This window comes from Mycobacterium asiaticum, assembly GCF_001673635.1.
In the GTDB taxonomy this organism is placed as follows: Bacteria; Actinomycetota; Actinomycetes; order Mycobacteriales; family Mycobacteriaceae; genus Mycobacterium; species Mycobacterium asiaticum_C.
In genome coordinates this window covers 1-115,343 of the sequence record NZ_LZMH01000008.1, presented here as the reverse complement: position 1 = coordinate 115,343, position 115,343 = coordinate 1, and the positions used below count along the sequence as shown (strand labels likewise).

Genomic DNA, 115,343 nt, shown 5'->3' with positions numbered 1-115,343 from the left:
TGGCTACAGTCGGCTCGGGGGACCTGGACCACGGAATCGCGGCCGCGGAGGAGGGCCGCGCCCTGGCCGACGAGATCGGCGACCAAGGCTACTCACGAGCATGCCGCTGGTGTCTGGCCGGGGCGCAATCGGCGCGCGGCGACCTTGTGGGCGCCGAGAAGCAGTTGCGTGGACTGATGATCGAAGCGGACCTGGCACACGCGCTGATCTGGGAAGTGAACGCCCGAACGGCTCTTGGCCAGCTACTGGCCTACACCGGACGAGCCGCTGAGGGCCGATCCATCGTGCTCGAATCATTGGGCCGTGCGGCCGAACTCGGCGGCTACCAGGAGGGCATTGCTTACGCTGCGCTGGCTTTCACCGCTCTTGCCGACGGCGACGTGGCGCAGGCTGCCGAGGCCAGCGACGCCACCGTCGAGCGCCTCGGTGGGTGGCCGTGGCTTGCCACTACCGTCGCCAAACCTGCCGCCCAGGCCGCGTTGGCCCAAGGTGACCTCGCAACAGCCCGCCGTCACGCAGATACAGATGTGGACATGGCGCTGGGCTGGTTCTCAGTACAGGCACTGACCACCCGGGCGCGGGTCGCATTAGCGCAGAACGAGTTCGGACAGGCAGAGCGCGACGCACACGAGGCGCTGGCGCGCGCCGCCGAGATGAGCACTCTCCTGTTCGTCCCGGATCTGCTGGAGGTACTGGCCACGCTGACCAACGCAGCGGGCAGCCACCTGGAGGCGACGCGACTGCACGCGGCAGCACAAGCGATTCGGGAACGTACCGGAATCGTGCGCTTCCGAGTGTACGACGCCGCTTACCACCGATCGCTGGACGAAGCGCGAACTGCACTGGGCATCAACGCCTTTGACGAGGCATGGGCCGCCGGCCTGGCGCTGTCCACCGATGAAGCGATCGCCTACGCGCAGCGCGGCCGCGGCGAACGGAAACGACCGCCCAGCGGTTGGGACTCGCTCACTCCGACCGAGCTCAACATCGTGCACCTGGCCCAAGAGGGACTTGGCAACAAGGACATCGGCGCCCGCCTATTCGTCTCGCCGCGGACCGTGCAGACTCACCTGACGCACGTCTACAACAAGCTCGGCCTGACCTCGCGCTACCAGTTGATCCAAGAGGCGGCCCGACGGACCTGAGTTCAACCGATCAGATCCAGCGTGCCCAAGTCGCGAATTGCCTCACACCCCCGTCGCAGCATGGTCAGCACCATGTCGTCGCCACGCTCGGTGGCGGTCGCAAAGGCGAAGCCCAGCGCCGATATCAGCACGGTGTGCGGCATACCGAGGCGGTAATCACGCCAACAGGTTTCGCGGTCATAATCGGTGACGCCGTGTCCGACCAGGGCTCGGTGGTAATCATCGACGAGCTCTGCCTCGATGGCCTTGCGTAGCTCGGAATCGAGGCTGGTCGCCGCGAAATATGCCAGATCCCTCCCCGGCAGCCCGATGCCGAGGGTCTGCCAGTCCACCACGCTCACCCGGGTGTGATCGGGATCGAACAACAGGTTGTCCAGCCGGTAGTCGCCGTGCAGAAGCGCGAAGCGGTCCCGCTCGGCAAGCAACCACGGTGTCACCAAGGCCATTGTGGTGGTGAAAGTCTCACGGTCCTGTGCGGTCATCCGGTCACCCAGCTTGTCCAGGGTGATGCCGGCGCTCATCTGCGCCACGTCACCGAGGCCCTTGGCGGAATCCTCGTCGGGACGCCCGAAGGCGATGCCCGGCAGATCCAGCCACACCGGATCGCACCAGCTGGGCCCGTGCAGGCCGGCCAGCGCCGTCACCGCCAGCCGCGCCTCCTGCTCACCACAGCCGGCGAGCTGATCGCCCTGTACCGCGGGCGCCTGATCAGCCAGTAACAGCGCGTATTCCATTGCATCATCGGTGATTTCGCAATAAAAACAGTCGGGTACCGGCACCCTTACCCGGTCGGCCACCGAAGTGTAGAACGCGCATTCACTGCGGTAGCCGAAGACGACGCGGTCCCGGACCGCATCGTCCTGGGCCGGCAACTTGATCACGAAAGTCTGCGGGAGATCGCCCTGATCGGTGCGGTAGGTGGCCGTCACCCGGTAGGTGGCCCCGGTTTGTCCGGTACCGATAGCCACGACGTCGGCCTGTGACACCTCGACCGGGGTACCCCGGTGGCTCAGCGCCGCCGACAGCCACTCGGGCGTGACGTCGGCGGGGTACCGCGGAATGGACAACAAGGCACTCATGTCACAACTGTAAGACATACGGCATGAGCTACCGGCATGCCCCTGCGGCGGACCTATTCGGCCAGGATCCGCCAGTCCGCGGCCTCGTGCTGCTGTTGCCAGAACTCGCTGAAACGGCCACCGGCACCGAGTAACTCGTCGACGCCGCCATCCTCGACCACCCGACCGTTCTCCAGGAACAGCACCCGGTCGGCGTGCCGGATGCTGGCCAGCCGGTGCGCCACGATCACCCGGGTGTGCGAGTGCGGGTCGGCCGTCAGGGCCTCGACCACCGCCACCTCGTTCTCGTTGTCCAGGGCGCTGGTCGCTTCGTCGACGAGCAGGGTCGGTGCGCCCTTCAGCAGGGCGCGCGCGATACTGACCCGTTGGCGTTCCCCCCCGGACAGGGCCGAGCCCGCTTCGCCCACAACGGTATCCACCCCGTCGGGCAATCTGCCGGTGAGCTCGTCGACGCGGGCCAGGCGGACTGCCCGCGCGAACCGCTCGTCGTCGGCTTCCGGGTCACCGGCCAGGACATTTTCCCGGATCGTGCCGTGGAAGAGGTACGGGTGCTGGAAGACGACGCTGCTGGCGCGCTGACGGGCACCCGCGTCCAGCGTGGTGGCGTCCACTCCGTCGATGAGCACCCGGCCACTGGTCGGCTGGTGCAGTCCGGCGATCAGCGCAAGGATGGTGCTCTTGCCGGATCCGGACGGCCCGACGATCGCGGTCGCGGTGCCCGGCTGCAACGAGAAGCTGACCTGGTCCAGCACCGGTGCGCCACCGTCGTAAGCGAAAGAGACGTCGTCGAATTCGATGCGCGGCGCCGCGGAGGGGTCGCGCAGGGCGGCCGCTCCGGCGCCCAGGGCCGGCGCGGTCAGCACCGACCGGATGCGGTCGAGTGTGGCGCGTACGGTTTCCAGTGCCGGCGCCAGCTCGCTCACGGTGACGAACGGCTCGAGGTAGCGGGCCATCACCACGATCAACGCAACAGCCTCGGACACCGAGAGCGTACCGCCGACCGTCAGCGCCGTGGTGACGCCGGCCAACAGGATCAGCGCCAGTTGGCTGGCGATGCTGAACAATAACTGACCCGGGATCTGCATGCCCAGCAGTCGCATCGTCGCGCTGTGCTGCGCGCTGAGCGCGTCGCCGACCAGGCTGCGGGCCGGCTCGACGCGCCGTGCGGCGCGCAACGCCTGCTGGGTGCGGGCGAACTCGATGATGCGTTCGGTCAGTGCGCTGTTGGCCTCCCCCGCCGCGGCATCGGCCCGGCGCGACAGGCGCACCGATGCCCAAAGCGCCCCGAGCAGCAACGGCACACCGGCCAGCGCGGCCGCGCCCAGCTGCCAGGAGATCGGCAACAGGACCAGTGCGATCACCGCGGGTAGCAGCACCGCGCTGAGCAGCGGCGTCAGCAGGTTGACCACCAACCCGACCAACTCGGGCCCGGTCGAGGCGATCGCCTGCCGCGCGGTCGCGGTGTTCTCGGCGGTGAACCACTCCAGCCGCACTTCGGGCAGCCGGTCGGCGATGTCGTGCTGGGTGTGGTCCAACACGGCGAATCCCAGATCGAAACCGATTCTGGCCGTGGCGGTGTCGATGACCCAGCCGAGCACGGTCGCGGCGGTGAGCCAGCCCAGCCACACCAGCGCCCGGTGCGGCGAGTCGCTGAACAGGGCGCCCACCAGCGGGACGAGCAGCACGGTGCCCACCGCGCGCACCACCACCGAGAGGAAGGTGAGCACGGCATAGCGCAGCACTTTGGCGCGGCGGTCCGCCGGCACCAGGCCGATCCAGGTGCGGATCATCGAGCGGCCCCCTGTCCTGCGATCGATGCGGACACGGGTTGTCCGGTCTCCCAGAGTCGGCGGTAGCGGCCGTCGGCGGCCAGCAGTTCGTCGTGGGTGCCGCGCTCGGCAATGCGCCCGTGGTCGAGCACGACGATCTGGTCGGCGCCGGTGATGGTGTGCAACCGGTGCGCGATCACCAGGACGGTCCGGTCTCTGGTGAGTCGGTTGAGCGCTTGCTGCACAAGGTATTCCGATTCCGGGTCGGCGTATGCGGTGGCCTCGTCGAGGATCAGCACCGGCGTGTCGGCCAGGATCGCACGGGCGATGGTCAGTCGTTGCTTCTCCCCGCCCGAGAGTGCGGCGCTGGCACCCAGGATTGTGTCGTAGCCGTTGGGCAGACGCAGGATTCGGTCGTGGATCTGCGCCTCGCGGGCGGCATCCTGGATTTGCGCCAGGGTGGCATCGGGCACGGCGAGCGCGATGTTCTCCGCGACGGTGCCGTGCACGAGTTGGGTCTCCTGCAACACGAAACCGACGCGGGTGTACAGCTCGTCGGCCGTCAGGGTCCGAATGTCCTGTCCGCCCACCCGGATCGAGCCTTGCTGGATGTCGTGGAACCGGGCCAGCAGGGCGGCCAGCGTGGACTTACCGGAACCCGACGGACCCACGAGCGCGGTGACGGTGCCCGGTCGCAGCTGCAGCGAGACATCGCGGATCACCGGGACACCGGGGCGGTAGGCGAAGCTCACGTGGTCGAAGACGACCGTAGCGGCATCGGAGGGTTCGCGAGGACGGTCCTCGACCTCGAGTTCGGGCTCGGCGAGCGCGATTTGGAGGCGCCGGGCGGCCAGCGTGCCACCGCGAATGCCGGCGATCCCGTAGCCGATACCAAGCAAGCGGGTCCCGAAGGTGGTGCCCAGCAACAGGAACGGAAGCAGATCCACCGGGTCCATCCGGTGCGTCACCACCAGCAGGGTGCCGGCCGTGACGATGAGCCACAGGAAGGTGGACGGACGCGTGGCCAGGTCCATCATGGTCTTCTTGCCAGCCAGCGGACGCTGCCAGGCAACAAGGAATCCGATGTATTCGTCCAGACGGCGACGGAATGTCGACGCGGCGGCCCCGCCGAATACGCGGATCACCGGTTGACCTTCCAGGTAGGCACCGGCTTCGGTACCCATTTTCTCGGCCCAGCGCTGGGACTGGGCGATACGCGGGCCGGACTGCACCATCAGAGCCGACGACGTCATCAGGTAAACGAGGACCGGCCCGAACAGCACGAGCGCTACCCGCCAGTCGACGACGAACAGGTACAACAACACCGCCACCGGCGCGACGGCGGCGTTGACCGCGTCCGGAATGGCGTGGGTGACCAGGTAGTGCAGCGCGAGGGTGTCGTCCTGGACCAGTTGCTTGATGGAGCCAGATCCGCGTGCGGTGAACCAGCCCAGCGGCAGACGAGATAGCTTGCCCAACAACCGCGACCGCAACTCGCTGGCGAATCGCGCGTCGACGATATGAAGCCAGAGAGTCAGTGCGGCACCGAGCAGGGTGCCCAATCCCAGCAGCGAGACGGCCGCGATGCCCAGGTTCCACAGCCGGGACTCGTCGGCGCCTGAGATCAGCAACCGCGCCAATTCGACCAGCAGCACGAACGGCGCCAGCTGCACCAGCGTGATGACGGCTTGCAGCACCCCGGAGATGATCAGCGCCGAGCGCAGGGGCGCCAGCAACTGGCCCGCCGCCTGCGCACGCCAGCTGCCGCGGGCGGCCGGAACCGAGGAGGCTGACTCGGTCTGTGCGGCAACGATTTCCGGCTGTTCGTCACCGGGCTGGTCGGCGGCGTCGGGCTCTTCGCCGCGGCGGGTGCCCATTTCCTTGCCTGCGCTCCAGTACGCCTGCGCATGAACCTCGGACTTGGGGAACCCGAATGCGTCCCGGAGCCGTTTACGAACGTGCTTGAGCGTGTTGGCTTCCGGGGTGGCCCAGGCATACCAGTTGGACCAGTCACGGGTTTCGATTGCGTCGGCCAACGACTTGTCGTCGCGCCGGGTGACCCAATGCACCCGTAGGCGGGGGTGCTCGGCGATGGGGATCAGGGTGTCGTTGTCGTCATGCTGCTCGAGATACATCTCAATCGGCACGTCCTTCGGGACGGTTCCGATGATGCCGTTCATGCCGGGGATCGAGGCGGAGTCGCCGATCAGCAGATAGCCTGCGGGCTGCTCGTCGGGCGGGTCGAAGCGGGTGGAGCCCATCAGCGACGTGACGGCGATGGTGGCGCCCGGCTGAACGGTCCTCGCCCACGTCGAGGCTGGGCCGGCGGGTTCGTGCAGCACCACGTCGACCGCGAAGCGTCCACTCGCCGGGTCAGCCTCGGAAAGCGTGTATCCGCGCTGGAATTCGGTCTTGGAGCCCTTCGGATCCGGGAACCAGAACCGCAGCCAAGCGGCCGGTTCCGCCTCGGTGTCCTCGAACAGCGTCGGGGACTCCATCCTGATCCGGACGAAATGCGGTGCGAGCATTACGGTTTCGGTCACCGTCGCCGTGTGGTCGCGTGCACCGAAGCCTTTGAGCATCGCACCCGAGAACCCGCGTGCCATCAACGATCCTCTCCCGCGCCGGCGTGGGCCGCCACGACTTCCATGATCGGGCGGCCCGGCGGGATTTCCCCGACCAGGCCCCGAATCGACGCGGCCAGCAACAGCCGCACGTATTGCGATCTCGACAGTTCGGGCAGGCCGAGGTGGGCCGCCCCTAGTCGTTCGTCATCGGCCAGCCGCCGATTGGCGGCATCCCGCTCCTGCGCGAACCGGTCGGCCTGTTCACCGCCGGTAGTGCTGACCTTGTTTTCCTCACGGGCGGCCAGGCTGATCGCCAGCGTGGCCACGGCACTGGCCAGCACAATGGCCGCGTCCTTGCCGTACCCGCGGCGGTTCAGCGCCTCGACCTCCGCGATCAGCAACCCCATGCCGGTGTCGCCGCGCGGGAACAACACCTGCATATAGGACGCCAGGCCGGGGTGCTCGACGGTGAAGCTCCACAGCTGCAGCCCGAACGAAAGCAGGTGCTGCTCGAGGTTCTCGTCCGGGTCGTCCGTCAGCTCGAGCTCGGCCAGCAGACTTTCACCGATCAATCGCTCAAGCGCCCAACGACTTTCGACGTGACGGTACAGGGCGGTGGCCGAAACGCCGAGCCGGCCGGCGACGGCGTTGATGCTGAGGCGCGCCATACCCAGCTCGCGGCCCACCCGCAGCACGTCTTCGAGCGCGATGAGCGCCGGACGGCCGCCGGTGCGCTGAGCAATGGTTTTCACCCGGCTGACCCCTCGACGCAGTTAGTTACCCCCGTAAACTAAGGGTTACCTTACACGCCGTCAAACGGGCTGGTCGGGCGCTGTCCCGCTAGAGACTCTTGGGTGCGTTCTGCACGTCGGTGATCGCCTGCTCGTCACCGTCGAAGTCAACCCGGGCCGTCCTGCCGACCGCAAACAACAGCAACTCCTCGGGCGGACCGGTCACCGTGACGGCGGGGCCCTGACCGGCGATCAGCACCGTCTTGCCGTCGGTGGTGCGCAGCGCGACGCGACCCGGCACCTTCGTCAGCGTCAGCCGCCCCATCAGTCCCAGCGTCCGCTGTAGCCCGGCGACCAGTTTGGGTTCGAGTTCCCTTGGCTCCCAGTCGGTTCCGGCGCGGCGCACGTCCTCGTGATGGATGAACATTTCGGCGACATTGGCGACCGGGTCGAGGAGTTTGAATGGCGAGTAGACGGGCGGACCGGCCGCGATCTTGCCCACCAACTCCTCCCAGTCAGTGTTCTCGGCGACCTTGTTCTGCAACTTCTCGGTGTGGCCGGCGAAGAAGGGAATGAGGATGCCCGGTCCCGCGTCGATGCGGTGCTCCCTGATCACCAGATGGGCCGCCAGGTCGCGGGTGCGCCACCCCTCGCACAGGGTGGGCGCATCGGGGCCCGCGGCAAGCATCGTCTCCACCAGTGCGGCGCGCTCACGTCGTGCAACGGACACTTCGTCTCCAATCGTTCGGGCTTCGACCACCATCGTGCCGCACACCAGATGTTTCGAATGTATGTGCGATGGCTATCCGCGCTGTTATGAGTAGCAACGCGCAACCAGCCCCGCAGGAAAACCCCGAGAAGGACCCGTCCAATTGGGTGACCGGCGACGAGCCGATGACGGGCCCGCAGCGCAGCTATGTGAGCACTTTGGCGCAGGAAGCCGGTCGGGACGTTCCGGACGATCTGACGAAGGCGCAGGCGTCGGAGTTGATCGACGAGCTGCAGCAGCAGACGGGCAGGGGTGCCCATTAGGCCCGGCTAGCCCCGGCTATCGGTGCGGGCGGAGGGACTCGAACCCACACGCTCTTTCGAGCACCGGCACCTAAAGCCGGCATGTCTGCCAATTTCATCACGCCCGCGCGACTAGCGATCCTACGCGCGCACGACAACCGCTTGACCACCGCGCGGTACCGTCATGGTGTGTCCACCCCCGCCCCGCTACGACGCCACCGTCGCGTCGCGGCGATCATTCTGGTGGTCGTTGCGGCGTGCGGTTGCCTGGCATTGGGCTGGTGGCAGTGGACCCGATTCCAGTCGGTATCAGGCACCTACCAGAACCTGGGTTACGCGCTGCAGTGGCCGCTGTTCGCCGGGTTCTGCGTGTACGCCTACCGGAATTTCGTTCGCTACGAGCAGGCGCCGCCCGAGCCGCAGAACCGCGAGGCGGCCACCGAGATCCCGCCCGGGCTGCTGCCCGAGCGGCCGCGGCCCGCCCAACAGCAAGCCGATGATCCCGCCCTGCGCGAGTACAACGCATACCTGGCCGAGCTCGCCAAGAACGACGCCGAAAAGCAGAACAGGACCACCGCATGAGTGCACCCGAGACACCCGACACCGAACGCAGCGCGTCGGTGTTCCCGATCGAAAAGATCCGGACCGCGCTGCTCGCCTACCGCGTGATGGCGTGGGCGACGGGCATCTGGCTGATCGCACTGTGCGGGGAGATCGTGTCGCACTTGGTCTATCACCGCGAGATCCGGTGGATCGAAGTCGTTCACGGCTGGGTGTACTTCGTCTATGTGATCGCGGCGTTCAATCTGGCGATCAAAGTTCGCTGGCCGATCGGCAAGACAATCGGCGTGCTGCTGGCCGGTACGGTCCCGCTGTTGGGCATCATCGTCGAGCACCGTCAGACCAAGGACATCAAGGCGCGCTTCGACTTGTGAATCAGTGCGCCAGCGCGCGCAGGGCGGGCAGCAACAGCGCCAGGGCGCGTCCGCGGTGTGACACCGCGTCCTTTTCCGCTGGGGTCAGTTCGGCCGCGGTCCGCTGCTCGCCGTTGGGCACAAAAATAGGGTCGTAGCCGAAGCCGCCGTCGCCGCGCGGCGCACGCCCGATCGTGCCGCGCCACTCACCACGAACCACCACCTGTTCGGCATCGGAGACCAGTGCGCAGGCCGATACGAACGCCGCGCCGCGCCGCCCGTCGGGCACGTCGGACAACTGAGCCAACAGCAGCTCGGTGTTGGCGGCGTCGTCGCCGTGCCGTCCCGACCACCGCGCCGACAACACCCCGGGCATCCCGTTGAGCGCGGCGACCGTCAGTCCCGAGTCGTCGGCGACGCTCGGCAGGCCGGTGGCGGCGAACGCGTCCCGCGCCTTGGCCAGCGCGTTCTCCTCGAAGGTCGCGCCCGTCTCGGGTGCCTCGGCGAATGCCGGCACGTCGTCCAAGGACACCAGCGTCACCCCCAACAGACCGGCGCCGTCCAAGACGCGCTGCAGTTCGGCCAGCTTCTTGCGGTTGCGGCTGGCGACCAGTACCCGATTCAGCTTCCGAACGCCTTCGGCTGCGGCGGCCCCTCCGGCAGCTCACCCGGGTAGGGCAGCGCCAACGCTTCACGCTGGGCGGCGAACAGCTCGTCGCAGGCTTTGAGTGCCACGTCGAGCAGCTTGTCCAGGGTCGAGCGCGGGAACGTCGCCCCCTCGCCGGTGCCCTGCACCTCCACCAGGGTCCCGGTGTCGGTGGCGACCACGTTCATGTCGACTTCGGCGCGCGAGTCCTCCTCGTAGGGCAGGTCGGCGCGGATCCTGCCGTCGACCACGCCCACGCTGATCGCGGCGATGGCACAGGACAGCGGCCGGGGGTCGGACAACTTGCCGGCGGCGGCCAGGTAGGTGACCGCGTCGGCCAGCGCCACGTAAGCGCCGGTGATCGCCGCGGTACGGGTGCCGCCGTCGGCCTGCAGCACGTCGCAGTCGACGGCGATGGTGTTTTCCCCGAGCGCGGCCAGGTCGATGCATGCCCGCAGCGATCGGCCCACCAGCCGACTGATCTCCTGGGTGCGGCCGCTGGGCCGGCCTTTCACCGATTCGCGGTCGGAACGAGTGTGGGTCGCCGACGGCAGCATCGCGTATTCCGCGGTCAGCCAGCCCAGACCCGAACCCTTCCGCCAGCGCGGCACGCCCTCGGTGACGCTCGCGGTGCACAACACCTTGGTGCGACCGAATTCGATCAGCACCGAACCCGCTGGATTTTCGGTGAACCCCCGGGTGATGACCACCTGGCGAAGCTCGTCGTCACGGCGGCCGTCTTCTCGTTTCGACACGCCGACAACCCTAACTTGCGACCGAAGCCGCCCGATCTAGACCGCTAACTGGCGCGGCGGACCTCGAACGTCTCGTCGGGCACTACCGCATGCACCGGGCCGTCGAACTCGGCCTTGGCCTCGCTGATCACATCCTCGCGCGACGTCCAGGGCGGGATGTGCGTGAGCAGCAACTCGCGGACACCGGCCCGCGCCGCGGCCCGGCCGGCCTCGGTACCGGACAAGTGCAGAGCGGGCGGGTGCTTCGGTGAGTGCGGCCAGGACGCCTCGCAGAGAAAGACGTCGGCGCCGCGAGCAAGTTCGATGAGCTGATCGCACTCGCCGGTGTCGCCGCTGTAGACCAGCGTCGCTCCGGTCGGATCGGTGAACCGCATGCCGAAAGACTCGGTCGGGTGCGCGACGACCCGGGGCAGCACCGTGATCTCGCCGAATGTCACCGGCTCACCGTCAACCCAGTGCCGCACGTCGAAGATGTCCGAGCAATCGTCGATCTCGCCGCCATACGGTGACGACGCCGCACCCAACCGCGACCAGGTGTCGCTCGGGCCGTACAGCAGCGCCTTGCCCGTTGGTCGCGCGGTCGGGTGGTATCGGCGCCAGACGAACAACCCCGGAACATCCAGGCAGTGGTCGGCGTGCAGATGCGACAACAACACGTTGACCGAGCCCGGATCGGCGTGCCGCTGCAACGCCCCCAGTACACCCCCGCCGAAATCGATCACGAGGGGCGGCGTCCCCGGAGCCCGAAGCAGATATCCCGACGCGGGCGAATCCGGACCCACGACGCTCCCGGAGCATCCGAGCACGGTTATGCGCACGGAGACCACTGTGCCATGCCAAATACCGCGATGGGGAAAACATCGCCGCATTCCGTCATAAACATGGGCATATCTAATGAACGTGCGTGGCGCCCGCGGGTTCAACGCCGACGACGGCGGGCCCGAGGAATCGGGTCGCGAGTTTGGTGAACGCTTCGGGGTCGCCGGTGGCTTCGAACACTCGGGCCGCCGGGGGGCCACCGTGAGGGCGCAGCAGATCCAACTCGGTGAGCACCCGCAGCACTTGCTTGGCTGTTTCCTCTGCGCTGGAGACCAGCGTGACGTCCTCCCCCATCACCAGTTGGATGAGCCCGGACAACAGCGGGTAGTGCGTGCAGCCCAGGACCAAAGTGTCGACCTCGGCGCGCTGCAAGGGCTCCAGGTAGCCCTCGGCCAGACCCAGCACCTGCCGACCGCTGGTGACGCCGCGTTCGACGAAGTCGACGAACCGCGGGCAGGCCACCGCGGTGATCTCCGTGTCGCGGGCGGCGGCAAAGGCGTCCTGGTAAGCGTGCGAGGTGATGGTGGCGCGGGTGCCGATCACGCCGATGCGGCCGTTGCGGGTGGCGGCCACCGCGCGGCGCACCGCGGGCAGGATCACTTCGACGACGGGCACGTCGTAGCGTTCGCGTGCGTCCCGCAGGCATGCGGCCGACGCCGAGTTGCAGGCGATGACGAGTGCCTTGACTCCCCTGTCGACCAGATCGTCACCGATGGCCAACGCGTGGGCGCGGATCTCCGGGATGGGCAGTGGGCCGTAAGGGCCGTTGCCGGTGTCGCCGACGTAGATGATGTCCTCGTCGGGCAGCTGGTCGATGATGGCCCGCGCGACGGTCAACCCGCCGACGCCGGAGTCGAAGATCCCGACGGGCGAAAGCGGCGAGCTCATGTTCTGCGCGGCAACGGCTTGCCCGCCCTCTTCAGCTCGCGCGCCTTGCGCTCGGGGGCGGACAGCAGATAGGCGGCCACCACGCCGGCCAGCGCACCACACAGGTGGCCCTGCCAGGACACGCCGCCGCACATGCCCAGCCGCGGCAAGGCACCCAGCAGTACGCCCCCGTAGACGAACAGCACCGCCAACCCGATGATGATGTCCCACACGCGGCGCACGAAAATCCCGAACACCAGCAGGAATGACAGCCAGCCGAAGATCAGCCCGGACGCCCCGATGTGGTCGGTCGGGCCGCAGCTACTACCGACGTTGCCGATCAGCCAAGTGCCGAAGCCGCCCAGGATCCAGACGATCGCCGTCGCCCAGACGAACCGGGACAGCCCGGCCAGCGTCATCAGAAAACCGAGCACCAGCATGGGGATGGTGTTGGCGATCAGGTGCTGCCAGTTCGCGTGCAGCAGCGGGGCAAACACGATTCCCCACAGGCCGTCGGTAGTCAGCGGTCGGATGCCGTTGCGGTCGAGCCGATCACCGCTGAGCTGATCGATCAGTTCGACGACATAGAGCAGCGCGACGAAGGTGATGATGGTGGTCGCCCCCACCGCCCAGCGCGGCTTCTTCGTCTCCGCCACCGGGGTGCGATCTTTCCTGCCCATGGCTGCCCTTCCAGAGCGTTTTCGGCATTATCCAGGCTACCGGCCTGGTTAACGATCACCCGTATCGGCGAACGCGCCGGGCAGCACGTCCCGATAGGTGGGCACCCCGGCCACCGACTCCGCGGCCACTACCCCGCCGAGCACGGCGCGGGCCAGGCAGTCGGCGGCGGCCGCACCCACCGCGGTGAGCAGTCCGGTCTCCGGAGACATCGCCGCGGGCGTGTCCGCCGCCGGCGGCACTTCGACCGCCCCGGTGGCCAGCGCGAACACGGTGTCACCGTCCAGCGGCGTGTGCGCCGGGCGCAGCGTGCGGGCCAGCCCGTCGTGCGCGGCGATGGCGACCCGTCGGCACGCCGCCGGGCTCAGGGCGGCGTCGGTGGCCACCACCGCGATGGTGGTGTTCAGCGAGCTCAGCGGGGACGGCAGTTGCGCCAGCGCCGCGACCTGTTCGGGCGGCGGCGGCCTCAGCTCGAACTCGGTGGCCAATTCGGCCATCCAGGGCAGCCCGGTGTTCGGGTCCACCGCGTCACCGGCGGCGTTCACGATGACCAGCGCCCCGACCGTGACGCCGGACGCGAGGGTGACCGACGCCGTCCCGACGCCGCCCTTGAGCACCCCGGCCCGTGCCCCGACCCCGGCGCCGACCGTGCCGACCGCCACGTCTGTGCCGGCCGCCTCGCATGCCGCATAGCCGAACTCGGCGGTGGGCCGGCAATCCCAGCCGCCTACCGGCAGATCGAAGATCACCGCTCCCGGCACGATCGGCACGACTCCGCCGCTCATCGCGACCCCGCGCTGCCGCTCTTCCAGCCAGCGCATGATGCCGTCGGCGGCGGCCAGGCCGAAGGCACTGCCCCCGGCCAGCAGCACGGCATCCACGTAGCGCACGCTGTTGACCGGGTCGAGCAGATCGGTTTCCCGGGTTCCCGGCGCACCGCCGCGGCAGTCGACCGCGGCAACGGTTCCCGGCGGTGGCAGCACCACCGTGACGCCAGACGCCCAGCCGCTGCCGAGCGACGCATCCGCGTCCAGCTTGTGGTGGTGTCCGACGCGGATCCCGCCGACGTCGGTGATGCAGTTCATCCCGCCGGCTTTCCCATCAGCACCAGCACCAGGTATTCCTGCAACACGGTCAACCACTGGTACACATCGAAGTGCGCCGCCAGCGGGTGGTCGGCCGGCAACCGTTCCGGCCCCTGCGGACCGATGTCGAGCATCACGCCCAACGTCAGGCGCAGGTCGTTGACGGCCGAGATCCAGGCGTTGGCACTCTCTTCCGTCAGCTCGAACCTGCCGCCGTTGGCCGGGACGGTGTCGAGCAAGCGCTGCGCGGCAACGCGTTTGGCGTCGATGATCTCGGGCTCGTGCAGGCTTCGCAGCGCCGCGTTCAGCGCTTCGGATTCCTGCAGCGACATCGGGTCGGACGAGTTGGTCGGGTTTGAGTCATCACGTCGGTAGAAGTCCGGCAGCAGCCGCCCGAGCGTCGGATCACCTGGGCGCTCCGAATGACCGGTCTTTATGCCGGTGATCTCCTCGAGTTCGTCCGACGGCGAGGTCGCCTGCCGCTCGTCGAGTAACCCGACCATCGCGCCGACGAGATTCTTCAGCAGGGCTGACTCGTGCGGGGCCAGCGAGGACCGAAATCTGGGGCCGCTACGGGTTTCGACGCGCTTCCATTTCCGCACGATGGCTTCCGGCTGCCTGGGTATCTCAGCTGTCCTGCTGCATCGTCGCCCACAAACCGGCGGCATGCAGCTTGGACACGTCAGCTTCCATCGACTCTCTGCTGCCCGAGGACACCACGGCCTTTCCTTCGTTGTGCACCTGCAGCATCAGCTTCGTCGCGTGCGGTTCGCTGTAACCGAACAACTTCTGGAACACATAGGTCACGTACGTCATGAGGTTGACCGGGTCGTCCCACACGATGGTGACCCATGGGCTCGTCGTAGCCTCGACCGGCGCGGATTCGCGTTGTCCGGTACTGCCTGGCTTGGCCGGCGCTATCGCTACAACCATGGAGCAAGGATACCGAGCCAGGACTCCGTTGCGGCCAGCCGATACCGTGGCAATGTGAACGCCCCGGTCTTGGCAGGCCTGCTGACCGACAAATACGAGTTGACGATGCTGGCGGCGGCGCTGCGGGACGGCACCGCGCATCGGCAGACCAGCTGGGAGATGTTCGCCCGCAGACTGCCGCCGGGCCGGCGCTACGGGGTGGTGGCCGGCACCGGCCGTTTGCTGGAGACGTTGCCGCAGTTCAGATTTGATGACGTCGCGTGCGATCTGCTGGCGGAGTTTCTCGACTCCGAGACGGTCGATTACCTGCGCGACTTTCGCTTCCGCGGCGACATCGACGGCTACGCCGAGGGCGAGCTGTTCTTCCCCTATTCGCCCGTGCTCTCGGTGCACGGCACCTTCGCCGAATGCGTGCTGCTGGAAACGCTGGTGCTGTCGATCTTCAACCACGACGCGGCGATCGCGTCGGCCGCGGCCCGCATGGTCCATGCGGCCGAGGGCCGCGAGCTGATCGACATGGGGTCGCGCCGCACGCACGAGCAGGCCGCGGTCGCCGCGGCGCGGGCCGCCTATGTGGCCGGCTTCGCGGGCACGTCCAACCTCGAAGCGCAGCGGCGATATGGCATTCCCGCGGTGGGCACGGCCGCGCACGCCTTCACCATGGTGCACACCACCAAAGCGGGGCCCGATGAACTCGCCGCTTTCCGGGGCCAGGTCGCGGCGCTGGGCACCGGCACCACGCTGCTCGTCGACACCTACGACATCACCGAGGGGGTGGCCAACGCCGTGGCCGCCGGAGGGCCGGAGCTCGGAGCGGTGCGGATCGACTCCGGTGACCTAGTGGAGATGACGCGCCAGGTCCGCACCCAGCTCGACGAGCTCGGTGCGACCGGCACCCGCATCGTGGTGTCGAGCGATCTCGACGAGATGTCGATCGCAGGGCTGCAGGCGGCGCCGGTGGACAGCTACGGGGTGGGCACCGCACTGGTCACCGGATCGGGCGCGCCGACGGCGAGCATGGTCTACAAATTGGTTGAGGTGGACGGCATTCCGGTGCAGAAGCGCAGCAGTCAGAAGGAGTCGCGCGGCGGCCGCAAAGCGGCGCTGCGCTTGGCACGGCAGACCGGAATCGTCACCGAGGAGGTGGTGCATCCGGCGGGGCGCCCGCCGGCGGACATCGACACGCACCGGGTGTTGACCACGCCGTTGGTCCGCGCCGGGCAGGCGGTCGCCGAACCGGACCTGACCGCGGCGCGCGAACTGGTCGCGTCTGGGTTGCGCAGCCTGCCGTGGGAGGGGCTGCGTCTGTCGCCCGGTGAACCCGCAATCCCGACCCAAGTCGTCCCGACCTGACTGCCTGTGAGCGATTCAGTACCCGATCTGCTGGCTGTCGCGGTCACCGCGCTGGGCGGCAGTGAGCGTCAGGGCCAGGTGGAGATGGCGTCCGCGGTCGCCCAGGCCTTCGAGACGGGTGAGCACCTGGTCGTGCAGGCCGGCACCGGCACCGGTAAGTCCCTGGCTTACCTGATCCCTTCCATCGTCCGGGCGGTCAGCGAGGACACGCCCGTGGTCGTCTCGACGGCCACGATCGCGCTGCAACGCCAACTCGTTGACCGGGATCTGCCCCGCCTGGCCGACTCGCTGGCCGGCGTCCTGCCCCGCCGGCCGACCTTCGCCCTACTCAAGGGACGACGAAACTACCTGTGCTTGAACAAGACTCACAACGGTGGCGGAGCCGAGGACGCCGACGACCGGCCCCAGGAGGAACTGTTCAACCCGATGGCGGTGAGCGCGTTGGGTCGCGACGTGCAGCGCCTCACCGAATGGGCGTCGAGCACCGAGTCCGGTGACCGCGACGACCTCAAGCCCGGTGTGCCGGACCGATCCTGGTCGCAGGTCAGCGTCTCGGCGCGGGAGTGCATCGGTGTTGCCCGCTGTTCCTTTGGCGCCGAATGCTTTTCGGAGCGCGCACGCGCGCGTGCCGGTGGCGCCGATGTGGTCGTCACCAATCATGCGCTGCTGGCCATCGATGCCGTATCCGACTCCGCGGTGTTGCCCGAACACGAGTATCTGGTCGTCGACGAGGCCCATGAACTGACCGACCGGGTGACTTCGGTGGCAACCGCGGAACTCACGTCGGCGAATTTGGGCGTTGCGGCGCGCCGGATAACGCGGCTGGTGAGCCCGGAGTTGGTCGAGCGACTGGAAGCCGCCGCGGCGACGTTCTCGTCGGCGATCCACGATGCGCAGCCTGGCCGCATCGACTACCTCGACGACGAGCTGGCGACCTATCTGACCGCGCTGCGCGACGCGGCCAACGCCGCCCGCTCGGCGATCGAGAGCACCAGTGATGCCCGGGCCGCCGCGGCGCGCGCCGAAGCGGCCGCGGCACTGATCGAGATCTCCGATACGGCCGCGCGGATCCTCGATTCGTTCGGACCGGCCATCCCGGACCGCACCGACATCGTCTGGCTCGACCACGAGGACAACCGCGGCTCACCGCGCGCGGTGCTGCGGGTCGCCCCGTTGTCGGTGGCCGCCCTGCTGGCCAGTCACGTCTTCGCCCGGTCGACGACGGTGTTGACCTCGGCGACGCTGACGGTCGGTGGGACGTTCGACGCGATGGCCGAGGCGTGGGGGCTGAGCGGCGACGCCCAGCAGTGGCGGGGCCTGGATGTCGGTTCGCCGTTCCAGCACGCCAAGTCCGGAATCCTGTACGTGGCCGCGCATCTGCCGCCGCCCGGCCGCGACGGCGTGGGCTCGGCCGAACAACTGACCGAGATCGCCGAACTCGTCACCGCGGCCGGCGGCCGGACGCTGGGACTCTTCTCGTCGATGCGGGCGGCTCGCGCGACCGCCGAGGCCATGCGGGAGCGATTGTCCACGCCGGTGCTGTGTCAGGGCGACGACAGCACGTCAGCCTTGGTCGAGCAGTTCGCCGAGGACCCGGCGACGTCGTTGTTCGGCACGCTGTCGTTGTGGCAGGGCGTCGACGTCCCGGGCCCGTCGTTGTCGTTGGTGCTGATCGACCGGATCCCGTTCCCCCGGCCCGACGATCCGCTGCTCAGCGCTCGCCAGCGGGCGGTGGCGGCCCGCGGGGGCAACGGCTTCATGGCGGTGGCGGCCAGCCATGCGGCGCTGCTGCTGGCGCAGGGGTCGGGCCGGCTGTTGCGTCGCGTCTCCGACCGGGGCGTGGTCGCGGTGCTTGATTCGCGGATGGCCACCGCCCGGTACGGCGAATACCTGCGAGCATCCCTGCCGCCGTTCTGGCCCACGACCAACCCAGAGCAGGTCCGCGCGGCACTCACCCGGTTGGCGCGGGGGCCCGCCGGCACCACCGGGGCTGGCTAAGCCAGCGTGACCAGCCCGAGTTCGTTGCTGCCGGCCAGCATCGGATGCCGGGGCAGCACCCGCACGGTGTACCCGAGCGCTCCGGCCAGCGGCAGCGGCGTCGTCGCCGAAAAGACTTGGTTGCCCCCTTCGGCGCTCCCCGCATAAGACATCTCCACGGTGATCGGATCGAGCAACTCGTCGCCGGCGTCGACGCGACCCAGCACCGCCTGCACGGTCACTTCGTCGGGCGCCAGACCGGCCAGTTGCACGGTCGCGGTGAGTGTCAGCTTCGATCCCAGCAGCGGGGTGTCGGGCAGTCCCGTGCTGTCCACGTCGGTGATGTCGATCTTGGGCCACGCCTCGTGCACGCGGCGGCGGTAGGCCGCCAGTTCGCGGGCCGCATCGAACTCGTGCCCACCCGTCAGCGCCCCGATTGTCTTGCGCAGCGACTCAGCCGCCGGCAGGTAGTAGCGCTCGACGTAGTCGGTGACCATCCGGGAGGCCAGCACCTTCGGACCCAGCGTTTGCAGGGTGTGCCGCACCATCTCGATCCAGCGCGGCGGCACGCCCTGCTCGTCACGCTCGTAGAACTTCGGGGCCACCGCCTGCTCCAGCAGGTTGTACAACCCGTTGGCCTCCAGGTCGTCGCGCCGGTTGTCGTCGGCGACACCGTCGGCCGACGGGATCTCCCAACCGTTCTCGCCGTCGTACCACTCGTCCCACCAACCGTCGCGGATGGACAAGTTCAGGCCGCCATTGAGCGCGCTCTTCATTCCCGACGTGCCGCAGGCTTCCAGCGGCCGCAGCGGGTTGTTCAGCCAGACGTCGCAGCCCCAATAGAGCAGCCGGGCCATGGACATGTCGTAGTCGGGCAGGAAAGCGATGCGGTGGCGCACCTCGGGGCGGTCGGCGAAACGGACGACCTGCTGGATCAACGCTTTTCCGCCGTCGTCGGCCGGGTGTGACTTTCCGGCGACGATCAGCTGAATCGGCCGTTCCGGGTCGAGCAGCAACCGCTCGAGCCGCTCCGGGTCGCGCAGCATCAGGGTCAGGCGCTTGTACGTCGGCACCCGTCGGGCGAACCCGATGGTCAACGCGTTGGGGTCAAAAGCCGTTTTAATCCAACCTAATTCGGCCTCTGACGCGCCGCGCGCCAGCCACGACCGGTGCAGCCGGGCCCGCACGTCCTCGACCAGGAGGGCCCGCAGCTGCGAGCGAATCCACCACAAATGGCCCGGATCGACCTGCTGCAACCGCAGCCACACGGCCGGCTCGCTGAACGAGTCGGACCCGGCCAACTCACGGCCCAGCTGCAGCCACTGCGGCGCCGCCCAGGTGCGCGCGTGCACACCGTTGGTGATCGACCCGATCGGCACCTCCTCCGGGTCGAAGCCCGGCCACAACTCGTTGAACATCACCCGGCTCACCCGGCCATGCAGCAGCGAGACACCATTGGCCCGCTGCGCCAACCGCAACCCCATGTGCGCCATGTTGAACTTGGTCGGGTCGTCCTCGGCGCCCAGGGCGAGGATCCGTGCGGTGGGAACACCGGGCAGCAGGGTGGCGACGCTGGCGCCCTCGTCGTCGAAGTAGCGCTGCACCATCTCCACCGGGAAGCGGTCGATGCCCGCGGGCACCGGGGTGTGGGTGGTGAACACGGTGCTCGATCGCACCACCGTCAACGCGGTGTCGTAATCCAGGCCGGCACCGGTGACCAGTTCGCGGATGCGTTCGGCGCCGAGGAATCCGGCGTGGCCTTCGTTCATGTGGAACACCTCGGGCGCCGGGCGCCCCTCGATGGCGGTGAACGCCCGGATCGCCCGCACCCCACCGATGCCGGCCAGGATCTCCTGCTTGATTCGGTGTTCCTGGTCTCCGCCGTAGAGGCGGTCGGTGACGCTGCGCAGCTCGTGTTCGTTTTCCGGCACATCGGAGTCCAGCAAAAGCAATGGCACCCGACCCACCTGCGCCACCCAGACGCGCGCCCGCAGCCGGGCGGAGTCCGGCAGCGCCAGCTCGACGAGCACCGGATCGCCGACGCCGTCGGTGAGCAGGCGCAACGGCAGGCCCTGCGGGTCCAACGAGGGGTACGTCTCCTGCTGCCAGCCGTCGGCGGTCAGCGACTGGCGGAAATATCCTGAGCGGTAGTACAGGCCCACGGCGATCAACGGCAACCCGAGATCGGATGCGGCCTTCAGATGGTCGCCGGCCAGGATTCCCAGTCCACCGGAGTAGTTGGGCAACACCTCGGCGATGCCGAACTCCATCGAGAAGTACGCAATCCCGGTGGGCATCGCGACGCCCGCGGCCTCCTGCTGCTGATACCACAGCGGACGGGTCAGATAGTCGTTCAGATCGGCCGCGAGTTCGTCGAGGCGCCGCAGGAAGTCCTCGTCCATCGCCAGCTCGTCGAGGCGAGCGGGTTTGACGGCGCCGAGCACCGCCACCGGATCCTTGCCGCAGTTGGACCACAGCTCCGGGTCGATGCTCGCGAAGAGGTCCTGCGTGGGTTTCTCCCAGGACCAGCGCAGGTTCGTCGACAGTTGGTCCAGCGCGGCGAGACGGTCGGGAAGGTGGGCACGGACGTTAAAGCGACGAAGGGCCTTCACGCACGTCTACGTTACTGCGGTTTTCGCTGCGTGCAGCGTTCCACAGCGACCCCATAGGGAGACGGCTTTTTGGCGCCCCCGGTGTAGCCGGACACTAGGGTGGGTATGGGGCGCACGGAGGCGAGCAGACATCGACCTAACGAACGAACACCCCGATGACGCCAGCGGAGCCGGTTGGGGTGAGAAGCCTAGGAAAACCCCGAAACCCCCGATGACAATGCGGACCGCGTTGGAATCGGGAATCGAAATGGAGTGATTCGGTGCCCGGTCGTGTCGAGATAGATGACGTTCAGCCCGTTGTCTCCTGCGGTGCGTATCCCGCGAAAGCGGTGGTCGGTGAGGTAATTCCGGTCCGAGCGGCGGTCTGGCGCGAAGGCCACGAGGCCGTGGCCGCCACGCTGGTGGTGCGGTTCCTGGGGACGCGGTACCCCCAGGGCGCAGAGGTGCGCAAGCTCAAGGCGGTACAGCCCGCCGAGTCCGAACTGGCCGGGCGGCCGGATCCCGCCAGGGCCGACCAGTCAGCCGAGCAACGCGTCAAGCCGTTGCAGTTGCCGATGACGGAGGGTTTGGAACCCTACGTCTTCCACGGACAGTTCACCCCGGACCGGGCCGGGTTGTGGACGTTTCGCGTCGACGGCTGGGGCGACCCGATTCACAGTTGGCGCCACGGGGTGATCGCCAAGCTCGATGCTGGCCAAGGAGAGAACGAGCTCTCCAACGACCTCCTGGTGGGGGCCGCGCTGTTCGAACGCGCCGCCACCGGCGTGCCCCGTCAACTGCGCCACCCGCTGCTGGAAGCCGCGACGGCGCTGCGCACCCCGGGCGATCCGCTGACGCGCACCGCGCTGGCGCTGAGCCCGGAAGTCGAGGAACTGCTCGACCAGTTCCCGCTGCGGGAGCTGGTCACGCGGGGCGAACAGTACGGCGTGTGGGTGGACCGGCCGCTGGCCCGGTTCGGCTCGTGGTACGAGATGTTCCCGCGGTCCACCGGCGGCTGGGACGGCGACGGGAACCCGGTGCACGGCACCTTCGCCACCGCCGCGGCCGCGCTGCCCCGGATCGCCGACATGGCCTTCGATGTGGTGTATCTGCCGCCGATCCATCCGATCGGCGAGGTGCACCGCAAGGGTCGCAACAACAATCCGACCGCATCTCCGGGTGACGTCGGATCCCCGTGGGCGATCGGCAGCGCCGACGGCGGCCATGACGCCGTCCACCCGAGCCTGGGCACGATCGACGACTTCGACGACTTCGTCGCCGCCGCTCGCGAGCTGGGCATGGAGGTGGCACTGGACCTGGCGCTGCAGTGTGCGCCGGACCATCCCTGGGCCCGCGACCACCGCAACTGGTTCACCGAGCTGCCGGACGGCACCATCGCCTACGCGGAGAATCCGCCGAAGAAGTATCAGGACATCTATCCGCTCAACTTCGACAACGACCCCGCGGGCCTCTACGACGAGGTGCTGCGCGTGGTGCTGCACTGGATTGACCACGGCGTCAAGTTCTTTCGGGTCGACAACCCGCACACCAAGCCGCCGAACTTCTGGGCCTGGTTGATCGCTCAGGTGAAAGCCGTTCATCCCGACGTGCTGTTCCTCTCGGAGGCCTTCACCCCGCCCGCTCGCCAGTACGGGCTGGCCAAGCTGGGCTTCACCCAGTCCTACAGTTACTTCACCTGGCGCACGGCCAAATGGGAGCTGACCGAATTCGGCAACGACATCGCCCGGCTCGCCGACTTCCGCACACCGAACCTCTTCGTCAACACCCCGGACATCCTGCACGAGGTGCTGCAGCATCACGGCCCGGGCATGTTCGCCATCCGCGCCGTGCTGGCGGCCACCATGAGCCCAGCCTGGGGGGTGTACTCCGGGTACGAGCTGTTCGAACACCGCGCGGTGCGGGAGGGCAGCGAAGAGTACCTGGACTCCGAGAAGTACGAACTGCGCCCGCGTGACTTCGAGGGCGCGCTGGCCGAAGGTCGCTCACTGGAGCCGTTCATCAAGCGGCTCAACGAAATTCGCCGGCTACACCCGGCATTGCAGCAATTGCGCAACATTCACTTCCACAGCATCGACAACGACGCGTTGCTGGCGTACAGCAAGTTCGACCCGGCCACCGGAGACTGCGTCCTGGTGGTGGTGACGATCAACGCATTCGGGCCCGAAGAGGCGATGTTGTGGCTGGACATGGAGGCATTGGGCAGGGAGCCCTACGAGCGGTTCTGGGTGCGCGACGAGATCACCGGTGAGGAATACCAATGGGGGCAGAGCAATTACATCCGCATCGACCCGGGGCGTGCAGTCGCCCACATCGTCAACATGCCGCTCATACCCGAAGAGTCCCGCGTCAGGCTGCTGCGCAGGAGGTGAGGGAAAATGAATAAAGCCGATCAACTGACCAGTACTCATCTGGCACCCGACCCCGCCGAGGTCGCCACGCTCGCCGCGGGCGCTCATCACAATCCGCACGGCATTTTGGGCGCCCACGAGTACGGTGACCACACTGTCGTCCGGGCTTTCCGTCCCCACGCGACCAGCGTTGTAGCGCTGGTCGGTGGCGACCGATATCCCTTGCAGCACATCGATTCCGGACTTTTCGCCGTCGCGCTGCCGTTTGTCGACCTGGTCGACTACCGGCTCGAGGTGGCCTACGAGGGTTCCGGTCCGCATGTCGTCGCCGACCCCTACCGGTTCCTGCCCACACTGGGCGAGGTGGACCTCCATCTGTTCGCCGAGGGCCGGCACGAACGGCTCTGGGAAGTCCTTGGTGCGCACCCGCGTTCGTTCACCACACCCGACGGCGTGGTCAACGGGGTGTCATTCGCGGTATGGGCGCCCAACGCCAAGGGCGTCAGCCTGATCGGCGAGTTCAACGGGTGGACGGGCAACGACGCCCCGATGCGCGTGCTCGGCTCCTCGGGCGTGTGGGAATTGTTCTGGCCGGACTTTCCGGTCAACGGCCTGTACAAGTTCCGGGTGCACGGCGCCGACGGCGTGGTGTCCGATCGTGCCGACCCGTTCGCGTTCGGCACCGAAGTGCCACCCCAGACGGCCTCGCGAGTCATGGTCAGCGAGTACACCTGGAGCGACGACGAGTGGATGACGCAGCGCCCCAGCCGTAACCCGGTGTTCGAGCCGATGAGCACCCTCGAGGTCCACCTCGGCTCCTGGCGTCCCGGACTGAGCTATCTGCAGCTCGCTCGCGAGCTCACCGAATACGTTGTCGAGCAAGGGTTCACGCACGTCGAACTGCTGCCCGTCGCCGAGCACCCCTTCGGTGGATCGTGGGGATACCAGGTCACGTCGTACTACGCGCCCTCGTCGCGTTTCGGCACACCCGACGAGTTCCGCGCCGTGGTGGACGCGCTGCACCAGGCCGGTATCGGGGTGATCGTGGACTGGGTGCCCGCCCACTTCCCCAAGGACGCCTGGGCATTGGGCCGATTCGACGGCACCCCGCTCTACGAGCATTCCGACCCCAAGCGCGGTGAGCAGCTGGACTGGGGCACCTACGTTTTCGACTTCGGTCGACCGGAGGTGCGCAATTTCCTGGTGGCCAACGCCTTGTACTGGCTGCAGGAGTTCCACATCGACGGCCTGCGGGTGGATGCGGTCGCGTCGATGCTCTACCTGGACTACTCACGTCCGGAGGGCGGTTGGACACCCAACATCTACGGCGGCCGGGAGAACCTGGAGGCCGTGCAGTTCCTGCAGGAGATGAACGCCACGGCACACAAGGTGGCGCCCGGCATCGTCACCATCGCCGAGGAATCGACGTCCTGGCCCGGCGTGACAAGGCCAACCAACCTCGGCGGCCTTGGCTTTTCAATGAAATGGAACATGGGCTGGATGCACGACACGCTGGATTACCTCAGCCGTGATCCGATCTATCGCAACTATCACCACCACGAGATGACCTTTTCGCTGCTGTACGCGTTCAGCGAGAATTATGTGCTGCCGCTCAGCCACGACGAGGTGGTGCACGGCAAGGGCACCCTGTGGGGGCGGATGCCGGGCGACAATCACACCAAGGCGGCCGGCCTGCGCAACCTGCTGGCCTACCAGTGGGCCCACCCCGGCAAGCAATTGCTGTTCATGGGGCAGGAGTTCGGACAGCGTGCGGAATGGTCCGAGGAACGCGGCCTGGATTGGTGGCAGCTCGACGAGCAAGGATTCTCCAACGGTGTCCTGCGGCTGGTGCGCGACATCAACGGGATCTACGCCAGCCACTCGGCGTTGTGGAGCCAGGACACCACTCCCGAGGGTTATTCCTGGATCGACGCCAACGACTCCGCCAACAACGTGCTCAGCTTCCTGCGGTATGGCAGCGACGGTTCGGTGATGGCCTGCGTGTTCAACTTCGCGGGTGCCGAGCACAGCGGCTACCGGTTGGGCCTGCCGCAGGCCGGCCGGTGGCGAGAAGTGCTCAACACCGACGCGACGATCTACAACGGTTCCGGGCGGGGCAACCTCGGGGGCGTCAACGCCAGCGACGAGCCGTGGCACGGACGGCCGGCGTCGGCGGTCATGGTGCTACCGCCCAACTCGGCGATCTGGCTCGAACCCGAGTAGCCGCGCGCGGATTTTCCCCGCGAGCAGACGCAAAAGCCCCCGCACGCACGGCGTGTCGGGGGCTTTTGCGTCTGCTCGGCAGGGGATCAGTACAACGCGTTGGCGAGGTTGCGCCGGCCGGCGACCACCTCGGGATCGGCCGGGTCGAATAGCTCGAACAACTCGATAAGCCTGGTGCGCACCTTGGTGCGGTCGTCACCGGAGGTGCGGCGCACCAGAGCGGTCAGGCGCTCGAAGGCCGCGCTGACATCCTGATTGAGGATTTGGACGTCGGCGGCCGCGAACGCGGCTTCGATGTCGTCGGGGGCGGCGTCGGCGACAGCGACCGCATCGGGTCGCTGCGCGGTTGCGCGGGTAAGGAAATCGATCTGGCGGATGGCCGCCTTGGCTTCCACGCTGCCCGGTTCGGCGTCCAGGATCGTCTGGTATGACGTCCGCGCCGCCTCGAAGTCACCGGCCTCCAGTTGCTGGCGCGCCTCGGCGAGCACCGGATCGACTTGCTGCGCTTCACCCGAACCCGCTGGCCCTTTGAGCTTTCCGGCAGTCGCGTCGAGCAAGGAGTCGATCCAGCTCCGCAGCTGATCGGCCGGTTGGGGCCCTTGGAAACTCGACACCGGTTGTGCCGCAGCCAAAGCCACCACCGTCGGGACGGCTTGTATCCCGAAAATCCGGGCGATGCCGGGTGCGGCGTCTACATTCGCCGCGGCCAGCACCCAGGTGTCGTTGTCCTCGGCGGCCAGCCCGGACAACGTCTCGAGCAGGTCGACGCAGACGTCGCTGCGCGGCGACCACAGCAGTACGACGACCGGCACCTCGTCGGACCGGTTGATCACCTCGTCTTCGAAGTTGGCTTCGGTGACCTGAACGATCCGTACTTCGCCGGGAGCACCGGACCCGGGTGCCGACGGTGCCGACGATGCCGACGGTGCCGACGACCGAGCCGTCGTCGGGCCGGCCGTTGTCTTCTGCTGGGCGCGCTGTTTGAGACCGGACAGGTCGACCGCACCGGCCAACGCTGGCCCGATCGAGGGCCGAGGACGTGTCACGCCGACAAGTCTGTCACGCCGCCTATGTCTAGTCGCGGCGGCCTCTGACCGGCGGATATGACCAATCTCACATCGGTGCCCGTGGGCATCGCTGCGCGCCTCGCTAGCAAACGTTTGCTTGGTTACGGAGCCCGCAGGATCAGCGCGTCGCCCTGCCCGCCGGCACCACACAGCGCTGCAACGCCGATGCCCGAACCGCGGCGAGCAAGTTCCAGCGCCACGTGCAGTGTGATCCGGGCGCCGGACATGCCGATCGGGTGCCCGACGGCGATCGCGCCGCCATTGACGTTGACCTTTTCGGGGTCGACGCCGAGCTCCTGGGTGGAAGCCAGCGCCACCGCGGCGAACGCTTCGTTGATCTCCACCACGTCGAGCTCGTCGACAGTGATGCCCTCCCGGTCGAGCGCCTTCTTGATCGCGTTGGCGGGCTGCGACTGCAGCGTGGAGTCCGGCCCGGCCACCACGCCGTGCGCACCGATCTCGGCCAGCCAGGTCAGCCCCAGTTCCTGGGCCTTCTCCTTCTTCATCACCACCACCGCGGCGGCGCCGTCGGAAATCTGGGACGCCGAGCCGGCCGTGATGGTGCCGTCCTTGCGAAACGCGGGTTTGAGCCCGGCCAGTGAATCGGCGGTGGTGTTGGCGCGGATGCCCTCGTCCTCGCTGAACTGCAGGGGATCACCTTTGCGCTGCGGAATCTGCACCGGAACGACCTCGTCGGCGAACACGCCGTCCTTCCAGGCAGCGGCGGCCTTCTGATGCGACCGGGCAGCGTATTCGTCCTGCTGCTGACGGGTGAACTTGTCGACATCGTTGCGCTGCTCGGTGAGCGCGCCCATCGGCTGATCGGTGAATACGTCGTGCAGGCCGTCGTAGGCCATGTGGTCCAGGACCTTGACGTCGCCGTACTTGTAGCCCGACCGGCTGTCCATCAGCAGGTGCGGCGCCTTGGTCATGGACTCCTGGCCACCGGCGACCACCACATCGAACTCGCCGGCCCGAATGAGCTGGTCAGCCAGTGCGATGGCGTCGATCCCGGACAGACACATCTTGTTGATGGTCAGCGCCGGCACATCCCAGCCGATACCGGCCGCGACGGCGGCCTGGCGCGCCGGCATCTGCCCGGCGCCGGCCGTCAGGACCTGTCCCATGATCACGTACTCGACCAGCGACGCCGGCACATTCGCCTTCTCCAAGGCCGCCTTGATCGCGATCCCACCCAGGTCGCTGGCGCTGAAATCCTTCAGCGAGCCCATCAGCTTCCCGATGGGAGTCCGCGCTCCAGCAACTATCACCGACGTTGTCATCAAACCTCCTACACGCGCACCGAACGGCCGATAGTGCCAACCCGGAGAAGCGGATTCTTTGTTCCGAGGTTACCGTTATGTAATGACGACCGATCAAGTTGACGCCCGTCGCAGTCTCGCTACCTCGCTGGTCACCGGACTCGATCACGTCGGCATTGCAGTCGCCGACCTGGATGCAGCCATCGAGTGGTACAACGACCATCTTGGCATGATCCTGGTGCACGAAGAGATCAACGATGACCAGGGGATCCGCGAGGCGATGCTGGCGGTGCCAGGCACCAGCGCGCAGATCCAACTGATGGCCCCGCTCGACGAGACGTCGGTGATCGCGAAGTTCATCGACAAGCGCGGCCCGGGCATCCAGCAGCTGGCCTGCCGGACTCGGGATCTGGACGCGATGTGCGAACAACTGCGGTCGCAGGGAGTTCGGCTGGTCTACGAAGCCCCCCGGCGCGGCACCGCGAACTCCCGGATCAACTTCATCCACCCCAAGGACGCCGGCGGCGTGCTGATCGAGTTGGTAGAGCCGGCTCCTCGCTGAGCTAATACCACTTGCGGGTCGGGCTGCGAGTGGCGCGGTGGGTCCAGCACGGCGTATGCCAGTGCCGACGGTCGTCGATCGATCCCGGTGATTCGGCCCGCCATACCACCAGATGCGCTATGCCCGAACGAATTTCGTGATCGCAACCGGGACAGCGATAGGTCTTGACGGCCCGCGCCGCCGCGACCGGACGCACCTCGTACTCGTAGCCGTCCGGGCCGGTCTCGACTCGCCGCAGCATCGGCGGCAGCGCGTGGGTCCGCGGCGGCGGTTTACGGCGCCGAGCCATCAAAACAGCCGGTACTCGTCGCTGTCCATCCCCCGCATCTTGTCGTAATCCAATGTCAGACAACGGATTCCACGATCGGTTGCCAACGTCCGAGCCTGCGGTTTGATCTGCTGGGCGGCAAACACTCCCTTGACTGGAGCCAACACGCTGTCGCGATTGAGCAACTCGAGGTAGCGGGTCAGCTGCTCTACCCCGTCGATCTCGCCGCGGCGCTTGATCTCCACGGCCACCGAGCCACCGTTGGCGTCCCGGCACAGCAGGTCGACCGGACCGATCGCGGTCATGTACTCGCGGCGGACCAACGTGTATCCCTCGCCGAGCAGCTGCACATGTTCGGCCAGCAATGCCTGTAAGTGGGCCTCGACACCGTCCTTGACCAGCCCGGGGTCGACCCCGAGCTCGTGACTGGAGTCGTGCTCGATCTCCTCGACGGTGATGCGCAACTGCTCGCCGGCCTTGTTCTCCACGACCCATACCGGGCCTGGCTCCTCGCTGAGCCAGCACGGCGGACTCATCCAGTTGAGCGGCTTGTAGGCGCGGTCGTCGGCGTGCACGCTGACCGAGCCGTCGGCTTTGAACAGCAGCAACCTGCGGGCCGACGGGAGATGCGCGGTGAGCCGACCGATGTAGTCGACGGTGCATTGGGCGATCACTAGACGCACCCGACTCACCTTAGAGCGTGCTGGACGGAATAGGCTGACGCCACCATGACGCCCACTACGACCCGCAAGAAGACCGTTGCGCAGCGTCTTGGCCGGGTCCTGGAAAGGGTCACCCGTCAGAGCGGTCGGCCGGATACGCCGGCATATGGATCATGGCTGCTCGGGCGCGTGTCCGAAAGCCAGCAGCGGCGCCGGGTCCGCATCCAGATCATCCTGACCTCGATGGTCGTCGGCGCGAACCTGATGGGGATCGTTGTCGCGCTGCTGCTGGTGACGGTGGCCATCCCGGTGCCGAGCGTGTTCGACAAGGAGCTGCTCTGGATCACGTTGGGGGCGTCGCCGGCATACATCGTGCTCGCGCTGGCGGTGGGAACCTTCTGGATCACCCGGAGCACCGTGCGGGCACTGCGGTGGGCGATCGAAGAACGCGACCCCACGCCTGAGGATGAACGCAATACCTTCTTGGCCCCATGGCGGGTGGCAATCGTCGACCTGATCCTCTGGGGCGCTGGGGCGGCGTTGTTGACCACGCTCTACGGCTTGGAGAACCGCATCTTCATCCCGCGGTTCATGTTTTCGGTGACTTTCTGCGGCGTCTTGGTGGCCACCGCGAGTTATCTACTGGCGGAGTTCGCGCTGCGCCCAGTGGCAGCGCAGGCGCTGGAAGCGGGTCCGCCGCCACGGCGATTGGCACCGGGCATCATGGGCCGCACCCTGATGGTCTGGCTGCTCGGGTCCGGCGTGCCGGTCGTGGGCATCGCCTTGGTGGCGATCTTCCAGATCCTGTTGCGAAACATGACCGAGACCCAATTCGCCGTCTGCATCCTGTTCGTGGCGGCGGCGACCCTGATCTTCGGCTTCACGCTGATGTGGATCCTGGCCTGGCTCACCGCCACGCCGGTGCGGGTGGTGCGCGCGGCGCTCAGCCGCGTCGAGCGCGGCAATCTGCGTGGCGATCTGGTGGTCTTCGACGGCACGGAACTCGGCGAGCTACAGCGTGGTTTCAACGCGATGGTTGCCGGGTTGCGCGAACGCGAGCGGGTGCGCGACCTGTTCGGCCGGCACGTCGGGCGAGAAGTCGCGCTTGCCGCCGAAAAGGAAAAGCCCAAACTCGGCGGTGAAGAACGTCACGTGGCGGTGCTGTTCATCGACATCATCGGCTCCACCAAGCTGGTGACCACCGAGCGCCCGGCAGATGTGGTCAAGGTGCTCAACCGGTTTTTCACGATCATCGTCGAAGAGGTGGACCGGCATTGTGGTCTGGTCAACAAGTTCGAAGGCGACGCGTCCCTGGCGATCTTCGGCGCCCCGAACCGCCTGGAAAGACCCGAGGATGCCGCCTTGAGCGCCGCGCGCTGCATGGCCGAGCGCCTGGCGAACGAGATATCGGAGTGCAGGGCCGGGATCGGTGTGGCTGCCGGCCAGGTGGTGGCCGGCAACGTCGGCGCCAAGGAGCGGTTCGAATACACCGTGATCGGCGGCCCGGTCAATGAGGCGGCCCGACTGTGTGAGCTCGCCAAAGACCATCCCGGCCGATTGCTGGCGTCCTCAGACGCGGTGTCGGGTGCCAGCGAGGAGGAGCAACAGCACTGGACCCTCGGCGAGGAAGTGACGCTGCGCGGACACGACGAACCGACCCGGCTGGCCTCACCGGTGAATCCGGTTGATTCCGAGGACTGAACCGACCCACGTTGATGTCGCTTTTCCGCCAGTCATGTCGGCGTCGGGGTGTAATGGTCGAAGAGTGCACGACGATTTCGAACGCTGCTACCGGGCGGTCCAGGCCAAGGACGCCCGGTTTGACGGCTGGTTCGTCATCGCGGTCCTGACCACGCGGATCTATTGCCGGCCCAGCTGTCCGGTGCGGCCCCCGTTGGCCCGCAACGTGCGTTTCCTCCCGACGGCCGCCGCCGCCCAGCGAGAGGGCTTCCGAGCCTGCAAGCGATGCCGTCCGGACGCGTCGCCCGGGTCGCCGGAGTGGAATGTGCGCGGCGACATCGTGGCGCGTGCCATGCGCTTGATCGCCGACGGCACCGTGGACCGCGAAGGCGTGACGGGCCTGGCCGCTCACCTGGGCTACACGACGCGGCAGGTGGAACGGTTGCTGCACGCCGAAGTCGGCGCCGGGCCGCTCGCGCTGGCCCGCGCCCAGCGGATGCAGACCGCGCGAGTGCTGATCGAGACCACTGACCTGCCGTTCGGCGACGTCGCGTTCGCCGCCGGTTTTTCCAGCATCCGCCAGTTCAACGACACGGTGCGCCTGGTGTGCGACAGCACCCCGACGGCGTTGCGCCGGCGCGCCGCGGCGCGGTTCCGGTCGGCCCGGACGGTGTCGGCCGGGGCGGTGTCCCTGCGACTGCCGGTGCGCACGCCGTTCGCCTATGAGGGCGTCTTCGGGCATCTGGCCGCCACCGCGGTGCCGGGTTGCGAGGAGGTGCGCGACGGTGCGTACCGCCGCACGCTGCGGCTCACCTGGGGCAACGGCCTGGTCAGCTTGACCCCTGCCCCCGACCACGTGCGCTGCCAGCTGGTGCTGGACGACTTCCGGGATCTCACCACCGCGACGGCCCGGTGCCGGCGGCTGCTGGACCTCGACGCGGATCCCGAAGCGGTGGTCGAGGCGCTCAGCGCGGACCCGGATCTGGGGCCGGTGGTCGCCAAGGCGCCGGGGCAACGGATTCCCCGCACCGTCGACGAAGCCGAGCTCGCCGTGCGGACCGTGTTGGGCCAGCAGGTATCGACCAAGGCCGCGCGTACCCACGCCGCACGGCTGGTTGCGGCCTACGGGCAGCCGGTGCACGACGGCGCGGGCGGGCTGACCCACACCTTCCCGTCCGTCGAGCAGTTGGCCGACATCGACCCGGTCCACCTGGCCGTCCCGAAGGCACGGAAACGCACCCTGAGTGTGTTGATCGGCGCTATTGCCGACGGCAGCGTGAGCCTGGATCCCGGGTGCGACTGGATATGCACGCGTCGGCAGCTGATCGACCTGCCCGGAGTCGGGCCCTGGACGGCGGAGATCATCGCGATGCGTGGGTTGGGTGACCCCGATGCGTTCCCGGCCAGTGACCTCGGACTGAAGCTGGCCGCCAAGCGGTTGGGCCTGCCGTCGCAGGAACGTGCTCTGCTCGAGCACAGCGCCCGGTGGAGGCCCTGGCGTTCGTACGCCACCCAGCATCTTTGGACCACGCTCGAGCACCCGGTGAACCAATGGCCGCCGACGCAGGACCTGAAGGAGATTGCGTGATCACTTACCGCACCATCGACAGCCCGATCGGACCGCTCACCCTGGCCGGACAGGACGGGGTGCTGACGAATCTACGAATGGTGGATCAGACCTACGAACCCAGCCGCGCCGGCTGGGCACTCGATGACAGCGCATTCGTCAGCGCGGCCAAGCAACTCGATGCCTATTTCGCCGGCGACCTGATCGATTTCGATATCGACATGGAACTGCGCGGCACTGCCTTCCAGCAGCGGGTCTGGCGGGCACTGTTGACCATTCCGTATGGCGAAACCAGGTCGTACGGCGAAATTGCCGAACAGATCGGTGCATCCGGCGCCGCGCGGGCCGTCGGATTGGCCAACGGGCACAACCCGATCGCCATTATCGTCCCGTGCCACCGGGTGATCGGCGCGAGCGGGAAATTGACCGGATATGGCGGCGGATTGGACCGGAAACAGACGCTACTCGCGCTGGAAAAGCGACGAGCGCCGGCGGACCTGACGTTGTTCGATTGAGCGCCCGCACGGATTTCCCGCGAAGACGTGAAAGCCCCCATTTCGGCACAAAATGCGGGCTTTCACGTCTGCTCACCGCGGTAAGCGGCCGGCGCGCCGAGCGTGCCGGTTATGCGCGGATTTCGCGGGCGGCATATTTTCTCCTAATGCCCACGTCCGACGAACTATCTCGGGAATGCAAAAACACCCCCTTTGCAGGGGGTGTTTTTGTGTGTTCGGCGGTGTCCTACTCTTCCACCCGAAAAGGGCAGTACCATCGGCGCTGACAGGCTTAGCTTCCGGGTTCGGGATGGGACCGGGCGTTTCCCTGTCGCTGTGGCCGCCGTAACTCTATTTAAATTTGTGTTGATGGGGGGTGTGGTGCCCACGACTAAAAGCCGTGTCACTAGATATGTGGTTGCGAGTTTGGTTGTGTTGTAAGTTTTCGGCCGGTTAGTGCCAGTTCCCTACACTCATTGCTGAGCTTCCAGGTCTGGCCTATCAATCCTGTGTTCTGCAGGGGGCCTTATCCCTCCTAGAGGGTGAGAAGCCTAATCTTGGAGAAGGTTTCCCGCTTAGATGCTTTCAGCGGTTATCCTTGCCGAACGTGGCTATCCAGCGGTGCTCCTGGTGGAACAACTGGTGGACCAGAGGTTCGTCCGTCCCGGTCCTCTCGTACTAGGGACAGGTTTCCTCAAGCTTCTGACGCGCGCGGCGGATAGAGACCGAACTGTCTCACGACGTTCTAAACCCAGCTCGCGTGCCGCTTTAATGGGCGAACAGCCCAACCCTTGGGACCTGCTCCAGCCCCAGGATGCGACGAGCCGACATCGAGGTGCCAAACCATCCCGTCGATATGGACTCTTGGGGAAGATCAGCCTGTTATCCCCGGGGTACCTTTTATCCGTTGAGCGACACCCCTTCCACTCGGGGGTGCCGGATCACTAATCCCGACTTTCGTCCCTGCTTGACTTGTAGGTCTCGCAGTCAAGCTCCCTTGTGCATTTACACTCAACACCTGATTGCCGTCCAGGTTGAGGGAACCTTTGGGCGCCTCCGTTACATTTTAGGAGGCAACCGCCCCAGTTAAACTACCCACCAGGCACTGTCCGTGAACCGGATATACGGTTCGACGTTAGGTGTCCAATACGATCAGAGTGGTATTTCAACAACGACTCCACTCGAACTGGCGTCCGAGTTTCACAGTCTCCCACCTATCCTACACAAACCGTACCGAACAACAATACCAAGCTATAGTGAAGGTCCCGGGGTCTTTTCGTCCTGCCGCGCGTAACGAGCATCTTTACTCGTAGTGCAATTTCGCCGAGTCTATGGTTGAGACAGTTGAGAAGTCGTTACGCCATTCGTGCAGGTCGGAACTTACCCGACAAGGAATTTCGCTACCTTAGGATGGTTATAGTTACCACCGCCGTTTACTGGGGCTTAAATTCTCCGCTTCACCCTTACGAGTTAACGGGTCCTCTTAACCTTCCAGCACCGGGCAGGCGTCAGTCCGTATACATCGTCTTGCGACTTCGCACGGACCTGTGTTTTTAGTAAACAGTCGCTTCTCACTGGTTTCTGCGACCGGCTTCCGCTCCCACCGCAAGGGGGTTCACGACATGCCGGCCCCCCTTCTCCCGAAGTTACGGGGGTATTTTGCCGAGTTCCTTAACCATAGTTATCTCGTACGCCTTGGTATTCTCTACCTGACCACCTGTGTTGGTTTGGGGTACGGGCCGTGTGTGAACTCGCTAGAGGCTTTTCTTGGCAGCAGAGGATCACCGAATTCGCCTCAATCGGCTATGCGTCACCTCTCAGGATTAATGAGCGACGGATTTGCCTATCGCTCTCCCTACGGGCTTGCCCCAGTATTACCACTGACTGGTACGGCTACCTTCCTGCGTCACCCCTTCGCTTGACTACTACCACCCGGGGTCCCACGCAGCCGGTCACCGTCGCTCCCCGAAGGGATTGATCAGTGACCATTTGGGTGGTTAGCACAGATGATTCATCACGGGCGCGCACACACGGGTACGGGAATATCAACCCGTTGTCCATCGACTACGCCTGTCGGCCTCGCCTTAGGTCCCGACTCACCCTGGGCGGACTGGCCTGGCCCAGGAACCCTTGGTCTTTCGGCGGGCAAGGTTCTCACTTGCCTATTCGCTACTCATGCCTGCATTCTCACTCCCCCACCCTCCACCGTCGGTTACCCGACGGCTTCGCTGAATGAGGGACGCTCCCCTACCCACACCTACATACGTAGATGTGCCGCGGCTTCGGCGGTGTGCTTGAGCCCCGCTACATTATCGGCGCACAATCACTTGACCAGTGAGCTATTACGCACTCTTTCAAGGGTGGCTGCTTCTAAGCCAACCTCCTGGTTGTCTCTGCGACTGCACATCCTTTTCCACTTAGCACACGCTTTGGGGCCTTAGCCGGCGATCTGGGCTGTTTCCCTTTCGACGTACGGAGCTTATCCCCCGCCGTCTCACTGCCACGCTTGACACCACGGCATTCGGAGTTTGGCTGACGTCAGTAACCTAGTAGGGCCCATCGGCCATCCAGTAGCTCTACCTCCGTGGTGAACCACGCAACGCTGCACCTAAATGCATTTCGGGGAGAACCAGCTATCACGGAGTTTGATTGGCCTTTCACCCCTACCCACAGCTCATCCCCTCAGTCTTCAACCTAAGTGGGTTCGGGCCTCCACGCGGTCTTACCCGCGCTTCACCCTGGCCATGGGTAGATCACTCCGCTTCGGGTCCAGAACATGCCACTACACCCCTTACGGGGATGCGCCCTATTCAGACTCGCTTTCGCTGCGGCTACCCCACACGGGTTAACCTCGCGACATGTCCCTGACTCGCAGGCTCATTCTTCAAAAGGCACGCCATCACCCCACGAGGAGGCTCTGACGGATTGTAGGCACACGGTTTCAGGTACTCTTTCACTCCCCTCCCGGGGTACTTTTCACCATTCCCTCACGGTACTAATCCGCTATCGGTCATCGAGAAGTATTTAGGCTTACCGGGTGGTCCCGGCAGATTCACAGCAAATTCCACGGGCTCGCTGCTACTCGGGAGATTGATCAAGGCAGGTGTCGAGTTTTCGCGTACCGGGCTCTCACCGTCTACGGCAGACCATCCCAGGCCATTTCCGCTAACTACGACACTTTTTTACTGCCCCTCAGCCAGGTAGAGCTGAGAAGATCATTCCCACAACCCCGCACACACAACCCCTACCCGGTATCACATGCATGCGGTTTAGCCATTTTCCGCGTTCGCTCGCCACTACTAGCGGAATCACAATTGTTTTCTCTTCCTACGGGTACTGAGATGTTTCACTTCCCCGCGTTCCCCCCCGCACCCTATATATTCAGGTACGGGTAACACGACATAACTCGTGCTGGGTTTCCCCATTCGGAAATCCTCGGATCAACGCTCGGTTGACAGCTCCCCGAGGCATATCGCAGCCTCCCACGTCCTTCATCGGCTCTCGATGCCAAGGCATCCACCATGCGCCCTTAGACACTTACAAACACTACAAAAACCAAAGAATTTAAAATTGCACAAAAGAACACGCCACCGCGAACGGCGACGCGATCAGTTGATGCTCGCAACCACTATCCAGTTCTCAAACACCACACCCCACCACCAAGATGGAGGGACAACACTTCGTGCTAGCGCCCGAGTGTTGTCTCAGGACCCAATAGTGTGTCTGGCTTGCTTGTTGTTGTGCACCCAGCCCTCGTCCACTACAGACGAGAACTCCACACGGCCTGCATCCCACCAATTGGGATGCTTTTCGTGGTGCTCCTTAGAAAGGAGGTGATCCAGCCGCACCTTCCGGTACGGCTACCTTGTTACGACTTCGTCCCAATCGCCGATCCCACCTTCGACAGCTCCCTCCCAAAGGGTTAGGCCACTGGCTTCGGGTGTTACCGACTTTCATGACGTGACGGGCGGTGTGTACAAGGCCCGGGAACGTATTCACCGCAGCGTTGCTGATCTGCGATTACTAGCGACTCCGACTTCACGGGGTCGAGTTGCAGACCCCGATCCGAACTGAGACCGGCTTTAAAAGGATTCGCTTAACCTCGCGGCATCGCAGCCCTTTGTACCGGCCATTGTAGCATGTGTGAAGCCCTGGACATAAGGGGCATGATGACTTGACGTCATCCCCACCTTCCTCCGAGTTGACCCCGGCAGTCTCTCACGAGTCCCCGGCATTACCCGCTGGCAACATGAGACAAGGGTTGCGCTCGTTGCGGGACTTAACCCAACATCTCACGACACGAGCTGACGACAGCCATGCACCACCTGCACACAGGCCACAAGGGAACCGACATCTCTGCCGGCGTCCTGTGCATGTCAAACCCAGGTAAGGTTCTTCGCGTTGCATCGAATTAATCCACATGCTCCGCCGCTTGTGCGGGCCCCCGTCAATTTCTTTGAGTTTTAGCCTTGCGGCCGTACTCCCCAGGCGGGGTACTTAATGCGTTAGCTACGGCACGGATCCCAAGGAAGGAAACCCACACCTAGTACCCACCGTTTACGGCGTGGACTACCAGGGTATCTAATCCTGTTCGCTCCCCACGCTTTCGCTCCTCAGCGTCAGTTACTGCCCAGAGACCCGCCTTCGCCACCGGTGTTCCTCCTGATATCTGCGCATTCCACCGCTACACCAGGAATTCCAGTCTCCCCTGCAGTACTCAAGTCTGCCCGTATCGCCCGCACGCTCACAGTTAAGCCGTGAGATTTCACGAACAACGCGACAAACCACCTACGAGCTCTTTACGCCCAGTAATTCCGGACAACGCTCGCACCCTACGTATTACCGCGGCTGCTGGCACGTAGTTGGCCGGTGCTTCTTCTCCACCTACCGTCAATCCGAGAAAACCCGGACCTTCGTCGATGGTGAAAGAGGTTTACAACCCGAAGGCCGTCATCCCCCACGCGGCGTCGCTGCATCAGGCTTGCGCCCATTGTGCAATATTCCCCACTGCTGCCTCCCGTAGGAGTCTGGGCCGTATCTCAGTCCCAGTGTGGCCGGACACCCTCTCAGGCCGGCTACCCGTCGTCGCCTTGGTAGGCCATCACCCCACCAACAAGCTGATAGGCCGCGGGCCCATCCCACACCGCAAAAGCTTTCCACCACAGGACATGCATCCTGGGGTCCTATTCGGTATTAGACCCAGTTTCCCAGGCTTATCCCGATGTGCAGGGCAGATCACCCACGTGTTACTCACCCGTTCGCCACTCGAGTACCCCCGAAGGGGCCTTTCCGTTCGACTTGCATGTGTTAAGCACGCCGCCAGCGTTCGTCCTGAGCCAGAATCAAACTCTCCAAACAAAAACCCCTCGATAGCGAGGTGAATTCACAATCAGAGATAATCTGATCTAACAAAAAGACACCAAAAACTGGCATCAAAATAAACCGACTACACCCACACACGGGGGGTGTGAGATGCAGTCAAAAAAACAACAACAAACAAAACACCAAACACACTATTGAGTTCTCAAACAACACTTCTAGCTTGTTTTGCGCCCGTTTTGGGGCAACCCTGCCAGCTTAATACAGATCCAGCAGGAGAGTCAAGCCCCGGTTTCGATCTCCTCCGCTGGGAGGTGACCGCGCCTGGTGGGCGTTGAACTTGTAGCTACTGTACCCGCTCGATCTCAGCTCCCAAAATCCCCAGGTTCTCAACGAATAACGGGTAGCCACGGTCGATGTGGAAGACGTCGTGGACCTCGGTGTCGCCGTCCGCGACGAGGCCCGCGAGCACCAGGCCGGCGCCCGCGCGGATGTCCGAACACCACACCGGCGCGCTCGAAAGTTGCGGCAGACCGCGCACCACAGCGTGATGGCCGTCGGTGCGCGCATCCGCCCCCAATCGGATCATTTCCTCGACGAATCGAAAGCGCGCCTCGAAGACGTTCTCGGTAATCATCGAAGTTCCGTCGGCAATGGACGCCAGTGCGATCGCCATTGGCTGTAGATCGGTGGGAAATCCGGGGAACGGCAGCGTGGCCACGTTCACCGCTTTGGGCCGCTCGTACTGCGCGATCCGGAAGCTGTTGTCGGTCTGGGTGACCGTGGCGCCCGCATCGTGCAACTTATGCAGCACCAACTGCAGGTGGGACGGGTCTATTCCCGTCACAGTGATGTCGCCGCGGGTCATGGCGGCGGCAATGCCCCAGGTGGCGGCCACGATGCGGTCGCCGATGACGCGGTGCTCGGTCGGATGCAGCCGCGGGACCCCGGTAATGGTCATGGTCGGCGAGCCGGCGCCTTCGACCTGCGCGCCCATCTGGTTCAACATCGTGCAGAGGTCGACCACGTCGGGTTCGCGCGCGGCATTGTGGATCGTGGTGACACCCTCGGCCACCACGGCGGCCATCAGGATGTTCTCGGTGGCGCCGACTGAGGGGAATTCGAGCTGAATCTCCGCCCCGCGCAACGTATCTGCCTGGGCCACCACGCAGCCGTGTTCGATGTTGCACTGCGCGCCCAGTTGCCGGAGGCCAGCCTGGTGCATGTCCAGCGGTCGCGACCCGATCGCGTCACCGCCGGGCAGCGCGACCCTGGCCTTCTTGCAGCGTCCGACCAGCGGACCCAGCACGCACACCGAGGCGCGGAACTGGCGCACCGCCGCGAAGTCGGCGTCGTATTTGGGCTCGTCGGGCGAGGTGATGCGGGCGACGTCACCGTCGAGCTCGACGGTGGCACCCAGACCTCGCAGCACCTCGGCCATCAGCGGCACGTCAAGAATGTCGGGGCAGTTGGTGATGGTGCTGGTGCCCTCGGCCAGCAGTGTGGCGGCCATCAGCTTGAGCACACTGTTCTTGGCGCCCCCAACAGCGACTTCGCCTGACAACCGGTTGCCACCAGTCACCACGAATCGCTCCGCCACCCGCGTCAGTCTAGTGAAGCGGTATCGGGTTGTCAGTCAGCCCAGCCGCGTGCGGCCGGTGATCCCCGGTACGGTTTTGCTCATGGCAGTCCATCTGACCCGCATTTATACCCGGACCGGTGACGACGGGACGACGGGATTGAGCGATTTCTCACGGGTCGCCAAGACCGACGCTCGCCTGGTGGCTTACGCGGACTGCGACGAGGCCAATTCCGCCATCGGCGTGGCCGTCGCGCTCGGCGGTCCCGACGAGGCGCTCGCCGACGTGCTGCGCCAGATCCAGAACGACCTGTTCGACGCCGGCGCTGACCTGTCGACCCCGGTCCACGAGAACCCGAAATATCCCCCGCTACGCATCAGCCAGGACTACATCGACCGGCTCGAGCGTTGGTGCGACAGCTACAACGAGAACCTACCGGCGCTGAATTCTTTTGTGCTGCCCGGTGGTTCACCGCTGTCGGCGCTGTTGCACGTGGCTCGTACGGTGGTCCGCCGTGCCGAGCGCTCGGCGTGGGCGGCCGTCGACGCGCACCCGGACGGGGTGAGCGTGCTGCCGGCGAAATACCTGAACCGCTTGTCGGATCTGCTGTTCATCCTGTCCCGAGTCGCCAATCCGGGGGGCGACGTGCTGTGGCGCCCGGGCGGCGGTAAGGATGCCGAGCAGACGTGAAAGCCCCTCAAAACGGTACTTTTCAGGGGCTTTCACGTCTGCTCGCGAGAGGACGCGCGGGAACGCTACACGCTGCGGCGACGGGAGCGCGGCGACGGCCGCGACTCCAACCATGACTGGAACGCGGTCAAAGCCCCTCGGTCCAAAGCGATTTCGTAGCCCTCACGCTGATCCTGGGTGGTGTCACGCAATTCCAGCACCACGATCTCCTCGGTCATGATGTCGAATTCGTCACCGCGCGGCGCCCGCCTGCCGACCACTTCCACCCCGCGCCGGCTCAGCCGGCGATCCGGCCACAGGCGCAGGCTGGACAGCCGGTAGTACGCGGCTTCACCGCCGCGATAGCGGATCATGCCGTGGCGCCAGCCATGTCCACCCACCGCGGGGATGTCGCGCATGATGGCCGCCGTTCCGCCTTGGCGGAGTTTCCACAGCCGGTAGCTCAGCGCGAGTACGGCGGTCCCCAACAGAACGACAAGGACGACGAGCACGACCATGCCGACCATGGGCGCGCTCATCTTCGTCGATCAGTCGAGCGCGCCGATGGCGCGCAACCTCGCGCGCCCCCGAGCCGCGGTCTTCTCGTCGTCGGACTCCGAGTCCTGCCGCGCCGAGCTCTCGTCGATCTCCGACTCGAATTCGGCGGTCTCCGCGAGGATCGTGACGCCATCGTCGGTCACCGACATGAACCCACCGTCGATGGCGACGCGCAGATCGTCCTCACCGTCGCGCTCCACCCGCACCATCGCGTCATCGACCAGTTGGGCCACCAACGGAATGTGGTGCGGCAGGATGCCGATCTCACCGACGGTGGTGCGGGTGAACAGAAACGTCGCTTCGCCCGACCAGATCTCACGGTCGACGGCGACAATCGCCACATTCATTTCCGCCACGTCACACCACCTCTTGCCTCAGCCGCAGATCGAATCACAGCTTGACGTCGAAGGTCTCGGCCTTCTTGGCCAAGTCGTCGAGTCCACCGATCAGGAAGAACGCCTGCTCGGGCACATGGTCGAAGTCGCCCTTGGTCAGCTTGTCGAAGGCCTCGATGGTCTCCTTGACCGGCACTGTCGAGCCGGGCTGCCCGGTGAACTGCTCAGCCGCCATCATGTTCTGCGACAGGAACCGCTCGATCCGGCGCGCGCGGTTGACGAGCTGCTTGTCCTCTTCGGACAGCTCGTCCACACCGAGGATGGCGATGATGTCCTGAAGGTCCTTGTAGCGCTGCAGGATTCGAATGACCTCCTGGGCGACGCGGTAGTGCTCGTCACCAACCACACTGGGGTCCAGGATGGTCGAGCTCGACGCCAGCGGGTCCACCGCCGGGAAGATGCCCTTGGAGAACACCGAACGCGACAGCTCGGTGGTGGCGTCCAGGTGAGCGAAGGTGGTCGCCGGGGCCGGGTCGGTGTAGTCGTCGGCGGGCACGTAGACCGCCTGCATCGACGTAATCGACTTGCCTCGGGTCGAGGTGATGCGCTCCTGCAGCTCGCCCATCTCGTCGGCCAGGGTGGGCTGGTATCCCACGGCCGACGGCATCCGGCCGAGCAGAGTCGACACCTCGGAGCCGGCCTGGGTGAAACGGAAGATGTTGTCGATGAACAACAGCACGTCCTGGCCGGCCTCGTCACGGAACCACTCCGCCATGGTCAGCGCCGACAACGCCACCCGCATACGGGTGCCGGGCGGCTCATCCATCTGACCGAACACCAACGCGGTGTCCTTGAGCACGTCGGCTTCCTGGAGCTCGACCCAGAGGTCGTTGCCCTCACGGGTGCGCTCCCCCACACCGGCGAAAACCGAAGTACCACCGAAGTTTCGGGCAATACGGTTGATCATCTCCTGGATCAACACCGTCTTGCCCACGCCGGCACCACCGAACAGTGCGATCTTGCCGCCACGCACGTAAGGCGTCAGCAGGTCGACGACCTTCAGGCCGGTCTCGAGCATTTCGGTCCGGGGCTCGAGTTCCTCGAAGGACGGCGGCTTGCGGTGGATCGACCAGTGATCGAAGTCCTCGCCGTAGCCGGGCTCGTCCAGGCAGTGCCCCAAAGCGTTGAAGACGTGGCCCTTGACGTTCTCACCGACCGGCACCGTGATCGACTTACCGGAGTCGGTGACCTCGACGCCGCGCACCAGCCCGTCGGTGGGCTGCATCGAGATGGCGCGCACCAGGTTGTCACCAAGGTGCTGCGCGACCTCGAGCGTGAGGGTCTTCTTCAGCGACTCGTGATCGATCTCGGCATTGAGGGCGTTGAATAGTTCCGGCACGGACCCCCGCGGAAACTCGACGTCGACGACCGGTCCGGTGATCCGGACCACCCGGCCGTTGGTGTCGGAACTTCCCGACTTGTTCTCGGTCTTCTCGTCAGTAGCAGTCATGATGTGTACTTTCGCTTCCTGGTGGGGCTACTTGGCGGCGTCAGCGAGCGCGTTTGCGCCACCGACGATTTCGCTGATCTCTTGGGTGATTTGGGCTTGGCGCTCGCGGTTGGCTTGCAGCGTCAGATCTTTGATGAGGTCGTCGGCGTTGTCGGTGGCCGACTTCATCGCGCGCTGACGCGAAGCCAGCTCCGATGCGGCCGATTCCAGCAGCGCCGCGTACACCCGCGTGGTGATGTACCGCGGCAGCAGCGCGTCGAACAGGGTCGTCGCGTCCGGCTCGAATGAGTACAACGTGGATGGCCCGGTGTCTTCTTCGACGTATTCCACCACCAGCGGAGCCATCCGGTGGGCGACCGCCGCCTGCGACATCATCGACTTGAATTCCGAGTAGACGATGTGCAATTCGTCGACGCCCTGGACCTCGTCCTGGTTGCCTTCGTCGTCGTCCTCGCCCTTCATGAAGGCATTCACCAGAGCCGCACTGATTTCGGCGGCGTTCTCAACCTGGGGCTGTTCAGAGAAACCCGACCACGACTCGACGATGTCCCAGTTCCGGAACGTGAAGTAGTTCTGCGCTTTGCGTCCCACGGTGTAGAGGACGGGCTGCTTGCCTTCTTCTCGCAGCAGCGAGAAGAGCTCTTCGGAGCGCCGGAAGATGCTCGAGTTGTACGCACCGCACAAACCGCGGTCGGACGACAGCACCAGCACACCGGCCCGCTTTGGGTTCTCCCGCTCGACGAGCAACGGGTGGTCCAGAGCGGCTTCGGCCGACAGCGTGTACAGCATGGTGGTGATCTGCAGGGTGTACGGCCGAGCGGCTTGCAGCCTCGTCTGCGCTTTACCGATGCGCGAAGTCGCGATCAGCTCTTGGGCTTTGGTGATCTTTTTGATCGACCCCGCCGAGCGGATCCTCGACCGTAGTTCGCGGAGTGTGGCAGCCATTGTTAGCTACTTCTTGTCCTTCTTCTTCGGCTCGTCCTTGGGCTTTTCCTTCTTGACCTGAACCGATTCTTTGCCCACTTCGTCTTCGTCCAAGGGCTCGACGTGCTCGTCGCGCACCACCGACTCGCCATCGCTGGCTGAGAAGCCCTTCTTGAAGTGGTTGATGATGTCGGTCAGCTTCTCTTCGTCCTCTTCGCCGAGCTTCTTGCTCTTGCGAACCTGCTCGAGGAACCCTTCTTCGGACGCCTTCATGTGGTCCAGGAGTTCGGATTCGAAGCGCTTGATGTCCTCGACCGGCACCGAGTCCAGGTGACCGCCGGTACCCAGGAAGATCGAAACCACCTGCTCCTCAACGGGCATCGGCTGGAATTGCGGCTGCTTGAGCAGCTCCACCAGACGCTCACCGCGAGCCAGCTGCTTCTTGGAGGTGTCGTCGAGGTCGGAGGCGAAGGCAGCGAAGGATTCCAGTTCGCGGTACTGCGACAGGTCGAGCCGCAGCGAGCCGGCCACCTCCTTCATCGCCTTGATCTGCGCAGCGCCACCGACGCGGGACACCGAGGAACCGACGTTGATGGCCGGCCGGACACCCTGGTTGAACAGGTCGGACTCCAGGAAGCACTGGCCGTCGGTGATCGAGATGACGTTGGTCGGAATGTAGGCCGAGATGTCGTTGGCCTTGGTCTCGATCACCGGAAGGCCGGTCAGCGAGCCGCCGCCGAGATCGTCGGAAAGCTTCGCGCAGCGCTCCAGCAAGCGCGAGTGCAGGTAGAAAACGTCACCCGGGAACGCCTCGCGGCCCGGCGGGCGGCGCAGCAGCAACGAGATCGCACGGTAGGCGTCGGCGTGCTTGGTCAGGTCGTCGAACACGATCAGGACGTGCTTGCCCTCGTACATCCAGTGCTGGGCGATCGCCGAACCCGTGTAGGGCGCAAGCCATTTGAAACCGGCGGAGTCCGATGCCGGCGCCGCGACGATGGTCGTGTAGTCCATCGCACCGCCCTCTTCCAGCGCCTGGCGCACCGCGGCGATGGTGGTGCCCTTCTGCCCGATGGCCACGTAGACGCAGCGCACCTGCTGCTTCTCGTCATCGGTTTCCCAGTTCTTGCGCTGGTTGAGGATGGTGTCGACGCAGACCGCGGTCTTGCCGGTCTTTCGGTCGCCGATGATCAGCTGACGCTGTCCCCGGCCGATCGGGGTCATCGCGTCGATGGCCTTGATGCCGGTCTGCAGCGGCTCTTTCACGCCCTGCCGCTGCACCACGGACGGGGCCTGCAGCTCGAGTGCGCGCCGGGTGTCGGTCTCGATGTCGCCGCCGCCGTCGATCGGGTGACCCAGCGGGTCGACGACCCGGCCCAGGTATCCGTCGCCGACCGGAACCGAGAGCACCTCGCCGGTGCGCTTGACCTGCTGGCCCTCTTCGAGCTGCTCGAAGTCACCCAGGATGACCGCACCGATGCTGTGCTCGTCGAGGTTCAGGGCCACACCGAGGACACCGCCGGTGAACTCGAGCAATTCCTGGGTCATAACCGACGGCAGACCCTCGACGTGCGCGATGCCGTCCCCGGCGTCGACGACGGTGCCGACCTCTTCCCGAGAGGTCTCCGAGGTAAAGGACTCTACGTACTCTTCAATTGCGCTCTGGATGTCATTAGCGGAGATTGTCAACTCGGCCATGGCTTTTCGTCTTCCTACTTCGGGGTTGGTGCTGACTGGTTCGGGTTGTGTCGGGCTTCGTTGATCAGCTGGGGGTACTCGCTAATCGGGTAGTTGGGCCTCGGCTGCGGCCAACCGCGACTTAAGCGTTCCGTCGATAATCTCGTCACCCACCGCGATCAACAGGCCACCGAGCAGTTCCTCGTCGGTCTGCAACTGGACCGTGACCGGATGACCGTAGATGCGGCTGAGCACTTCGGTGAGACGCGTGCGTTGTGCGTCGCTGAGCTCGGCCGCGGCACTGACCTGAGCGACGACCTCACCGCGACGGGCCACCGCGACCTCAGCCAGGAGCTGCAGCGCCTCATCGGCGGTCTGGTGACCGCGCAACAGGTCGATCGTGTGTGAAAGGAGCTTCGCCGCAACCGGATCGACACCACCGCCGGCGCTGTCCAGGACCTTGTTGAGCAGACCCACCCGACCTTCGGCCGGGGTGGTGTGGTCGCCCAGCAGGATGGCCAGCCGAGGCTGCGCGTCGATGATGCGGGACACCCGGAACAACTGGTCTTCGACCTCGTCGACCTTGTCGTTGCGTTCGGCGACCGCCAGCAACGCCTGACGCGAAAGGTGCTCGACCGCATCCACCAGGTCGGCGTTGGCCGACCAGCGCTCCGCGACGGCCGTCCGCAGCACGCCGAGCGTGGAGTCGGCGACCTTGCCGTCGAGCAGCCGCTCCAGCAACTTGACCCGAGGGCCCGAATCCTCGGCCGGCACAGTGAGGTAACGGGTGACCACCGTTTCGCGGTGCAGCAGCTTGGCCACCGAGACCAGTTCGTCCGCAAGCGATGTGAGGCCGTCGTCGTCCAGATCGCTGACGGCGGAATCGAACTGCTCCACCACGTTGCTCAGCGCCAGGCGACTGGACGAGCGCATCTTGGCCAGTACCGGATACTCGACGTCGGCCTCTTCCGGAGCCATCTGGTCGAGCTCGTCGAGGAACCGGTCCACGGTCGCCGATTGCTGGTCCTTATCTGCGACGAAGCTGCGCACCAAATCCCCAGCCTGGCGGACGGATTCGTGCCCCAACTCCAAGCGAAGCTGGCGGCTCAGTTGTGCGCGCAGCAGTTCGGTCTGGCGAACACCTTGCACCTTGATGCGTTCCGCCTCGGAATCGGCCTGCGCCTTCATCTGCTCGGCAATGCGTTCGGAGTCGGCCTTGGCCTCCTCGACGAGGCGCTCGGCCTCCTCCTTGGCGGCCTGCACAGCCTTACTGTGCGCCGTCGTCGATTCGGTCAGGCGTTGCGCGGCCTTTTCCGAATCTTTCAACTGCTGGCGCACCATCTCCTGCCGGTCGGTCATCAGTTTGCGCACTGGCGGCACGACATACCGCCAGACCAGCGCCACGATGGCCGCGAATCCGATCAGCTGTCCGATAAATGTCGACATATGGTTGGCTACCTGGTCGCTGTTGAGGGGGTGACGTCGACTCCGACGATCCGACTGGCCAGCGTCGCCGACATGGCACCCACGTTGGCCCGCAGATCCATCTCCACGGCGTCCCTCTCCCGCTTCAATTGCTCATTGGCCTGGGCCAGTGACTCCGCCACCTGCTGTTCGGCACGAGCGCGGGCGTCCTCGACTGTCTTACGGCCCTCGATCCGGGCGTTGTCGCGGTAGGACCCCGCCTCGAGCCGGGCTTCCTTCATCGCTTCTTCGTAGTCGGAGTCGGCGGCAGCAAACTGCTCGGACGACTTCTTGTTGTCGGCTTGCGTCTTGGCGACCATCGCCTCGCGCTCCCGCAACACCTTCAGGATCGACGGCACGACGAATTTGCTGATGACGCCGAGCACGATCAGGAAGATGGCCAGCACGAAGAAGAACGTGCCGTTCGGGATGAGGAAGTTGCTTCCGCCGCCCTCCGCCGAGAACCTCACCGTCGAAGCAACGGTGCGCACTTGCCCGTTAGGACCCATCTCAGCGAATTACTTGACGGGAGTGGCAAAGACGAACAGCGCCATGAACGCCAGGTTGATGAAGTAGGCCGCCTCAACCAGACCGACGGTGATGAAGAACGGAGTGAACAGCCGTCCCTGCGCCTCGGGCTGACGGGCGACGCCGGCGATCAGCGCGTTACCGGCAACACCGTCACCGATACCGGCGCCGATGGCGCCGCCAGCCATGATCAGTCCACCGCCGATGAGGGCGCCGGCAGCGATTGTGGGGTCCATTTTCTTATCCTCCTTGATAACTCTGGTAGCGGTTTACCAGGATTTTTTTAGTGGTGGTCCTCGTCTAGTTCCATGGATTGGCTGAAATACAGGATCGTCAACAGCGCAAAGATGAAGGCCTGGATGGCGCCGACGAACAGGTCGAAGGACTTCCAGATCGCGTTCGGCAGCCACAGGATGTAGGGCGGGAACATCGCGATCAGCGCGACCAAGATGCCGCCGGCGAAGATGTTCCCGAAGAGTCGCAGTGACAACGAGATTGGCTTGGCCAGTTCTTCGACGACGTTGATCGGCGCCAGGATCGCCACGTGTCCCTTGAGCACCTTGACCGGGTGTCCGATGATGCCGCGACGCCAGATCCCCGCCGAGTGGTAGCAGACGAAGACGAACAGGGCAAGCGCCAGAACGTAATTGATGTCGGCCGCCGCCGAGGAGAGCAATTCGCTGGTTTTGCCCTCCTTGTCCTTGTACTGCACCGGCAGCACCGACAGCCAGTTGGAGACCAGGATGAACACGAAGATCGTCACCGCGAGCGGCAGCACGAAGGGCGCGATCCGCATCCCGATCGCGGCTTCCACCTGACTGCGCATCTGGATGGTGATCGCCTCGAAGAACAGCTGCACGCCTCCGGGCACACCGCTCGAGGTGACCTTGGAGCGCAACCAGAACGCCAGGGCCAGCACGATCAGCGCGGCAATCGCCGTCGACAGGATCGTGTCGGTGTTGACCGTCAAGCCGAACCACGTGGCGGTCTCGTGGTGGCCGACCTCGATTGAGCCCTCGGCCAGGATCGACTCAGTCATCGCCGGCGCTTCTCCCTTCCGTCCCGTCTGATCCGGTCAGTACCCCACCCTCGGGCGTCTCAAGCTGCCCGTCGGGATCCCCGGTCCGCAGCTTCTTCCACACCGGCAGGGCGGTCGATGCCACCAGCACCACCTGGAAGAGCGCCAAACCGAATAGCACGCCCAAGCCCTGAGGCCGGAAGATGAAGGCGATGACCAGCGCCAAGATGGTGATGATCGCGACCCGCGATGCCGAATTGATGGCCATCGACCTCTTCAGCGGGTGGTCCCGCGAGGTGATCGACTCCACCGAACGCCGCACCAACAGCGCGTTGAGCAAACCCAGCAGCAACCCGATGCCGAAGAAGGCCCCGACCATCGGGTGGCCGGCGTACGCGGCGATCAGCGTCGCGACGGCGGTCAGCGCCATGCTTATGACGAACAGCCGAACGGGGCGGAACGCAACAGCGGGAAACACCAACGGCGCGTCCTGCGCTGGTGTCGTCACTGCAGCACCTCAATCCCGGGGTCTGGATGCGTGAACCACATCACTGTCTGATCTGTGGCCCGCCGAGCGTATCGCAAGGGTTCGCGCTGGAATCACCCAAGGGGTAGCTCCCTGTGTCGGTCGTAATTCGGCGCGACTGGATATGCATCCGACGGGCCGGGGGGCCGGCAACCCGCGAGGTTTAATTCGGGGCTCTACCAGCACCGTACCACACCAAACGCGGATCTACTACTCGTCGTCGTAGTCTTCATCGCGGCGGCGCAGCAGCGGGATCGCGGTGGCGACACCCGCGACGACGATCGCGCCCAACATCACCGCCGCGGTGTGGCGCGGGTCGAAAAAGATGGTGCTGGCCGCGCCGAACGCCACGATGCCCACCCATAGGTAGATCAGCAGCACGACGCGGCGGTGGGAATGCCCGATCTGCAGCAGTCGGTGGTGCAAGTGCATCTTGTCGGGGCTGAATGCGCTGCGCCCGGCGCGGGTGCGGCGCACGATCGCCAGCAGCAGGTCGAGCATCGGGACGAACATGACGGCCACCACCAGCAAGAACGGTGACAGCAGAGCAAACACGTCGCGGGCGCCGTAGGCGTTCTGGGAGATCGGGCCGGCGGCAGTCGTCGATGCCGCCGCGAGCATCAGCCCGACCAGCATCGACCCGGAATCGCCCATGAAAATCCTGGCCCGGTGGAAGTTATGCGGCAGGAAGCCCAGGCAGGCCCCTGCCAAGACCACCGAGATCACCGCGGGCGGGTAATACAGCACGTCACCGCCGTGGTCGCGCAGCAGGCCGACCGAGAACATGCAGATCGCCAGGGCCGTGATCAGGCCCAGTCCAGCGGCCAGCCCGTCGAGGCCGTCGACGAAGTTCATCGCGTTGACGATCGAGACGGTCAGCGCGAGGGTGAGCAGGATCGAGGAAGCCTGGTCCAGCACGATGGTGCCGACCCCGCCGACCGGGATGTACAGCACGCTCCAAGCGACACCCATGGTGACCAGCACGCTTGCGGCGGTGATCTGCCCGGCGAACTTGGTCAGGGCGTCCAGTCCCCACCGGTCGTCGATCAGGCCGATGCCCATGATCACCGCGCCGGCGACCAGAACCGCGGGCATCCCGGTGGAATAGACGAATCCGCGCGTCAGGGCCGGCAGTTGGGAGGCCAGGAAGACGGCGGAGACGACGCCCAGGAACATCGCCAGCCCGCCCATCCGTGGGGTGGGGGTGACGTGCACGTCGCGTTCCCGGGGATAGGCCACGGCACCCAGGCGGGTGGCCAGGACGCGCACCGGACCGGTCGCGAAGTAGGTGATGATCGCCGCGGTCAAGCCGACCAGGGCAAGCTCCCGCAGCGGGACACCGGCGCTGCGATCCGAGAGGGCGAGCAAACCACCGGCAAGGCTGGTCGGGTCGCTGGACACCTCGAGACCCTACTTCACCGACCTGAACGTGCTCTGGGGGGCTTTGGGCGTTTTCGCCGAGCGCGGGTCCTGTGCGGCGCCCAACGTGGGCCTTATGTAGGCGAAATGGCGTCCGCGCCGCCATAGGCCGCACGCTCGACGAGCACGGGGCTACTCGACGAGGCTTGCCGCGTCCACGCCGAGCACCTCGGCGACGCGGGCGACGCTCACCGGCCCCTCGCGCAGGATGCGGGGTGCGTTGCCGCTGAGGTCGACGATCGTCGAAGCGGCTTGCTGGGCGGCGGGCCCGCCGTCGAGGTAGACGTCGACGAGATCGCCGAGCTGCTTGTGCGCCTCCTGGGCATCGACGGCGGCCGGTTGCCCCGAAACATTGGCGCTGGACACGGCCATGGGCCCGACCTCGCGCAACAGCTCGATCGCGACCGGGTGCAGCGGCATCCGCAGCATCACCGTGCCGTGCGCGTCCCCGAGATCCCAACGCAGCGAGGGCGCTTGGGTGACCACCAGGCTCAGCGCCCCGGGCCAGAAGGCGCGGACCAGGTCGCGTGCACCGTCGGGCATGCCGTACACCAGCCCCTCGATTGTGTGCCACGAGCCGACGAGCACGCCCACGGGCATGTCGCGGCCGCGGCCCTTGGCCGCAAGTAACGCGTCCACCGCGGTGCTGTCGAACGCGTCGGCTCCGAGGCCGTAGACCGTGTCGGTAGGCATGACGACCAGCCGGCCGGCCTTGAGGGCACCGACCGCGGCGGCGATACCGCGGGCTCGCTGGTCGGGATCGGCGCAATCGAAGATGTCAGACACGAGCGCCGCTCCTCTGGGCCGTCACGAATCGGGGCCGTCCGGCCAGGTCGTCGCGCGCCACGACGTCGTCGAAAGCACGGGTCTGGGCGACGGCTTTCACCGTCGATGCCGATGTGCTGTCGTCATGCTCGACGGCGAACAACCCCCCGGGACGCAGCAGGCGGGCGGCCAGCCGCACCACGCTGGGGATCACCGCCATCCCGTCCGGGCCGCCGAACACCGCGTGCGGCGGATCATGTTGCGCTACTTCGGGTTCCACGTCAGCACCGTCCGGCACGTAGGGCGGGTTGGCGACCACCAGGTCCACCCGACCGTCGAGTTCTGCGAGCAGGCCAGGTGAACACACATCGGCCCGGACCAGTTCGACAGCGGTGCCCGCGGCATTGCGGCGCGCGTAGTCAAGGGCTTTCTCGGAAACATCGACGCCGATGACCCGGGCGGCCGACCAGTGCCGGGCCAACGCGATCGCCAGCGCACCCGAGCCAGTGCACAGGTCGACGATGCACGCCTGCGACGGAAGAGGCTGCGCGACAGCCCATTCCAGCAATGACTCGGTCTCCGGACGCGGTATGAACACACCGGGCCCGACGTGCAACAGCAGCGGGCCGAACGCGGCGGTCCCGATCAGATGCTGCAATGGCACACGTTGCGAGCGTGCGGTGACGGCATCGCGGAAACGGTCGAAGAAATTCTCGGGCGGCGGCTCGAGCACGGCCAGCCGGCCGCGATCGGTGCCGGCCAGGTGGGCGGCCAATTGCTCGGCGTCGACGCGCGCGGAGTCGATCCCGGCTTCGGCCAGTTGCGCCGCCGCGGAATCGATTGCCCGTCGCAGGCGGTCCTGGATTGTCCCGCTCCTCCTCATCGCTCCGCTCTGCATCGTCGCAGGGACGTCATGTCGCCTGTTGCAGCCGGGATTGCTTATCCGCCTCGCTCAGCGCATCGAAGAGGGCATCCAGATCGCCGTCCAGCACCTGGTCGAGGTTGTGCGACTTGAAGCCGATCCGGTGATCGGTGATCCGGTTCTCCGGGAAGTTATAGGTCCGGATGCGTTCGCTGCGGTCCACCGTACGGATCTGGCTGGCGCGGTCGGCCGAGGCGTCGGCGAGGGCCTGCTCCTCGGCGAGCACCTGCAGACGCGCGGCCAGCACCTGCAAGGCGCGGGTCTTGTTCTGCAGCTGCGACCGTTCGTTCTGGCACGTGACGACGATCCCGGTGGGCAGGTGGGTGATCCGCACCGCGGAGTCGGTGGTGTTCACACCCTGGCCACCCTTGCCCGACGATCGGTAGACGTCGATGCGCAGATCCGATTCGTCGATCTGCACTTCGCCGACCTCTTCGGGCTCCGGGTAGACCAGCACACCGGCCGCCGAAGTATGCACCCGCCCTTGAGATTCCGTGACCGGCACGCGTTGCACGCGGTGCACGCCGCCCTCGAATTTCATACGCGACCAGACGCCGTCGGCCGAGTCGCCCTTGCTGGCAATCGCCAGCGTCGCGTCTTTGTAGCCGCCCAGATCCGAGGTGGTCTCACCGAGCACCGTCACAGTCCAGCCGTGCCGCTCGGCGTAGCGGATGTACATCCGGGCCAGGTCGGCGGCGAACAACGCCGACTCCTCGCCTCCCTCACCCGATTTCACTTCCAGCAGGATGTCGTCGGGGTCGTGCGGGTCGCGCGGGGCCAGCATGTCGGTGAGCTGAGTGTCCAGCTCACCGACCCGGGCCTCGAGCTCGGTGACCTCCTCGGCGAACGAGTCGTCATCGACGGCAAGCTCACGCGCGGTCTCGAGGTCTTCGCGCGCCGACACCAGTTTGCGGTGGGTGGCGACGATGGGGGCCAGCCGGGCGAATCGACGCCCGGCTTTGCGGGCTTCGTCGGGCCTGCTGTGCAGTTCGGGATCGGCCAGGGCGCGTTCGAGCTCCGCGTGCTCGGCGAGCAGGACGTCAATCGTCTGCACCGGCTGCGTCATGTCTCACCTCCCACTGCGAACCTCTTACCCCAAACGCGAACCGACGCCCGGCCTGTGCGGATGAGGCACAGTTCGGGCGTCGGAAAGCCAGCTACTTGTCCGCGGCGTCCGCTGCGGTCTTGCGCTTGCCGTAGCGCTTCTCGAAGCGGGCCACGCGGCCGCCGCTGTCGAGGATCTTCTGCTTGCCGGTGTAGAAGGGGTGGCACTGCGAGCAGACCTCGGCCACGATCCGTCCGCCCGGCTTCGTGCTGCGGGTCTGGAACGAGTTCCCGCAACCGCAGACCACGGTGGTCTCCTCGTAGGCGGGATGAATGTCAGTTTTCATGCTGTCCTCTTCGTCGTCGAGCGCCCATTATGCCAGGTCAACTACTGCCTCCCAAAACAGCGGGAGGGGGGCTGATATTCCTGCCGGGCTGGTCTGCGAGTTAGTCGTTGTCCATGCTGCCCGGTGTCGTCTTGGACACCTGCACCAGGAACTCGTAGTTCGTCTTCGTCTTGCGCAGCTGCGACATCAGCAGGTCGATGGCCTGATGCGAGTCCAGACCCGACAGCACGCGACGCAGCTTGTGCACGATGCCGAACTCGTCGGGCGAGAGCAACAACTCGTCCTTGCGGGTACCCGAGGGGTTGACGTCGACCGCAGGGAACACCCGTCGCTCGGAGATCTTGCGGTCCAGCTTGAGCTCGGCGTTACCGGTGCCCTTGAACTCCTCGAAGATCACCGTGTCACCGGTGGAACCGGTCTCAACCATCGCGGTGGCGATGATGGTCAGCGACCCGCCTTCCTCGATGTTGCGCGCGGCGCCCAGGAAGCGCTTGGGCGGGTACAGCGCGGTGGAATCGACACCACCGGAAAGGATCCGGCCCGACGCGGGTGACGCGTTGTTGTAGGCGCGGCCCAGTCGGGTGATCGAGTCCAGCAGCACCACAACATCCTTGCCCTGCTCCACGAGCCGCTTGGCGCGCTCGATGGCCAATTCTGCTGCCTGGGTGTGATCGGACGGCGGGCGGTCGAAGGTGGAGGCTATGACCTCACCCTTGACCGAACGCTGCATGTCGGTCACCTCTTCCGGACGCTCGTCCACGAGCACGACCATGAGGTGGCATTCCGGGTTGTTGCGGGTGATCGCGTTCGCGATGTCCTGCAAGATCGTGGTCTTACCGGCCTTGGGCGGCGACACGATCAGCGCACGCTGACCTTTGCCGATCGGCATGATCAGGTCGATGACCCGGGTGGTCAGCCGGTCGGGCGTGGTCTCCAGCCGCAAGCGCTGGTTGGGGTACAGCGGCGTCAGTTTTTGGAAGTCGGGGCGCTTCTTGGCGTCTTCGACCGGTCCGCCGTTGACGCTGTCCAGGCGTACCAGCGGGTTGAACTTCTGCCGCTGGTTGGGCTGTTCGCCGTCCTTGGGCACCCGAACGGCGCCGGTCACGGCGTCACCGCGGCGCAGGCCGTTCTTGCGCACCATGTTCATCGACACATAGACGTCGTGCGGGCCGGCCAGATAACCGGAGGTGCGCACGAAGGCGTAGTTGTCCAGCACATCGAGGATGCCGGCCACCGGCTGGACGACGTCGTCCTCGCGGAGTTCGGTTTCGCCGCCGCCTTCGCCGGTCCGTTCACCACGACGCCGACGGTCGCGGAAGCGGCGTCCACGCCGGCCGCCGCGGCCCTCGCCGTCGTCGTCCTGCTGGTTCGAGCCGCCGCGCTGCTGACCGCCGCCTTGCTGGTCACCGCCCTGCTCGTTACCCGAGTCGGACGAGCGCTCCTCGGCCTTGGCGTCGCGCTCGTTGCGGCGCTCCCGGTCGCCTCGTTGCTGCTCGTCAGGCTTGTCGGGCTTGCCGGCGCCCTCGGCGCTCTCACCCTTGCCCTGTTCGGCCGCACCGGCCTGCCGGTTAGCGCTCCGCCGTTCGCGGCGACGCGGCTCATTGGGCGCGCCATCCTGCGTGTCCTGCGCCGGAGATTCCGGGGTGGACTCCGCAGCGGGCTCCGGTGCCTTCGACTCCTGGGCGGGAGCCTGCGGTGCGGACGCCTCGTCCTGCGCCGGCGTATCGGCCTTCACGGTCTCGGCGGCCGGAGTGTCGCCGGACGGCTTGCCGTTGGCCTGCCCGCGAATCTCCTGGATCGCGGCAATAAGCTCGTTCTTCCGCATGCCGGACGTGCCCTTGACGCCGGCTTGGTTGGCCAGGGCGCGCAGTTCGGGCAGCACCATGGTGGCCAGAGAGCCCGTCGGCGCGTTGGTTTTCGCCGCTGAGACAGCCCCTGAGACATCGGAAGTAGGTGTGGTCACGGCGCCCGACAGATTTTCGGAATCGGTGCTTTCGCCAGCCGTGATGAGGTCCGTATCAGTCACGGATTTCCTTTCTTGCCCCGCTGATCACATCAATCGGGGATTTCTGCATTGGACAGGCAACCAGGCGATTCGCCGAGTGCGCCCAATAATCGACTCTGAAACGATGGTCGCCAGGATCTGCGACGAAGTCCGAGAAGAATTGGTGTTTGTCCTAGCGTCAACGCAGTATGGATGCAGATGCAGATGCTGCAATTGCTGGACGGGTCCGAGGATAACCCGCTTCCTGGCGGGAAGCAAGCAACCCACCGGCAGGCTGCGGATCAACCCGAGACTGTCACTCCCGGCTTCCAGCGAACTCCATCGCCTGCCGTCATCCTCTTGATCGTGAATCCGTTCGCGGTTCCGTATTCCACCGCTTCGACGGGCAGTTCCGGCTCGGTACTCAGCACAATCAGCGAAGGACCTGCCCCGGACAGCGCCGTCGCAACATTAAGACGCCGCAGCAGCCCCAAATATTCCGCAGAAGACGGCATCGCCGGTGCACGTTGCGGTTGATGGAGCACGTCTTCGGTGGCGGCCATCAGCAGGTCCGGACGCTGGGTGAGCGCGACGACCAGCAACGCGACGCGGCTGACGTTGAACCGGGCGTCCTCGTGGCTGACGTGAGCGGGCAACAGGACCCGCGTCTCGGCGGTCAACGACCGCTCCTGGGGGATCGCAGCGAACAAATGGATGTCTTGATGCAGGGGCAGTGAGACCGCGGCGTAATCCGGCCGGCCGTCGCGCTGTTCGACCCAGGTAACCACCGCACCCCCGAGCACGGCGGCCGCGGCGTTGTCGGGATGGCCTTCGAACTCCGACGCCAGCTGGATCAGCTCGGTGTCGCTGAGCGGCTTCGAATCCGTCTGCACGGCAAGGCCGTTGACTGCCGCGAGACCGCTCACCACGGCCGCTGCCGACGAGCCCAGGCCCCGAGAGTGCGGAACGTCGTTGCGGCAGCGGACCACCAGCCCGGCGGCGTGCAGGCCCACCGCGTCCAGCCCGCGTTGAATGGCGCGCACCACGAGATGGTCAGGACCGAGCGGCACCTGGCCGGCGCCCTCTCCCTCGACGATCACCACCAAGCCGGAACTTGTTGTCTCCACGACGATCTCGTCACACAGACTCAATGCCAGTCCGAGACTGTCGAAGCCCGGACCGAGGTTGGCGCTGGACGCCGACACCACGGCACTCGCCACCAGGCCCGCGGGCAGGGCCGTCGCGGCGTCGACCACTATTCCAGGCCCAGCTGCTCGACGACCAGGACCGGGTCGACCGGCAGCGGGGACACCTTCGGCATGTCCTTGAGCGCCGTGTCGGGATCTTTGAGGCCGTTACCGGTGACCGTGCAGACCACGGTCGACCCGCGCTGCACCCAACCGTCGTCGATCGACTTGAGCAGGCCCGCGATGCTGGCCGCCGACGCGGGTTCGACGAACACCCCTTCGGCGCTGGCGACCAGGTGGTAGGCCTTGAGGATCTCCTCGTCGGTGGCGGCCAGGAAACGCCCGTTGGACTGCTGCTGAGCCTCGACCGCGGCGGTCCACGAGGCCGGGGCCCCGATGCGGATCGCCGTGGCGATGGTTTCGGGGTTGGACACCGGTTCCCCGTGTACCAGAGGGGCGGCGCCGGCCGCTTGCGTGCCGAGCATCCGGGGCAGCTTGTCGATCAGCCCGTCGCGGTGGTACTCGGTGTAACCCTTCCAGTAGGCGGTGATGTTGCCGGCGTTGCCGACGGGCAGTGCGTGCACGTCGGGCGCGGTACCGAGCGCATCGACAATTTCGAAGGCCGCCGTCTTCTGGCCCTCGATGCGCACCGGGTTGACCGAGTTGACCAGCGAGATCGTCGGGAAGTCGTTGGTCATCTTGCGGGCCAGTTCCAGGCAGTCGTCGAAATTGCCGTCGATCTGGATGATCTTGGCACCGTGCATGACCGCCTGCGCCAGCTTGCCCATCGCGATCTTGCCCTGCGGAATCAGCACGGCGCAGGTGATCCCGGCCCGGGCGGCGTAGGCCGCGGCCGACGCCGAGGTGTTTCCGGTGGACGCGCACAGCACCGCCTGCTGGCCGCGGGCCAGTGCGTCGGTGACGGCCATGGTCATGCCGCGGTCCTTGAAGGAGCCAGTGGGGTTGAGGCCCTCGACCTTGAGATGGATTGTGCACCCGGTCAGCTCGGACAGTCGCGGCGCCGGGATCAGCGGCGTCCCACCCTCGAACAAGGTGACCGGCGTCCAGTCGTCGCCCACCGGCAACCGGTCCCGGTATGCCGCGATAAGGCCCAGCCAGGGTTGGTGCACGGCCGTTCGCGGGGCGCTCATAGCTCGGTTCCTTCCAGTCGCAGCACGCTTTCTACGCCCTGCACGACGTCCAGGTCGGCCAGCGCGTCAACGGTCTCCGACAGCGCGGCGTCAGTTGCCTGGTGGGTGACCACCACGATCCGCGCGCCCACGCGTTGGCCGCCCTGGTCCACCACACCTTCCTGGCGGACTTCGGCGATGCTCACCTCGCGCTTGCCGAATTCGGCTGCCACCGCGGACAACACGCCGGGCTTGTCGGCGACGTTCATGCTGACGTAGTAGCGGGTCGCGATGAAACCCATTGGTGCGATGGGCAGTTGGGCGTACTTCGATTCGCGGGGGCCCCGGCTGCCCAGCACCCGGTTGCGCGCAGCCATCACCAGATCACCGGTCACCGCCGACGCGGTGGGCGCCCCACCGGCGCCCTGGCCGTAGAACATCAGCCGGCCGGCCGCCGCGGCCTCGACCACGACCGCGTTGAAGGCGCCGTTGACCGAGGCGAGCGGATGCGACAGCGGTACCAGGGCCGGGTAGACGCGGGCCGAAACCCGTTGCTGGCCTTCGTCGGTGGTGATGCGCTCGCAGATGGACAGCAGCTTGATGGTGCATCCCAGCGACTTGGCGGACTCGAAGTCCTCGGGAGTGATCTTGGTGATGCCCTCGCGGTACACGTCGTCGGCGGTCACCCGGGTGTGAAAGGCGATCGACGCCAGGATCGCCGCCTTGGCCGCCGCGTCATACCCTTCCACGTCGGCGGTCGGGTCGGCCTCGGCGTAACCCAGCGCGCTCGCGTCGGCCAGGGCGGTGTCGTAATCGGCGCCGGTGCTGCCCATTTCGGACAGGATGTAGTTGGTGGTGCCGTTGACGATGCCTGCCACCCGCAGCACCGTGTCGCCGGCCAGTGACTGGGTCAGCGGGCGGATGACCGGAATGGCACCGGCCACCGCGGCTTCGAAATACAGGTCGACGGCTTCGCTTTCGGCGGCTGCCGCCAATTCCCCGCTGGCGATGGACATCAGCGCTTTGTTCGCGGTGACGACGGACTTGCCGTGCTTGAGAGCGGACAGGATCGCTTTGCGGGCGGGCTCGACCGGGCCCATGACCTCGACGACGATGTCGACATCGTCGCGCGAGACGAGTTCGTCAATGTCGTCGGTCAGCAGTTCCACCGGCACGCCGCGGTCTGCCGCGACGCGGCGCACTCCGATGCCGCGCAGCTTCAGCCGGGCGCCGATGCGCCCCGCCAGGTCGTCGGCGCTCTCGTTGATGATGCGCACGACTTCGCTACCGACGACACCCAACCCGAGTACCGCTACACCAACGGCCTTCTCGTCACCGGCCACGGGTCACCTCACCTCCAAACTCAGCAGATCGTCGACGGTCTCGCGACGCAGGATCAAGCGGGATTTCCCGCCGCGCACCGCGACCACGGCGGGACGGCAGATCATGTTGTAGCGGCTCGACAGCGAATAGCAGTAGGCGCCGGTGGCGGCCACCGCAATCAGATCGCCGGGCCGAATGTCGTCGGGCACCCAGGTGTCGCGCACGATGATGTCGCCGGTCTCGCAATGCTTCCCGACGAGGCGAGCCTGGGTGGCCGGCGCATCACTGACGCGCGAAACCAGTCGGGCGTCGTACTGCGCGTCGTAGAGCGCGGTGCGGATGTTGTCGCTCATGCCGCCGTCGACGCTGACGTAGCGTCGATGCGCGCTGGCACTTACGTCGACGTCCTTGACGGTGCCGACCTCGTACAGCGTGATGGTGCCCGGACCGGCGATGGCGCGGCCGGGTTCGACCACCAGCTTCGGCGTCGGCAGCCCGGCGGCGGCCGATTCGTTGCTGACGATGGCGCTCAGCTTGGCCGCCAGCTCGGCGATCGGCGGCGGATCGTCGGCCGCCAGATACGAGATGCCCAGTCCCCCACCGAGATCGACGGTGGACACTTGCGCGGTCTTGTCGACACCGAATTCTTCGACGATCTGGCCCAGCAGCGCGATCACGCGGTGTGCGGCGATCTCGAATCCCGCGACGTCGAAGATCTGCGAGCCGATGTGGCTGTGCAGACCCACCAGCCGAAGGTGGTCGGCGGCGAAAACCTGACGCACCGCGGCCATCGCCGCGCCGCTGGCCACCGACAATCCGAACTTCTGGTCTTCGTGAGCGGTCGAGATGAACTCGTGGGTGTGTGCCTCTACGCCGACCGTCAGACGCACCAAGACGTCCTGAACGATCCCGGCCTCGGCCGCGATCGCGTCGAGCCGCTCGATTTCGAGCAAGGAGTCCACCACGACATGCCCGACACCGGCTTTCACCGCGGCCGTGAGCTCGCCCACCGATTTGTTGTTGCCGTGCAACGTGATCCGCTCCGGCGGGAAGTTCGCGTGCAGCGCGACCGCCAGCTCGCCGCCGGTGCAGACGTCCAGCGAGAGACCTTCCTGCTCGATCCACCGCGCTATTTCACTGCACAGGAAGGCTTTGGCCGCATAGTGCACGTGCACCCCGCCGCCGAACGCGGCGGCCGTCTCCCGGCAGCGCGAGCGGAAATCGTCCTCGTCGATGACGAACAGCGGCGTCCCGTACTGGGCGGCCAGTTCGGTGAGCTTCACACCGGCGATGGTGGCCACCCCAGCCTCGTCACGAACGGTGTTGCGCGGCCAGACATTCGGCGCCAGCCGCAGCAGCTCCTCGGCCGACTGGGGGCGGGGCGGGCCGCTGACGTGCCGGCTGTCCTCGGCGTGCCGAGGTCCGGCGGGGTGGACGTTCACATTCTCTCCGGGGCGGTGACTCCGAGGATGGCCAATCCGTTGGCGATGACCTGGCGGGTGGCCTGGCACAGCGCCAACCGTGCGGTGTGCAGCTCGGTGGGCTGCTCGTCGCCTTGCGGCAGCACTCGACACGAGTCGTAGAACCGGTGGTAGTCGCCGGCGAGGTCTTCGAGGTAACGGCATACCCGGTGCGGTTCGCGCAGGGCCGCCGCGGTTTTGAGCACCCGGGGGAACTCGCCGATGGTGCGCAGCAGCGTGCCCTCTTTGTCGTGGCTGAGCAGCTCGAGGTGGCCGGTGTCGGGGATCAGGCCGAGTTCGGCGGCGTTGCGGGCCAGCGCCGAAAGCCGGGCGTGCGCGTATTGCACGTAGTAGACCGGGTTTTCGTTGGACGCCGAGGACCACAGCGCCAGGTCGATGTCGATCGGGGTGTCCACCGAGGAACGGATCAGGCTGTAGCGGGCCGCGTCCACGCCGATGGCCTCGACCAGGTCGTCGAGGGTGATCACGGTGCCGGCCCGCTTGCTCATCCGGACCGGCTGGCCGTCACGCACCAGGTTGACCATTTGGCCGATCAGTACCTCGACGGTGGCAGGGTCTTCGCCGAACGCGGCCGCCGCGGCCTTGAGCCGCGCGATGTAGCCGTGGTGGTCGGCGCCGAGCATGTAGATGCACAGGTCGAATCCGCGGGCCCGCTTGTCCAGGTAGTAGGCCAGGTCACCGGCCACGTAGGCCGGCTTGCCGTCGCTCTTGATCACGACGCGGTCCTTGTCGTCACCAAAGGCGCTGCTGCGCAACCATGTTGCGCCGTCCTTCTCGTAAATGTTGCCGCTCTCACGCAGTTTCGCGATGGCCTCGTCGACGCGGCCGCTGGTGTGCATCGAGTCTTCGTGGGTGTAGACGTCGAAATCGGTGCCGAATTCGTGCAGCGACTCCTTGATGTGGGCGAACATCAGGTCGACGCCGATCTCGCGGAAGGTCTCGCGCATTTCGCCGGGCGGCAGGCTCAGCGCATCGGGCGCCTTCTGCAACACCTGCGCGGCGATGTCGCTGATGTAGGTGCCCGCATACCCGTCCTCTGGGGCGGGCTCACCCTTGGCCGCGGCGACCAGGGAGTCGGCGAAGCGGTCGATCTGTGCGCCGTGGTCGTTGAAGTAGTACTCCCGGACCACTTGAGCGCCCTGCGTCGTCAGGAGCCGGCCGAGTGCGTCGCCGACGGCGGCCCAGCGGGTGCCGCCGATGTGGATGGGTCCGGTGGGGTTGGCGGAGACGAACTCCAGGTTGACGTGGTGACCCGCCAGCAGTTGGGAATGTCCGAAGCCGTCGCCGGCGTCGATGACGTCGTTGACGATCTTGGCTTGGGCGGAAGTCTCCAGCCGCATGTTGATGAAGCCCGGTCCGGCCACCTCGGCACTGGCGATTCCGTCGGCCTTCGTCAGCGCCTCGGCCAGCCATCCGGCCAGCTCACGGGGGTTGGCGCCGACTTTTTTGCCAAGCTGCAGGGCCAGGTTGGAGGCGTAATCGCCATGCTCGGGGTTGCGCGGGCGTTCTACGGTGACCGTCTGAGGCAACGCGGACACGTCGAGGTCATGCTCGGCCAGCACCGCGGAGGCGGTGATTTTGAGCAGCTCGGCGAGGTCGGCGGGGGTCACGAGCGTCCATCCTATTGGCTGAGGGCCTCGCGCCCCGAATCCATTACCGGTGGTCGGACGATCACCCGGATGCGTTAGTCTGGCGGGGCTGTTCAAGCCCCATGGCGCAACGAGTAGTTTGTGCGCCCCCGTAGCTCAGGGGATAGAGCGTCTGCCTCCGGAGCAGAAGGCCGCAGGTTCGAATCCTGCCGGGGGCACCATCCGGGCTCGTTCAACACCGCCGGATGGCCCGATGGCGCGTTGCGGTGGACGAGGCGCAGACAACAACCTTCACACGAGGTTGATCCAAACGATCTGTGTCAACAGCGCAGCGGAGATGATCGCAAGGCCAACCTTGTCTGCGATGCGAAGGCGCGGCGTGGGGGTATCTGCCAAACGGAATTCGCGTGCGATGAGAAACAGCGGAAACGTACTGCTCAGTGCAGTGAGGAACCCGCCCACGATGTAAAGCCAAACAAATCTGATGCTGTGTCTTCTGGCCTCCACCACCATCAGAATCACTACGGCGATACCCAATACGGAGAGGTCGCCTGTGTACGCGCGGGATGCCGGTAGGACTCTGATGTCGGTCATGAAGTTGAACATGTACTCGTGCAGCGTGTAACCGAGAAAGACGGGACCCCAGGTCGCGAAGTACCCGACGACCGCGATCACGCCGTATACGGCACAGCGGATCTTGCGCGAAGTAGAGAGCGATGATGCCAGTTCAGCAGGGTGGTTCGCCATTGTCATGATCGTCACCGTAGATCGGAACGCGAATTCAGTCGGCTGCTTCGCTCGCGAATGATCGATCTAGAGCGCCTCCGCGTCCTCAAGCGCACCGCTCTATGACTTCCGAAGCAAGCCCGGCTTCAACGAGGCTTGCGCAGCATCGGCCAGATGGGCGGCGACCCACCGGCCTGTATGACGCCGAGCTCCTCGAACCCGTGCGCGGCGTAGAGCCGCCTGTTGCGGGGGTCGGTTGCTTCGAGGTACGCGGGCAGGCCGTCCCGGTCGCAGCGCGATGCAGCGTGCCGCAGTAGCGCCGAGCCCAGGCCGCCGCCCACCTTGAGCGCGTCGACGCCAATGAGAGGGAGGTACCAGTGGCGTTCCGTGGGGTGGTATTCGCCCATCTGCCCCAAGACGCCGAACACTTCTTCCTGGTCGGGTTCTGGCACTGCCTCTGTCGCGATCGCCGCCATGGCCTCGTCGTCCGACCCGACATCCGGCGGCAGCCACAGGGCCACTCCTGCGCAATCACCGACCGAGTCGGCCGTGCCAGCGGCGAATGCATTCCCGGCCAAAGCAATCACGAATTGCGGCCAGTACGTCAAGTAGCGACTTGCATCAGGCAAGAACCAGCGGGCGATGGGATCACTGCTGAACGCGATCGTGAGCGTGGCGATCGCTCTGCGCTCGTCGGTGGTCGGAGTCACCCGGCTTGCCTCCGAAGTCGTCATGTGCTGACGATACGCACCGCTCTCCCGAAGAAGCAGCTCATACCGCTGGAAGGCTCCCCACGCCGCTGGGCGTAGCGCGGGGAGCCTTCTGGTCAGCGGATCAGCTCGCCGGAGCGGGAAGCCCGCCCGGGGCCGGGCTCGACGGCGACTCGCTAGGGGTGTCGCCGCCCGGGATGTTCGACGTCCAGATGAGGATGTCTTGAAGCCCGTCGTTATAGACGACACCGTTAGCAGGCGCACCCGTCACGTCGAAGTACAGCGTGCCGGTCGATTCGTTGCCCTGCGGGATGGGTGCCGGGTTGAGACCACCGGGGACCTGCGCCTTGTCGATCAGCTTGTAGGTCTGACCGTTGGGCCCGCGAGCGCTGAAGTTCTTCACCATCGGGGTGACGGTGCCGGCATCCGACCTGGCCGTGATGTCTGCCTGGTAGAGGGTGCCTTTGGGCGTGTAACCAGGAATAGCCACAGTGCTCGGCTGCAGGTTGCTCACCGTGTAAGTGATAGTCATCGGCCCGTTGATCAGCTGTTGACTGGACCCGAAGGGCTGGACATTCGGCGGCGCGGCCGAGGCGACTCCTGCGCCGAATGCGGCTGCCGCAGCTATTCCCGCAGCACCGATAGCCGCCTTAAGTGTCGTGATTGTGAACCTCACGATGGGCTCCTTCATTTACTCCGCAATTATTCGAGCGGTCGCCCAGTCGGTGGATAGACCGCACTTGATCGGCATTAACCAAAAGTTGCCGCGCCAAACCTACATACCCCGCGGAATGCCGTTAGCCTGCGTACGCGTTGCGGTGAACTAGGCCGAACGTGTCTGCGTCCCAGCATGATTCGCCAGCTGCACGACTCAGCCGACTCATACAATAACGGACTAATTGTCGTGCGAAAGAACCTGCGAGGGGGGTGCCGATGGTGCGTATTCCATGCCGAGGCCCCACGGCATGGAACCAGGGATTCCGACCTCAGGGGAAAAATCCGAGCCATAGAGGTAGTCAAGTCGCGTCGGAATTCGCTCCGACACCATTCGCCCAGCAACCAATTCGCGAAGGTGTTCTACCGTCGCTTCGTCCTTCGGGCTGCTATCGGCTAGCCGGTAGGCCGCGATCCGACTCGTGAGGACGCCGGTCAGCGCCTGAAGGTCCCGACGCTTGCGCAACATGATGGAGATACGCAGTGCGAAGTAATACGGCTTTGGGGCCGGATGAGTACTATTGGACGCAACGAGAAACCTGAGCGTCGTCCCCTGCCATTCCCACGCCAGTATCCAGGGAAATCTCAATTCGCCCACCAGTGCGGCGCCGTCGGTCGTCTTCGCAAAGGTGCGGCCGCTGGTGGATTCTCCCCCGGTGAATCCACCTACTATCCGCGCCCGGAACTTGCGGTAGTTCGCGCAGATGTACACCAGCCGTGATTCGGTCAAATAGCTTGAAATGGAGACTTTGTTCAACGAAATGGAGGGGCGCCAAGTGATCCCGCCCCTGGGCACCTCCCAGAGATGCTCGACCACAAACTCGTTGGCCTCGACGGGTCCGATGACATCCCCGTCGTTGGCATCAAGTTTCAGCGACAGGTCGCTGTTCAATTCCGGCAGGCCAAGCACTTCCGGCATCCCCGGCCGATGAACGTCGAGAAACGCATATGTCATTGAAACGACCTCCCGCCGTTGCGGTTTCACCTTCAGAACCCGTGCCGCCGCCCCCTAACGGCAGGCACGCGCCGAGCCCTTCGCGAGTCACGCTACGCCAGCGCCGGTCAGGAATGCGGCTTTTGACGGCGCCATTTGAAACACCCGGACAGCCATGGAATTTCGTCTTGTCCGCTCGGTTCCGGAGCTAGGCTGACGCCGTGCGGGAACACATCACGATCGCGGCTCGCTTGCTCGAGGTCATGGAGCTCGACATCCTGCCGATGACCGCGCGGGGAGTCGCGAAGGGCAACAAGATCTTCGGCGCCGCCCTGCTGCGAAAGTCCGATCTGTCGGTCGTCATCGCCGGCACCAATGCAGAGACGAACAACCCGCTGCTGCACGGAGAGATCAGCACGCTGAACCAGTTCTACGAGATGCCCGACCGGCCGCCCACCGGTGAGTTGATCTTCCTCGCCACACACGAACCGTGCCCGCTGTGCCTATCCGCCATCACGTGGGCTGGATTCGACAACTTCTACTACTTCTTCAGCTACGAGGAGTCCAGGGATGCGTTCGGCATTCCCCACGACCTCCAGATTCTCAAAGAAGTCTTCGGGGTGGACAACGGCGAGTACCGGGCAGTCAACGCCTTCTGGTCCGCGTATTCGATCCCCGAGCTGATCAACGCCGCACCGCAGCAAGAGCGCGACGCGCTCAGTCAGCGCGAGCAACAAGTCCGGGCCCGCTACGCGGAGCTTTCCGACCAATATCAGCTCGCCAAGGCCGACAACAGCATTCCATTCGACTGACCGGCGCAAGGCCCTTGTGACGCCCAGCTCAACGGCCCACAATCGGTTGCACAGCAAATTTGATTGAGGGCCGCCGTATGACCATTTCTCGCGTTCTCCTGGCGGCTGCCGTCGCGGTCATTCTTGGCCCGGCAGTTCCCTTGGCTGTCCCGAGTATTGCCTGGGCGTCAGCATTGGCCGACGGAACGTACCGGTTCGACTTCGACGGCAGTAAACAGACCGTCGATGGCGCGCCCAAGCCGACCGGTTCGCATTCCACCTTGATCGCTATGCGCTCCGCGTGCCGACCTTCCGGCTGCGTCGCGACGGCTTGGGACACCTCGATCGGCCCGACGTGGCTGCAGCCACCCGAGGAAGGAGCGCTCGTCTTCCGCGAGAATCGCGACCAGTGGGTGGCGACCAGGTGGAAAATGTTCACCTGCAACAACACCATCAAACAGGGCACCGAAACTCTTTCCTTCCAACTGAAACCCGACGGAACCTTCGTCGGCGTCAGCACTCAACTGGAGGCGCCCTGCGCACCCATCGTCATTCCGTTCACTGCGACCCGGGTAGGTGATGTGGCTCCGGACGTCCAGGTGGCCGACCCCAGCAGCGTCTGAGCCGGCATTCCGGCATGGCGCACAGAAATGTACATAATTCGCTGAATACAGAAACTTCTGTACTATGGTGGCATGCCGCAAGTGAGCAATATCGATGCGCTGGCACGCTTCGGACATGCGCTGTCCGACTCGACCCGGACCCGCGTCCTGCTCAGCCTCAACCGTGAGCCCAGCTACCCGGCGCAGCTGGCCGACCAGATCGGCGTCTCGCGGCAGATCCTGTCGAATCATCTGACTTGCCTGCGCGGGTGCGGCCTCGTTGCCGCAGTCCCGGAAGGACGCAGGATGCGTTACGAGCTCGCCGACCCCCGGATCGGGCACGCCCTCGACGACCTGATGGGCCTGGTGCTCGCGGTTGACCCGAACTGCGTGAGCGAAGCCGGCACCTGACCGCAAAGGAATGTCGATGTCTCGAATAACCGCCCAAGCCCGTGCCGTCTACCGCGATGAGATGGCGGCCGCCAAGAGTGCTGAGACAGCGGACGCCCGCTGGCATCACCTCGAACGCGCGCACATCGTTTCTCAACCGGATCCATGGCTGCACACCCAGAACCATGTGGCGATGTTGCTTCTTGCGGTCCGCCAACACGACCGGCAAGAAGCGTTCGGACAGGTGGTGCGGATCGTTTTGGCGGCTCCCGGATCACTGACCGGCAGATATCCCGAGGGCAATACCGGCCGAACCGCGGCCGGGCTCATGACACCGATGCCTACGCCGCCGGACCTCGCCAGAGCCACTGCCGGATAACCTGTGAGCACCGACCTTCGGCCCGACTCCGATGAGGTGGTCAACGTGACAGGTACGCAACGCGGCGACGCCGGCGACCGATCGCTGATCGAGGACGCTCTGAGCCACGTCCGCGATGCGGCGCCCGTCGGCTGGCAGCGGGTGCGCGTCGAATTCATGTCGGCCGCCGAGCCGCCGTTCGCGCGGGGATGGGCGGTGGTCGGGTCGGACACCCTGCCGGTGCCGGTGCTACCCCGAGCACTGGAGCTGCTTACGGAATATCAGCGCCGCGCCGTGGCCGGCGATGGGGCCGGATTCCGCAAGGTCATCATCGAGTGCGACTACCTGGAGGCGGTGAGCGTGCACACCGAACCCGCGCACACGTCCGGCCGGGCGGCGGGCTCGAGCGGAGAGCGCGGAGGCCGGCTTCGCAGAATGTGGTCGCGTCGATAGCGAACGCATTACGCAACGATTCCCGGAATAGGTGACATGTCACGCATGTTGCAGGGTGTATCCGCACATGTGAACGACGAAGGGAATCGATGATGGGTCAATTGGACGGCAAGACGGCTCTGGTCACTGGCGGCACCTCCGGCATCGGACTGGCCACCGCACAGCGACTGGCGGCCGAAGGAGCGCACGTGTTCCTGACCGGACGTCGCCAAGATGTCCTGGACGAGGCGATCGCCACCATCGGGGATGCGGCAACTGGGGTGCGCAGCGACGTTTCGCGGCCCGAGGACCTCGACGCCGTGGCGGCAGCGATCCGGGCGCGTGGACGCGGGCTCGACATCGTTTTCGCGAACGCCGGCGGCGGAAACTTCGCAGCGCTGGGCGACATCACCGTCGAGAACTTCAACGACACCTTCTCAATCAACGTCGGTGGCACCTTGTTCACCGTGCAGAAGATGCTGCCGCTGCTGAACCCTGGCGCCTCGATAGTTCTGACCGGCTCAACGGCGGCATACAACGGGACGCCCGCGTTCACCGTGTACGCGGCCAGCAAGGCGGCGATCCGCTCGTTCGGACGGACGTGGGCCGCCGAGCTTGCCGACCGCGGGATTCGGGTGAACACCGTCGTCCCGGGTCCGGTGGAGACACCCGGGCTCAAGGGCCTGGCACCCGCGGGTTCTGAGCAAGAGTTGCTCGATGCCGAAGCTTCGAAGGTGCCCATGCGGCGGCTCGGACGTCCCAGCGAGATTGCCGCCGCAGTTCTGTTCTTGGCATCAGACGAGAGCAGCTTTATGACCGGCGCCGAGCTGTTCGTCGATGGCGGCGCAGAACAGGTGTGAGCTATTCGGACGCCTGTGGCCCGAAATCGGGCTTGGGAAGGGCTCCTTCGCGCAGGATCGTCTCGTAGACGGCGGTCAGTATCTCAGCGAGCTGACGCTCTTGGTCACTGTCGATGCCGGCGAAGAACAGCCGCTTGACATGAGCCGCGTGTTTGGGGGCGGCACTGACCAGTTCGTCTTTCCCTTGCGCGGTCAGCACGACGTCCGTGCCGCGCCCGTCACTGTCCGAGGCAACGCGATCGACGAGACCGCGACGGCTCATCCGTTGCAGGTGGTGTGACAGCCGGCTGCGCTCCCAGCCGATCACCGTCGCCAAGCTGGACAGCTGGGCACGGTGGCCGGGCGCGTTCGACAAGGCGTTCAGCACGGTGTAGTCGCTGAGTGACAAGCCGCAGTCGAGTTGGAGTTGGCGGTTCATCTCGTACTCGAGGCGATGGTAGACCCGCATGTAGCTCAGCCAAGCTTCTTGTTGCAGCCGGCTCAGGCGGTGGGAGTCCGAGGACGAGCTGCCCGAGTCAGTGCGCATTCAGCGAGACCCGCCCCACCTCGGCCAAAGCCGATGTCCCCCGGGGCTGTTCGAAGATCACCACCGCTTTGCGCCCATGGATTTCCAGGGTGGCGATGGTGTTGCCGAACAGCGGTCCGCAGACGTTGGCCCACCTCATCGGCGGCGAGGGGAGCCCCCGCCTGCGCAACCACCACTTGGTGAGAGCAGCCGCCGGCCGAGTCCAGCCGAGCATGAAGGCCGGTTTGATGAACAGTGGCACATAGTTGTGCACCGGCGAGCACACGAGCTGGTGCACCGTCGCGCCGTCGGGTTCCACTCCTTCGAGTTCAGCGCGTGCGGCGTAACTGTGGTGAACATCGCCGGACAGCACGCTGATCGTCGCCGGGCCGCGGGGATGATTCGCGATCCGGGCGATCATCTGCCCCAGCCGTACGAACGACCTGCGAAACGCCGGCCAATGCTCGAAATCCACCTCCTGGCGGATCTTTTCGGCGAACCTCCCTCGGCGGCCGGGCAGGTCCGCCGCGTACTCGTTGAGCGACTCCAGGTCACCGATTGCCGGTGGCATCAACCAGGGCACCGACGACGCCAGCATCAGGTGGTCGTAGCGATCCGGGTCTTCCTCGGCATTCGATTCCACCCACGTGAACTCCTCGTCGCCGATCATCATGCGCTCGCCATGCTCCAGGATGCGACCGTTGCGCGAGTCGATCATGATCAATCGGGTACGGCCCAGTTCCCAGCGGTAGCTGAACCGAACTCCCTTGTGCGAGTCGACTTCTCGGTCCGCCCGCTCCGCGAGTTCAGCGAGGATCGGCCAGGCGTCGCCTTCGGCGGCGAGCAGGCGCTGAACGTCTTGGTCGCCCGCCAGGTCTTCAGGACTCAGATTGCCCAGGTGTTGATACACCCAATACGAGGCCAACCCGGCCTTGATCCGCTCACGCCACCACGGCACCTTCGCCATTTCCGCCCGCCACGGAGCCGAGGTGTTCCAGTCGTCGCGGATGTCGTGATCGTCGAAGATCATGGCGGTCGGCACCGTCGACATGAGCCACCGGATCTCGGGGTCACCCCACGAATGGCGATACAGCCGCTCGTATTCACCGAAACTGACCACCTCGTCCGGTGGGCGGCGACCCCGCTTGTTGCGGCGCATCCGGCGGTCGGCCACCCGACGCTGCTCATCAGGCGGCAACTCATCAGCGTAGAGCTGGTCGCCGAGCATGATCGCCGCATCGGGCCAGTCCTCAATCGGCAGGCCGGCCATCCGCCCCGCATAGCAATCCAGCGCGTCGAGCTTCAGCTTGGCCTCGAGCCTCGTGTCATCGGTCTTCGGGTAACGGCACGAGCCGAAGATGGCCCGCACCCGATCCGCACCGGCAGGGCCGCGGATGCGGATCACACTCGGGGGGAACTTCGCGAACTCTGGGTCCTCCAGCGGCCACGCCGTGCGGCCGTCGACCCGCACCTGGTACTCGGTCACACTGTCGGGCGCCAGACCGGTCACGAGGACAAGGGCGAAATGAAAGCCCTGCACCTCGAAGGTCCGCGCCGAACAGCCGAGGACGTCGACGGTGGCCGGGCTTTCGGTCTGCACCCAGATCAGCGCCGTCGTATCCGAGACGTGCCGTAACGCCGGACCAAGGATCAACCCCATCGAACTCACTTTATGGGTACCGCCCAGCGCCCGGAAGGATCCTGACGCAATCAGGGGATCTGCCGCACGCTGAACTTTCGCGCAGCCTGATCGAAATCTGCCGAAGTCCTGTAGGTATTCGCTATGAACCCCCAGACTAGGCGAGTAAGCTGCGATTTTGCCGATACACTTTGGCTACATTGCCCATAGGCAATGAAATTTTGGCGTGAGGCAGCGACATGTTCAAAAATGCAGTACTTGCAGCGGTTGCACTATTATCGGGAGCTTTGTTCAGTCCAGCGCCGCTGGCCGGCGCCGAGGTACCCAAAATGCAGGGCGTCTACGCGTACACCGAATCCGACGGTGTGGCCGCCACCTGGACCATCACCACGACGTGTGCGCCGGACTGCGTCGCCCATGTCACGACCGCGCCCGGGCATGGGTTCGCCGCTCCCCTGGTCAATGGCCGGCACACCGTCACGCGCAGCGTCCCCGACGGCGTGACATGCCCGCCGTACCAGCTGGGCGACAACGGCTCGTTGTGGGACGGCGGCACCTGGCCGGTGACCGTTCGGCAATGGTGGGACCCGGTCACCCTCAACGGCGGGGTCGATTTCCTGGGCAGCCCATCACCCTGCGGAATTCCGAACCCACAGACCTCATTCACGCTCAGCCGCATCGGCTAGCAACCGTCAAGGATTCTCCAAGAAGTCCCCAAGGACTCCCCCGCAATCTGGTTCTCAACACCCCGCTTCGGCGGAGGAGACCAAAGGGGAGAGGGACATCATGGCGAACCAATCACGCCGGCACCTACGGCCGGTACGCGACGTCACGGCGCCGAAGCTGCAATACCGCACCATTCACGGCCACCGCCGCGCCTTCCGTATCGCGGGCTCGGGCCCGGTCATCGTGCTGCTGCACGGGGTGGGCGACAGCTCCACCACGTGGGAGCCCGTGCACGCCAAGCTTGCCCAGCGCTTCACCGTCATCGCCCCCGACATGCTGGGGCACGGCGAGTCGGACAAGCCTCGCGCCGACTACTCGCTAGCCTCCTTCGCCAACGGTCTGCGCGACCTGCTCACCGCGCTCGAGATCGACCGCGTCACGCTGGTCGGGCATTCCCTGGGCGGCGGCGTTGCCGCACAGTTCGCCTACCAATACCCGCAGTTCGTCGAGCGCGTCGTGCTGGTCAGCGCCGGCGGCGTCACCAAGGATGTGAGCATCGCGCTGCGCTTCGCGGCCATGCCGCTGGGCGCCGAGGCGCTCTCGATGCTGCGGCTACCAGGAGCGGTCCCCGCGATGGGACTCGTCAGCCGCGCCGTCGGCACGGTCGTGGGCTCGACCCGATTCACCCGCGACGTGGCCAGCCTGCCCCGCCTGGTCGGCGGCCTGAGCAAGCCCGGCGCCGTGTCCGCCTTCGCGCGCACGCTGCGCGGCGTCGTCGACACCCAGGGCCAGTACGTCAGCATGCTGGACCGCAGCTACCTGATGCACGGCCTGCCGGTGCAGATCATCTGGGGTGAAGACGACCTGATCATCCCGGTCAGCCACGCTCGGCTGGCACACCGGCAGATCCCCGGCTCGCGGCTGGAGATCCTGCCCGAATCGGGACACATGCCGCACGGTGACCACCCGGACCGCTTCGTCCAGATCGTCCACCAGTTCATCGACACGACCGAACCCTACGAGTCCGACCCGGAGCTGGTGCGCAAGGCGCTGCAGACCGGCGTCGCCCAGTACGCCGAATACTCGCCGGCCGACAGCGACCTCGCTTAACCCGAACAGCTATTCGCGCGCGGCATGATGTCTTTATGGCCGTGCCGCAACGCTCTCGTCCGGTGCTGGATACCGGCCGCAAGCCCGCGGAACTGCTGCGGTGGGTCGCCGTCGTCGGTGCCGTGCTCGGGGCAATCCTGTACTCGAACTGGATATTGGAAGTCGTCTTCCGCCGCACCTTGCCCGACCCCGATCTGTACATCAGCGAACTCGCCGCGGCCGACCAGCCGTACGCCGAATGGTTTCGGTCCTGCGACATAGCGGCGGCGGTGGTCCTCGTCATCGCGGCCGCCGCCGCCCTGGTCGGCGTCCGCGGCGGGCGATGGAGTCGCCGCGGCTGGTGGGCGCTCGTGCTCTTCGCCGCGGCGACGGTACTGGACAGCACCCTGTGGCGGCTCGTCTGCGCACCCAGTTCCGACGCCGTGTGCGCAGCCCGGGAAGGATCGCGCACCGTCCCGATCGGCCATCAGCTGCACTGGTTCAGCAGCGGGACCGTGCTCACCGCCGCGATCGCGTCGTTGCTTGCGTTCGTCATCGCCGACCTGCGCGAGGGTGCGTCGCCGCGAGTTCGTCGCCTCGGGCGGTTCATGCTGGGGGCATTGATCGGAACCTCGATACTGACCGGGATCGCGATCCTGATCGACAGCGCCGACGTCGTCGGTGTGGTCGGGATCGCCCAGCGGGCCGAGCTTGCCGTGTTCGCCGGCTGGCTGATCTATGTCGCGTTGCGTACCGCCCGCGCGCCAACCCCATGACGGACCGCGTCGATCTCGAGGCCGGCGGGTACCGGACGCGGATCCTGGTGGACGGACACACCGGTCCCGTCGTGGTGTTGTGCAGTGGCCTCGGCGGCCGCGCCCTGCACTGGGGTGACACCGCGGCACACCTTGCCGGCGACCACACGGTGGTGCGCTTCGATCGGCCGGGCGCTCCGGTGGCGCCGCCTTTGAGCGGCCGCCGCACGGTCCGAGCGGAGGCCGACCGGATAGCGGCCGTGCTCGACGCACTGCGCTGCCCCGGGGAGGCGGTGCTGGTGGGCCATTCCGTTGGCGGCTTCTTCGCCGAAGCCTTCGCGCGGCTATACCCGCACCGCACCCGCGCATTACTGCTGCTGGACTCCAGCATCGCCCCGGACCGCCGATGGCTGCCCACCTTGCCGCTGCCCACCAAGCTCGCGGCCGCCACCGCCGTACTGAGGGTGCTGGGCAAAATGCGGCTGACCCGGCCGCTGAGCCGCATGGGCCTCCACTTGGTGCAGCGGCGACGACCCGGCGGCCTCGACACTAAGACTCGCAACGAAATACGCTGTACTACAAGAGATTCCGGATTTCCGCTGGCGCTGCTGGCCGAATACCTGGGCTACTATGAACTGGCGGCCGAGCTGTGCACACTGCGGGCCGTCTACCCGCTACCGCCGGTGCCTCGGATCGTCGCCACCGCCCACGCCGGTTGGCGCACTCATCGCTGGCGCACGCAGCAGATCCGATTGGCCGCGGCGCTCGGTGCCGAGCACGTCACCATCGCCCCCGCCGGACACCTCCTCATGATCGAACGGCCGCTGGCTACCGCGGAGGAGATCCGCCGGATCGGGCGAATTGAGCCCCCGCAGTAGCGGTGATGCCGCGTAAGATTCGCCCAAATATCCGCGCTCGAGCTCGCTGAGCAACGGCGACGTGGCGGCCGTTGTCGGCCGAGGAGGGGGCACGACCGTGGGCATGCGGGACATGATCCGAGGCGAGTTCGTCGACATCATCGAATGGCTCGACGATACGAACACCACCCTGGCTTGGCGTTTTCCGCGGTATGACAACGAGATCAAGAACGGCGCGCAACTGATCGTCCGCGAGGGCCAGCGAGCCATGTTCGTCTATCGGGGCCAGCTCGCCGACCAGTTCACTCCCGGTCACTACACCCTCACCAGTGAGAACATGCCGATCCTGGGCACGCTGCAGGGTTGGAAGTACGGGTTCAACAGCCCGTTCCGGTCCGAGGTGTACTACGTCAACACCCGGCCGTACCCCGACTTACGTTGGGGCACACCGCAACCCGTGACCGTACGAGATCCGGACTTCAAGATGGTGCAGGTCCGTGCCAACGGCACCACCGTGGTCCGGGTGACCGACCCGACCGCGTTCCTGCGCCAAGTGCTGGGCACCCAAAGTGTGGTTGACATGGATCAGATCACCGAACTGATCCGTCGCAACATCGCTCTCGCCTTCAACGACATGGTGATGGGCAGCGGTCTCGGCGCCATCGATCTGCAGGGCCGCCAAGTCGAGTTGTCGGACAAACTGCGCGAGTTCGTGGCCCAGCGCGTGCAGGCGTTCGGCCTTGGGATCGACGCGGTCACCATGACGATCTCGCTGCCCGAAGAGATTCAGCAGGCGATGACGCGTGGGGTGGCGCGCGGCCTGGAAGAGAGCAGCTTCCTCAACAACGTCGGCGACCTCGACCGCTACGCGCGGGCCCGTCAAGCGGACGCGATGCTGGCGGCGGCACAGAACGAGGGCGGCGGCGCCGCGGGTTCGGCGATTCAGGCGGGCCTGGGTGTGGCCCTGGGCGCTCAGATGGCCAATGCGGCGCAGGGCGGTTATGCCCAACCGCAACAATTCGCGTCACCCCAGCCGCCGATGCAAGGCGCCCCACCGCCGTTGCCGCCACAACAGCTCTTCCACTTCGAGCAGGCCGGCCAGCCTGCCGGCCCCTACCCCGTCAACGCGCTGCGGCAATTCGTCGCAAGCGGACAGCTCACCCGCGACACCGTGGTGTGGACCGAAGGGATGCCCAACTGGGCCCCGGCGTCGACCGTGCCCGCTCTGCAAACGCTGTTCAACACACCGCCTCCCCTGCCGGGGACCCCTCCGCCGCTGCCGCAGCAATGACCTTCGATCCAGGGCCGCCGCAGCCGCCGCCGCTCCCCCGTCGGCCCGGCCCGCCGCGGCCGCCGCCGTTGCCGCGACGCCAGCCCGGTCCCCCGCCGCTGCCGAGGCAGCCAGCGGGCCCGCCACCGCTGCCCCGCCCGCAGGCTGGACCGCCACTGGCGCCGCCACCACGTCGCCCGCCCGCGCACCCACCGGCGGCGGCGCCGGCCATGTTTCACAGCACCGAGCGCACCCGCACCTACCCGTGCGCGTCGTGCGGGGGACAGCTCAACTTCGACATCAGCAGCCAGAAACTGCGCTGCCCGAACTGCGGCAATTACTACGACGTCACCGCGCCGAACACCCCGGTCAGATCGCGCGAACTGCACAGCGCCATGCAGCAACTCAGGGAGCTGCAACGGCGCCACGACGCACCGAGCGTCAACGGGATGCGTGAGGTCGCATGCCAGAACTGTGGCGGCACAACGGAGTTCGCGGGCAGCCTGACGGCCACCAAGTGCCCCTACTGCGCGACACCGATTCAGCGCGACGACGTGCACAACGCTCCGGCCCGGTTGCCGGTCGACGGCGTGGTGCCGTTTCGCGTCGACGAGAAGCAGGCCCGCTCACTGATTGAGAAGTGGGTGACCAAGCGCTGGTTCGCGCCCAACGACTTCAAGAAGTACCGCGAAATCGGTGCGTTCTCGAGCCTGTACACCGCCTACTTCACCTACGACGCCGATACCGACACCCAGTACGAGGGTGAACGCGGCGAAGATCACCGGGTCCGCGTCGGCACCGACGACGACGGCAACGCCATCTACGAGACCCAGACGCACTGGTATCGCGTCTCGGGGCAGGTGCGCAACACCTTCGCCGACCTGCCGGTACTGGCCAACGAGGGCGAGAACCTCAACCGCAAACGCATCAAGTCGCTCGAGCCGTGGCCGGTCGAACAGGCCAGGGCGTTCTCGCCCGAATTCGTCGCCGGCCACCTGTGCCGCACCTACGACAAGGACGCCGAGCAGGCGCTGCCCGAGGCCAAGCAGGAGATGGAGAAGGCTGTCGAACGGACGGTGCGCTCGGACATCGGCGGTGACCGTCAGCGGGTCCACCGGCTGCGCACCACCTGGAATTACCTGGGCTTCAAGCACATTCTGCTGCCGATCTGGCTACTGACCGTGCTCTACAGCGGCCGGCCGTTTCAGGTGTGCATCAACGGCCTGACCGGCGAAGTAGCCGGTGACCGGCCGTGGAGCAGGGTCAAGGTCGCGATCGCGGTCATCTGCGCAATCCTGATCGTGATCCTGGCGATCGCGATCTGGAGTTATCTGCACTCGCACGGGCATCATTCGAGTAGGTCGCCGTCCCGCAACATCCATAGGAAGTAGCCGATGGAAATCGCCGCCGTGGTGATCCTCGCCCTCGTCGTGATCCTGGGCCTGACGGTTGCCATCGTGGCGATGGTCGGGCGTTCCCAGAAGCGGGCGCTCAATCGGGACAATCAGGTGATGCCCGGCCGGCTCACCCGCGCGCCACAGTCATGGGCCGTCTCGCATGAGCCGGAGGCCCGGCTACACCGCCGGTTGCGGGATGCGATGACGGCGCTGCGCGCGGCGGACTCAATCGACAACGGCTCGACCATCGTGCTGCGCGCCGATCTCGAACAGACCGCGCTCGATCTCGACGACCATCTCGTCGCCGTAGCGCAGCTCTCGAGCGTGCACAAGAGCGAACTACTGAAGACCATCGCCGCGACGGTCCAGTGCATCGAGGCGGCGGTCGCGCGTTATGCCACCGCCGCGACGAAGCCCGACACGAGCGCGCTGGAGGCGGATCTCGCCGCCGTGCAACGCCAGCTCGACATCACCGCCGAACTGCAAAGGCGGCTCCCGCCGCAGTGATCAGCGGCGTATCGCCAGCACGGGCGTGACCAGTTCACCGGTGCTGAGGTAGCTGTCCAGGTTGCGGATGGCGAGCAGCGCCATTGCCCGGCGGGTGCGCGCGGTGGCGCTGCCCACGTGCGGGAGCAGCACCACGTTGTCCAGCCCGAACAATTCTTCGGGCACATGCGGTTCTTGGGCGAAGACGTCCAGCCCGGCCCCGCCCAGGCCGCCGCCGACGAGCAACTCGACCAGGGCGTCCTGATCGACGACGCTGCCGCGGGCGATGTTGACCAGATAACCGTCGGACCCCAACGCCTCCAGGACGGCGCGGTCGACGAGGTTGCGGGCCTGGCTTTCACCGGTGGTGGCGACGACCAGCACATCGACCGACGCGGCCAACTCGACCGGAGATGCCGCGTAGCGGTACGGCGATCCGTCGACCCGGTGCCGGTTGTGGTACGCGATGGCGCAGTCGAATCCGAGGAGCCGGGTCGCGATCGCCGTCCCGATGCGGCCCAGGCCCAGGATTCCGACCCGCAGGCCGGTGACGTCGCGCGCGTAGGGCATCGGGCCCTCGCTGGCCCATCGCCCGGCCCGCACATAGCGGTCGGCGGCGCCGAATCGGCGCAGGGTCATCAGGATCAGGCCGACGGCGGTGTCGGCGACGGTGTCGGTCAGCACGTTGGGAGTGTTGCTGACACCGATGCCCCGGCGCTGCGCGGCATCGAGGTCGATGTTGTCCACCCCTGCGCCGTTGTTCACGATGGCCTCCAGGTTGGGCAGCGTCGCGATGGTGTCGGCGTCCGCGCCGGGGCCGCCCGACGTCACAATCACCCGGACGCCCGCCGCGTGCTGGGCCAGGAACTCGGCCCGCTGCGCACCGCCGGGCAACCGGGGGATCTCGTAGCGGGCCGCGAGTTCGGCTTCGAACGTGCGCTCGAACTTACCGATGCGTAGTGCGTCGCGGATCTTCTTCACCGTCACGGTTGCCATCATCCTTGTCCCGAGCTGCAAGATTCCTCCAAGGATCCGCCAAGAATCCGTTGAGCGCCTCGCGGGATGGTGATTCCACCAGCCGATCGAACGAAGGGGCGGTCATCATGCGGTTGTTCTGCTTTCACCACGCCGGGGGTGGCGGGTTGGCATTCAACGCCTGGCGCAAGGCGCTGGACCCGGCCATCGAGGTAGTCCCCGTCGAGATCCCCAACCGTTCGCGGTTCGCCACGTTGCGCGACCTCGTCGACGAGGTCAATGACCAGTTGGGTCACCTGCTGGACGAACCGCACATGTTCTTCGGGCACAGCTTCGGCGCCCTGCTGGCCTACCGGCTGGCGTGCGTTCGCGCCGCCGCCGGTGCCGAGCTCCCGCGGGCGGTGTTCGTCTCCGCCTATGCCCCGCCGCATCTTCAGCCGCCGCTGCATGTCGTCAAGGAACTCGACGACAACCAACTCGCGGCCTTCCTGTCCGAAATGGGTTTGATGCCGGCCGGATTGACCCGCTGGCCCACCCTGCGTGAGCAGGCCGTCACGATCACCCGCCACGACCTGGAATTGCTGATGACCGACGAGGAAGCCGGCACCGGCGAGTTGCCCTGCCCCATCCACGTTTTCGGTGGCAGCGAGGACCCGATCGTGAGCGAAGCCGACCTGCAGCAATGGCGTTCGCGGACCAAGGCCGACTTCTCGGTGCAGATGCTTCGCGGCGGTCACTTCTACCTGCGTGACCGCAAGAGTTTGTTCGAGACCCTGCGGCCGCTGATGTCGACGCTGGTGGCGGCCTAACCACTGCGGCTGAGCCAGTCGTCGATCGTCTCGGCCACGGCCCGCCACCCCGCCTCCAGCATCAGGTCGTGAGCCATGCCCGGAAACACCTTTGCCTCGGCGCCGTATGCCGTTGCGGTGCGGTGGATCTCGCGTTCGGTGACGATGGCGTCCAGTTCGGCACCCAGCACCAGCATCGGGACGCGGTTGACCCGCTTGGTTCGTACCAGGTCCAGTGCGAGCATGTCGAGGAAGGCCCGGTAGGACTCGTCCTGCAGCCGCCGTTGGTATGAGTCCACCTGCGCCGCAGGCATTGTCGCCGAGAAGAACAGGTCGCGCGCCAGGGCCGGCGTCCGTACCAGTGGTTCCAACCGGAGTTCGGTGTTGCATCTAGCGAAATCGCGCGGGTGACGGCGAGCGATGCTCGTGGTCAACCGCAGCACACCGGTGGGCTGAATCGGCGTGACGAGGATGGCCGCCTGGGCGCGGTGCCGCTGTAGGTAATGCTGAGCCGTAAAGCCGCCCATGGAGTGCGCCACCAGTACCGGTTCCGTCGGCAGCCGCGCCGCGACTTCCGCGACGTCGTCCACATAGTCCCTGATTCGCGTCCAGCGCAACCGATTTCGGCCGGCGCTACCACCATGCCCGCGCAGGCTCATTGCCACGGCCCGGTAGCCCCTGGCCGCAAAGAAGTCGAGAAAATGCTCGTCCCAGCACCACGCCGCATGCCAGGCGCCGTGCACGAACAACAGCGGATCAGGGTGTTTCTCGGTGCAGCGGCCTTTGTCGATGACTTCGAGCATGCGGCTCATTCTTTGCGAACCGGCATCAAGAATCCATAAAGAATTCCGAAAGTCTGCGCCCCGAAACTTTGGTTACGCAACCAGCGTCCACCACCACCAATCACCACACGGAGACAACAATGTTCACTCACCGCTTCACCACCTCACTGGCCGGCACCGCCGTGACCGCCGCTGCCCTCGGGCTCGCCGCCCTCGGCCTCGCCGGCACCGCGGGCGCCGGCACCGCCGACGACGCGTTCATCGCCCAGATCAAGGCCGACGGGATCACCCCGCCCAGCAACGCGCGCGCGATCAGCGAGGCCCACGCCGTCTGCGCCGCTCTCGATGCGGGTCAGTCGTCAGCTCAGGTCTACAGCGGGGTGGCCGAGCGGACCGGCCTGAGCCCCAGCGGCGCAGAGACATTCGCCGTCGACGCGGCGAGCGCCTACTGCCCGCAGTACGTCACCACCACCTGACGTACTCGAACCGAGCCACCGGGCTCAAGCACTCCGAACGGGGTTGCTTGGGCCCGGTTTGGCGTTGTGGCTCCCCGTTCAGGTGCCGGCGTGAAATGCCGCCACCGGCATCTCGACGGTGCCCTGGCAGGGACCGCCGTAAATGTCGGTGTGCCAGGTGCCGCGCAGCGAGCCGTCAGGCTGCGGGGTGTAGAACGCCCAGGACTTCGCCGGGGCCCACGCCTTGGCAACCCCTTCGCCCAGGTAGCAGTCCCACTGGAAGTCGAAGCGCTCGACCCACCGGGTGCCGTCCCAGGTGTAGTGCGACGGCACGACGATCGTCGGATTCTTGGGCGTGGGCCCGTTGTTGGCGGTAGCGACACACGACGAGGCCGAGCACACCGTCGAAAAGACGTAGTCGGCGCTGAAGGTGGCTTCGGATTGGGTGGCCGCGACGCTGGTGCCGGTCTTCTGCGCGGCGTACCTCACCAGGGAATACTTGCCGTTCCAGGACGGTGTCGCTGCGCTGGCCGGGTGCGCCGGCACAGCCAGTACCGCCATGGCGGCAAGCAATGCGAGTCCCCGGCGCATCGTGCCAATGCTGCTGGACGGATGACGCGACCAGATACCGGACGGGACACGATCCCGCGTAACTCAGGCCGGGTACTGGGCGACGGCCTTCTTGACGACCGAGTCGATCTCGTCGGTGAGCAGGAACCGCTGCGCGACAAGCCCTTCGGCGGCCGTGCGGACCGCGGCGGCGTAGTCACCGCTGGTCGGGTACCGCTCGGAAACCGACGGTCGTCCGGGCGGGAAGGGCAGCTTGCTGCCGATCCGCTCGTAGAGCACCTCCGGCAGGTCCTCGACGTACCGCCTGGCGTTCCAGCCGGTGTAGGTGGCCAGCGGTGCGGCGACCGCGGGCAACCGGATACCGGCTACCTCGTTGCCGTCCGCGTCGACGGCCGACACCAGGTCGGTCTCGCTCGCCGAGGGCAACCAGGCCGGGGCCGGAGTGTTCGCGTAGCCGAAGCGGGACAACACGTCCTTACGGGCCACGGCGGTCCCGTCGCTGGTCCGCGGGACGCGGCTGGCCGGCGGCTCGATGCCGTCCGACACCCAGTTGTCCAGCGCTACGAGCAGCGCCCGAGTGACCGGAGTGACGTCGAGGTGGTGCACCGGGTTGGCGGCGGGCAGCGCGTCCTTGATCTTGCTGCTGCCGAAGTGGTCGGTGCCGGCCAGCAGGTAAGTGCGGGTGTCGTCGTCCTCGGGCAGGTCGGCGCCAGTGTGCGGGTCGACGTGTACCAGCGCGCCGTCGCCCTGCCAGTACTCGGTGGCGCTGTTGGTGAAGATCGTCTTCGGGACGCCGCCGAGCTGGCGCTGCAGCGCGAGCAGGTCATCGTTGCCGATCGGGCCCGCGGCGCCGTGGCCGCCGGGGGTCGAGGGCTGGGCGTACCGCTGGTTGAACTCGCCCCGGTTGGCGCTGGCGAAGTCGCTGAACACGCCGTCGAAGACCTGCATCCCGGCCTCGTCGACGTTGAGCCCGTCGGAGAGGAACTGGCGCAGCAACCGGCCGGCTTGGGAGACGCCGTAGGCGAAGGTGTGGTCGATACCGTCAGCGCGAAGGTGCGAAACGATATCGCGGATAGCCAGCAGCCCGCAGCCCGCGACCGGGGCCAGCGCGGTGCGGTACACCAGCTCATACCAGTGGAACGGCTGGAATCCGCCGTCCAGCGCGACGTGCGTCTCGTCGGTGAAGCGCCAGGTCTCGCGGGGGATGATCACCGGCTCGGCGTTGGGGGCCGTGCGCACGGTCAGCACCGCCTCCGGGTCGTCAACGTCGATCGTGGGGTAGTCGGTGAACTTGAACAGCACGTCAGCACCAGGGATGGACTCGACCTCGGGAGCCGAGAAGCTCAGGGCGTGGTCTTCGCGGACGACGTCCGAGCGCCACTCCAGCCGCATGAAGCCGGGGGCCACGTCGGCCTGGGGTGCCGTCAGGCCCAGGATGGCCGGACCGCGCTGCACGTCCCACTGCCAGCCGCAGGAGGCGATGGTCCAGCCGCGGTTCAGCAGAAATCCGCCCTTCAGCCATGGCGCGTTGGTGGGGACGCCGCGGTTGGGCACGACGAACAGCAGCTTGCCGTTGCCGCCGCTCACCGGACGGAGCAGGCGCAGGTCGGCTGTGTAGCGGACGAGGCCGTCGTGGTCGCGGGGTGCGAGCTTGAGGTCGACGATGCGCTCGTTGGCCAGCGCTTCGGGGTCCACGGCGAACGTGACGGTCGCTTCCACGTTCTCGTAGCGGCTGTCGGTGTGCGGGTAGACGTTGTGCACGTGCACTGACTCGACTGACATCTCGATCCCCCTCGTCGGTCGTCATCTCGGGCTGTTGCAGATGACTTTCCGGCAGGGGCCTTGGCGCATTCTTGAAGAATCCTTGGAGGCGGGATTACCGCGCACGCAGCAGGAACAGCCCGTAGGCGGCGAGCGACTGCGCGTCGGCGATCACGCCGTCCCGCATCATCTGCTCGACCTCCGCGCGGGGGAACCAGGCGCTGCGCATGTCCTGCTCTTCGTGCTCCCGCTCAACCCGTCCCTCCGAGATCCCGGTGGCCAGGAACGCCCAGCCGCGCTGGCTGCTCATCCCCGGTGCGACGTCCAGCATTCCCAGGGCCTCGAAGGACGTCGCGCGCAGACCGGTCTCCTCGCGCAATTCGCGCTCGGCGAGCGCGACCGGCTCCTGGGCGGCCAGATCCGGTGCGGTGCCCTGCGGAAACTCCCACCGGCGCGCGCCGACGGGATACCGAAACTGCTCGACCAACCGGAACCGGTCCCCGTCGTAGGGGATCACGAGCGCATACGTCGGCTTGTCCACCACCGCATAAATGCCGGGGGTGCCGTCGGGACGGCGGATTTCGTCTTCGCGCAGCACCATCCACGGGTTGCGGTAGACCTCGCGGGAGGCGACGGTTTCGATGAAGGGCACCCGACCAGTATTGGCCTTGCTCAGGTGACAATCATGTTGCCCAGGCTGCCGATTCCTTGCTCACCGCCATATCATCTCGCTGCATACGCGCGTTTTGCTGGCGCTAACCGGTAAGTGGGTGTTTATGCGGGACCTAGTGCGCCACATCATCGTCAGCGGCGAGGACGCGCTGGCGACAACGATCATCGAGGAACTCAACGAAGTCGGCGCCAACGTCGTTCTGCTGAAGGATCACAGCCTGGCCGCGGTTGACCTCGAGCAGGCCGATGCGGTGGTCTGCGCCGGGGACGACGACGCGCAGAATCTCGAAATCGCTTTGCTGGCAAGGAAAGCCAACGCCCGGGTGCGGGTGGTGGCGCGACTGGCCAACGACGTGTTGCGGGAAGCGGTGACGGCCGACAACGGGACCGGGGCCATTCTCGACGTCGCCGACCTGGCCGCCCCCTCGGTCGTCGAAGCGTGCTTGGCGCAGACGGCGCACCCGTTCGAGGCGGCCGGCCTGGAGTTCGTCGTCTCGGGCGCCGAGGTGACGCGGGAGGCGACCCTGCGCGACCTCTACGGCGACCTGGCGCCGGTCGCAGTGATCGGTGGCAAGAACTCCCCCGATCCGGGCGAGGTGGTCGCCTGCCCCGGACGGGATCACCGGGTGTACCCCGGGGACTGGACGGCGATGATCGGCAGCGCGGACGAACTGGCCGCGCGCGGCATCAAGGTCCGCGAGGCGACGATAACCCGGGCCCGCCGCTCCCGGCTCACCCGGATCGCCGACGGGGCGCGCGCGCTGCGCAACGACGTCAACCCGATGTTCTATCGGGCGGTGGTCGCGTTGCTGTTCCTGTTGCTCGGGTCGACGGTCCTGCTTCGCTACTCCTACCGGCTGCCCCCGGGGATGACCTGGATCGATGCGCTCTACTTCAGCACCGAGACGGTCGCCACCGTGGGCTATGGCGACTTCAGCTTCATCAACCAGCCGACCTGGTTGCGGTTGTTCAGCATCCTGCTGATGTTCGCCGGCGTCATCAGCACCGCCATCCTCGTCGCGTTCCTCGCCGAGCTGATGATCACCCGCCGGCTGCTGATCTCCTCCGGCCCCCGCAAGGTGCGGTCCCTGCGCAACCACGTCGTCGTGGTGGGGCTGGGATCGTTCGGCATCCGGGTGGTCGCTGACCTGACGGCGGCGGGCTGTGACGTGGCCGTCATCGAACGAGACGAGAACAACCGCTTCCTGTCCTCGGTGGCCGAACTCGACGTGCCGGTGATCTTCGGGGATGCGACGCTGCGGCAGACCCTGGACTCGGCCTGCATCGACGAGGCGCGTGCGGTGGCCGTGCTGACTCAGGACGACATGGTCAACATCGAGACCGGGATCGTGCTGCGGTCGATGCTGGGATCGCGGTTTCTGCCTGCGGGCAGCCGATCCGACATCCCGCTGGTGTTGCGGGTCTACGACCGCTCACTGGGCTCGGCGGTGGCGCAGCGGTTCGGCTTCGACAACGTGCGCTCGACCGTCGACCTGGCCGCCCCGTGGTTCATCGGCGCCGCGATGGGCCTGCAGGTGCTGGGGACGTTCTCGGTGGGGCAGCGCTCGTTCATGATCGGCGGGATGCACGTCGCGCCGGGCAGCGAGCTGGACGGCATCCCGATGCGCGAGCTGTCCACCCAGACCCGCGTCATTGCGATCACCCGACCGGACGCACCGGTCACCCTGCACCCGCGCCGCGACGCCCAACTGCTGGGCGGGGACACCGTCTACCTGGTCGGTCCGTATCGCGAGCTGCTGGCGACGCTGCGCAAGGGCGAGGCGTCCGAACAGTCGGCGAACGCCGACGCGGCGGCCGGCTGACTCAGAGGGCGGCGGCGACGTCGGCGGCGCGCCGGAGCTGCCCGATGTCCGCGCTGGTGGGGATCAGGTGCACTTCGTCGGTGCCGATGTCGGCGAACTTGCGCAGCACCGCCAGCAGCTCGTCCTCGCTGCCCGCCCACCCAGTGGTCGGCGCCATCGCGTCGACGTACTCGGCGGGGATCCAGTTCATGTAACGGCGCAGATGCCGGTGGACCTGGTCGCGGGCTTCGTCGGGCCCACCGAACGCGAACCAGAAGGACGTGGCCAGGTGGGGCGCCGGCTTGCCTGCCTCTTTCCAGGCCGCGCGGGCCACGTCGAACAGTTCGTTCTGCTGGACGACGTCCAGGTTCAGGGTGGTTCCCGCCATGCCGTCGGCCCAGTTGGCAGCGCTGCGTACGGTTTTGGGCCCGATGGTGCCGACGAGCAGCCGCGGCCCGCCGGCCTGGACCGGCGGCGGTCCCACCGGCCGCACCGAATCGGTGGTCTTCTCCCCGGCCCAGACCCGTTTCATCACGGCGACACGCTCGGCCATGGCGCGCATGGTCTGTGTCTTGGGGTCGGCCCCGACAGCGTTGTAGTCCTCGTGCCTGCCGCCCACCCCGATGCCGACCGTCAGCCGGCCGCCGCTGAGCAGGTCGCCGGTGGCCAGCGCCTTGGCCAGCATGACCGGATCGTGCAGCTGCGGCACGATCACCGTCGTCACCAGCCGCACGCGATCGGTCCATGCCGATAGCGCGCCGAGCAGCGTCAGGCTGTCCGGATTGTCGAAGGCAATGCGTTCGCCCCAGCACAGCGACGAGAACGGGCCGGTGTCGATCGCCTCCGCCCACGTCTTGAGCAGCGTCGCGTCGAGGTCGGGCTCCATCACCGGCATGGTCATACCTATCTGCACAGGCACGATTCTGGCACCATGGCCGAATGGCCCTCACGAGCACGTCGTTCGCGCACGTACGGCTGACCGTCACCGACATCGAGCGATCACGCCAGTTCTACGAGAGCGTCTTCGACTGGCCGGTCCTGATCGAGATTCCCGAGAACGCCGACGAGAAGCTGCGCAACCGGCTGGGGTTCCTGTTCGGCGGGGTCATCTATGACATGGGCGGTGGCCTGCTGGGCCTGCGGCCGGTGGCAACCGATCGCTTCGACGAGAATCGCGTCGGCCTGGACCACCTGGCGTTCCGCGTGGCCACCAAAGACGAATTAGAAACTGCCGCAACTCATCTCGACGAACTGGGCGTCGCCCACGGGCCGATCAAAGACATCGGGCCGTCCTACATTCTGGAGTTCCGCGACCCGGACAACATCGCGTTGGAGCTCACCGCGCCGAAGTAGGCCTCTGCGTGTGTGCACGCGCGCCCGGAAAAGAGCACACTGGGCAGCACCATGTCCATCGCTTTCAACCACACCATCGTCGCGGCCCGTGACAAACAAGATTCCGCGGAATTCCTCACCGAATTGTTCGACCTGCCCGCCCCCACGCCCTTCGGCCCGTTCCTGGTCGTCACGCTCGACCATGGGGCATCGCTGGACTACGCCGACGTCGCCGAGTCCGACGAGATCCGCCCGCAGCACTACGCGTTCCTGGTGTCCGAGGACGAGTTCGACGCGATCTACGGCAAGATCAGCGCGCGCGGCCTGCCGCACTGGGCCGATCCCGGGGCCAGCCGTCCCGGCCAGATCAACACCCGGGACGGCGGCCGGGGCGTGTACTTCCGGGACCCGGCCGGGCACGCCATGGAGATCCTCACCCGGCCCTACGGCTCCGGGAGCTAGCGCGTCGGCCCGTGCCGCTTGCTTTCCTGGTCCCGGTAGTCGTCGGCCATCTGCGCGACGTGTTCGGGCAGACGGTTGGCGGCGACATCGGCGATGGTGGTCTCTTCCAGCACTGAGCGCATGCTGGCGCGCAGCGCCCGCCACACGTCGGTGAGCGCGACGGTGGGCCCGGAATAGGGCAGGTCGCCGAGCCCGATATCGCGGACGCTGGCCAGCGGACCGTCGATGCAGCGCAGCACGTCGGCGATGCTGATCTCGGTGCCCGGACGCGCCAGTTCGTACCCGCCTTCGCGGCCGCGATGGCTGCGGACCAACCGATCGGTGCGCAGGTTGGTCAGGATGTCGACGAGGAATTGCGGCGGAATCCCCTGGGCCTGCGCCAGGTCGTCGGTCTTGACCAGCGTGCCGCTGGGCACCGTCGCGAGCTGGACCATCGCGCGCACAGCGTATTCCGCTTTGGCCGACATCCGCATGCTGACCGATTCTGCCAGCCCGCTAGGCGCGCACCTCGAGCATGTCGATCACGCTCTGCGCCTGCTCCTCGAGAGTGCGGTCGGCGGTGAGGCGCAGGTCGGGGTTCTTCGGCCGCTGGTATGGGCTGTCGATCCCGGTGAAATGCGTGATCTCCCCCGCCCGCGCCTTGGCGTACAGGCCCTTCGGATCGCGCCGCTCGCACTCGACCAGCGGGGTATCGCAGAACACCTCGAAGAACTCGAATCCGGCGTCGTCGTGGACCTTTCGCGCCAACTCCCGGTGCTCGGCCAGCGGGCTGATGGCCGGCACCAGCACGATCTGACCCGAATCGGCCAACAGCGTCGCCACATGCGCCAGACGGCGCAGGTTTTCCGCCCGGTCGGCCATGGAAAAGCCCAGGTCGGCGTTGAGGCCGTGCCGCAGGTTGTCCCCGTCGAGAACGTAAGCGGGAATGCCCTTTTCGAGCAGCTTCTGCTCGACCAGCATGGCCACCGAAGACTTGCCGGCGCCCGAGAGCCCGGTGAGCCACACCGTCCTGCCCCTGATAGCCCGGTCGGCGGCGGTGACCAACGACTTGTGCCGCACGGTGTTGGGACTTGCCTTCTGAGCCACCACATCTCGCAGCACCATCCCCGCAGCCACCGTGCCATTGGTGTCCGGGTCGATGAGAATGAACGAGCCGGTGCTGGCGTTGCGGGAATACTCGTCGAGCAGCAGCGGCACCTGGCTACGCAGCGTGATGCGGCCAAGTTCGTTGAGCTTCAACGCGGTTGCCGTCTTGTCGCGGTGCAGCGTGTTGACGTCGAGGCGGTAGTCCAGTCCCGTCACCCTGGCCCGTGTGGTGCGTGTGGTGTGCTTGATGACATAGTCGCGGCCGGGCTCGAGCGCCGACCCGTCCGACATCCAGCACACTGTGGCGTCGAAATGCTGCGTGACCCGGGGTTGATTGTTGGTCCGCGCGATCATGTCGCCGCGCGAGATGTCGATGTCGTCGGACAGGCTCAGCGAAACCGCCATCGGCGGAAACGCTTCGGGCACCGGCCCGTTCGGTCCATTGATGGTGGTGATCCGGGTGGTCTTGCCGATCGGCAGTACCACCACCTCGTCACCGGGGCGCATCACGCCGCTGGCGACGGTGCCGGCGTAACTGCGGTGGTCCTGGTGTTCCCGGGTGTGCGGGCGGATCACGTACTGGACCGGGAATCGCACGTCGACCAGGTTGCGGTCACCGGCGATGAACACCTCTTCCAGGTGGGACAGCAGTGCCGGCCCCTCGTACCAGGGCGTCTTGTCCGACTTGGTCACCACGTTGTCGCCATGCAGCGCCGACATCGGGATGGTGGCCACGTCCTGCACATCCAGCCGAGCGGCGAACGCGTGGAACTCGTCGCGGATCGCGTCGAATTTTTCTTGGTCCCAATCGATCAGGTCCATCTTGTTCACGGCCAGCACGATGTGCTGAATGCCCAGCAGCGAGGCCAGGAACGCGTGCCGGCGGGACTGCTCCAGCAGGCCGTGGCGCGCGTCGACGAGCACGATCACCAGTTGCGCGGTCGAGGCCCCGGTCACCATGTTGCGGGTGTACTGGATGTGGCCGGGAGTGTCGGCGATGATGAATTTGCGCTTGGGCGTGGCGAAATAGCGGTAGGCGACATCGATGGTGATGCCCTGCTCACGTTCGGCGCGCAGGCCGTCGGTGACCAAGGCGAGGTCGGTGTAGTCGTGACCGCGTTCCCGCGACGTCTTCTCCACCGATGCCCACTGGTCTTCCATCACGGCCTTGGAGTCGTAGAGCAGCCGTCCGATGAGGGTGGATTTGCCGTCGTCGACGGACCCGGCCGTCGCAAGGCGCAGCAGTGTCGTCATCAGAAGTACCCCTGCCGTTTCCGGTCTTCCATGCCGGCCTCCGAGATCCGGTCGTCCGCGCGGGTGGCGCCGCGCTCGGTCAGCCGGGACACGGCGGTCTCGGCGATCACCTCCGACACCGTGGCCGCTTCGGATTCCACGCAGCCCGTGCAGGTCACATCGCCGACCGTGCGGAACCGTACCGAGGCCTCGAACACCGGCTCATCGGCGCGCGGCTGCAGGTAGCGGTGCACCGCCAGCAACATCCCGTCGCGGCGAAAAACCTTGCGCCGGTGGGCGAAATAAATCGACGGCAGCTTGACCTTCTCGGCGCCGATGTAGGACCAGATGTCGAATTCGGTCCAGTTGGACAGCGGGAACACCCGGATGTGCTCGCCCTTGTGATGGCGACCGTTGTAGAGGTTCCACAGTTCGGGCCGCTGCGCCTTGGGGTCCCACTGGCCGAACTCGTCGCGGAAGCTGAACACCCGCTCCTTGGCCCGCGCCTTCTCCTCGTCGCGCCGGGCACCGCCGAACGCCGCGTCGAACTTGTGCTCGCCGATGGCGCGCAACAGCGTCACGGTCTGCAGCGGGTTACGGGACGGGATCGTCTCGACCACCCGCCCGGCGTCGATGTCGTCCTGCACCGATGCCACCACCAGCCGCACCCCCGCCTCGGCGACCAATTCGTCCCGCGTCGCCAGCACCTCGTCGAAGTTGTGACCGGTGTCGACGTGCATCACCGGGAACGGCAGCCGTCCGGGACGAAAGGCCTTGAGCGCCAGGTGGAGCATGACGATAGAGTCCTTGCCGCCGGAGAACAGCAGCACCGGCCGCTCGAACTCGGCGGCCACCTCCCGGATGATGTGGATCGCCTCGGCCTCCAGCGAGCGCAAATGGCTCAGTTCGTACTGGCCGGCCGCCGGGCCGGCCTTGAGATCAGCGCTCATCGGCATCATTTCTCGGTAAAGTTGGTTGAGTTGACCATATTTATGGTTATTGCAGATATAGAACCAGCCGGAGCCGGGGGTGTCAATGGCGGTTGCGCGAGCAGACGTAAAAGCACCCGCACGCTGGGCGTGTCGGGTTCTTTTACGTCTTCTCGCGCTCAGAAGGTGACCCTTCCGCTGCTGGGCAGGCGTGCGCAAGATGGACCGATGACCAATCCAAGCGGGCGCGACGTCATCGCGGCGTTTCTGCCTCAGTCGCCCTTCGTCACCAAGTTGGGGATCGTCGCGGAGTATCTCGGCCAAGACGAGGTCAGGCTGCGGCTGCCGTGGGATCCGACGAATACCACCATGGCCGACATGGTGCACGGCGGGGCGATCGCCACCCTCGCCGATCTCGCGGTGATGGCGGCGGCCTGGTCGGGTCGCGAGGCCCCGCCGTCGTTACGGGGCGTGACGGTGTCGTTGACGCTGGACTTCCTGGCGCCGGCGCGGGCCACCGATGTGATCGGGGTGGGCCGCGCCCTGCGCCGCGGCCGGTCGCTGGTCAACTGTGAGGCCGACATCGTCGACCCGGACGGACAGTTGCTCGCCAAGGCCCTGGCAACCTACAAGGTCGGGTGACGGTCCCCCCGCGAGCAGACGCAGAAGCTCCCGCACGCTCGGCGTGTCGGGAGCTTTCGCGTCTGCTCGCGCTAGAGGGTGACCTCTTCGAGCTTGCCTGTGGCAACGTCGAAGATGAATCCGCGCAACGAGGTGTGCTTGGTGACGAACGGGCTGTTCTCGATGCGGCGCAACGACTGCCGGACATCCTCGGCCAGATCCGGGAACGACTCGGCCGCCCACGGCGGCTTGACCCCGATCTCGTCCTGGATGCTGCGCTTGAAGTCGTCGTCGGTGAAGGTCAGCATTCCGCAGTCGGTGTGGTGGATCAGGATGATCTCCTGGGTGCCCAGCAACCGCTGGCTGATCGCCAACGACCGGATCGCATCGTCGGTGACGACTCCTCCAGCGTTACGGATGACGTGCGACTCGCCCTCCTTGATGCCCAGCACGCGATAGACGTCGATGCGGGCGTCCATGCACGCCAGCACCGCGATGTGTTTGCTCGGCGGCAACGGCAACGGCCCCTTGAAATCACTCGCGTAAGTGGCGTTGTTAGCCAAATAGTCATCGGTAACCGTCACGCAGGTCTCCCTCAGTTCGCAGGACCGGATTTGCTAGCGGCCAGTCAATACCAGCCAGAAGCGACGTGGATTTTAACAAGGTGATAGGCGGATTACACGGGTGCGGATCAGCGGGATCGCAATAGCTCCGGGCGCTACCCTGTCCCAATGCGGCAGGGGAGTCGGACATGACGCGATTTCTCGCGCGCCGCTTACTCAAGTACATCGTGCTGCTCGCGCTGGCCACCTTTCTGACCTATTGCCTCACCTCCTTCGCGTTCCGTCCGCTGGACAGCTTGATGCAGCGCAGCCCCCGCCCGCCACAAGCGGTCATCGATGCCAAAGCGCACGACCTGGGTCTCGACCGGCCGATCCCGATCCGCTACGCGAACTGGGTTTCGCACGCTGTACAAGGCGATTTCGGCAAGACCATCACCGGCCAGCCCGTGGCCACCGAATTGGGTCGCCGAATCGGAGTCAGCTTGCGGTTGCTCGTCATCGGATCGGTGGTCGGAACGCTGCTGGGCGTGGCGCTCGGCGCCTGGGGCGCGATTCGGCAGTACCGACTCAGTGACCGCGCGGTCACCATGTTCGCGTTGCTGGTGATCAGCACGCCGACATTCGTGATCGCAAACCTGCTGATCATGGCAGCGCTGAGGATCAACTGGGCGTTGGGTATCCAGCTCTTCGACTACACCGGAGAGACATCGCCGGGGGTGGCCGAGGGGACCTGGGCCGCGCTGGCTGATCGGCTGAAACACCTGGTGCTGCCATCGCTCACCTTGGCACTGGGCTCGGCCGCGGGTTACAGCCGCTACCAGCGCAACGCGATGCTCGACGTGCTCGGCCAGGATTTCATTCGTACCGCCCGCGCCAAGGGATTGACCCGCCGGCGCGCGCTGGTCAAGCACGGACTACGCACCGCGCTGATACCCATGGCCACGCTTTTCGCCTACAGCGTCGCCGGACTGGTGGCCGGGGCCGTGTTCGTCGAGAAGATCTTCGGCTGGCACGGCATGGGTGAATGGGCGATCCGCGGCATCGCCACCCAGGACACCAACATCGTCGCGGCCATCGCGCTGTTCTCCGGCACCGTGGTATTGCTGGCCGGTCTGCTCTCCGACATCTTCTATGCGGCACTGGATCCCAGGGTGCGCGTCTCATGACCGCGGTCCCGCAGATCGAGGAGACGGAAGCGACCTTCACTTCGCGCCGCACGCTGGTGCTGCGGCGGTTCCTGCGCAACCGGTCGGCGGTGGCCGCGCTGCTGGTGCTGGTACTGCTCTTCATCGGGTGCTACGCGCTGCCCGCGTTGCTGCCGTACTCCTACCAGGACCTGGACTTCAGTGCGCTGCTGCAACCGCCGAACACTCGCCACTGGTTGGGAACCAACGCCCTGGGTCAGGACCTGCTGGCCCAGACTTTGCGCGGGATGCAGAAGTCGATGCTGATCGGCGTCTGCGTGGCGGTGATCTCCACCGGCATCGCCGCGACGGTCGGATCGATCGCGGGCTATTTCGGGGACTGGCGCGACGGGGCGCTGATGTGGCTGGTTGATCTGATGCTGGTGATCCCCAGCTTCATCCTGATCGCGATCGTCTCCCCGCGTACCAAGAACTCGGCCAACATCTTCATGCTGGTCCTACTGCTGGCCGGTTTCGGCTGGATGATCAGCTCACGAATGGTGCGCGGTCTGACGATGAGCCTGCGTGAACGCGAATTCATCCGCGCCGCAAGGTACATGGGCGTCTCCAGCCGCCGGATCATCACCGGGCACGTGTTGCCCAATGTAGCGTCCATCCTGATCATCGACGCGGCGCTGAACGTCGCGTTCGCCATTCTCGCCGAAACGGGGTTGAGTTTCCTGGGTTTCGGTGTTCAGCCGCCGGACGTGTCCCTGGGCACCCTGATCGCCGACGGCACCCAATCGGCGACCACGTTCCCGTGGGTCTTCCTGGTGCCGGCCGGGGTGCTGGTGCTGATCCTGGTGTGCGCCAACCTGACCGGTGACGGCTTGCGCGACGCGCTGGATCCCGGCGCGAGCACCCTGCGGCGGGGTCGCGAATGAGTCCATTGCTGGAGGTGACCGACCTGGCCGTCACCTTCCCGACCGACGCCGCCGCGGTCACCGCGGTGCGGGGCATCAGTTATCACGTCAACCCCGGTGAAGTCGTGGCGATGGTCGGCGAATCGGGCTCTGGGAAGTCGGCCGCGGCGATGGCAGTGGTCGGCTTGCTGCCCGACTACGCCCGGGTCAGCGGTTCGGTGCGCCTGCAGGGCACCGAACTGCTGGGCCTGCCCGACGACGCGATGTCGCGGTTCCGCGGTAAGTCGATCGGCACCGTTTTCCAGGACCCGATGTCGGCGCTGACCCCGGTCTACACCGTCGGGGACCAGCTCGCCGAGGCGATCCGGGTGCACCAGCCCGAAGTCGGGAAGAAAGCGGCCCAGCAGCGCGCGGTGGAATTGCTTGATTTGGTTGGCATCTCGCAACCGCAGCAGCGGGCGCGGGCGTTTCCGCACGAGCTCTCCGGGGGAGAACGGCAACGCGTGGTGATCGCGATCGCGATTGCCAACGATCCCGATCTGTTGATCTGTGACGAACCGACCACCGCGCTGGATGTAACGGTGCAGGCGCAGATCCTCGAAGTGCTCAAGACGGCGCGCGACGTCACCGGCGCCGGTGTCTTGATCATCACCCACGACCTCGGGGTGGTCGCCGAGTTCGCCGACCGCGCGCTGGTGATGTACGCCGGGCGGGTCGTCGAATCGGCCGGCGTCAACGACCTGTACCGGGATCGCCAAATGCCCTACACGATTGGCCTTTTGGGTTCGGTGCCGCGCCTCGACGCGGCGCAGGGCACCCGGCTGGTTCCGATCCCCGGCGCTCCCCCGTCGCTGGCCGGTCTGGATCCGGGCTGCCCGTTCGCGCCGCGCTGCCCGCTGGCCATCGACGAATGCGTCGCCGCCGAACCGGAGTTGATCGAGGTCGGTGCCGGTCACCGAGCCGCATGCATCCGTACCGACCAGGTCGTCGGGCGCAGTGCCGCCGACATCTACGGCGTGACCGTCGATCGTGACGGTGCTCAGCCCGACAGTGCGACGGTCGTTGTGCGGGTGCGCGATCTGGTCAAGACCTACCCGTTGACCAAGGGCGTGGTGCTGCGCCGCAGGGTCGGGGAAGTCCGGGCGGTCGACGGCATCAGCTTCGACCTGCTGCAGGGCCAGACGCTGGGCATCGTCGGTGAATCCGGTTCGGGCAAGTCGACCACCTTGCATCAGGTACTGGAACTCGTTGCGCCGCAATCGGGCTCGATCGAGGTGCTGGGTGCGGACGTGTCGACGCTGAACACCGCGGGCCGGCGGACGTTACGGCGCGACATCCAGGTGGTCTTTCAGGACCCGGTGGCCTCGCTGGACCCCCGGTTGCCGGTCTTCGAACTCCTGGCGGAACCGTTGCGAGCCAACGGGTTCAGCAAGGGCGACACCAACGCCCGGGTCGCCGAGTTACTCGGCATTGTGGGGCTGGGCCGCGCCGACGCAAACCGCTACCCCGCCGAGTTCTCCGGCGGCCAGAAGCAGCGCATCGGGATCGCTCGCGCGCTGGCCTTGCAACCCAAGATCCTGGCCCTTGACGAGCCGGTGTCCGCACTGGATGTCTCGATCCAGGCCGGGATCATCAACCTGCTGCTCGACCTGCAGGACCGGTTCAGCTTGTCGTATCTGTTTGTTTCGCACGATCTTTCGGTGGTCAAGCACCTCGCCCACCAAGTGGTGGTGATGTATCGCGGCACAGTGGTCGAGCAGGGCGACAGCCAGGAGGTGTTCGGAAATCCCCAGCACGAGTACACCCGCCGGCTATTGGCGGCCGTCCCGCAACCGGAGCCGGGCCATGCCTGAGCGCAGCCGGTGGTGGAAGACGCTGGCGGCGGTGCTCGGCACGGTCGTGGTCTTGTCCGGTTGCTCCACCGATATCCCGACAACGCCTTCGGTCAGCGGCAATGCGGTCCTGGGCACCAGTAGCGACATCAACCCGCGGGATCCGGCGACACTGCGCGAGGGCGGCGACCTGCGGCTGGCGCTCAGCGAATTCCCGGCCAACTTCAACATCTTGCACATCGACGGCAACAGCGCCGAAACCGCTGGGATGCTCAAGGCCACGATGCCCAACGCGTTCATCATCGCGGCGGACGGCTCGACGACGGTCAACACCGACTACTTCACCAGCGTCGAACTCACCGGCACCGATCCGCAGGTGATCACCTACACGATCAATCCCAAAGCGGTCTGGTCCGACGGCACCCCGATCACCTGGCGTGACATCGCCAGCCAGATCCATGCAATCAGCGGCGCGGACAAGGCGTTCGAGATCGCCTCCACCGGCGGCGCCGAGCGCGTCGCCTCGGTCACCCGCGGTGTGGACGACCGGCAGGCCATCATGACCTTCGCCAAGCCATACGCGGAGTGGCGGGGCATGTTCGCCGGGAACGGCATGCTGCTGCCGGCCAGTGTGACCGCGACCCCCGAAGCCTTCAATACGGGCTGGCTTGACAGGCCCGGCCTATCCGCCGGCCCGTTCATCGTGTCCAACCTGGACCGGGCCAAACAGCGAATCACGTTGACCCGCAATCCACGCTGGTGGGGCCGGACACCGCGACTGAATACGGTTACGTACCTGGTGCTCGACCCCGCCGCGTCGTTACCGGCGCTGCAGAACAACACGATCGACGCCACGGGCGTCGGCTCGCTGGACCAGCTGATCATCGCCGAGCGCACCAAGGGCATCTCGATCCGCCGGGCGCCGGGGCCGAGCTGGACACACTTCACCATGAACGGCGCGAAGGGATCGATTCTGGCCGACCCGGCGGTGCGGTTGGCAGTGTGCAAGGGCATCGACCGAAGAACGATCGCCGAAGTCGCGCTGCACGGCCTCACCAGCTCGCCGGTGCCGCTGAACAATCACGTCTTCGTGGCCGGGCAGGCCGGATATCAGGACAACAGCCTGCCGTATGACCCCGAGCAGGCCAACCGCGACCTCGATGCACTGGGCTGGAAACGCAACGGCGAGTTCCGCGAGAAGAACGGGCAGCAATTGGTGGTTCGCCTGCTGTTCTACGAATCGCCGAACGCCAAAGTGTTCACCCAGGTGGCCCAGCACAGCCTGGCGCAGATCGGGGTGAAGATGGAACTCCAAGCCCGTTCCGGCAGTGGGTTTTTCAGCAACTACGTCAATGTGGGCGCATTCGATATCGCGCTGTTCGGCTGGCAGGGCGACGCGTTCCCGTTGTCCGGGCTCACCCAGATCTACGCGTCCGACGGGGACAGCAATTTCGGCAAGATCGGTAGCCCGGAGATCGATGCCGCCATCGAGCGCACGCTGGCCGAACTCGATCCCGCCAAAGCCCTCGCGCTGGCCAACGAGGTCGACCGGCTGATCTGGGCCGAGGGGTTCAGCCTGCCGCTGATCCAGTCCCAGGGCACCGTCGCGGTCCGCAGCGATCTGGCCAATTTCGGCGCACGCGGGTTGGCCGACCTCGATTACACGGCGATCGGGTTCATGCGCTGACCCGGCGCCGGCGTACGGGCACGGCTGCCTCGACGGTGGCCGCCACGTCGATCGCCTTCCACAACAACCGCATCGGCAGGCGCGGGGGCAGCGCGTCGAGCTCGTCCGCCCGGCGGGACAGCCCAGTGAAGTCGCCGCGGCAGACGGCGGCCGCGATGGCAAGGGCCGCGGGTTCACGGAAGTCCAACGCGGCGTGTCCCATGGTGGGCAGTCGCAGCAGGATCGCGTTGGGTAGCAGGGTCGCCACGCGCTCGGCCACCGCCATCGGTGTGACGAGGTCACGTCCCCCGGCGATCACCACCGTGGGCCAGCCGAACCGGGGCATCTCGGCCACCAAATCAAAGGGTTCGGCCTCGAAAGACACTGTGGTCTCCATGGTTTCGGCCATCGCAACGGCGGGGTCCAGCGGCAGATCGTCGGGCTCGGCGGCGTAATCGAGTTCGCGGAGCGCGATGCGATTGACCAGATCGGGTTCGTACCGGTACGGCGCCTTACGGCTCACACCCATGGTGGTCACCCGAACGATCGCCCGCCACAACATCTTTCGCCCAGTGAGCAGCAGGTTGACCTGGTGCTCGAGCATGGCTACCCCACCGTAGCCATAGATGGTGGCGGCAATCTGACCCGCCGTCGGCGTCATCACTCCGGTATCCACCAGCCGCCGTATCTTCGGTGCCAACTTCCTGGTCTCCGCCGTGTCGCCGTCCAGCAGCACGCCGCGCAGCGCGTCGCGGACCAGCGCGATGTCGTGATGTGACAGCACCGGCGAATCCAGGATCATCGCGTGGACCCGGCCGGGATGCCGGACGCCCACCCCGGCTGCGACGTAGCTGCCATATGACGAGCCGAAAATGACGGCGGAGTCCACCTGGGCGTCGTCCAGCACCGCGGCCACGTCGTCGACCACCTGCTCGATGGTCAGCGCCTGCGGGGGCAGATCGGCGCCGGAATCGTCGTGCCGCGACATCCCCACCCCGCGGTGTTCGACCATGATCACGTCGAGTCCGGCGGCAGCGGCGCGCCGGCGAAACGCCTGGTAAAGCCGCATTGAGGCGACGCCCGGCCCGCCGGGGATGACGACCAGCGGATGCGCCGACTTGTGGCCGGTGCGCACGTAGTAGAGATCGAACTGCTGGTCGCTGCCGGGCGAGACCGGTCGGCGCACCGGACGCACCCCGGGCAGCTTTGCCAACTTGTTGTGCACCCGGCGCCGTTTGGCGTTCATCGTCATCGTCAGCGCCCCCTCATGGGTGCCATTCTGCCGATGGTCAACCGCGGATCAAGTCGGCGGCCTTCTCTCCGATCAGTACCGACGGAGCGTGGGTGTGCCCGCGGATGGTGCTCGGCATCACCGAGGCATCGGCGACGCGCAGCCCGTCGACGCCACGCACCCGCAGCTGCGGATCCACCACGCTTGCGTCGTCGCTGCCCATCCGGCAGGTGCCGAGCGGGTGGTAAAGGGTGTGGGAGGACGCTCGAAGAGCCAGGTCGAGCGTGGCTTCGTCGAGCTCGGTGCTGTTGCGCGGTCGCACGACCTGTCCCAGCACGTCCCGCAGCGAGGGGGCCTTGGCGATCTCGGCGCACATGCGCAGTCCGGCCATCATTGCGGCACGGTCCAGGCCTTCGGGATCGGACAGATAGCGCGGATCGATGATCGGCTTGTCGTGCGGGTCGGCGGAACGCAGCGTGATCTGTCCGCGGCTTTCCGGCGCGACCAGGATGGGGCCGAATACCACCCCGTGGCCGGCGGCGGGGATCAGAGCCTCGTCGTAGAACGGTGCCGGCGCGAAGATCAACTCCAAATCGGGCAGTTCGAGATCGGCGCGGCTGCGGACGAATCCGTACGCCTCGCCCACGTTGGAGGTGAGCATGCCGCGCCGCCGCAGCAGGTAGCTGAGGAGTTGTTTGGCTTTTTCGGCGCCGAACAGGCTGTCGTCGTCGACGTCGAACCCCAAGGGTGTGACCAGGTGGTCGAGCAGGTTCTGCCCTACCTCCGGCGCGTGGTGGACGATTTCGATGCCGTGCTCGGCCAGGTGTTCGCGGTCGCCGATGCCCGAGAGCATGAGTAGTTGCGGGCTGTTGATCGCGCCGCCGCACAGCACCACCTCGCGGCGCGCATACACCACCGAAGTGTGACCAGCGCGCTCGTACTCGACGCCGACCGCCCGGGTGCCGTCGAAGACGACCCGTGTCGCCGTCGCCTCGGTGAGCAGGGTGAGATTCCGCCGGCTCATCGCAGGCTTCAGATACGCGTCGGCGGTGCTGTACCGGGCACCCCGGCGCTGGGTGACGACGGTCTCGCAGAACCCTTCCGGCACAGGCGAATTAGGTTGGGCGGCCGGATACCCGCATTCGCGGGTGGCCGCCAGCCAGGCGGCGGTCAGCGGGCGCGGACTGCGCTGACGGGAAATGTGCATCGGGCCGGTGACACCGCTGTCGTCACCGCTGACGAAGTGCCACGCCGCGCTGACGTTTTCGATGCGGCGGTAATACTCAAGGACTTCGGCGGCAGACCATTGCGGTCCTGAGCGGTTGGCCCACTCGTCGTAGTCGGCGGCGAACCCGCGCACCCACATCATCGCGTTCATCGATGAACAGCCGCCCAGCACTTTGCCCCGTGGCCAGTAGATCTGGCGGTCGTCGAGTTCGGGTTGCGGCTCGGTCAGGTAATCCCAGTCGACTTCGGTGCGAAACAATTTCGAGAAAGCCGCCGGAATGCCGATGAATCTGTTGGTGTCCCCGGGGCCGGCTTCCAATGCCGCTACTTCGGTGGCCGGATCGGCGCTGAGCCGATTGATCACAACAGCACCGGCCGAGCCGGTGCCGACCACTACGTAGTCGCGGTAGTCGCGCTGAGTATCCATATGCATCCCCGGTTTGGGCTGTGGGGCCGAGTTTATGCCTGCCGGCGCGGAAGCACTACGCGCTGAGATCGATGCGATGCGCCCCCGTGACACCGTCGTACCGGTGCGGATTGCAGGTGAGCACGAGAACCTGGCCGTTGCTGCCCACGGTGTCGAACACCTCGCCCATCTTGGTCAACCGGTCTGGGTCGGTGAACCCCAGCGCGTCGTCGACCACGACCGGGACGGTGTCCTCCTTGGCGACCAGGGCCGCGCACGCCAACCGGGCCAGGATTCCGAGTTGTTCTTTGGCCCCGCCCGACAACGACTCGTAGGGCACGGTGACACCGTCCAGCGTGCGGCTCAGAATGCACAGATCACTGTCGACTTCGATTTCGAAGGTTGGGCCGAACACCGGCCGGCCCAGCCGCTCGAGCTCCGCGCGGTAGGGCTCGACGTACCGAAGGCGGGTGGTATCGCGGTGCCGCCCCATCACGGTCCGCAGCAGGTGCGCGGACCTGGCGCGGCCGCCAACCCGGGCATGCTCGCTGGTGGCGTGTTCGAGTTCGATCTCGGCGGCGTCGAGCTTTCCCTTTCGTCCTTCGCCGCGCAGCACGGCGAGCTCGATGCTCACCTGGCGCAACGCGTCGATGGTTTGCTCGTGGCGGTCACGCAGGGCCGTGACCTCTTCTTCCGCTTCGGCGAGTTCGGCAGCCACCGCGTCCGGTGCGGCGGCAGCCAGGGACTGGCTGAGCTCGTCATTGCGTCGCTCTGCGCTCTGCGCCACCCGCCGGTCGTGTTCGGCGGTTTCCGCCAGGGCGTCGTCGCTGAGGGGTGACCGCTCTTCGGCCAACCGGGTAACCGCCGCGTCGAGTGCGGCGCGCTGAATTGTGACCTTGTTCTGCAGAACCGTTGCGCGGGTTGTGGTTTCGGCCAGCTGTTGGGCGAATGCGGTGGCGCGTTGGCGACGGGTCTCGCACTCGGCCTGCGCAGCCGCCCGGGCCGCCTCGGCCTGGTCTCGCCATGCGCGGGCGGTGGCGGCGTCGGTAGCGGCCGGATCTGCGGCTGCCGGCTGCTCAGCGCGCAGCTGCGCCAGCCTTAACCGCAGCTGCTCGACGTCTTCGTCACCGCACAAGCCGCGCAGGGTCGCGGCCAACTGGTCGCGATCTCGCTCCAGCTCACGTCGCCGTTCGTCGGCCAATCGGGCCGTCGTCAGGTCCGCGACACCGCCGGTCGTTAACGCCTCAGCCAGATCCTTCTGTGCAGCTTGGTGTTTGGCTTCAACATCGAGCGCGGTGGCGCCGGGAGTGACCCGCGCGGTGAGCACACCGGTGACCTCGACATCAGTGGGACCGGTGGCGGTGATCGCCCAACTTCTCCCGGCCGGCAGCGCCACTCGCCGACCATCGACGGCAAGCTCGATATCGGCCGCGGCGGTGAACTCCACCGTTGCGGAGATCAGCTCGAGTTGAGCGGCGACACGATCGGCGGCAGCCGCGGCGTGTTCTATGCGGCGCAGGACCTCCGGAGTCAACACGATGGCGGACAGCTCTTTGTGTGCCTGGGCGCGTTGGTGCTCGATGTCGTCGATCTTGGCCAGCCGGGCAGTCAGCCGGTCGGCCTCCTCGCGCGCCGCGATCCGGTCCACGTCCCGACGGGTGGCATCGGCAAGCTCCTGCGCGACGGCCAGGGCTTCGTTGGCATCGGTGACCGCCGCGTCGCACGCCTCGGCCTCGTGAGCCGCCGCCACCCGGAGCGCGGCCGCTTCCGCGGCCTGGGCCACTAGAGTAGTGATATCCGCTGCACGAGAATCGATTTCGCTGATCAATTGAAGCCGTGCGGTGTGGGCCGCGGTCGATTTGGCGCTGGTCGCGACGGCCGCGGCAGCGATCAGCTTGGCTTCGTGCACTTGGCTGGTCAGTGCGTTGATGCGGTCGGCGGCGGCCCGGGCGGCGGTCAGCCGGGGCTCGGCGGCGCGGCATTGCTGCGCCAGTTCGGCGGCCTGCGTGGTCAATTCGGCGTGGTGGTGCACCCGGTCGTCGACCTCTGCCATCGCCTTGGTGCATTCCGCCACCGCGGCTGTGGCGTCGTTTAGCCGCTTGATCGCGGCAGCCCATTCACCGCTCGGACGACCGGTAGGGGTGAAGTAGCGGGCGAACTCGGTGTCGATGCGCTCGATCAGTAGCGGCTCAGTGCCCGACAGCGCCGCTTCATCGCCGGCGGCGACGTCGAGCGCCCGCGACAACGCATCGCAGCCTGACAAATCCACCTCGTTGGTCGACGCGGCCTGCAATACCCGCTGAGCACGCCAGAGGCCGGTATCGACGGTCTCGGCCAGTATCGCGCGGACCCGTTCGTGTGCCTCGTCGCCGGTGAGCTGTTCACGGTGCGGCGCCAGCACGGTCAACTCCGTCTCGCACTTCTTGTGGAAACGCTTGCGGTACACGAAACGATAAGAGCCGCTGCTGATCTCGGCGGTCACCTCGGAACCGACGTCGGCGTTGGTCGGCTTGACCTGCTTGACGTCCTTCTTGGTTGAGCGATCCTTGGATTCCAGCAGGAGGTCCAGCGCTTCGATCATCGACGACTTGCCGATCTCGTTGGCGCCGTACACCACCACCACGCCGTGGTCGGGGAATTCGATTTCGCGGTGCGTGATGCCCCGATAGTTGGTGAGAACCAACCGGTGCAATTTCATGCCGCGCCCCGATCCGCCAGACGAAGTAGTAGCGCCAAGGCGCCCTGGGCATCGACGGCGGTGTCGGCGTCACCCGCGCGTGCCGTGGCGACCAGTTCGTCCACCGCCGCGGCCGCGAACCCGCCGATGCCGAGGCCGTCGAATTCTCCGTCGCCGGGCACCACCGCCAATTCGGAGTGGCTGTCCCACAACCGCAACGACGCAAACAACCTCGTATACCGGTCCAGGCAGGTATCCAGCGCGGCGCGGTCGGTGACCGTCAACGAACCTTTGAGCGCCAGGCGCACCACCGTGCGGTCCTTGTCTGGCATCAAGTCCAAGTTCAGGTCCAGATCGGCAACGCAGCGGCTGGTGTCGACGTCACGGTAGAGCGTGACAAAGCGCCACCGCCCGACTCGCCGGGCTTCGACGGTGACCGCTCGATCCGGATCGTTCTCGTCGATGTCAACGATGAGGACGTGGCCGGGATCAGCCTCGACGTCGTCGTAGTTCGTGACCTCCGGCGAGCCCGAATACCAGACGCGGCCGGTACCGCCGACCTGGGTGCGGGAATGCTTGTCACCCAGAGCCACATACTGAATTGCGCCGTCCGACAACGCTTTCTCTACCCGGTCCAGCCGGATCAACGAAAGCTTGTCCCGCCCCGGGTCCAGCACATCGACTCCGCCGTGCGCGACCAGCACGCGGGTGGCACCGCCGGCCGACAGGCCGTCGAGCACCTCGGCGACCAGGTCGGTGGTGGGCGACTTCGACCGCCACGGGGCCGCGACGATTTCCACGCCGGGGCGGACCTCACGCACACCGGCTGCGTCGAGCACGACGACATTGTCCGGGCATTCGGCGGTGAACAACGGACTTGTGTAGACCGATGCCGCGTCCAGTGGGTCGTGGTTGCCCGGCAGAAGGTATACCGGAATTCCGATGGCGCGCATGGCTTCCAGGGACTGGCCGATGACGTGTGGTGCAAGCTGGTTGTGCTCGAAGACGTCACCGGCGACGACGACGAACTCCGCACCAACTTCGGCGGCCAGCGCACCGAGGCCGGCCACCGCGTCTCGACGCGCGGCCGAATAACGCGGCTGGGCGTCGCCGGAAAGGAAGTGCCGGGTCATGCCCAGTTGCCAGTCGGCAGTGTGCAGGAATCGCATGGCGCGAACCCCCTTCCGTCAGCGTGGTTGTCACTGCATCGGGAGTGTAGGCGGGGGTCCCGACAACTCCTGGGACCTCGGTCGGCAGGTCTGGCGGCCGGGGCTCGATTTTGAAGGAACGATTCGCACCACATTCGCCGCCACGTCCGGTTACCATCACCGTGTCGCCGATTCGGGAGTGCGACAGCTGTCGATATGGCTCAGCTGTTGGAGGTATCGGTGTCGAATGTGACCGTAGTGCCGGTAGCCGTGCTGGCTGCTGCATCGGACTTGACGAATCTCGGTTCGACGATCAGCGAGGCCCAAGCGGCGGCGGCAACCTCAACCACCACCGTGGTGGCTGCCGCCCAAGATGAGGTGTCCACGGCGATTGCGGCGCTATTCGGCAGCCATGGGCAGCAATTCCAGGCGATCAGCGCCAGAGTTGGAGCGTTCTACGACCAGTTCGTAGCGGCCTTGACCGGCGGCGCGGCCTCCTATGCCGAGGCGGAGGCCGCCAACGTGCTGGGGTTGATCCTCGGCGATCAGGCCGCAGCATTAGGCGCAGCGGCAGCAGCACCCGCGGCAGATGGTGGGATAGGGACGATCTTCCAAAAGATAGCTGAATTCTTTGGCAGAACCATCGGCGGACAAGTAGACCGGAAGCTGTGGTTGCAGCGCGTAGAAAATGACCTAGCGAATACAGCGAGGCAGACTCGCCAGATAATTACCAGCGGTCTGCAGCTCGCCGCCAAGGACGGAATTAAGGTCTTTACCGACGGACAGAACTTTCTTATTTCCGGGGGCAAATTTGCGGGCCTCTACTCGCCAGAGCAATTCATTGAAAGGTTTGAGAACCCGCGTTGGCTAAGTGAAGTTCCCTGGCGGAGAGACTTCACTATCGACTTTGACCCGCAATATTTGAGAGGCCTCGTGGGAGCGGAGGTCCATGTCTTTGAGCGCGGTGAGGGGCTCGCCCAAAGCTATTTCAACAAGATCGGCAACGAGGTCTACCAAATCGAAACCGACGTCCAAGGCCAAGTCATCAGCCAGGTCAACAAGACCGCCGAAGCACTATCCAGAAACTTGTTTGCAGATGCTTCACTCATAAGAGAAACGCTCAAGGACGCCAATAGAGCGGCGGCGGAAGCAGCGGAAGAATACTTGAGACAAGCAGAACAAGCAACAAGGCAATTAGCAGAACAAGCCTTTAAACAAGCCCACGGAGTTATTGAAGAAGCACGACAAGCATTCTTCAGAGCCAACAGGATGTATTTCTGATCAATCGCGCGGTGAGCTCGTCGGCGCAATGGCCTACCGGCGTCGATCGGTGGTGAGCCCAGGAGAGCCTGGACTGGCGCCATCCTCGTCACTACCCACGATCTCGACCAGGCCAAGCGCCGTCGCCGGATAGGCACTAGCTAACGTTTGTCCGATGGACGAGCGACAACTGAACCTTGTCTTGATGCGCCATGCGAAGTCGGCCTACCCCAGTGGCGTGTCCGACCACGACCGGCCGCTGGCGCCACGGGGCACCCGTGAGGCCAGGCTGGCCGGCGACTGGCTACGCGCCAACCTGCCTACCGTCGACGCAGTGCTCTGCTCCACGGCCACCCGGGCCCGGGAAACATTGGAGTGCACCGGGATCGACGCGCCGGTCCGCTACGTCGTGCAGCTCTACGGCGCCACTCCCGGCGTCGTCATCGAGCAAATCAACAACGTCGATGCCGAGGTGAGCACCCTGCTCGTCGTCGGCCACGAACCTACGACGTCATCGTTGGCGTTAATTCTGGCCGACACCGATACCAGCAATAACGCTGCGGTGGAGGGTATCTCGGAGAAATACCCGACCTCCGGCATTGCCGTCCTGAACGTTCCGGGCCGCTGGTCGCAGCTGGCGCCCGGCGGTGCGGCGCTGGTCGACTTCCACGTGCCGCGCTAGACCTGACCGCGCCCTAGCTGAACTCGGCTAGGCGTTAGTCGCCAGGGTCAGCTCCATCAACTTGATCGCCTGCCCACACGCATCGATGCCGGGCGCCTGGGGGTTGATCCACCAGCCCACCACACCGGCCGCATCGCTGGCGACACCGCACGAACCATTGGGATCATTCGGGCGCATCACAATCGAGTCGATGCCCTGAATGGAGCGGGTCTCGATCTGATACTTCAGACCTTCGGCCACCTTGCGCTCGTTGCTCAGGCTGCCCTGCTCGAACCAGAACCGGGTGATGTCGATCAGCCCCGCCGGGTTGGCCGCCTGCCACCGGCAAATGGCTCCCACAAACGTGCTCTGGATGTCCAACGGGTCCGCGCCCACCGTCTTGGCCAAGATATCGGTGGTCAGGACCTCGCACTCCTTGAGCAGGTTCGGGTACTGGCGCTCGGAATTGTCATTCCGGGGCACTCCGGCCCCGCCCGCCTTGACCGGCGTGCCACCGACCGAGCGCGAACACCCGGTCAGCACCATCAGCACGGCGACAAGCACCGCGACCACGACTCGCATACTCCGGCGGCTCATTTCGAATTCGCAATCGATTGCCGGGTCAATTCCTTGGCGATATCGCACGGCGGCGGGAAAGGCTTCTGGCTGAAGCTCACCGACCACTCGATGAAGTCGTCCTGGAATTGGATGCCCACTTCGCACAGCGAATCGCCCAGGCTGGGCTCGTTGCCCACCGCGATGAAACCGCCGTGCCCATTGATGTTGATGTCTTCGACGCTGGCGCGCGACAACTCCTCGGTCTTCCGCTCGCGCCCGATCGGGCTGCCGCGGTACCAAGAGAAGGAGAAGTGTGGACCCGAGATACCGCCACCGGCCAGCCACTGGCACCCCACGGAATTCTTGGCGGTGTTGACCAGCCCGGTGATCTTGGTCAGCTGCGTCACCGTCTCGTCGGTCACGCCGCCGCACTGCGGGAAGAAGGGGCCGTGTTTGCCCTCGGCGTTGCCCGGCGTCGAGGGAACCGTCGCGCCCGGCTTGTTGTCACCGGAACTCGAACAGCCGCAAAGTCCGAGAAGAATAGCCACCAAGACCAGTAAAGCCATCGGGACCGTCGTCAAATTACGCCGCACCACTACCCGGCCATTCCTGAGGCTGCTGCTGCTCCCACACGATGCACTGTAGCGGCAGGCCCACGGGTCAACCACCGACACGCCACCTGATCAGGCATTTCGGCATCCCGCGTCGCCCCGGCCCAAGCTCGTCGGTGCCGCAGGCCCCTACCCGCGGAGTATGCGACAGTTACCCAATGCTCCTGGCACTGCTGCGCCAGTACATCCGGCCATACCGCCGGCTGGTAGCCGCGCTGATGGTGCTGCAGTCGATCAGCACCCTGGCGTCGCTGTATCTGCCCACGGTCAACGCCGCGATCATCGACGACGGCGTCGCCCAGGGCAACACCGCCGCCATCGTCCGGTTGGGCGGCGTGATGCTGGGGGTCACCGGCTTGCAGGTGCTGTGCGCCGTGGGCGCCACCTATCTCGGGTCCCGCACCGGGACGGGCTTCGGCCGCGACCTGCGGGCGGCGATGTTCGAACACGTCATCACCTTTTCCGAACGGGAGACCGCCCGGTTTCCAGCCGCGACCTTGTTGACCCGCAGCACCAACGACGTCCGGCAGATCGTGTTCCTGGTGCAGATGACGGCCACCGTATTGGTGACCGCGCCGATCATGTGCGTCGGCGGCGTGGTCATGGCCATCCACCAGGAGGCCGCACTGACCTGGCTGCTGCTGGTCAGCGTGCCCGTCATGGCGGTCGCCAACTTCTGGATCATCTCGCACATGCTGCCGCTGTTCCGCAGCATGCAGCGCCTGATCGACGGCATCAATCGGGTATTGCGCGACCAACTCTCCGGCGTCCGGGTGGTTCGGGCGTTCACCCGCGAGAACTTCGAACGGGACAAATTCGCCAAGGCCAACTTCGCGCTGTCCAGCGCCGCGCTGAGCGCGGGCAACTGGCAGGCGCTGATGCTTCCGGTCACCACCCTGACCATCAACCTGTCCAGCGTCGCGCTGATCTGGTTCGGTGGCTTGCGCATCGACCGGGGCCAGATGCAGGTCGGGTCGCTGATCGCCTTCCTCGCCTACTTCGCCCAGATCCTGATGGCCGTCCTGATGGCGACGATGACGCTGGTGGTACTGCCCCGCGCAGCAGTCTGCGCGGAACGCATCACCGAGGTGCTGTCCACAGAACCAGCCGTCCAGAGTCCGCAGCAGCCCGACTTCCCCCGCCAGGGAATCACCGGCCTGTTGCGGTTGGACGCCGTCACGTTCACCTACCCCGGCGCGGACTGCCCGGTGCTGCAGGATATTTCGTTCACCGCACAACCCGGGACCAGCACCGCGGTCGTCGGCAGCACCGGCTCGGGCAAGTCGACGCTGGTGTCGCTGATCTGCCGGCTCTACGACGTGAGCGGCGGCAGCGTCACCGTGGACGGCATCGACGTGCGCGACTACGACACCGAACGACTCTGGTCGACGATCGGCCTGGTACCCCAACGCGGCTACCTGTTCAGCGGCACCGTCGCGGACAACCTGCGGTACGGCGCCGCCGACGCCACCGATGAGCAGATGTGGGATGCGTTGCGCATCGCCGGAGCAGAGGATTTCGTCCGCCCGCACGGGCTGCAGATGCGCGTCGCTCAGGGCGGGATCAACTTCTCTGGTGGCCAGCGCCAACGGCTGGCGATCGCGCGGGCGGTCATCCGCCGCCCCGCCATCTACCTGTTCGACGACGCGTTCTCCGCGCTCGATGTGCACACCGAGGCGCGCGTGCGCCGCGCGCTGCGCGAGGAAGCAGCCGACGCAACGACACTCATTGTCACCCAACGGATTTCGACAGCAGCCCAAGCGGACACCATTATCGTCCTGGACAACGGGCGAATCGTCGGAGCCGGCAGTCACCAGTCCCTTCTGGTCGACTGCCCCACCTACGCCGAGTTCGCCGCCTCGCAGTCGGTGAACACCGTCCTCGGCGGTGCGCAATGACCGCGCCGATGAACGCCCGTGCGCGCGGGGCCGCGCCGGCGCCGCCCAATATGCGCTCACGCGATTTCCGGGGATCGGCGGGACGGCTGGTCCGCCGGCTCGCCCCGCAACGTCGGCTGAGCATCGCGGTGATCGCGCTGGGCATCGCCGGCACGGGGATCGGCGTCGTCGTCCCGAGAATCCTCGGTCACGCAACGGATCTGCTATTCAACGGCGTGATCGGACGGCAACTTCCGGCCGGCATCACCAAAGCGCAGGCCGTCGCGGCCGCCAGGGCACGCGGCGACAACACCTTCGCGGACCTGCTGTCCGGGACGCACGTGGTGCCCGGCCAAGGGGTGGACTTCGGTGCGGTCCTGCACACATTGGCACTGGCGCTCGGTTTATATGTGCTTGCCGCCCTGTTGCTTTGGTCGCAGGCCCGACTGTTGAACGTCACCGTGCAGCGGACCATCACCAGGTTGCGGGCCGACGTCGAGGACAAAGTGCACCGGCTGCCGTTGTCCTACTTTGATCGACAGCAGCGCGGCGAGCTGCTCAGCCGGGTCACCAACGACATCGACAACATGCAGGCGTCGCTATCGATGACGATCAGCCAGCTGGTCACCTCGATTCTCACCGTGGTCGGGGTGCTGGCGATGATGCTGTGGATTTCGCCGCTGCTTGCCCTCATCACGGTGCTGACGGTGCCGTTGTCGCTGTTGGTGACGCGAGCGATCACCCGGCGTTCGCAGCGGCTGTTCGTCGCGCACTGGACCAGCACCGGGCGCCTGAACGCCCATATCGAAGAGACTTACAGCGGATTCACGGTGGTCAAGACGTTCGGCCACCAGGCCGCGGCGCGCGAACAGTTCCGCAAGCTCAACGGCGACGTCTACCGCGCCAGTTTCGGCGCCCAGTTCTTCTCCGGCCTGGTGGCACCGGCGACGGGGTTCATCGGAAACCTCGGCTATGTCGGCGTCGCGGTGGTCGGTGGCCTGCAGGTCGCGACGGGACAGATCACCCTCGGCAGCATCCAGGCGTTCATCCAGTACGTCCGGCAGTTCAACACCCCGGTGGGCCAGGTCGCCGGGATGTACAACACTCTGCAGTCCGGGGTGGCCAGCGCCGAGCGGGTGTTCGACCTGCTCGACGAGCCGGAGGAACACTCGGAAGAACACCGCCAGACCCCGACAATGACGGGAACCGGCCGGGTCGAGTTCGAGCATGTCAGCTTTGGTTACCAGCCGGACAACCCGGTGATCCATGACCTGTCCCTGGTGGCCGAACCCGGTAGCACAGTGGCGATCGTCGGGCCGACCGGCGCCGGGAAAACCACGCTGGTCAATCTGCTGATGCGGTTCTACGACGTCGACTCCGGCCGCATCCTTCTCGACGGAGCCGACATCATCACGCTGGATCGGCAGGCGCTACGGTCCCGGATCGGCATGGTGCTGCAGGACACCTGGTTGTTCGACGGCACGATCGAGGAGAACATCGGCTACGGACGACCCGAAGCCACCCCGGACGAGATCGTCGCGGCGGCGAAGGCGGCCTACGTCGACCGGTTCGTGCACAGCCTGCCCGCCGGCTATCAGACCCGGGTCAGCGGCGACGGCGGCAACATCAGCGTCGGCGAAAAACAGCTCATCACGATCGCCCGGGCATTCCTGGCCCGACCCCAGCTGCTGATCCTGGACGAGGCGACCAGCTCGGTCGATACCCGCACCGAGTTGCTGATCGCCCGGGCGACCCGCGAACTTCGCCGTGACAGGACCAGTTTCATTATCGCCCATCGTCTTTCGACGATCCGTGACGCCGACCGGATCGTCGTGGTGGAAGCCGGCCGGGTTGTCGAGCAGGGCAGCCACGCCGAATTGATCGCCCGGCGCGGCGCGTACTACGAAATGACGCGCGCCTGATTCGACTCGGCATCACGCATGGCTCGTTAAGCTCGGCAGTCGGCCAACATTAGGAGATGTCGATGAAGCTTTCGCCTCGCACCGTTGCCGCCGCCGCACTTGCGATCGTCGTCGCCCTGACCGGGGGCTGTGGTTCCAACGGCGCTGATGGCGCCAAATCGCCCGGAAGCACGGCCAACGCCACCAACGGCGAGGCAGCAACGCTGCTCAAGCAGGCCGCCGACGTGATGCGCAAGGTGACCGGCATGCATGTAAACGTGGCGGTGCAAGGCGATGTGCCCAACATCCGCGTCACCAAGCTCGAAGGCGATGTCTCCAACACCCCGCAGACCGTCGCCACCGGCGTCGCCACGGTCCAGGTGGGCGAGAAGAGCGAGGAAGCCAAGTTCGTCTACGTCGACGGTCACCTGTACTCCGACCTCGGACAGCCCGGCTCTTACACCGACTTCGGCAACGGCGCTTCGATTTACAACGTGTCCGTTCTGCTGGACCCCAACAAAGGCTTGGCCAACCTGCTGGCCAATTTGAAAAACGGGTCGGTGGGCGGCAGCCAGCAGGTGAACGGCGTCGCGACCACCAAGATCACCGGAAACTCCTCTGCGACCGATGTGGCGACCCTTGCCGGTACCCGCTTGACGGACGAAAGCGTCTCGACGGTGCCGACGATCGTCTGGACCGCCTCGGACGGCTCTTCCCACCTCGTCCAGATCCAGATCAATCCGACCTCGAACACCTCGGTGACGCTGACCATGTCCGACTGGGGCAAGCAGGTCACCGCCACCAAACCCGTCTAGCGCCGGCTCCCGGAAAGGACTTCCCATGACGACGAAGACCACCCGTCGGCGACGGCTAGCCAACGCTGTCGCCCGCGTGGCTGCCGCCGCCGCTGTGACCGTCGCGCTGGCTCCCACCGCCGAGGCCGCCGACACATATGGCGCAATCGCCTACTCCGCCAACGGTTCCTGGGGACGATCGCACGCCTATCCGACGAAGGCGGCCGCCGAGGCAACGGCGGTGAAGTCGTGTGGTTACTCCGATTGCAAAGTGCTGACCACCTTCACCGCGTGCGGCGCCGTGGCGGCCAAAGACCGTGAATACCAGGGCGGGACGGGGCCGGACCTGAGCGCCGCCATGAAGGACGCCCTGAGCAAGCTCAGCGGCGGATACATCGACACCTGGGCCTGTAACTGACGCTTCGAGTCGCTCCAAGAATTCGTAAAGATAACGAATAGGCCAACGTCAGAACCTTTTCTCAACGAGCCACTCCGCGTCCCGCGGACGGCGAACCACTGAGAAAAGGACACGACGATGAAAAGCTTCACCATCACCTCGGTGGCCAAGACCGCCCTCTTCGCCACCGTCTCCGCCGCCGTCGCGCTCGGCCTGGCCGCTCCGGCCGAGGCATTCCCCACCAGGTCCGGGACCACCATGTACGGCGACCCGGCAGCCGTCGCCAAGTACTGGCGCCACCAGAAGTACGACGACTGCGCCATCATGTCCAGCGCCGACGTGGTGGGTCAGATCACCGGTGACCTTCCCTCCGAGCGGTCCATCATCAAGGTCGCCCAGAACACCCCGAGCGTCGTGCACCCTGGTTCGATCTACCTCAAGCCAACCGACAAGAACGACCCGAACTCGGGCATGGGTACCAACCCGGGCGACCTGCCGACCCTGCTGGCGCACTATGGAATTCACGCGACAAACACCGACGCGGACAACGCGGGCAAGACCGGTCTCGCCACCGGCATGGAAGCCCTCGAGGAATACCTGGGCAGCGGTCGCGCGGTGATCGTCGGGCTGAACGCCGAGATGATCTGGAATCAGCCGGTCGAGAACACCGGCGCCGACGGAGAACCCCGGGCCGACCACGCCGTGGTGGTGACCGGCGTCGACACGGGCAACGGCATCGTGCACCTCAACGACAGCGGCAGCCCGAAGGGCAAGGACGAGCAGATTCCGATGGCCGTCTTCGTCAAGGCGTGGGCCACCAGCCACAACTTCATGACCGTCACCGACGAGACACGCAAAGCCTCATAGCCCCAGGGCATTTGACGGTCCCATTCAACGGAGCACCGAATAGGCCTGCCCCGCAATCCTTCACACCACCCTGCGCGGATAAGAAAGAACCACTGACATGACCAACAGGATCGCCAAGGTCGCCAAGGCCGCCATGCTGACACTGGCGGCCGGTGCCGTCACCCTGGGCTTGGCCACGCCGGCCGCCGCCTCCGCCGGCGGCATCATGTACGGCGACCCGGTCGCGGCGGCCAAGTGGTGGCGCTATCAGACATATGACGACTGCGTGTTGATGGCCAGTGCCGACGTGGTGGGTCAGATCACCGGCAGCGAGCCCTCGGAACAGGACATCATCAACGTCGCGCAGTCAACACCCAGCACCGTGCACCCCGGCTCGATCTACATCACGCCGGCCGACCACCAGCACCCGGATTCGGGCAACGGCACCAGTCGCACCGACATCCCGACGCTGCTGGGGCATTACGGCATCAGCGTGACGACGACCGACGCGGGCCGCGCCCCGAAAAGCGGCGTTGCCACCGGTATCGATGCCCTCAAGCAGTACCTCGGCAGCGGCCGCGCGGTAATCGTCAGCCTGAATGCCGAAATGATCTGGGGTGAGCCGATTGAGAACACGGACGACGACGGCAACCCGGTATCCGACCACGCCGTGGTGGTCACCGGCGTCGACAGCGCCACAGGCGTGGTGCACCTCAACGACAGCGGCACCGCCAAAGGCAGCGACGAGCAAGTGCCCCTGGACCTGTTCACCAGGGCATGGGCAACCAGCCACTACTTCCTCGTCGTGACCAGCGGGAAGGTCAAATGAACCGCAACCCATTGCGGAACAGCACAATTGGCACCGATCGCCGATGACCGTCTCGACTGGACCGCGGTCGAGTCATCGGCCAATCGGTCTCGAATCGCCCAGGATGCACCAACTTCCCGCCGCTATGCCGCAGAATGACAGACGCACCCCATAGACAAGACCCATATGGACCAGGAAACAATGACGAGAAGGGCGCCGTACTGGCACCTCGCTATCCGAAGGCATCGGAAGGCCGCGGAGGACCCTGAAGGGCTGGTAGCGCGATGACCGACACACGTCTCGAGTTCGGCGTGCTCGGACCGCTGGAGATGAAGATCGACGGCGTGCTGGTGCCGTTGGGCACACCCAAGCAACGGGCGGTGCTGGCCATGCTGGTCATCAACCGCAACCGGCCGGTCGGGATTGACGCGCTGATCACCGCCCTGTGGGAGGAATGGCCGCCATCCGGCGCGCGGGCCAGCATCCACTCTTACGTGTCGAATCTGCGCAAGCTGGTCAGCGGCTCTGGGGCCGACCCCCGGGTTGTGTTGGCCGCGGCACCGCCGGGGTACCGCCTCACCATTCCCGAAACCACCTGCGATCTGGGCCGATTCATCGCCGAGAAGACGGCGGGCGTGCACGCCGCGGCGGCCGGCCGCTTCGAACAGGCCAGTCGGCACCTGTCGGCGGCGCTGGGCGAGTGGCGTGGCCCGGTGCTCGATGACCTCAGGGACTTCCAATTCGTCGACTCCTTCGCCACCGCCCTGGTCGAGGACAAGATCCTCGCGCACACGGCCAAGGCGGAGGCCGAGATCGCCTGTGGGCGAGCGTCGGCGGTCATCACCGAACTCGAGACGCTGACGGTGGAACATCCCTACCGGGAACCGCTGTGGGCGCAATTGATCACCGCCTACTACGTCAGTGATCGCCAGTCGGATGCGTTGAACGCCTACCGCCGGGTCAAGACCACGCTCGCCGACGACCTGGGCATCGACCCCGGCCCGACACTGCGCGCGCTGCACGACCGGATCCTGCGCCAGGAACCGTTGGACGCGAAGCAGAACGCCAAGGTCACTGCCGTCGGCACGGTCACGGCGCTCGACCAGCGCACCAACGCCGCACGTCAGAAGGTTGCCGCCTACCTGCACGAAATCGCCACCGGCCGCGACTACCCGTTGCGCTCGGCGGCCACCCGGATCGGCCGACTCAGCGACAATGACATCGTCCTGGACAGCGCAAACGTCAGCCGCCACCACGCGGTCATCGTCGACACGGGAACCAACTTCATCATCAACGACCTGCGGTCATCGAACGGCGTTCACGTGCGGCACCAACGGATCCGGGTCGCCGCGACGATCAGCGACGGCGACCACATCGGAATCTGTGATCACGAGTTCACCTTCCGGATTGCCGCGCAGACACAAGCGTGACGTTTGCCCGTCGAGGGTCAAAGCGCGTTCGGCGCAACGCGATTCCGCGCTACTTTCGGCTGCTCCGGCGGTGTCGCACGTGGCGCGATGATTGGCCCGCACAGCGGAATTTCCGCGCGACGGCGCCCACCGCGTTATCGGCCGCCTTATTGGCAAGCGCACACCGCCCCGATTACCGTCATGGTTGCTGTACCCGTGGTTGCGTTCGATGCGATACGTGGCGGCTGTTGATAGTGTCGGCGGGATTCGGGTTGGTGGAGGAGGAGCGGCGATGAGCGAGGCATCAGACTCGCGGGTGGGCTCGATGTTCGGGCCCTACCATCTCAAGCGGTTGCTGGGCCGCGGCGGGATGGGCGAGGTCTACGAGGCCGAGCACACCGTCAA

At 66.0% G+C, this 115,343-nt stretch carries 107 protein-coding genes, 2 tRNA genes, 3 rRNA genes and 1 pseudogene (1 of these 113 running past the window's edge); 47 read left to right on the top strand and 66 right to left on the bottom strand.

Translation table 11 applies throughout. The annotated features are described in order from the left end of the window. A protein-coding gene (locus tag A5645_RS02455) for a helix-turn-helix transcriptional regulator (RefSeq protein ID WP_065128360.1) crosses the window boundary here: on the top strand, window positions 1–1,145 show its final stretch. The gene continues 2,164 nt to the left of window position 1, outside the view; the window shows 1,145 of its 3,309 coding nt (coding positions 2,165–3,309); the start codon falls outside the window, past its left edge; it ends in the stop codon at window positions 1,143–1,145. Window positions 1,146–1,147: 2 nt separating this feature from the next. Here A5645_RS02455 and A5645_RS02450 read toward each other — a convergent pair whose 3' ends face one another. The 5 genes from A5645_RS02450 to A5645_RS02430 form a co-directional block, all read right to left on the bottom strand. Next, window positions 1,148–2,224 (bottom strand): phosphotransferase family protein, encoded by a 1,077-nt coding sequence (locus tag A5645_RS02450; RefSeq protein ID WP_065128359.1) that lies wholly within the window; start codon window positions 2,222–2,224, stop codon window positions 1,148–1,150. A 53-nt stretch (window positions 2,225–2,277) separates the two neighbouring features. Beyond that, window positions 2,278–4,014: an ABC transporter ATP-binding protein gene (locus A5645_RS02445; protein WP_065128358.1), complete on the bottom strand. Its 1,737-nt coding sequence runs from the start codon at window positions 4,012–4,014 to the stop codon at window positions 2,278–2,280. Further along, window positions 4,011–6,599, bottom strand: a complete 2,589-nt coding sequence (locus A5645_RS02440) for an ABC transporter ATP-binding protein/permease (RefSeq protein WP_065128357.1) — start codon at window positions 6,597–6,599, stop codon at window positions 4,011–4,013. The genes A5645_RS02445 and A5645_RS02440 overlap by 4 nt, the downstream gene beginning before the upstream one ends. Then, window positions 6,599–7,312, bottom strand: a complete 714-nt coding sequence (locus tag A5645_RS02435) for a TetR family transcriptional regulator (protein WP_065128356.1) — start codon at window positions 7,310–7,312, stop codon at window positions 6,599–6,601. Before A5645_RS02435 ends, A5645_RS02440 begins: the two co-directional genes overlap by 1 nt. An 88-nt stretch (window positions 7,313–7,400) precedes the next feature. Continuing rightward, entirely contained in the window at window positions 7,401–8,021 is a 621-nt protein-coding gene (locus A5645_RS02430; RefSeq protein WP_065038575.1) for a TIGR03085 family metal-binding protein, read from the bottom strand. A gap of 86 nt (window positions 8,022–8,107) precedes the next feature. Between A5645_RS02430 and A5645_RS02425 the strand changes: the two genes are divergently transcribed. Then, complete coding sequence (locus A5645_RS02425) at window positions 8,108–8,323, top strand: DUF3072 domain-containing protein (protein ID WP_065038542.1); 216 nt, start codon at window positions 8,108–8,110, stop codon at window positions 8,321–8,323. Window positions 8,324–8,346: 23 nt separating this feature from the next. Here the strand turns inward: A5645_RS02425 and A5645_RS02420 are convergent. Beyond that, window positions 8,347–8,430 (bottom strand) — tRNA-Leu (locus A5645_RS02420). A gap of 61 nt (window positions 8,431–8,491) precedes the next feature. Between A5645_RS02420 and A5645_RS02415 the strand changes: the two genes are divergently transcribed. Further along, the gene (locus tag A5645_RS02415) at window positions 8,492–8,884 is read left to right on the top strand and encodes a hypothetical protein (RefSeq protein ID WP_065128382.1); all 393 of its coding nucleotides are present in this window, start codon (window positions 8,492–8,494) and stop codon (window positions 8,882–8,884) included. Further along, window positions 8,881–9,237: a DUF3817 domain-containing protein gene (locus tag A5645_RS02410; protein ID WP_065038541.1), complete on the top strand. Its 357-nt coding sequence runs from the start codon at window positions 8,881–8,883 to the stop codon at window positions 9,235–9,237. The genes A5645_RS02415 and A5645_RS02410 overlap by 4 nt, the downstream gene beginning before the upstream one ends. A 1-nt stretch (window position 9,238) precedes the next feature. Here A5645_RS02410 and rdgB read toward each other — a convergent pair whose 3' ends face one another. The 8 genes from rdgB to clpS are packed head-to-tail and all read right to left on the bottom strand — an operon-like array spanning window position 9,239 to window position 14,999. Beyond that, the gene (gene rdgB, locus A5645_RS02405) at window positions 9,239–9,841 is read right to left on the bottom strand and encodes an RdgB/HAM1 family non-canonical purine NTP pyrophosphatase (protein ID WP_065038540.1); all 603 of its coding nucleotides are present in this window, start codon (window positions 9,839–9,841) and stop codon (window positions 9,239–9,241) included. Next, the gene (gene rph / locus A5645_RS02400) at window positions 9,838–10,617 is read right to left on the bottom strand and encodes a ribonuclease PH (RefSeq protein WP_065038539.1); all 780 of its coding nucleotides are present in this window, start codon (window positions 10,615–10,617) and stop codon (window positions 9,838–9,840) included. The genes rdgB and rph overlap by 4 nt, the downstream gene beginning before the upstream one ends. 44 nt (window positions 10,618–10,661) lie before the next feature. Then, window positions 10,662–11,486 carry a cyclic nucleotide-degrading phosphodiesterase gene (locus A5645_RS02395; protein WP_081288110.1) on the bottom strand — a complete coding sequence of 275 codons (825 nt, stop codon included), beginning with the start codon at window positions 11,484–11,486 and terminating at the stop codon, window positions 10,662–10,664. 22 nt (window positions 11,487–11,508) lie between these two features. Further along, window positions 11,509–12,324 (bottom strand): glutamate racemase, encoded by an 816-nt coding sequence (gene murI / locus A5645_RS02390; protein WP_065128355.1) that lies wholly within the window; start codon window positions 12,322–12,324, stop codon window positions 11,509–11,511. Beyond that, window positions 12,321–12,983 (bottom strand): rhomboid family intramembrane serine protease, encoded by a 663-nt coding sequence (locus A5645_RS02385; RefSeq protein WP_065128354.1) that lies wholly within the window; start codon window positions 12,981–12,983, stop codon window positions 12,321–12,323. Before A5645_RS02385 ends, murI begins: the two co-directional genes overlap by 4 nt. Window positions 12,984–13,031: 48 nt before the next feature. Then, entirely contained in the window at window positions 13,032–14,066 is a 1,035-nt protein-coding gene (locus A5645_RS02380) for a P1 family peptidase (protein WP_065038535.1), read from the bottom strand. Continuing rightward, complete coding sequence (gene aosR / locus A5645_RS02375; protein WP_065038534.1) at window positions 14,063–14,668, bottom strand: oxidative stress transcriptional regulator AosR; 606 nt, start codon at window positions 14,666–14,668, stop codon at window positions 14,063–14,065. Before aosR ends, A5645_RS02380 begins: the two co-directional genes overlap by 4 nt. A 25-nt stretch (window positions 14,669–14,693) precedes the next feature. Further along, window positions 14,694–14,999 (bottom strand): ATP-dependent Clp protease adapter ClpS, encoded by a 306-nt coding sequence (gene clpS, locus A5645_RS28025; RefSeq protein ID WP_036357929.1) that lies wholly within the window; start codon window positions 14,997–14,999, stop codon window positions 14,694–14,696. A gap of 54 nt (window positions 15,000–15,053) precedes the next feature. Between clpS and A5645_RS02365 the strand changes: the two genes are divergently transcribed. Together A5645_RS02365 and A5645_RS02360 are read left to right on the top strand one after the other, a co-directional pair. Continuing rightward, complete coding sequence (locus A5645_RS02365) at window positions 15,054–16,352, top strand: nicotinate phosphoribosyltransferase (protein WP_065128353.1); 1,299 nt, start codon at window positions 15,054–15,056, stop codon at window positions 16,350–16,352. Beyond that, window positions 16,353–18,350 (top strand): ATP-dependent DNA helicase, encoded by a 1,998-nt coding sequence (locus A5645_RS02360; protein WP_065128352.1) that lies wholly within the window; start codon window positions 16,353–16,355, stop codon window positions 18,348–18,350. Here A5645_RS02360 and A5645_RS02355 read toward each other — a convergent pair. Continuing rightward, window positions 18,347–20,941 (bottom strand): glycosyltransferase family 1 protein, encoded by a 2,595-nt coding sequence (locus A5645_RS02355; protein ID WP_065128351.1) that lies wholly within the window; start codon window positions 20,939–20,941, stop codon window positions 18,347–18,349. The two genes, A5645_RS02360 and A5645_RS02355, sit on opposite strands and share 4 nt — an antisense overlap. A 260-nt stretch (window positions 20,942–21,201) precedes the next feature. On the opposite strand from A5645_RS02355, the gene A5645_RS02350 reads away from it, so the two are divergent. Then, entirely contained in the window at window positions 21,202–23,310 is a 2,109-nt protein-coding gene (locus A5645_RS02350) for an alpha-1,4-glucan--maltose-1-phosphate maltosyltransferase (RefSeq protein ID WP_065038530.1), read from the top strand. 6 nt (window positions 23,311–23,316) lie between these two features. Further along, window positions 23,317–25,512, top strand: a complete 2,196-nt coding sequence (gene glgB / locus A5645_RS02345) for a 1,4-alpha-glucan branching protein GlgB (RefSeq protein ID WP_065128350.1) — start codon at window positions 23,317–23,319, stop codon at window positions 25,510–25,512. Between the two features lie 86 nt (window positions 25,513–25,598). On the opposite strand, the gene A5645_RS02340 is transcribed toward glgB, so the two are convergent. Together A5645_RS02340 and A5645_RS02335 are read right to left on the bottom strand one after the other, a co-directional pair. Then, window positions 25,599–26,558 carry a tetratricopeptide repeat protein gene (locus tag A5645_RS02340; RefSeq protein WP_065128349.1) on the bottom strand — a complete coding sequence of 320 codons (960 nt, stop codon included), beginning with the start codon at window positions 26,556–26,558 and terminating at the stop codon, window positions 25,599–25,601. Window positions 26,559–26,680: 122 nt separating this feature from the next. Then, window positions 26,681–27,862: an acetyl-CoA C-acetyltransferase gene (locus A5645_RS02335; protein ID WP_065038527.1), complete on the bottom strand. Its 1,182-nt coding sequence runs from the start codon at window positions 27,860–27,862 to the stop codon at window positions 26,681–26,683. 82 nt (window positions 27,863–27,944) lie between these two features. Between A5645_RS02335 and mce the strand changes: the two genes are divergently transcribed. Then, window positions 27,945–28,403: a methylmalonyl-CoA epimerase gene (gene mce / locus A5645_RS02330; protein WP_065038526.1), complete on the top strand. Its 459-nt coding sequence runs from the start codon at window positions 27,945–27,947 to the stop codon at window positions 28,401–28,403. Between the two features lies 1 nt (window position 28,404). Here the strand turns inward: mce and A5645_RS02325 are convergent, their stop codons facing one another. Both A5645_RS02325 and nucS read right to left on the bottom strand, forming a co-directional pair. Continuing rightward, window positions 28,405–28,692 carry an Rv1322 family protein gene (locus A5645_RS02325; RefSeq protein ID WP_065038525.1) on the bottom strand — a complete coding sequence of 96 codons (288 nt, stop codon included), beginning with the start codon at window positions 28,690–28,692 and terminating at the stop codon, window positions 28,405–28,407. After that, window positions 28,692–29,354 (bottom strand): endonuclease NucS, encoded by a 663-nt coding sequence (gene nucS / locus A5645_RS02320; RefSeq protein WP_065038524.1) that lies wholly within the window; start codon window positions 29,352–29,354, stop codon window positions 28,692–28,694. The genes A5645_RS02325 and nucS overlap by 1 nt, the downstream gene beginning before the upstream one ends. Window positions 29,355–29,399: 45 nt before the next feature. On the opposite strand from nucS, the gene A5645_RS02315 reads away from it, so the two are divergent. The 3 genes from A5645_RS02315 (at window position 29,400) to A5645_RS02305 (ending at window position 33,095) form a co-directional block, all read left to right on the top strand. After that, entirely contained in the window at window positions 29,400–31,034 is a 1,635-nt protein-coding gene (locus A5645_RS02315; RefSeq protein WP_065038523.1) for an adenylate/guanylate cyclase domain-containing protein, read from the top strand. 64 nt (window positions 31,035–31,098) lie between these two features. Continuing rightward, entirely contained in the window at window positions 31,099–32,601 is a 1,503-nt protein-coding gene (locus tag A5645_RS02310; protein WP_065038522.1) for a DNA-3-methyladenine glycosylase 2 family protein, read from the top strand. Then, window positions 32,598–33,095, top strand: coding sequence for a methylated-DNA--[protein]-cysteine S-methyltransferase (locus tag A5645_RS02305; RefSeq protein WP_065038521.1), 498 nt, complete (start codon window positions 32,598–32,600; stop codon window positions 33,093–33,095). Before A5645_RS02310 ends, A5645_RS02305 begins: the two co-directional genes overlap by 4 nt. A gap of 213 nt (window positions 33,096–33,308) precedes the next feature. Here the strand turns inward: A5645_RS02305 and rrf are convergent. The 4 genes from rrf to murA form a co-directional block, all read right to left on the bottom strand. Continuing rightward, window positions 33,309–33,422: ribosomal RNA gene (rrf, locus tag A5645_RS02300) — 5S ribosomal RNA — on the bottom strand. Window positions 33,423–33,507: 85 nt separating this feature from the next. Further along, window positions 33,508–36,617 (bottom strand): 23S ribosomal RNA (locus tag A5645_RS02295). A gap of 283 nt (window positions 36,618–36,900) precedes the next feature. After that, window positions 36,901–38,432 (bottom strand): 16S ribosomal RNA (locus A5645_RS02290). The 16S, 23S and 5S rRNA genes sit together here, the layout of an rRNA operon. Window positions 38,433–38,739: 307 nt before the next feature. After that, window positions 38,740–39,993, bottom strand: coding sequence for a UDP-N-acetylglucosamine 1-carboxyvinyltransferase (gene murA, locus A5645_RS02285; protein ID WP_065038520.1), 1,254 nt, complete (start codon window positions 39,991–39,993; stop codon window positions 38,740–38,742). 82 nt (window positions 39,994–40,075) lie between these two features. Between murA and A5645_RS02280 the strand changes: the two genes are divergently transcribed. Further along, window positions 40,076–40,663: a cob(I)yrinic acid a,c-diamide adenosyltransferase gene (locus tag A5645_RS02280; protein WP_065128381.1), complete on the top strand. Its 588-nt coding sequence runs from the start codon at window positions 40,076–40,078 to the stop codon at window positions 40,661–40,663. A gap of 65 nt (window positions 40,664–40,728) precedes the next feature. On the opposite strand, the gene A5645_RS02275 is transcribed toward A5645_RS02280, so the two are convergent. From A5645_RS02275 to argS, 21 genes are all read right to left on the bottom strand, one after another. After that, complete coding sequence (locus A5645_RS02275; protein WP_065038519.1) at window positions 40,729–41,181, bottom strand: DUF2550 domain-containing protein; 453 nt, start codon at window positions 41,179–41,181, stop codon at window positions 40,729–40,731. A gap of 9 nt (window positions 41,182–41,190) precedes the next feature. Then, window positions 41,191–41,556 carry a F0F1 ATP synthase subunit epsilon gene (locus A5645_RS02270; RefSeq protein ID WP_065128348.1) on the bottom strand — a complete coding sequence of 122 codons (366 nt, stop codon included), beginning with the start codon at window positions 41,554–41,556 and terminating at the stop codon, window positions 41,191–41,193. A 34-nt stretch (window positions 41,557–41,590) separates the two neighbouring features. Continuing rightward, entirely contained in the window at window positions 41,591–43,045 is a 1,455-nt protein-coding gene (gene atpD / locus A5645_RS02265) for a F0F1 ATP synthase subunit beta (protein WP_065038517.1), read from the bottom strand. A gap of 27 nt (window positions 43,046–43,072) precedes the next feature. Beyond that, a complete protein-coding gene (locus A5645_RS02260) occupies window positions 43,073–43,990 on the bottom strand; it encodes a F0F1 ATP synthase subunit gamma (protein ID WP_065128347.1) in 918 nt (305 codons plus the stop codon). A 6-nt stretch (window positions 43,991–43,996) separates the two neighbouring features. After that, window positions 43,997–45,664: a F0F1 ATP synthase subunit alpha gene (gene atpA, locus A5645_RS02255; RefSeq protein ID WP_065128346.1), complete on the bottom strand. Its 1,668-nt coding sequence runs from the start codon at window positions 45,662–45,664 to the stop codon at window positions 43,997–43,999. 81 nt (window positions 45,665–45,745) lie between these two features. Next, window positions 45,746–47,089 (bottom strand): F0F1 ATP synthase subunit B/delta, encoded by a 1,344-nt coding sequence (locus tag A5645_RS02250; protein WP_065128345.1) that lies wholly within the window; start codon window positions 47,087–47,089, stop codon window positions 45,746–45,748. Window positions 47,090–47,097: 8 nt separating this feature from the next. Further along, entirely contained in the window at window positions 47,098–47,616 is a 519-nt protein-coding gene (locus tag A5645_RS02245) for a F0F1 ATP synthase subunit B (protein WP_065128344.1), read from the bottom strand. A gap of 9 nt (window positions 47,617–47,625) precedes the next feature. Then, window positions 47,626–47,871: a F0F1 ATP synthase subunit C gene (locus tag A5645_RS02240; RefSeq protein ID WP_036357873.1), complete on the bottom strand. Its 246-nt coding sequence runs from the start codon at window positions 47,869–47,871 to the stop codon at window positions 47,626–47,628. 47 nt (window positions 47,872–47,918) lie between these two features. Then, window positions 47,919–48,674 carry a F0F1 ATP synthase subunit A gene (gene atpB, locus A5645_RS02235; RefSeq protein ID WP_036357870.1) on the bottom strand — a complete coding sequence of 252 codons (756 nt, stop codon included), beginning with the start codon at window positions 48,672–48,674 and terminating at the stop codon, window positions 47,919–47,921. Beyond that, the gene (locus tag A5645_RS02230) at window positions 48,667–49,161 is read right to left on the bottom strand and encodes an ATP synthase subunit I (protein WP_065121608.1); all 495 of its coding nucleotides are present in this window, start codon (window positions 49,159–49,161) and stop codon (window positions 48,667–48,669) included. Before A5645_RS02230 ends, atpB begins: the two co-directional genes overlap by 8 nt. Window positions 49,162–49,389: 228 nt before the next feature. Continuing rightward, window positions 49,390–50,580, bottom strand: coding sequence for a UDP-N-acetylglucosamine--decaprenyl-phosphate N-acetylglucosaminephosphotransferase (gene rfe, locus A5645_RS02225; RefSeq protein WP_065038512.1), 1,191 nt, complete (start codon window positions 50,578–50,580; stop codon window positions 49,390–49,392). 150 nt (window positions 50,581–50,730) lie between these two features. Then, window positions 50,731–51,384 carry an L-threonylcarbamoyladenylate synthase gene (locus A5645_RS02220; protein WP_065038511.1) on the bottom strand — a complete coding sequence of 218 codons (654 nt, stop codon included), beginning with the start codon at window positions 51,382–51,384 and terminating at the stop codon, window positions 50,731–50,733. Next, window positions 51,377–52,228: a peptide chain release factor N(5)-glutamine methyltransferase gene (gene prmC, locus A5645_RS02215; protein WP_366663746.1), complete on the bottom strand. Its 852-nt coding sequence runs from the start codon at window positions 52,226–52,228 to the stop codon at window positions 51,377–51,379. Before prmC ends, A5645_RS02220 begins: the two co-directional genes overlap by 8 nt. A 46-nt stretch (window positions 52,229–52,274) precedes the next feature. After that, window positions 52,275–53,351 (bottom strand): peptide chain release factor 1, encoded by a 1,077-nt coding sequence (prfA, locus tag A5645_RS02210; protein WP_065038509.1) that lies wholly within the window; start codon window positions 53,349–53,351, stop codon window positions 52,275–52,277. Between the two features lie 91 nt (window positions 53,352–53,442). Continuing rightward, window positions 53,443–53,676, bottom strand: a complete 234-nt coding sequence (rpmE, locus tag A5645_RS02205) for a 50S ribosomal protein L31 (protein ID WP_065038508.1) — start codon at window positions 53,674–53,676, stop codon at window positions 53,443–53,445. A gap of 100 nt (window positions 53,677–53,776) precedes the next feature. Then, window positions 53,777–55,702, bottom strand: a complete 1,926-nt coding sequence (gene rho, locus A5645_RS02200) for a transcription termination factor Rho (protein WP_065038507.1) — start codon at window positions 55,700–55,702, stop codon at window positions 53,777–53,779. Window positions 55,703–55,962: 260 nt separating this feature from the next. Continuing rightward, window positions 55,963–56,895, bottom strand: coding sequence for a homoserine kinase (gene thrB, locus A5645_RS02195; RefSeq protein ID WP_065038572.1), 933 nt, complete (start codon window positions 56,893–56,895; stop codon window positions 55,963–55,965). Window positions 56,896–56,915: 20 nt separating this feature from the next. After that, a complete protein-coding gene (thrC, locus tag A5645_RS02190; RefSeq protein ID WP_065038506.1) occupies window positions 56,916–57,998 on the bottom strand; it encodes a threonine synthase in 1,083 nt (360 codons plus the stop codon). Continuing rightward, entirely contained in the window at window positions 57,995–59,320 is a 1,326-nt protein-coding gene (locus A5645_RS02185; RefSeq protein ID WP_065128342.1) for a homoserine dehydrogenase, read from the bottom strand. Before A5645_RS02185 ends, thrC begins: the two co-directional genes overlap by 4 nt. A 3-nt stretch (window positions 59,321–59,323) precedes the next feature. Next, window positions 59,324–60,742 carry a diaminopimelate decarboxylase gene (lysA, locus tag A5645_RS02180; RefSeq protein WP_065128341.1) on the bottom strand — a complete coding sequence of 473 codons (1,419 nt, stop codon included), beginning with the start codon at window positions 60,740–60,742 and terminating at the stop codon, window positions 59,324–59,326. Further along, window positions 60,739–62,391 (bottom strand): arginine--tRNA ligase, encoded by a 1,653-nt coding sequence (argS, locus tag A5645_RS02175; RefSeq protein WP_065128340.1) that lies wholly within the window; start codon window positions 62,389–62,391, stop codon window positions 60,739–60,741. Before argS ends, lysA begins: the two co-directional genes overlap by 4 nt. A gap of 124 nt (window positions 62,392–62,515) precedes the next feature. Here argS and A5645_RS02170 point away from each other — a divergent pair. Further along, window positions 62,516–62,591 (top strand) — tRNA-Arg (locus A5645_RS02170). Between the two features lie 70 nt (window positions 62,592–62,661). On the opposite strand, the gene A5645_RS02165 is transcribed toward A5645_RS02170, so the two are convergent. The 4 genes from A5645_RS02165 to A5645_RS02150 form a co-directional block, all read right to left on the bottom strand. Beyond that, on the bottom strand, window positions 62,662–63,123 hold the full coding sequence (locus A5645_RS02165; RefSeq protein WP_065128380.1) for a DUF2834 domain-containing protein: 462 nt from the start codon (window positions 63,121–63,123) through the stop codon (window positions 62,662–62,664). A gap of 119 nt (window positions 63,124–63,242) precedes the next feature. After that, window positions 63,243–63,830 (bottom strand): GNAT family N-acetyltransferase, encoded by a 588-nt coding sequence (locus tag A5645_RS02160; protein WP_065128339.1) that lies wholly within the window; start codon window positions 63,828–63,830, stop codon window positions 63,243–63,245. A 100-nt stretch (window positions 63,831–63,930) separates the two neighbouring features. Next, window positions 63,931–64,482, bottom strand: a complete 552-nt coding sequence (locus tag A5645_RS02155; protein ID WP_065038570.1) for an MPT63 family protein — start codon at window positions 64,480–64,482, stop codon at window positions 63,931–63,933. Window positions 64,483–64,701: 219 nt separating this feature from the next. After that, window positions 64,702–65,475, bottom strand: coding sequence for a hypothetical protein (locus A5645_RS02150; protein ID WP_155767809.1), 774 nt, complete (start codon window positions 65,473–65,475; stop codon window positions 64,702–64,704). Between the two features lie 200 nt (window positions 65,476–65,675). Here A5645_RS02150 and A5645_RS02145 point away from each other — a divergent pair, with 200 nt between their 5' ends. The 6 genes from A5645_RS02145 to A5645_RS02120 all read left to right on the top strand — a co-directional run bounded on the left by A5645_RS02145 (window position 65,676) and on the right by A5645_RS02120 (window position 68,887). Further along, window positions 65,676–66,266, top strand: a complete 591-nt coding sequence (locus tag A5645_RS02145) for a tRNA-specific adenosine deaminase (RefSeq protein WP_253866834.1) — start codon at window positions 65,676–65,678, stop codon at window positions 66,264–66,266. A 173-nt stretch (window positions 66,267–66,439) separates the two neighbouring features. After that, window positions 66,440–66,868 carry an Rv2253/PknI dimerization domain-containing protein gene (locus A5645_RS02140; RefSeq protein WP_065038500.1) on the top strand — a complete coding sequence of 143 codons (429 nt, stop codon included), beginning with the start codon at window positions 66,440–66,442 and terminating at the stop codon, window positions 66,866–66,868. Window positions 66,869–66,940: 72 nt separating this feature from the next. Beyond that, entirely contained in the window at window positions 66,941–67,258 is a 318-nt protein-coding gene (locus tag A5645_RS02135; protein WP_065128338.1) for an ArsR/SmtB family transcription factor, read from the top strand. A gap of 16 nt (window positions 67,259–67,274) precedes the next feature. Further along, window positions 67,275–67,616: a DUF3703 domain-containing protein gene (locus A5645_RS02130; protein ID WP_065128378.1), complete on the top strand. Its 342-nt coding sequence runs from the start codon at window positions 67,275–67,277 to the stop codon at window positions 67,614–67,616. A gap of 3 nt (window positions 67,617–67,619) precedes the next feature. Continuing rightward, entirely contained in the window at window positions 67,620–68,048 is a 429-nt protein-coding gene (locus A5645_RS02125) for a hypothetical protein (RefSeq protein WP_065038497.1), read from the top strand. Between the two features lie 92 nt (window positions 68,049–68,140). After that, a complete protein-coding gene (locus A5645_RS02120; RefSeq protein WP_065128337.1) occupies window positions 68,141–68,887 on the top strand; it encodes an SDR family NAD(P)-dependent oxidoreductase in 747 nt (248 codons plus the stop codon). 1 nt (window position 68,888) lies between these two features. Here the strand turns inward: A5645_RS02120 and A5645_RS02115 are convergent, their stop codons facing one another. Continuing rightward, a complete protein-coding gene (locus tag A5645_RS02115) occupies window positions 68,889–69,335 on the bottom strand; it encodes a MarR family winged helix-turn-helix transcriptional regulator (protein WP_253866833.1) in 447 nt (148 codons plus the stop codon). A 67-nt stretch (window positions 69,336–69,402) separates the two neighbouring features. Beyond that, on the bottom strand, window positions 69,403–71,052 hold the full coding sequence (locus tag A5645_RS02110) for an alkaline phosphatase D family protein (protein ID WP_065128335.1): 1,650 nt from the start codon (window positions 71,050–71,052) through the stop codon (window positions 69,403–69,405). 266 nt (window positions 71,053–71,318) lie between these two features. Between A5645_RS02110 and A5645_RS02105 the strand changes: the two genes are divergently transcribed. From A5645_RS02105 to A5645_RS02075, 7 genes are all read left to right on the top strand, one after another. Continuing rightward, a complete protein-coding gene (locus tag A5645_RS02105; protein WP_065034943.1) occupies window positions 71,319–71,717 on the top strand; it encodes a hypothetical protein in 399 nt (132 codons plus the stop codon). Window positions 71,718–71,817: 100 nt separating this feature from the next. Further along, window positions 71,818–72,807: an alpha/beta fold hydrolase gene (locus A5645_RS02100; protein WP_065128334.1), complete on the top strand. Its 990-nt coding sequence runs from the start codon at window positions 71,818–71,820 to the stop codon at window positions 72,805–72,807. A 35-nt stretch (window positions 72,808–72,842) separates the two neighbouring features. Then, on the top strand, window positions 72,843–73,562 hold the full coding sequence (locus A5645_RS02095; RefSeq protein WP_065128333.1) for a DUF998 domain-containing protein: 720 nt from the start codon (window positions 72,843–72,845) through the stop codon (window positions 73,560–73,562). Further along, window positions 73,559–74,419 (top strand): alpha/beta fold hydrolase, encoded by an 861-nt coding sequence (locus A5645_RS02090; RefSeq protein WP_065128332.1) that lies wholly within the window; start codon window positions 73,559–73,561, stop codon window positions 74,417–74,419. Before A5645_RS02095 ends, A5645_RS02090 begins: the two co-directional genes overlap by 4 nt. Window positions 74,420–74,522: 103 nt before the next feature. Further along, complete coding sequence (locus A5645_RS02085; protein WP_253866832.1) at window positions 74,523–75,689, top strand: SPFH domain-containing protein; 1,167 nt, start codon at window positions 74,523–74,525, stop codon at window positions 75,687–75,689. Beyond that, window positions 75,686–77,059, top strand: a complete 1,374-nt coding sequence (locus A5645_RS02080) for a TFIIB-type zinc ribbon-containing protein (protein ID WP_253866831.1) — start codon at window positions 75,686–75,688, stop codon at window positions 77,057–77,059. Before A5645_RS02085 ends, A5645_RS02080 begins: the two co-directional genes overlap by 4 nt. A gap of 3 nt (window positions 77,060–77,062) precedes the next feature. Beyond that, the gene (locus tag A5645_RS02075) at window positions 77,063–77,572 is read left to right on the top strand and encodes a hypothetical protein (RefSeq protein WP_065128330.1); all 510 of its coding nucleotides are present in this window, start codon (window positions 77,063–77,065) and stop codon (window positions 77,570–77,572) included. Here the strand turns inward: A5645_RS02075 and A5645_RS02070 are convergent, their stop codons facing one another. Further along, window positions 77,573–78,547, bottom strand: a complete 975-nt coding sequence (locus tag A5645_RS02070; protein WP_065128376.1) for a 2-hydroxyacid dehydrogenase — start codon at window positions 78,545–78,547, stop codon at window positions 77,573–77,575. Between the two features lie 107 nt (window positions 78,548–78,654). On the opposite strand from A5645_RS02070, the gene A5645_RS02065 reads away from it, so the two are divergent. Further along, the gene (locus tag A5645_RS02065) at window positions 78,655–79,335 is read left to right on the top strand and encodes a thioesterase II family protein (RefSeq protein ID WP_065034950.1); all 681 of its coding nucleotides are present in this window, start codon (window positions 78,655–78,657) and stop codon (window positions 79,333–79,335) included. Here the strand turns inward: A5645_RS02065 and A5645_RS02060 are convergent. Beyond that, complete coding sequence (locus tag A5645_RS02060; RefSeq protein WP_065128329.1) at window positions 79,332–80,117, bottom strand: alpha/beta hydrolase; 786 nt, start codon at window positions 80,115–80,117, stop codon at window positions 79,332–79,334. The two genes, A5645_RS02065 and A5645_RS02060, sit on opposite strands and share 4 nt — an antisense overlap. A 119-nt stretch (window positions 80,118–80,236) precedes the next feature. Between A5645_RS02060 and A5645_RS02055 the strand changes: the two genes are divergently transcribed. Beyond that, the gene (locus A5645_RS02055) at window positions 80,237–80,572 is read left to right on the top strand and encodes a DUF732 domain-containing protein (RefSeq protein ID WP_065128328.1); all 336 of its coding nucleotides are present in this window, start codon (window positions 80,237–80,239) and stop codon (window positions 80,570–80,572) included. A gap of 78 nt (window positions 80,573–80,650) precedes the next feature. Here the strand turns inward: A5645_RS02055 and A5645_RS02050 are convergent, their stop codons facing one another. From A5645_RS02050 to A5645_RS02040, 3 genes are all read right to left on the bottom strand, one after another. Beyond that, complete coding sequence (locus A5645_RS02050) at window positions 80,651–81,142, bottom strand: Rv2253 family sensor-like surface protein (RefSeq protein ID WP_065034952.1); 492 nt, start codon at window positions 81,140–81,142, stop codon at window positions 80,651–80,653. Window positions 81,143–81,205: 63 nt separating this feature from the next. Beyond that, window positions 81,206–82,903: an alpha/beta hydrolase domain-containing protein gene (locus A5645_RS02045; protein WP_065128327.1), complete on the bottom strand. Its 1,698-nt coding sequence runs from the start codon at window positions 82,901–82,903 to the stop codon at window positions 81,206–81,208. A gap of 94 nt (window positions 82,904–82,997) precedes the next feature. After that, a complete protein-coding gene (locus A5645_RS02040; protein WP_065128326.1) occupies window positions 82,998–83,534 on the bottom strand; it encodes an NUDIX domain-containing protein in 537 nt (178 codons plus the stop codon). Window positions 83,535–83,658: 124 nt separating this feature from the next. Between A5645_RS02040 and A5645_RS02035 the strand changes: the two genes are divergently transcribed. Beyond that, complete coding sequence (locus A5645_RS02035; protein WP_065128325.1) at window positions 83,659–85,377, top strand: NAD-binding protein; 1,719 nt, start codon at window positions 83,659–83,661, stop codon at window positions 85,375–85,377. A gap of 1 nt (window position 85,378) precedes the next feature. Here the strand turns inward: A5645_RS02035 and A5645_RS02030 are convergent, their stop codons facing one another. After that, window positions 85,379–86,257, bottom strand: a complete 879-nt coding sequence (locus A5645_RS02030; RefSeq protein WP_065128324.1) for an LLM class flavin-dependent oxidoreductase — start codon at window positions 86,255–86,257, stop codon at window positions 85,379–85,381. A 38-nt stretch (window positions 86,258–86,295) separates the two neighbouring features. Here A5645_RS02030 and A5645_RS02025 point away from each other — a divergent pair, with 38 nt between their 5' ends. Continuing rightward, window positions 86,296–86,709, top strand: coding sequence for a VOC family protein (locus tag A5645_RS02025; protein ID WP_065128323.1), 414 nt, complete (start codon window positions 86,296–86,298; stop codon window positions 86,707–86,709). 51 nt (window positions 86,710–86,760) lie between these two features. Continuing rightward, window positions 86,761–87,150 carry a VOC family protein gene (locus A5645_RS02020; protein ID WP_065128375.1) on the top strand — a complete coding sequence of 130 codons (390 nt, stop codon included), beginning with the start codon at window positions 86,761–86,763 and terminating at the stop codon, window positions 87,148–87,150. Here the strand turns inward: A5645_RS02020 and A5645_RS02015 are convergent. The 3 genes and pseudogenes from A5645_RS02015 to cysD all read right to left on the bottom strand — a co-directional run bounded on the left by A5645_RS02015 (window position 87,147) and on the right by cysD (window position 90,457). Beyond that, a complete protein-coding gene (locus A5645_RS02015; RefSeq protein WP_065033811.1) occupies window positions 87,147–87,623 on the bottom strand; it encodes an Rrf2 family transcriptional regulator in 477 nt (158 codons plus the stop codon). The genes A5645_RS02020 and A5645_RS02015 overlap by 4 nt on opposite strands. Before the next feature lie 22 nt (window positions 87,624–87,645). Beyond that, window positions 87,646–89,490, bottom strand: coding sequence for an adenylyl-sulfate kinase (gene cysC / locus A5645_RS02010; RefSeq protein WP_065128322.1), 1,845 nt, complete (start codon window positions 89,488–89,490; stop codon window positions 87,646–87,648). Continuing rightward, a pseudogene (gene cysD / locus A5645_RS02005) lies at window positions 89,490–90,457 on the bottom strand (sulfate adenylyltransferase subunit CysD). The gene cysC and the pseudogene cysD overlap by 1 nt, the downstream one beginning before the upstream one ends. Window positions 90,458–90,626: 169 nt before the next feature. Here cysD and A5645_RS02000 point away from each other — a divergent pair. Continuing rightward, window positions 90,627–91,040 (top strand): PaaI family thioesterase, encoded by a 414-nt coding sequence (locus tag A5645_RS02000; RefSeq protein ID WP_065035174.1) that lies wholly within the window; start codon window positions 90,627–90,629, stop codon window positions 91,038–91,040. A 71-nt stretch (window positions 91,041–91,111) separates the two neighbouring features. Here A5645_RS02000 and A5645_RS01995 read toward each other — a convergent pair whose 3' ends face one another. Next, window positions 91,112–91,603, bottom strand: a complete 492-nt coding sequence (locus A5645_RS01995) for a beta-class carbonic anhydrase (protein ID WP_065035154.1) — start codon at window positions 91,601–91,603, stop codon at window positions 91,112–91,114. Window positions 91,604–91,770: 167 nt separating this feature from the next. Between A5645_RS01995 and A5645_RS01990 the strand changes: the two genes are divergently transcribed. Genes A5645_RS01990 through A5645_RS01975 form a run of 4 tightly spaced genes read left to right on the top strand, consistent with a single transcriptional unit; the run spans window position 91,771 to window position 97,148 of the window. Then, complete coding sequence (locus tag A5645_RS01990; RefSeq protein WP_065128321.1) at window positions 91,771–92,748, top strand: ABC transporter permease; 978 nt, start codon at window positions 91,771–91,773, stop codon at window positions 92,746–92,748. Further along, window positions 92,745–93,650: an ABC transporter permease gene (locus tag A5645_RS01985; RefSeq protein WP_065128320.1), complete on the top strand. Its 906-nt coding sequence runs from the start codon at window positions 92,745–92,747 to the stop codon at window positions 93,648–93,650. Before A5645_RS01990 ends, A5645_RS01985 begins: the two co-directional genes overlap by 4 nt. Further along, window positions 93,647–95,482, top strand: coding sequence for a dipeptide ABC transporter ATP-binding protein (locus tag A5645_RS01980; RefSeq protein ID WP_065128319.1), 1,836 nt, complete (start codon window positions 93,647–93,649; stop codon window positions 95,480–95,482). Before A5645_RS01985 ends, A5645_RS01980 begins: the two co-directional genes overlap by 4 nt. Then, entirely contained in the window at window positions 95,475–97,148 is a 1,674-nt protein-coding gene (locus A5645_RS01975) for an ABC transporter family substrate-binding protein (RefSeq protein ID WP_065128318.1), read from the top strand. Before A5645_RS01980 ends, A5645_RS01975 begins: the two co-directional genes overlap by 8 nt. Here A5645_RS01975 and A5645_RS01970 read toward each other — a convergent pair. The 4 genes from A5645_RS01970 to A5645_RS01955 are packed head-to-tail and all read right to left on the bottom strand — an operon-like array spanning window position 97,138 to window position 103,837. Further along, the gene (locus A5645_RS01970; protein WP_065128317.1) at window positions 97,138–98,379 is read right to left on the bottom strand and encodes an alpha/beta hydrolase; all 1,242 of its coding nucleotides are present in this window, start codon (window positions 98,377–98,379) and stop codon (window positions 97,138–97,140) included. The two genes, A5645_RS01975 and A5645_RS01970, sit on opposite strands and share 11 nt — an antisense overlap. A 37-nt stretch (window positions 98,380–98,416) precedes the next feature. Next, window positions 98,417–100,012, bottom strand: a complete 1,596-nt coding sequence (locus A5645_RS01965; RefSeq protein ID WP_065035160.1) for a GMC family oxidoreductase — start codon at window positions 100,010–100,012, stop codon at window positions 98,417–98,419. 55 nt (window positions 100,013–100,067) lie between these two features. Further along, window positions 100,068–102,689 (bottom strand): AAA family ATPase, encoded by a 2,622-nt coding sequence (locus A5645_RS01960; RefSeq protein ID WP_065128316.1) that lies wholly within the window; start codon window positions 102,687–102,689, stop codon window positions 100,068–100,070. Continuing rightward, window positions 102,686–103,837 (bottom strand): metallophosphoesterase family protein, encoded by a 1,152-nt coding sequence (locus A5645_RS01955; RefSeq protein WP_065035162.1) that lies wholly within the window; start codon window positions 103,835–103,837, stop codon window positions 102,686–102,688. Before A5645_RS01955 ends, A5645_RS01960 begins: the two co-directional genes overlap by 4 nt. A 195-nt stretch (window positions 103,838–104,032) precedes the next feature. On the opposite strand from A5645_RS01955, the gene A5645_RS29200 reads away from it, so the two are divergent. Next, a complete protein-coding gene (locus A5645_RS29200) occupies window positions 104,033–105,097 on the top strand; it encodes a PE family protein (protein ID WP_065035163.1) in 1,065 nt (354 codons plus the stop codon). Between the two features lie 154 nt (window positions 105,098–105,251). Further along, window positions 105,252–105,758, top strand: a complete 507-nt coding sequence (locus tag A5645_RS01945) for a SixA phosphatase family protein (RefSeq protein WP_065035164.1) — start codon at window positions 105,252–105,254, stop codon at window positions 105,756–105,758. A 27-nt stretch (window positions 105,759–105,785) separates the two neighbouring features. Here A5645_RS01945 and A5645_RS01940 read toward each other — a convergent pair whose 3' ends face one another. Both A5645_RS01940 and A5645_RS01935 read right to left on the bottom strand, forming a co-directional pair. Further along, the gene (locus tag A5645_RS01940) at window positions 105,786–106,319 is read right to left on the bottom strand and encodes a DUF3558 domain-containing protein (RefSeq protein ID WP_051545376.1); all 534 of its coding nucleotides are present in this window, start codon (window positions 106,317–106,319) and stop codon (window positions 105,786–105,788) included. A gap of 11 nt (window positions 106,320–106,330) precedes the next feature. Then, complete coding sequence (locus tag A5645_RS01935; protein WP_065035166.1) at window positions 106,331–106,861, bottom strand: DUF3558 domain-containing protein; 531 nt, start codon at window positions 106,859–106,861, stop codon at window positions 106,331–106,333. A 203-nt stretch (window positions 106,862–107,064) separates the two neighbouring features. Here A5645_RS01935 and A5645_RS01930 point away from each other — a divergent pair, with 203 nt between their 5' ends. From A5645_RS01930 to A5645_RS28470, 8 genes are all read left to right on the top strand, one after another. Then, window positions 107,065–108,804 (top strand): ABC transporter ATP-binding protein, encoded by a 1,740-nt coding sequence (locus tag A5645_RS01930; RefSeq protein WP_065035167.1) that lies wholly within the window; start codon window positions 107,065–107,067, stop codon window positions 108,802–108,804. Next, on the top strand, window positions 108,801–110,705 hold the full coding sequence (locus A5645_RS01925) for an ABC transporter ATP-binding protein (RefSeq protein WP_065035168.1): 1,905 nt from the start codon (window positions 108,801–108,803) through the stop codon (window positions 110,703–110,705). The genes A5645_RS01930 and A5645_RS01925 overlap by 4 nt, the downstream gene beginning before the upstream one ends. A 62-nt stretch (window positions 110,706–110,767) precedes the next feature. Further along, window positions 110,768–111,499: an LppX_LprAFG lipoprotein gene (locus A5645_RS01920; protein WP_065035175.1), complete on the top strand. Its 732-nt coding sequence runs from the start codon at window positions 110,768–110,770 to the stop codon at window positions 111,497–111,499. A 25-nt stretch (window positions 111,500–111,524) separates the two neighbouring features. Beyond that, the gene (locus A5645_RS01915) at window positions 111,525–111,896 is read left to right on the top strand and encodes a DUF4189 domain-containing protein (RefSeq protein ID WP_065035169.1); all 372 of its coding nucleotides are present in this window, start codon (window positions 111,525–111,527) and stop codon (window positions 111,894–111,896) included. Between the two features lie 117 nt (window positions 111,897–112,013). Beyond that, window positions 112,014–112,742, top strand: a complete 729-nt coding sequence (locus tag A5645_RS01910) for a C39 family peptidase (RefSeq protein WP_065128315.1) — start codon at window positions 112,014–112,016, stop codon at window positions 112,740–112,742. A 97-nt stretch (window positions 112,743–112,839) separates the two neighbouring features. After that, window positions 112,840–113,550, top strand: coding sequence for a C39 family peptidase (locus A5645_RS01905; RefSeq protein ID WP_065128314.1), 711 nt, complete (start codon window positions 112,840–112,842; stop codon window positions 113,548–113,550). Window positions 113,551–113,813: 263 nt separating this feature from the next. Further along, a complete protein-coding gene (gene embR, locus A5645_RS01900) occupies window positions 113,814–114,959 on the top strand; it encodes an ATPase/transcriptional regulator EmbR (RefSeq protein ID WP_065035172.1) in 1,146 nt (381 codons plus the stop codon). Window positions 114,960–115,230: 271 nt separating this feature from the next. Next, a partial coding sequence (locus tag A5645_RS28470; RefSeq protein ID WP_253849269.1) for a hypothetical protein occupies window positions 115,231–115,343 on the top strand: 113 nt, incomplete at its 3' end.

Coding starts and splice junctions, on each gene's coding strand:
- A5645_RS02160 (WP_065128339.1), bottom strand. CDS start 63,830: ATGACGACTTCGGAGGCAAGCCGGGTGACTCCGACCACCGACGAGCGC.
- A5645_RS02025 (WP_065128323.1), top strand. CDS start 86,296: ATGGCCCTCACGAGCACGTCGTTCGCGCACGTACGGCTGACCGTCACC.
- A5645_RS02055 (WP_065128328.1), top strand. CDS start 80,237: ATGTTCACTCACCGCTTCACCACCTCACTGGCCGGCACCGCCGTGACC.
- A5645_RS02245 (WP_065128344.1), bottom strand. CDS start 47,616: ATGGGTCCTAACGGGCAAGTGCGCACCGTTGCTTCGACGGTGAGGTTC.
- atpD (WP_065038517.1), bottom strand. CDS start 43,045: ATGACTGCTACTGACGAGAAGACCGAGAACAAGTCGGGAAGTTCCGAC.
- A5645_RS02280 (WP_065128381.1), top strand. CDS start 40,076: ATGGCAGTCCATCTGACCCGCATTTATACCCGGACCGGTGACGACGGG.
- A5645_RS02250 (WP_065128345.1), bottom strand. CDS start 47,089: ATGTCGACATTTATCGGACAGCTGATCGGATTCGCGGCCATCGTGGCG.
- A5645_RS02085 (WP_253866832.1), top strand. CDS start 74,523: ATGCGGGACATGATCCGAGGCGAGTTCGTCGACATCATCGAATGGCTC.
- A5645_RS02380 (WP_065038535.1), bottom strand. CDS start 14,066: ATGAACTGCATCACCGACGTCGGCGGGATCCGCGTCGGACACCACCAC.
- A5645_RS02080 (WP_253866831.1), top strand. CDS start 75,686: ATGACCTTCGATCCAGGGCCGCCGCAGCCGCCGCCGCTCCCCCGTCGG.
- A5645_RS02090 (WP_065128332.1), top strand. CDS start 73,559: ATGACGGACCGCGTCGATCTCGAGGCCGGCGGGTACCGGACGCGGATC.
- cysC (WP_065128322.1), bottom strand. CDS start 89,490: ATGACGACACTGCTGCGCCTTGCGACGGCCGGGTCCGTCGACGACGGC.
- atpA (WP_065128346.1), bottom strand. CDS start 45,664: ATGGCCGAGTTGACAATCTCCGCTAATGACATCCAGAGCGCAATTGAA.
- A5645_RS02450 (WP_065128359.1), bottom strand. CDS start 2,224: ATGAGTGCCTTGTTGTCCATTCCGCGGTACCCCGCCGACGTCACGCCC.
- prfA (WP_065038509.1), bottom strand. CDS start 53,351: ATGACGCAGCCGGTGCAGACGATTGACGTCCTGCTCGCCGAGCACGCG.
- clpS (WP_036357929.1), bottom strand. CDS start 14,999: ATGGTTGTAGCGATAGCGCCGGCCAAGCCAGGCAGTACCGGACAACGC.
- A5645_RS02070 (WP_065128376.1), bottom strand. CDS start 78,547: ATGGCAACCGTGACGGTGAAGAAGATCCGCGACGCACTACGCATCGGT.
- A5645_RS02075 (WP_065128330.1), top strand. CDS start 77,063: ATGGAAATCGCCGCCGTGGTGATCCTCGCCCTCGTCGTGATCCTGGGC.
- A5645_RS01955 (WP_065035162.1), bottom strand. CDS start 103,837: ATGCGATTCCTGCACACTGCCGACTGGCAACTGGGCATGACCCGGCAC.
- A5645_RS02020 (WP_065128375.1), top strand. CDS start 86,761: ATGTCCATCGCTTTCAACCACACCATCGTCGCGGCCCGTGACAAACAA.
- A5645_RS02260 (WP_065128347.1), bottom strand. CDS start 43,990: ATGGCTGCCACACTCCGCGAACTACGGTCGAGGATCCGCTCGGCGGGG.
- A5645_RS02000 (WP_065035174.1), top strand. CDS start 90,627: ATGACCAATCCAAGCGGGCGCGACGTCATCGCGGCGTTTCTGCCTCAG.
- thrC (WP_065038506.1), bottom strand. CDS start 57,998: ATGAGCGCCCCGCGAACGGCCGTGCACCAACCCTGGCTGGGCCTTATC.
- mce (WP_065038526.1), top strand. CDS start 27,945: ATGACGACCGATCAAGTTGACGCCCGTCGCAGTCTCGCTACCTCGCTG.
- A5645_RS02045 (WP_065128327.1), bottom strand. CDS start 82,903: ATGTCAGTCGAGTCAGTGCACGTGCACAACGTCTACCCGCACACCGAC.
- A5645_RS01980 (WP_065128319.1), top strand. CDS start 93,647: ATGAGTCCATTGCTGGAGGTGACCGACCTGGCCGTCACCTTCCCGACC.
- A5645_RS01985 (WP_065128320.1), top strand. CDS start 92,745: ATGACCGCGGTCCCGCAGATCGAGGAGACGGAAGCGACCTTCACTTCG.
- A5645_RS02130 (WP_065128378.1), top strand. CDS start 67,275: ATGTCTCGAATAACCGCCCAAGCCCGTGCCGTCTACCGCGATGAGATG.
- A5645_RS01925 (WP_065035168.1), top strand. CDS start 108,801: ATGACCGCGCCGATGAACGCCCGTGCGCGCGGGGCCGCGCCGGCGCCG.
- A5645_RS01960 (WP_065128316.1), bottom strand. CDS start 102,689: ATGAAATTGCACCGGTTGGTTCTCACCAACTATCGGGGCATCACGCAC.
- A5645_RS01990 (WP_065128321.1), top strand. CDS start 91,771: ATGACGCGATTTCTCGCGCGCCGCTTACTCAAGTACATCGTGCTGCTC.
- A5645_RS02110 (WP_065128335.1), bottom strand. CDS start 71,052: ATGGGGTTGATCCTTGGTCCGGCGTTACGGCACGTCTCGGATACGACG.
- A5645_RS01970 (WP_065128317.1), bottom strand. CDS start 98,379: ATGACGATGAACGCCAAACGGCGCCGGGTGCACAACAAGTTGGCAAAG.
- A5645_RS02065 (WP_065034950.1), top strand. CDS start 78,655: ATGCGGTTGTTCTGCTTTCACCACGCCGGGGGTGGCGGGTTGGCATTC.
- A5645_RS01910 (WP_065128315.1), top strand. CDS start 112,014: ATGAAAAGCTTCACCATCACCTCGGTGGCCAAGACCGCCCTCTTCGCC.
- A5645_RS01915 (WP_065035169.1), top strand. CDS start 111,525: ATGACGACGAAGACCACCCGTCGGCGACGGCTAGCCAACGCTGTCGCC.
- A5645_RS01920 (WP_065035175.1), top strand. CDS start 110,768: ATGAAGCTTTCGCCTCGCACCGTTGCCGCCGCCGCACTTGCGATCGTC.
- A5645_RS02015 (WP_065033811.1), bottom strand. CDS start 87,623: ATGCGGATGTCGGCCAAAGCGGAATACGCTGTGCGCGCGATGGTCCAG.
- A5645_RS02135 (WP_065128338.1), top strand. CDS start 66,941: ATGCCGCAAGTGAGCAATATCGATGCGCTGGCACGCTTCGGACATGCG.
- A5645_RS01940 (WP_051545376.1), bottom strand. CDS start 106,319: ATGCGAGTCGTGGTCGCGGTGCTTGTCGCCGTGCTGATGGTGCTGACC.
- A5645_RS01905 (WP_065128314.1), top strand. CDS start 112,840: ATGACCAACAGGATCGCCAAGGTCGCCAAGGCCGCCATGCTGACACTG.
- A5645_RS02315 (WP_065038523.1), top strand. CDS start 29,400: ATGACGCCCACTACGACCCGCAAGAAGACCGTTGCGCAGCGTCTTGGC.
- A5645_RS01975 (WP_065128318.1), top strand. CDS start 95,475: ATGCCTGAGCGCAGCCGGTGGTGGAAGACGCTGGCGGCGGTGCTCGGC.
- glgB (WP_065128350.1), top strand. CDS start 23,317: ATGAATAAAGCCGATCAACTGACCAGTACTCATCTGGCACCCGACCCC.
- A5645_RS02335 (WP_065038527.1), bottom strand. CDS start 27,862: ATGACAACGTCGGTGATAGTTGCTGGAGCGCGGACTCCCATCGGGAAG.
- A5645_RS02060 (WP_065128329.1), bottom strand. CDS start 80,117: ATGCTCGAAGTCATCGACAAAGGCCGCTGCACCGAGAAACACCCTGAT.
- A5645_RS02445 (WP_065128358.1), bottom strand. CDS start 4,014: ATGATCCGCACCTGGATCGGCCTGGTGCCGGCGGACCGCCGCGCCAAA.
- A5645_RS01935 (WP_065035166.1), bottom strand. CDS start 106,861: ATGGCTTTACTGGTCTTGGTGGCTATTCTTCTCGGACTTTGCGGCTGT.
- A5645_RS01945 (WP_065035164.1), top strand. CDS start 105,252: ATGGACGAGCGACAACTGAACCTTGTCTTGATGCGCCATGCGAAGTCG.
- embR (WP_065035172.1), top strand. CDS start 113,814: ATGACCGACACACGTCTCGAGTTCGGCGTGCTCGGACCGCTGGAGATG.
- A5645_RS02150 (WP_155767809.1), bottom strand. CDS start 65,475: ATGACATATGCGTTTCTCGACGTTCATCGGCCGGGGATGCCGGAAGTG.
- A5645_RS02410 (WP_065038541.1), top strand. CDS start 8,881: ATGAGTGCACCCGAGACACCCGACACCGAACGCAGCGCGTCGGTGTTC.
- A5645_RS02120 (WP_065128337.1), top strand. CDS start 68,141: ATGGGTCAATTGGACGGCAAGACGGCTCTGGTCACTGGCGGCACCTCC.
- A5645_RS02030 (WP_065128324.1), bottom strand. CDS start 86,257: ATGACCATGCCGGTGATGGAGCCCGACCTCGACGCGACGCTGCTCAAG.
- A5645_RS01930 (WP_065035167.1), top strand. CDS start 107,065: ATGCTCCTGGCACTGCTGCGCCAGTACATCCGGCCATACCGCCGGCTG.
- A5645_RS01965 (WP_065035160.1), bottom strand. CDS start 100,012: ATGGATACTCAGCGCGACTACCGCGACTACGTAGTGGTCGGCACCGGC.
- rpmE (WP_065038508.1), bottom strand. CDS start 53,676: ATGAAAACTGACATTCATCCCGCCTACGAGGAGACCACCGTGGTCTGC.
- A5645_RS02115 (WP_253866833.1), bottom strand. CDS start 69,335: ATGCGGGTCTACCATCGCCTCGAGTACGAGATGAACCGCCAACTCCAA.
- A5645_RS02035 (WP_065128325.1), top strand. CDS start 83,659: ATGCGGGACCTAGTGCGCCACATCATCGTCAGCGGCGAGGACGCGCTG.
- A5645_RS02100 (WP_065128334.1), top strand. CDS start 71,818: ATGGCGAACCAATCACGCCGGCACCTACGGCCGGTACGCGACGTCACG.
- A5645_RS02395 (WP_081288110.1), bottom strand. CDS start 11,486: ATGCGGCGATGTTTTCCCCATCGCGGTATTTGGCATGGCACAGTGGTC.
- A5645_RS29200 (WP_065035163.1), top strand. CDS start 104,033: ATGGCTCAGCTGTTGGAGGTATCGGTGTCGAATGTGACCGTAGTGCCG.
- A5645_RS02240 (WP_036357873.1), bottom strand. CDS start 47,871: ATGGACCCCACAATCGCTGCCGGCGCCCTCATCGGCGGTGGACTGATC.
- atpB (WP_036357870.1), bottom strand. CDS start 48,674: ATGACTGAGTCGATCCTGGCCGAGGGCTCAATCGAGGTCGGCCACCAC.
- A5645_RS02325 (WP_065038525.1), bottom strand. CDS start 28,692: ATGGCTCGGCGCCGTAAACCGCCGCCGCGGACCCACGCGCTGCCGCCG.
- A5645_RS02165 (WP_065128380.1), bottom strand. CDS start 63,123: ATGACAATGGCGAACCACCCTGCTGAACTGGCATCATCGCTCTCTACT.
- A5645_RS02440 (WP_065128357.1), bottom strand. CDS start 6,599: ATGGCACGCGGGTTCTCGGGTGCGATGCTCAAAGGCTTCGGTGCACGC.
- A5645_RS02275 (WP_065038519.1), bottom strand. CDS start 41,181: ATGAGCGCGCCCATGGTCGGCATGGTCGTGCTCGTCGTCCTTGTCGTT.
- A5645_RS02385 (WP_065128354.1), bottom strand. CDS start 12,983: ATGGGCAGGAAAGATCGCACCCCGGTGGCGGAGACGAAGAAGCCGCGC.
- A5645_RS02050 (WP_065034952.1), bottom strand. CDS start 81,142: ATGCGCCGGGGACTCGCATTGCTTGCCGCCATGGCGGTACTGGCTGTG.
- A5645_RS02425 (WP_065038542.1), top strand. CDS start 8,108: ATGAGTAGCAACGCGCAACCAGCCCCGCAGGAAAACCCCGAGAAGGAC.
- A5645_RS02095 (WP_065128333.1), top strand. CDS start 72,843: ATGGCCGTGCCGCAACGCTCTCGTCCGGTGCTGGATACCGGCCGCAAG.
- murI (WP_065128355.1), bottom strand. CDS start 12,324: ATGAGCTCGCCGCTTTCGCCCGTCGGGATCTTCGACTCCGGCGTCGGC.